The organism is Sphingopyxis sp. 22461 (genome assembly GCF_052044915.1).
Taxonomy (GTDB): Bacteria; Pseudomonadota; Alphaproteobacteria; order Sphingomonadales; family Sphingomonadaceae; genus Sphingopyxis.
In genome coordinates, this window is the sequence record NZ_JBQENY010000010.1 from 169899 (window position 1) to 261012 (window position 91114).

Annotated in this window: 80 protein-coding genes, 2 tRNA genes and 3 pseudogenes (1 of these 85 running past the window's edge); 47 read left to right on the forward strand and 38 right to left on the reverse strand. The window is 63.2% G+C overall.

What is annotated here, in order from left to right:
* Positions 1–137: the final stretch of a CaiB/BaiF CoA transferase family protein gene (locus ACTJI5_RS17465; RefSeq protein WP_231732804.1), read on the forward strand. The gene continues 1036 nt to the left of window position 1, outside the view; the window shows 137 of its 1173 coding nt (coding positions 1037–1173); its start codon lies off the left edge, out of view; the stop codon is at positions 135–137.
* Positions 138–447: 310 nt separating this feature from the next.
* Here ACTJI5_RS17465 and ACTJI5_RS17470 read toward each other — a convergent pair whose 3' ends face one another.
* The 5 genes and pseudogenes from ACTJI5_RS17470 to hchA all read right to left on the reverse strand — a co-directional run bounded on the left by ACTJI5_RS17470 (position 448) and on the right by hchA (position 4839).
* Complete coding sequence (locus ACTJI5_RS17470; RefSeq protein WP_058537071.1) at positions 448–1113, reverse strand: SDR family NAD(P)-dependent oxidoreductase; 666 nt, start codon at positions 1111–1113, stop codon at positions 448–450.
* 67 nt (positions 1114–1180) lie between these two features.
* Positions 1181–1960, reverse strand: a complete 780-nt coding sequence (locus ACTJI5_RS17475; protein WP_411341050.1) for an enoyl-CoA hydratase — start codon at positions 1958–1960, stop codon at positions 1181–1183.
* A gap of 496 nt (positions 1961–2456) precedes the next feature.
* Positions 2457–3230 (reverse strand): annotated as a pseudogene (locus ACTJI5_RS17480) (SDR family oxidoreductase).
* A gap of 24 nt (positions 3231–3254) precedes the next feature.
* Positions 3255–3971 carry a PA1136 family autoinducer-binding transcriptional regulator gene (locus tag ACTJI5_RS17485; protein WP_411341051.1) on the reverse strand — a complete coding sequence of 239 codons (717 nt, stop codon included), beginning with the start codon at positions 3969–3971 and terminating at the stop codon, positions 3255–3257.
* Between the two features lie 16 nt (positions 3972–3987).
* On the reverse strand, positions 3988–4839 hold the full coding sequence (hchA, locus tag ACTJI5_RS17490) for a glyoxalase III HchA (RefSeq protein WP_411341052.1): 852 nt from the start codon (positions 4837–4839) through the stop codon (positions 3988–3990).
* Positions 4840–5609: 770 nt separating this feature from the next.
* Between hchA and ACTJI5_RS17495 the strand changes: the two genes are divergently transcribed.
* From ACTJI5_RS17495 to ACTJI5_RS17505, 3 genes are all read left to right on the forward strand, one after another.
* On the forward strand, positions 5610–5750 hold the full coding sequence (locus ACTJI5_RS17495; protein ID WP_156419802.1) for a benenodin family lasso peptide: 141 nt from the start codon (positions 5610–5612) through the stop codon (positions 5748–5750).
* 21 nt (positions 5751–5771) lie between these two features.
* Complete coding sequence (locus ACTJI5_RS17500) at positions 5772–6452, forward strand: lasso peptide biosynthesis B2 protein (protein ID WP_156419801.1); 681 nt, start codon at positions 5772–5774, stop codon at positions 6450–6452.
* Positions 6453–6667: 215 nt separating this feature from the next.
* Positions 6668–7069, forward strand: a complete 402-nt coding sequence (locus ACTJI5_RS17505; RefSeq protein ID WP_231732803.1) for a hypothetical protein — start codon at positions 6668–6670, stop codon at positions 7067–7069.
* 155 nt (positions 7070–7224) lie between these two features.
* Here ACTJI5_RS17505 and ACTJI5_RS17510 read toward each other — a convergent pair whose 3' ends face one another.
* Both ACTJI5_RS17510 and ACTJI5_RS17515 read right to left on the reverse strand, forming a co-directional pair.
* Positions 7225–8217, reverse strand: coding sequence for a LacI family DNA-binding transcriptional regulator (locus ACTJI5_RS17510; protein WP_440861205.1), 993 nt, complete (start codon positions 8215–8217; stop codon positions 7225–7227).
* A gap of 87 nt (positions 8218–8304) precedes the next feature.
* A complete protein-coding gene (locus ACTJI5_RS17515; protein WP_411341053.1) occupies positions 8305–9774 on the reverse strand; it encodes an MFS transporter in 1470 nt (489 codons plus the stop codon).
* Between the two features lie 129 nt (positions 9775–9903).
* Here ACTJI5_RS17515 and ACTJI5_RS17520 point away from each other — a divergent pair, with 129 nt between their 5' ends.
* The 6 genes from ACTJI5_RS17520 to ACTJI5_RS17545 all read left to right on the forward strand — a co-directional run bounded on the left by ACTJI5_RS17520 (position 9904) and on the right by ACTJI5_RS17545 (position 17904).
* Positions 9904–12027: a TonB-dependent receptor gene (locus ACTJI5_RS17520; RefSeq protein ID WP_411341054.1), complete on the forward strand. Its 2124-nt coding sequence runs from the start codon at positions 9904–9906 to the stop codon at positions 12025–12027.
* Positions 12028–12125: 98 nt separating this feature from the next.
* Complete coding sequence (locus tag ACTJI5_RS17525) at positions 12126–13232, forward strand: glycoside hydrolase family 68 protein (protein WP_231732802.1); 1107 nt, start codon at positions 12126–12128, stop codon at positions 13230–13232.
* Between the two features lie 11 nt (positions 13233–13243).
* A complete protein-coding gene (locus tag ACTJI5_RS17530; RefSeq protein WP_231732801.1) occupies positions 13244–14155 on the forward strand; it encodes an ROK family protein in 912 nt (303 codons plus the stop codon).
* Positions 14152–15324 (forward strand): serine hydrolase domain-containing protein, encoded by a 1173-nt coding sequence (locus ACTJI5_RS17535; protein WP_058537063.1) that lies wholly within the window; start codon positions 14152–14154, stop codon positions 15322–15324. The genes ACTJI5_RS17530 and ACTJI5_RS17535 overlap by 4 nt, the downstream gene beginning before the upstream one ends.
* Before the next feature lie 11 nt (positions 15325–15335).
* Complete coding sequence (locus ACTJI5_RS17540; protein ID WP_411341055.1) at positions 15336–16277, forward strand: alpha/beta hydrolase; 942 nt, start codon at positions 15336–15338, stop codon at positions 16275–16277.
* A gap of 37 nt (positions 16278–16314) precedes the next feature.
* Positions 16315–17904 carry a long-chain fatty acid--CoA ligase gene (locus ACTJI5_RS17545; protein ID WP_411341056.1) on the forward strand — a complete coding sequence of 530 codons (1590 nt, stop codon included), beginning with the start codon at positions 16315–16317 and terminating at the stop codon, positions 17902–17904.
* A 354-nt stretch (positions 17905–18258) separates the two neighbouring features.
* Here ACTJI5_RS17545 and ACTJI5_RS17550 read toward each other — a convergent pair whose 3' ends face one another.
* From ACTJI5_RS17550 to ACTJI5_RS17585, 8 genes are all read right to left on the reverse strand, one after another.
* Positions 18259–19239, reverse strand: coding sequence for a GGDEF domain-containing protein (locus ACTJI5_RS17550; protein ID WP_231732800.1), 981 nt, complete (start codon positions 19237–19239; stop codon positions 18259–18261).
* Positions 19236–19436: a hypothetical protein gene (locus tag ACTJI5_RS17555; RefSeq protein ID WP_058537062.1), complete on the reverse strand. Its 201-nt coding sequence runs from the start codon at positions 19434–19436 to the stop codon at positions 19236–19238. Before ACTJI5_RS17555 ends, ACTJI5_RS17550 begins: the two co-directional genes overlap by 4 nt.
* A 467-nt stretch (positions 19437–19903) precedes the next feature.
* The gene (locus tag ACTJI5_RS17560; RefSeq protein ID WP_411341057.1) at positions 19904–21202 is read right to left on the reverse strand and encodes a TraB/VirB10 family protein; all 1299 of its coding nucleotides are present in this window, start codon (positions 21200–21202) and stop codon (positions 19904–19906) included.
* Positions 21199–21966: a type-F conjugative transfer system secretin TraK gene (locus ACTJI5_RS17565; protein WP_411341058.1), complete on the reverse strand. Its 768-nt coding sequence runs from the start codon at positions 21964–21966 to the stop codon at positions 21199–21201. Before ACTJI5_RS17565 ends, ACTJI5_RS17560 begins: the two co-directional genes overlap by 4 nt.
* Complete coding sequence (locus tag ACTJI5_RS17570) at positions 21950–22591, reverse strand: TraE/TraK family type IV conjugative transfer system protein (protein ID WP_058537059.1); 642 nt, start codon at positions 22589–22591, stop codon at positions 21950–21952. Before ACTJI5_RS17570 ends, ACTJI5_RS17565 begins: the two co-directional genes overlap by 17 nt.
* Before the next feature lie 8 nt (positions 22592–22599).
* Positions 22600–22866, reverse strand: a complete 267-nt coding sequence (locus tag ACTJI5_RS17575; protein WP_411341059.1) for a type IV conjugative transfer system protein TraL — start codon at positions 22864–22866, stop codon at positions 22600–22602.
* Positions 22867–22999: 133 nt separating this feature from the next.
* Complete coding sequence (locus tag ACTJI5_RS17580; RefSeq protein WP_411342305.1) at positions 23000–23314, reverse strand: hypothetical protein; 315 nt, start codon at positions 23312–23314, stop codon at positions 23000–23002.
* Positions 23315–23501: 187 nt separating this feature from the next.
* Entirely contained in the window at positions 23502–24221 is a 720-nt protein-coding gene (locus tag ACTJI5_RS17585) for a DsbC family protein (RefSeq protein ID WP_440861253.1), read from the reverse strand.
* Positions 24222–24886: 665 nt separating this feature from the next.
* Here ACTJI5_RS17585 and ACTJI5_RS17590 point away from each other — a divergent pair.
* The 3 genes from ACTJI5_RS17590 to ACTJI5_RS17600 all read left to right on the forward strand — a co-directional run bounded on the left by ACTJI5_RS17590 (position 24887) and on the right by ACTJI5_RS17600 (position 27321).
* Positions 24887–25255 (forward strand): helix-turn-helix domain-containing protein, encoded by a 369-nt coding sequence (locus ACTJI5_RS17590; RefSeq protein ID WP_440861206.1) that lies wholly within the window; start codon positions 24887–24889, stop codon positions 25253–25255.
* Between the two features lie 462 nt (positions 25256–25717).
* Positions 25718–26935, forward strand: a complete 1218-nt coding sequence (locus tag ACTJI5_RS17595; RefSeq protein WP_440861207.1) for a tyrosine-type recombinase/integrase — start codon at positions 25718–25720, stop codon at positions 26933–26935.
* Positions 26936–26958: 23 nt separating this feature from the next.
* On the forward strand, positions 26959–27321 hold the full coding sequence (locus ACTJI5_RS17600; RefSeq protein ID WP_440861208.1) for an MbcA/ParS/Xre antitoxin family protein: 363 nt from the start codon (positions 26959–26961) through the stop codon (positions 27319–27321).
* An 80-nt stretch (positions 27322–27401) separates the two neighbouring features.
* On the opposite strand, the gene ACTJI5_RS17605 is transcribed toward ACTJI5_RS17600, so the two are convergent.
* A tRNA-Thr gene (locus ACTJI5_RS17605) sits at positions 27402–27477 on the reverse strand.
* 184 nt (positions 27478–27661) lie between these two features.
* On the reverse strand, positions 27662–28993 hold the full coding sequence (locus tag ACTJI5_RS17610) for a hypothetical protein (RefSeq protein ID WP_440861209.1): 1332 nt from the start codon (positions 28991–28993) through the stop codon (positions 27662–27664).
* Here ACTJI5_RS17610 and ACTJI5_RS17615 point away from each other — a divergent pair.
* The 3 genes from ACTJI5_RS17615 (at position 28973) to ACTJI5_RS17625 (ending at position 32940) form a co-directional block, all read left to right on the forward strand.
* The gene (locus ACTJI5_RS17615; RefSeq protein ID WP_440861210.1) at positions 28973–29620 is read left to right on the forward strand and encodes a hypothetical protein; all 648 of its coding nucleotides are present in this window, start codon (positions 28973–28975) and stop codon (positions 29618–29620) included. The two genes, ACTJI5_RS17610 and ACTJI5_RS17615, sit on opposite strands and share 21 nt — an antisense overlap.
* Positions 29621–30052: 432 nt before the next feature.
* Positions 30053–31828 carry a ParB/RepB/Spo0J family partition protein gene (locus tag ACTJI5_RS17620; RefSeq protein WP_440861211.1) on the forward strand — a complete coding sequence of 592 codons (1776 nt, stop codon included), beginning with the start codon at positions 30053–30055 and terminating at the stop codon, positions 31826–31828.
* A gap of 788 nt (positions 31829–32616) precedes the next feature.
* Positions 32617–32940 carry a DUF736 domain-containing protein gene (locus tag ACTJI5_RS17625; protein ID WP_440861212.1) on the forward strand — a complete coding sequence of 108 codons (324 nt, stop codon included), beginning with the start codon at positions 32617–32619 and terminating at the stop codon, positions 32938–32940.
* 56 nt (positions 32941–32996) lie between these two features.
* On the opposite strand, the gene ACTJI5_RS17630 is transcribed toward ACTJI5_RS17625, so the two are convergent.
* Positions 32997–33230, reverse strand: coding sequence for a helix-turn-helix transcriptional regulator (locus ACTJI5_RS17630; protein WP_440861213.1), 234 nt, complete (start codon positions 33228–33230; stop codon positions 32997–32999).
* 559 nt (positions 33231–33789) lie between these two features.
* Between ACTJI5_RS17630 and ACTJI5_RS17635 the strand changes: the two genes are divergently transcribed.
* The 4 genes from ACTJI5_RS17635 (at position 33790) to ACTJI5_RS17650 (ending at position 36348) form a co-directional block, all read left to right on the forward strand.
* Positions 33790–34683: an ArdC family protein gene (locus ACTJI5_RS17635; protein ID WP_440861214.1), complete on the forward strand. Its 894-nt coding sequence runs from the start codon at positions 33790–33792 to the stop codon at positions 34681–34683.
* Complete coding sequence (locus ACTJI5_RS17640; RefSeq protein ID WP_440861215.1) at positions 34680–34934, forward strand: sigma factor-like helix-turn-helix DNA-binding protein; 255 nt, start codon at positions 34680–34682, stop codon at positions 34932–34934. The genes ACTJI5_RS17635 and ACTJI5_RS17640 overlap by 4 nt, the downstream gene beginning before the upstream one ends.
* 37 nt (positions 34935–34971) lie before the next feature.
* Entirely contained in the window at positions 34972–35892 is a 921-nt protein-coding gene (locus ACTJI5_RS17645; protein WP_440861216.1) for a HEPN domain-containing protein, read from the forward strand.
* Positions 35893–35901: 9 nt separating this feature from the next.
* The gene (locus ACTJI5_RS17650) at positions 35902–36348 is read left to right on the forward strand and encodes a MucR family transcriptional regulator (protein ID WP_440861217.1); all 447 of its coding nucleotides are present in this window, start codon (positions 35902–35904) and stop codon (positions 36346–36348) included.
* Here the strand turns inward: ACTJI5_RS17650 and ACTJI5_RS17655 are convergent.
* Together ACTJI5_RS17655 and ACTJI5_RS17660 are read right to left on the reverse strand one after the other, a co-directional pair.
* Positions 36341–36559 carry a conjugal transfer protein TraD gene (locus tag ACTJI5_RS17655; protein ID WP_440861218.1) on the reverse strand — a complete coding sequence of 73 codons (219 nt, stop codon included), beginning with the start codon at positions 36557–36559 and terminating at the stop codon, positions 36341–36343. The genes ACTJI5_RS17650 and ACTJI5_RS17655 overlap by 8 nt on opposite strands.
* A gap of 16 nt (positions 36560–36575) precedes the next feature.
* Positions 36576–36899 (reverse strand): conjugal transfer protein TraD, encoded by a 324-nt coding sequence (locus tag ACTJI5_RS17660; protein WP_440861219.1) that lies wholly within the window; start codon positions 36897–36899, stop codon positions 36576–36578.
* 172 nt (positions 36900–37071) lie between these two features.
* Here ACTJI5_RS17660 and traA point away from each other — a divergent pair, with 172 nt between their 5' ends.
* From traA to ACTJI5_RS17675, 3 genes are all read left to right on the forward strand, one after another.
* Positions 37072–40023 (forward strand): Ti-type conjugative transfer relaxase TraA, encoded by a 2952-nt coding sequence (gene traA / locus ACTJI5_RS17665; protein ID WP_440861220.1) that lies wholly within the window; start codon positions 37072–37074, stop codon positions 40021–40023.
* A 9-nt stretch (positions 40024–40032) separates the two neighbouring features.
* Positions 40033–40494 carry a hypothetical protein gene (locus tag ACTJI5_RS17670; protein ID WP_440861221.1) on the forward strand — a complete coding sequence of 154 codons (462 nt, stop codon included), beginning with the start codon at positions 40033–40035 and terminating at the stop codon, positions 40492–40494.
* 210 nt (positions 40495–40704) lie between these two features.
* Positions 40705–43275 (forward strand): HD domain-containing protein, encoded by a 2571-nt coding sequence (locus tag ACTJI5_RS17675; RefSeq protein ID WP_440861222.1) that lies wholly within the window; start codon positions 40705–40707, stop codon positions 43273–43275.
* A gap of 57 nt (positions 43276–43332) precedes the next feature.
* Here ACTJI5_RS17675 and ACTJI5_RS17680 read toward each other — a convergent pair.
* Positions 43333–43422 (reverse strand): annotated as a pseudogene (locus ACTJI5_RS17680) (DUF3363 domain-containing protein); the annotation flags it as partial.
* A gap of 48 nt (positions 43423–43470) precedes the next feature.
* On the opposite strand from ACTJI5_RS17680, the gene ACTJI5_RS17685 reads away from it, so the two are divergent.
* Together ACTJI5_RS17685 and ACTJI5_RS17690 are read left to right on the forward strand one after the other, a co-directional pair.
* Positions 43471–43812 (forward strand): hypothetical protein, encoded by a 342-nt coding sequence (locus ACTJI5_RS17685; protein ID WP_440861223.1) that lies wholly within the window; start codon positions 43471–43473, stop codon positions 43810–43812.
* A gap of 4 nt (positions 43813–43816) precedes the next feature.
* Positions 43817–46339 carry an AAA family ATPase gene (locus ACTJI5_RS17690; RefSeq protein ID WP_440861224.1) on the forward strand — a complete coding sequence of 841 codons (2523 nt, stop codon included), beginning with the start codon at positions 43817–43819 and terminating at the stop codon, positions 46337–46339.
* Positions 46340–46514: 175 nt separating this feature from the next.
* On the opposite strand, the gene ACTJI5_RS17695 is transcribed toward ACTJI5_RS17690, so the two are convergent.
* Both ACTJI5_RS17695 and ACTJI5_RS17700 read right to left on the reverse strand, forming a co-directional pair.
* Entirely contained in the window at positions 46515–47924 is a 1410-nt protein-coding gene (locus ACTJI5_RS17695; protein WP_440861225.1) for a hypothetical protein, read from the reverse strand.
* Positions 47921–49540, reverse strand: coding sequence for a VPA1262 family N-terminal domain-containing protein (locus tag ACTJI5_RS17700; protein ID WP_440861226.1), 1620 nt, complete (start codon positions 49538–49540; stop codon positions 47921–47923). The genes ACTJI5_RS17695 and ACTJI5_RS17700 overlap by 4 nt, the downstream gene beginning before the upstream one ends.
* A gap of 221 nt (positions 49541–49761) precedes the next feature.
* Between ACTJI5_RS17700 and ACTJI5_RS17705 the strand changes: the two genes are divergently transcribed.
* Positions 49762–50067 carry a helix-turn-helix domain-containing protein gene (locus tag ACTJI5_RS17705; RefSeq protein WP_440861227.1) on the forward strand — a complete coding sequence of 102 codons (306 nt, stop codon included), beginning with the start codon at positions 49762–49764 and terminating at the stop codon, positions 50065–50067.
* Between the two features lie 67 nt (positions 50068–50134).
* Here the strand turns inward: ACTJI5_RS17705 and ACTJI5_RS17710 are convergent, their stop codons facing one another.
* From ACTJI5_RS17710 to ACTJI5_RS17720, 3 genes are all read right to left on the reverse strand, one after another.
* Positions 50135–51436, reverse strand: coding sequence for a hypothetical protein (locus tag ACTJI5_RS17710; protein ID WP_440861228.1), 1302 nt, complete (start codon positions 51434–51436; stop codon positions 50135–50137).
* 150 nt (positions 51437–51586) lie between these two features.
* Positions 51587–52735 (reverse strand): AlbA family DNA-binding domain-containing protein, encoded by a 1149-nt coding sequence (locus ACTJI5_RS17715; protein WP_440861229.1) that lies wholly within the window; start codon positions 52733–52735, stop codon positions 51587–51589.
* A gap of 63 nt (positions 52736–52798) precedes the next feature.
* Positions 52799–53494: an energy transducer TonB gene (locus ACTJI5_RS17720; protein ID WP_440861230.1), complete on the reverse strand. Its 696-nt coding sequence runs from the start codon at positions 53492–53494 to the stop codon at positions 52799–52801.
* Between the two features lie 260 nt (positions 53495–53754).
* Here ACTJI5_RS17720 and ACTJI5_RS17725 point away from each other — a divergent pair, with 260 nt between their 5' ends.
* A complete protein-coding gene (locus tag ACTJI5_RS17725) occupies positions 53755–54783 on the forward strand; it encodes an IS110 family transposase (protein ID WP_440861231.1) in 1029 nt (342 codons plus the stop codon).
* Between the two features lie 631 nt (positions 54784–55414).
* On the opposite strand, the gene ACTJI5_RS17730 is transcribed toward ACTJI5_RS17725, so the two are convergent.
* Positions 55415–55963, reverse strand: coding sequence for a hypothetical protein (locus tag ACTJI5_RS17730; protein WP_440861232.1), 549 nt, complete (start codon positions 55961–55963; stop codon positions 55415–55417).
* A 123-nt stretch (positions 55964–56086) separates the two neighbouring features.
* Here ACTJI5_RS17730 and ACTJI5_RS17735 point away from each other — a divergent pair, with 123 nt between their 5' ends.
* Positions 56087–56386: a hypothetical protein gene (locus tag ACTJI5_RS17735; protein ID WP_440861257.1), complete on the forward strand. Its 300-nt coding sequence runs from the start codon at positions 56087–56089 to the stop codon at positions 56384–56386.
* Between the two features lie 53 nt (positions 56387–56439).
* Here the strand turns inward: ACTJI5_RS17735 and ACTJI5_RS17740 are convergent.
* Both ACTJI5_RS17740 and ACTJI5_RS17745 read right to left on the reverse strand, forming a co-directional pair.
* Positions 56440–56673: pseudogene (locus ACTJI5_RS17740) on the reverse strand (hypothetical protein); the annotation flags it as partial.
* 447 nt (positions 56674–57120) lie between these two features.
* Positions 57121–57312: a hypothetical protein gene (locus tag ACTJI5_RS17745; protein ID WP_440861233.1), complete on the reverse strand. Its 192-nt coding sequence runs from the start codon at positions 57310–57312 to the stop codon at positions 57121–57123.
* 76 nt (positions 57313–57388) lie between these two features.
* On the opposite strand from ACTJI5_RS17745, the gene ACTJI5_RS17750 reads away from it, so the two are divergent.
* From ACTJI5_RS17750 to ACTJI5_RS17770, 5 genes are all read left to right on the forward strand, one after another.
* Complete coding sequence (locus ACTJI5_RS17750; protein WP_440861234.1) at positions 57389–58066, forward strand: vWA domain-containing protein; 678 nt, start codon at positions 57389–57391, stop codon at positions 58064–58066.
* 6 nt (positions 58067–58072) lie between these two features.
* Positions 58073–58828 carry a PP2C family serine/threonine-protein phosphatase gene (locus ACTJI5_RS17755; protein ID WP_440861235.1) on the forward strand — a complete coding sequence of 252 codons (756 nt, stop codon included), beginning with the start codon at positions 58073–58075 and terminating at the stop codon, positions 58826–58828.
* Positions 58825–60990 (forward strand): topoisomerase DNA-binding C4 zinc finger domain-containing protein, encoded by a 2166-nt coding sequence (locus ACTJI5_RS17760; protein WP_440861236.1) that lies wholly within the window; start codon positions 58825–58827, stop codon positions 60988–60990. The genes ACTJI5_RS17755 and ACTJI5_RS17760 overlap by 4 nt, the downstream gene beginning before the upstream one ends.
* 337 nt (positions 60991–61327) lie before the next feature.
* Positions 61328–62245: an HNH endonuclease gene (locus tag ACTJI5_RS17765; RefSeq protein WP_440861237.1), complete on the forward strand. Its 918-nt coding sequence runs from the start codon at positions 61328–61330 to the stop codon at positions 62243–62245.
* A complete protein-coding gene (locus ACTJI5_RS17770; RefSeq protein ID WP_440861238.1) occupies positions 62242–63981 on the forward strand; it encodes a methyltransferase domain-containing protein in 1740 nt (579 codons plus the stop codon). Before ACTJI5_RS17765 ends, ACTJI5_RS17770 begins: the two co-directional genes overlap by 4 nt.
* 396 nt (positions 63982–64377) lie before the next feature.
* Here the strand turns inward: ACTJI5_RS17770 and ACTJI5_RS17775 are convergent, their stop codons facing one another.
* Positions 64378–65355, reverse strand: coding sequence for an arsenic resistance protein (locus ACTJI5_RS17775; protein WP_440861239.1), 978 nt, complete (start codon positions 65353–65355; stop codon positions 64378–64380).
* Between the two features lie 196 nt (positions 65356–65551).
* Between ACTJI5_RS17775 and ACTJI5_RS17780 the strand changes: the two genes are divergently transcribed.
* From ACTJI5_RS17780 to ACTJI5_RS17790, 3 genes are all read left to right on the forward strand, one after another.
* A complete protein-coding gene (locus ACTJI5_RS17780) occupies positions 65552–67660 on the forward strand; it encodes a protein-disulfide reductase DsbD family protein (protein ID WP_440861240.1) in 2109 nt (702 codons plus the stop codon).
* Positions 67661–67677: 17 nt separating this feature from the next.
* Positions 67678–68349, forward strand: a complete 672-nt coding sequence (locus tag ACTJI5_RS17785; RefSeq protein ID WP_440861241.1) for a thioredoxin family protein — start codon at positions 67678–67680, stop codon at positions 68347–68349.
* 245 nt (positions 68350–68594) lie between these two features.
* The gene (locus ACTJI5_RS17790) at positions 68595–70364 is read left to right on the forward strand and encodes a tetratricopeptide repeat protein (RefSeq protein WP_440861242.1); all 1770 of its coding nucleotides are present in this window, start codon (positions 68595–68597) and stop codon (positions 70362–70364) included.
* A gap of 65 nt (positions 70365–70429) precedes the next feature.
* Here ACTJI5_RS17790 and ACTJI5_RS17795 read toward each other — a convergent pair.
* Both ACTJI5_RS17795 and ACTJI5_RS17800 read right to left on the reverse strand, forming a co-directional pair.
* Positions 70430–70504 (reverse strand) — tRNA-Thr (locus tag ACTJI5_RS17795).
* Positions 70505–70606: 102 nt separating this feature from the next.
* Positions 70607–71077, reverse strand: a complete 471-nt coding sequence (locus ACTJI5_RS17800) for an Lrp/AsnC family transcriptional regulator (RefSeq protein WP_310256799.1) — start codon at positions 71075–71077, stop codon at positions 70607–70609.
* Between the two features lie 125 nt (positions 71078–71202).
* Between ACTJI5_RS17800 and ACTJI5_RS17805 the strand changes: the two genes are divergently transcribed.
* From ACTJI5_RS17805 to ACTJI5_RS17820, 4 genes are all read left to right on the forward strand, one after another.
* Positions 71203–72255 carry a Leu/Phe/Val dehydrogenase gene (locus ACTJI5_RS17805; RefSeq protein WP_440861243.1) on the forward strand — a complete coding sequence of 351 codons (1053 nt, stop codon included), beginning with the start codon at positions 71203–71205 and terminating at the stop codon, positions 72253–72255.
* Positions 72255–72500, forward strand: coding sequence for a hypothetical protein (locus ACTJI5_RS17810; RefSeq protein WP_058537047.1), 246 nt, complete (start codon positions 72255–72257; stop codon positions 72498–72500). The genes ACTJI5_RS17805 and ACTJI5_RS17810 overlap by 1 nt, the downstream gene beginning before the upstream one ends.
* Before the next feature lie 153 nt (positions 72501–72653).
* A complete protein-coding gene (locus ACTJI5_RS17815; RefSeq protein ID WP_440861254.1) occupies positions 72654–73367 on the forward strand; it encodes a glutamine amidotransferase in 714 nt (237 codons plus the stop codon).
* A 111-nt stretch (positions 73368–73478) separates the two neighbouring features.
* Positions 73479–74702 (forward strand): NAD(P)/FAD-dependent oxidoreductase, encoded by a 1224-nt coding sequence (locus tag ACTJI5_RS17820; RefSeq protein ID WP_440861255.1) that lies wholly within the window; start codon positions 73479–73481, stop codon positions 74700–74702.
* 4 nt (positions 74703–74706) lie between these two features.
* Here the strand turns inward: ACTJI5_RS17820 and ACTJI5_RS17825 are convergent, their stop codons facing one another.
* Together ACTJI5_RS17825 and ACTJI5_RS17830 are read right to left on the reverse strand one after the other, a co-directional pair.
* Positions 74707–77517, reverse strand: a complete 2811-nt coding sequence (locus tag ACTJI5_RS17825; protein ID WP_440861244.1) for an autotransporter family protein — start codon at positions 77515–77517, stop codon at positions 74707–74709.
* A 73-nt stretch (positions 77518–77590) separates the two neighbouring features.
* Positions 77591–78217: a DUF4126 domain-containing protein gene (locus ACTJI5_RS17830; RefSeq protein ID WP_310256784.1), complete on the reverse strand. Its 627-nt coding sequence runs from the start codon at positions 78215–78217 to the stop codon at positions 77591–77593.
* 110 nt (positions 78218–78327) lie between these two features.
* On the opposite strand from ACTJI5_RS17830, the gene ACTJI5_RS17835 reads away from it, so the two are divergent.
* Both ACTJI5_RS17835 and ACTJI5_RS17840 read left to right on the forward strand, forming a co-directional pair.
* The gene (locus ACTJI5_RS17835; RefSeq protein WP_310256781.1) at positions 78328–79122 is read left to right on the forward strand and encodes an NUDIX hydrolase; all 795 of its coding nucleotides are present in this window, start codon (positions 78328–78330) and stop codon (positions 79120–79122) included.
* Between the two features lie 176 nt (positions 79123–79298).
* The gene (locus ACTJI5_RS17840; RefSeq protein ID WP_037517451.1) at positions 79299–79526 is read left to right on the forward strand and encodes a hypothetical protein; all 228 of its coding nucleotides are present in this window, start codon (positions 79299–79301) and stop codon (positions 79524–79526) included.
* Positions 79527–79642: 116 nt separating this feature from the next.
* Here ACTJI5_RS17840 and ACTJI5_RS17845 read toward each other — a convergent pair whose 3' ends face one another.
* The gene (locus ACTJI5_RS17845; RefSeq protein ID WP_439511235.1) at positions 79643–80506 is read right to left on the reverse strand and encodes a carbon-nitrogen hydrolase family protein; all 864 of its coding nucleotides are present in this window, start codon (positions 80504–80506) and stop codon (positions 79643–79645) included.
* A gap of 87 nt (positions 80507–80593) precedes the next feature.
* On the opposite strand from ACTJI5_RS17845, the gene ACTJI5_RS17850 reads away from it, so the two are divergent.
* Positions 80594–83533: a M16 family metallopeptidase gene (locus ACTJI5_RS17850; RefSeq protein WP_440861245.1), complete on the forward strand. Its 2940-nt coding sequence runs from the start codon at positions 80594–80596 to the stop codon at positions 83531–83533.
* Here the strand turns inward: ACTJI5_RS17850 and ACTJI5_RS17855 are convergent.
* Complete coding sequence (locus ACTJI5_RS17855; protein WP_058535940.1) at positions 83530–85314, reverse strand: cation:proton antiporter domain-containing protein; 1785 nt, start codon at positions 85312–85314, stop codon at positions 83530–83532. The two genes, ACTJI5_RS17850 and ACTJI5_RS17855, sit on opposite strands and share 4 nt — an antisense overlap.
* A 63-nt stretch (positions 85315–85377) precedes the next feature.
* On the reverse strand, positions 85378–86592 hold the full coding sequence (locus tag ACTJI5_RS17860; RefSeq protein ID WP_058535941.1) for an NADP-dependent isocitrate dehydrogenase: 1215 nt from the start codon (positions 86590–86592) through the stop codon (positions 85378–85380).
* Positions 86593–86728: 136 nt separating this feature from the next.
* On the opposite strand from ACTJI5_RS17860, the gene ACTJI5_RS17865 reads away from it, so the two are divergent.
* Positions 86729–87463 (forward strand): phosphatidylserine decarboxylase, encoded by a 735-nt coding sequence (locus ACTJI5_RS17865; RefSeq protein WP_310256769.1) that lies wholly within the window; start codon positions 86729–86731, stop codon positions 87461–87463.
* Position 87464: 1 nt separating this feature from the next.
* The gene (locus tag ACTJI5_RS17870) at positions 87465–88238 is read left to right on the forward strand and encodes a CDP-alcohol phosphatidyltransferase family protein (protein WP_058535943.1); all 774 of its coding nucleotides are present in this window, start codon (positions 87465–87467) and stop codon (positions 88236–88238) included.
* On the opposite strand, the gene ACTJI5_RS17875 is transcribed toward ACTJI5_RS17870, so the two are convergent.
* Positions 88222–88482 (reverse strand): hypothetical protein, encoded by a 261-nt coding sequence (locus tag ACTJI5_RS17875; protein ID WP_440861246.1) that lies wholly within the window; start codon positions 88480–88482, stop codon positions 88222–88224. The genes ACTJI5_RS17870 and ACTJI5_RS17875 overlap by 17 nt on opposite strands.
* Positions 88483–88921: 439 nt before the next feature.
* Here ACTJI5_RS17875 and rpsB point away from each other — a divergent pair, with 439 nt between their 5' ends.
* Both rpsB and tsf read left to right on the forward strand, forming a co-directional pair.
* Positions 88922–89779 (forward strand): 30S ribosomal protein S2, encoded by an 858-nt coding sequence (gene rpsB, locus ACTJI5_RS17880; protein ID WP_037517468.1) that lies wholly within the window; start codon positions 88922–88924, stop codon positions 89777–89779.
* A 133-nt stretch (positions 89780–89912) separates the two neighbouring features.
* Positions 89913–90839: a translation elongation factor Ts gene (tsf, locus tag ACTJI5_RS17885; RefSeq protein WP_440861247.1), complete on the forward strand. Its 927-nt coding sequence runs from the start codon at positions 89913–89915 to the stop codon at positions 90837–90839.
* Positions 90840–91114 lie beyond the last annotated feature (275 nt).

The window sequence follows — 91114 nt, forward strand, 5'->3', positions numbered from 1 at the left end:
ATGAGCATCCCACCGAAGGACGGTGCTTCCGGATGGGGCATCCTGTCCGCTTTGGCGTATCGCTGGGAGGAGCCGGCAAGGTCGCCCCGGCGATAGGCGAACAGAGCGAAGAAATCCGCCGATCCATCTCCGGATGACCGCTTTTGGTGCGGGCCTCGAACCCCGCATCCGAAGCCAGATTCCGCGCGATGACGGCATTGTGTGAAGCCACCGCCCGAAACAAGGGCGGGGCAAGGAGCAGGAGAGAAGATCATGCGCGCCAGACTGCGCCAAGAGGCTGACTGTATTGCGGTTTACGCCGTCACCTTCCTCGTTTGGGGCGCCATTTTGATGACGATCGCCGCCAAGCTCTGACCTTGCCGCGCAAGGCTCGCACTCCCGGCAAGATCGATGCGGCTTGATCGCGCCGCTGCGCCGGCCAAACCGGCACACCGCCGTGCGATTGGCTCATTGCCCCATGGAGAGTTTGAGCTGGGCTCCGGTAATGCTCGCCGCCTCGTCTGAAAGCAGAAAGGCGACGACGCGAGCGGCCGCCTGGGGCGAAATCCAGTCGCTCAGGTCAGCATCCGGCATGTCCGCGCGGTTCGCCGGCGTATCGATGATCGTCGGCAGCACTGCGTTCACCCGAATTCTCATGGGCCGAAGCTCCTCCGACAAGCTTGCCGTCAGCGCAGCGACTCCGGCTTTCGACGCAGTGTAGGGCGCCATTCCGACTTGCGGGTCTGTCGCAGCGGCGGCGCCGATATTCACGATTGAGCCGCCGTGCTCGAGGTGAGGGAGTATGGCATGTGAGGACGCCACTGCCGTTCGAAGATTCATGCGGTACATCCGGTCCCAGCTGTCGATCGATCCGTGTTCGAGCGTCTCCCAGACGAACCCTCCCGCGACATTGACCAGTCCCTTGATGCCTGACTTTTCCGCCGCGATCCGGGCATAGGCTTCCTTCACGACATCGCTGTCCGCGAGATCAATGCCGCTGGTGACAGACGCGGCGTCTTCGTGCGCACCCGACATATAATCGACGACCGCCACGTCATGACCGCGCGAAGCGAGTTCGGTGGTAATCGCCCGGCCCAGAATTCCCAAACCGCCCGCCACAATTATGCTCGACATTCATGCCTCCCGTTACCGACCCGCGACGACCAACAGGCCTCACGCGGATTCTCCAAAAATTGGGCGATCAGCCAAACGCCCGCCCGCGCTCGACGACGTCGAGACGTCTCGCCTCGACCTCTTCAGCGGTCACCTGCAGATTGGCCGCCCGCGAGCGCTCGCGTTCGAAGGCGAGCGCTTCCCCCAGCGCTAGCGCGTGGCCATCGTCGATCAAGCGCTTGTAGGACGCGATCATCGAAGGTGCAGCACTCGCAATGTCGCGAGCGATGGCCCGGGCCTTCGGCAGAAGTGCGTCGGGCGCGACGACATGGTTGACCAGCCCCCAGTCGAGCGCCTGTTCGGCGGTGACGAAATTTCCGGTGAGCGAAATCTCCTTGGCGCGCGAAAGACCAACGATGCGTGACAGCTTTTGCGACAGCCCCCAGCCGGGCATGATCCCCACACGGGCATGCGTATCGGCAAAGCGCGCGTTGGTCGACGCGATCAGGATATCGCACGCCAGCGCGAGCTCGAAGCCGCCGGTGATCGCCACGCCGTTGATCGCGCCGATGACCGGTTGTGGACAGGAAGCGATCGCCGCCACCGGATCGTCATTCTCGGTCCGCGTCTTCGTTTCTCCCAAGCTGCCGATATCGGCGCCCAGCTCCTTGAGGTCGAGGCCCGCGGAAAAGGCGCGCGATCCCGCGCCGGTCAGGACGATGGCATGGACGGAGCGATCCAGGGCCAGTTCGGTCATCGCCAGGCAAAGCTCCGAACGTAACTTCGCTGACAGGGCATTCATTGCCTCGGGGCGATTCAGAATGACGGTCGCAAGCATGTCATCGCGTATGACTTCGATCAGCTCCATGAGATGTCCTAGGGCGACCGTGGCGCCCGGCCCGCAACTCGGCGGGCACGATATTCTTGGCGGGTGTCAGTTGCTCTCCTGTGGTCGAAATCGCGCAATGGATCATGATGAACCATGATGAGCCGCTCCTGATCTGCGCCACGAGAGGCGGAAAATGGCCGTTGGCATTTCCCTGCCATAACAAGCATCGAGACGCGATATTAATTAATCAAGTAATTCTATTACCTGCCCTCGTCGGGTGTGTCATTGTCATGACGGAGGACAGCCCATCATATTTCGTCCTGCGACGATCCACGTCAGCCGCGGTATGCGGCTGGCAGCCATTCTGCTCGAAACGACGGACATTCGATCCGCTTCTACCATCGGCTCGCGCCATGACGGCTGTGCCCCCGGGGTTTAGACCTGTCAGGCGTTAAAATCCTTAGAATGATGGGGCCTTGTTGCGCGCTGATCGCCCATCATGGGTGCTTCGCGCAAGGCGCCTCGGGCTTGGCGATCAGATCAATGTCGACCATGCATCTTGCTGTTCCTTGCGCACCATTGCCTCGGCACTCGCAGGTCGCACGGTTCGATATGGAGGGTGCTCGGCCTCGATCACTTCGATGATCGCCTCGATCATCTCGGCAGGATCATACTGATGGATGAGCTCGCGAACAGGCCAGTGCCCGACCACTCGCTCGCCCTGATCCCACCACTGATCCATGCTCTCCATGCCGGTGTCATTAAAACCCGTGCGGAAGGCTCCGGGGGTCACCGTCAGCACCTCGACACCATAGGGTTTCAGTTCCTCGTGCATCGCCGAACAGATGCCTTCGACAGCATGCTTTGATGCTGCGTAAGCGCCATCGAAGGGAACCTTGACCAGCCCGGCTACCGATGAGGTCCAGACGATCCGGCCGGCACCGCGCCTGACCATGGCGCGGGCAAAGCCTTGCGCGAGTTCGAGCGCGGCAAAGACATTGGTTTCGAATACGGAACGAAACACCGTCATCGGAATCTCGACCATTGGTCCCGATTCCATGATCCCGGCATTATTGAACAATATGTCGATCTCGATGCCGAGCGCTTTTGCGCGGTCTATCTCATTCAAGACGTCCAGCTTGATAACCTGCATGTCGGACTCTTCCGCCTAGGCAGCATTCCGCAATTCCCAGACCTGGGGCCATATTTGGCAGCCGGCAATTACCCGATGCCCGCGCTTTGCCAGACCGAACGCGACGCCACGACCAAAGCCGGAAGCCGCACCGGTTATGAGGACCGTCTTGCTCATCTCGTATCTCCCATAGCGTCAATCTTAAGCGTCGATCTCACCGTTGCGGATCGCGACCCTGATCGCTTGCCCGGTCGTCAGAACGCCCAGGCGCTTGCGGACGCGCCGAAGATGATTTTCGACTGTGCGCTCGGACAGGCCGAGGGTCACGGCGATGTCGGCCTGCCGCCGCCCGGCGGCAGTCCAGGCCAGAACTTCCCGCTCGCGATCGGACAGCTTGCTTACGCTATCGATCGGCGCTTCGAAGACCTTTCGCGCGGCAAGAAAAGCCGCTTCCGCAATCAGCCCAAGCGCCAATCGCGCCTGCGGTGATGCGTCGATCCGCTCTCCGCCCAGACTCATTGCGCCCTCAAGTCCGAGCGGGCCGAATATGGGAATCTGGAGGCCATGAATCCCCTGCCCACGCGGCACGCGCACAACCTTGTAAAGGTCGCCGTCCTCTCCAACCGTCTTGGTCCAGAAGAAGGGTTCACGCGCCTCAAGAATGTGGCGCGTCACCGGACAGCGGCGGATATAGGTCGCAGCATCGACGCTTTCGCCGTCACCGAACCAGTCACCTTCAACCCAGTAGATGCTCTGCAGCACCTCATCATGTGCTGCGGATGCCGAGAATAGCACAAACCGGTCGTAGCCTAGGGGGCCGGCAAAGGCGCGGACCCCATTTTCGATTGCGGCAAGTTCGTCGGCCACCTCGATCGCAAGGACGCTCCGAAATGCCGCATCGGCGGTGACCGCACTCATCGACCGGCCCTATCCATCAACCCGTGTCGGCATCCGCGAGCAATGCTTCGGCGGCCAGCTTGCCGAGCGCATTGCCCGCCAGCGGGCTGTCTCCCGTCAGCAGCTTGCGGTCCCGGTGCACGGCGCCCGAAATACCCTCGTTGATGATCTCGAAACCGAGGGCCTTCAGCTTCTCGCCGAACTTCCAAGTGAGATGACCCGGCATATAGCCGATGTCCGGCGTCGTCGCATCGAGCGCATCGGGGAAGGCACAGATTTTGTAGCCGCGGTAGATGTCGCTGTTCCCGACCGCGAGAAAAGCGGCGGGTCCATGACAGAGCGAAATCAGGAAGCGGTCATTGGCGGCCGCCCATTCCAACGCAGCCTTGACATCTTCGCTCTCGGGCAAGCCGATCAGCGCGCCATGGCCACCGGGAATGAAGATCGCGGCATAGTCTTCGAGCCCGCCGGCAACAACGTCGGCCAAGGTGAGCGGGCTTTTGAACTGAGGGTGATATTTGTCGAAGAAGTCCTTCACCTCGTCATCTTGCGGCGGCATCGCCCAGAATTCGAACTTGACCGGGTTGCCCGAGACGGTTGCCACATCGAATGCAAACCCCGCCTTGTCGAGATGATACATCGGCAAAAGCGTCTCGACGGGATGATTGCCGGTCGAGAAGAAGGCACCATTGTCGGTGAGAAGATAGCGTTCGTCGGCACCGATCATCAGAATCTTTTTGCTGCCTTGGTAGGGCGCGGCATAGTCCGCACCGCTGAGGTCGGACTTCGGCGAGGTGAACTGGCCGAGCGAATAGGGTGAGGGAAAGAATGCGTCCTTCTCGGCGGGGTCGGATTGCGGTTTCTTGTCGTTTGTTTGAGTGTCAGCCATGAGGTGCTCCTGTGTATGAATTTGTTTCAGCCTAATCCTCCCAGCGGGTGAAACAATGAGGGTTTTCCCTCAACGGTCACGAGGCGCCAGCACCGCGTGCGTTGCGATGCCGAGCCCGCGGTGTGCCGGTACCTACCAGCTTTCGCGAACCCCTTTTGCACGGGTAATCGGTGAACATATTGATCTTTATCTTCAGGCAGCCGCTGAGGTTTTGCCTCGTCGAAGTCCCGGCTATTCATTCACGATGTAGGAGTGTTTGGCAGAATGTTCTCTCGCTGCCTGGGAGTAAGCACCCCGCTTGAAAATGAAGCGTCCATGCTGCGGCGATCTGGCTTAGATCGAGTGGAGGATGGGTGGTGGGGCGTGCGCGTGCCGCGAGCCGCGATCGAACGGATTGCCGAGGCCGGTGGCTTAATCGGCCTCACCGAGGACCGCCAGGTGGGCGCCGGTCACGTGGTCCGCGTGGAATATTGCCTATTGTGAATGAATTCCGATCTGGAGCCAGTTCGCATTGCGGAATCGCGTGATTGACGCATGATGGCGGCAGCGCCGATGATGTATCGGCGCGTGACCGGGTTTCGCTACGCATGTCCAGGCCCAAGCTAAAGGTAGCGATACGCTCACCGACGAGTGTTTCCTTTTCCCGGTCGCTCTTTTGCGAAAACTTCTTCATGCGATTATTATTGGATAATAAAATGGATGGCGTCTTGGCCAGAGCATAACTTCCTCAATGCGACTCATTCCGGTCGCTAATTGGGAAGGAAGACGTGATGAATAAGCAGCATAGCAGCGAGCTGATCGATCTCGGCGCGATCAGTGTCGAAACCCGGGGCATCGAACCCCTCGGCCCCGTCGATGAGGACCAGGGCGAACACTATCTGTTCGCCGGCGGCATCACCGTCGACGATTGACAGCGCTGGCGTGCCGCCACCGTGCGGCACGCCATTCGCAGCGGCTTGCCTGAAACCTTCATGACACCCTTGCTGCGCCCCGGCCTGCACTATCGGTGCGTGAACGAAAGCTTCGTCTTCTTCGACCTTCTTGAAAACCGTTATTTTCTGCTCGCCGGCAGCTCAGCGGAGGCCTTCCAACGCTTTCTCAACGGGACTTCCACGCAGGCCGACCATGACGAACTGCAAAGCTGCGGTCTCACCGGCGAGACCGGGAAGGGGAGAGTGCCGCGCGCGGTTTCCATAGCCAGTCCGTCTCGCAGCCTTGTGGATGCTCCGCTTCGTCGTTCTGACATTCTTTCCGCCGTAGCGAGCGTGGCCGCGCAGCGGCGCGCGCAGCGCGACCTGCGCCGCCGCCCGATCGCCCAAATCCTCGGTGAATTCTCCGGCGCGCATGACTCCATACCGGCAGCGACCGGGGAGGCGTGCGAAGCAATCGCAGCGGCCTTCCACCGCGCGAGGCGCTATGTGTCGATCGCCGACCAATGCCTTCCCCGCGGCATCGCGATGAAGCGCATGATGGCCCGGCAAAAGCAGGGCGTCTCGCTTGTCTTCGGCGTCACCATGCCTTTCGCCGCGCACTGCTGGGTGCAGGCCGGCGACCTCGTTCTGACCGATCCGCTCGATGTCGTGCTCCATTATGAACCGATCTTCGCTGTCTGATGGTAGGCGGCTATCATATCGACCTGGGTCCGAACTCGGCTAGCCTCTCGCTGCATGGCGTCCCGCCGGATATCCTTCTGCCCGGCGCCGCGATCTGGTCAGGGGAGCCGCTAATCCGCGTCGGGCCGCGGACCATCATCATCGGCCGGCTTTTCCGTCGCGGCACACCGAGCACTTCGGTCCTCACAATAGGACAGGCGGAAGCGGACCGTCTAATGGACGATCGGGGGCGCGGGCTGCTCGGCGGATATTGGGGTGGCTATGTGGTCGTGCATGTGGGGCCGGATGATGCGGTGCGTATATTTCGCGACCCTTCCGGGCTGCTTCCCTGCTATTTCCGCATTGGAGCGGAAGGGGTCGCTCTCGGCGGTACGATCTTGAACCTCGCCGCGCCCGGCCCCGATGCCGTCGACTTTCCGGAGCTTGCCTGCATCCTTGCGGGCGGAGATTTGCGCGGACGGAAGACATGTCTTGCCGGCGTCGAAGAGTTGATCGCGGGCGAGTGCCTCGTCTTCGATCGGGGGCGGGCTACGACGGAGCCCTGGTGGTCACCCTGGGATCATGTAGGGGGTAGTGGCATAGGCTCGGAAGACGCTGTTGTTTCTCTCGTCACCTAAGTCGGGGAATATGACCGGAGCGGAGATCGTGATTGATGGCGGCCTACTCGCATAGAATGGTCGGCACCCGCAGCGCTGTGGCTGGACTTTGGAATGTCTGCTCTCTTTGTTGAGCAGCCCAAAAGCTGCCTGTGTGTAACCGGCCATCTGTGTTTTCAGCCGGGAGCGGATTCCCGGAGGATGAGGCTCACCGGCAGCGTCGACGAATAGGTGCCTTCCCCTTCCAGCCGTCGAAACAGATGATCGACGATCGTCGCCGCGATACCGGGGACATCTTGCCGAATGGTGGTTAGCGCCGGATGGGATTGCGAGGCGAGATCGCTGTCGTCGAAACCCACGACGGAGATGTCGTCAGGGCAGCGCATGCCTGCACTCTCAAGCGCGCGGATCGCGGACAGCGCGATGCCGTCAGAGGCCGCAAAGATGCCGTCGAATTCCACCCCCCGCGCGAGAAGATCGCGCACCGCGTCATGGGCCGAGGGTCCCGTAAAATGCGCGGGCAGGACGAAGCTCTCGTCGACCGACAGGCCATGATCGCCGATCGCCTGCCGGTAACCGTCCAGCCGGAGGTCGATCTGCGGCAGTTCGGCGGGACCGAGGAACAGGATGCGCCTGCGGCCGGATCGGAGCAAATGGTCCGTGGCAAGCCGGCCGCCCTCGAAATTGTCGGAGCCGACGGAGCAATAGATTTGATCTGGCAGTTCTGAACCGAAGACGACCAGCGGGCGGTAGTCGCGGGCCGCAAGGTTAAGGGCCTGATGCTGGTCGCTCTGCCCGACGATGATGAAGCCGTCGGCGCGCTGCGACTGAACGAGGCGCCCTAGCCAATGCGCGTCGGGCGAGGGCTCGCGCACGAGCAGGATGTCGTAGCGCCGCTGCGAAATCTCGTCGGCGAGATGTCCGAACAGGCGCAGGAAGAAGGGGTCTGAAATCAGCTGCTCGCGCTCGTGGCCAAGCGGGACCGCGACGGCGATCGTCTGCGTCTGGCTCTGGCGCAGGTTCCGCGCGGCGCGGTTCACGACATAGCCATGCTCTCTCGCCAGCGCCTGGATCGTAGTTCGCGTCGCCTCGGGAATGGTGGGATGATCGGCAAGCGCCCGCGACACGGTCGACGAGGATACCCCCGCGATCCGCGCAATGTCCGTCATCTTGACTGCCCGGCCCGACTTTGGGCGCACCTTTTCCAGTTCCATTCCACTCGCCCGTCTGCGTTACGCCATCGATTGCACCGCCGATCAGGCCTGCGCAAGGTCCGGCGTCAAATTCGGTGCCGTGTTGTGATCGGCGTTGCGCGCCGCAAGGCTTTCGAGGACCGCCGCATGATGCGACCGATCGATCCTGTATCGCCGAAGAAAGGGGATGGCCGCGAGCACGACCAGCGCGCCGCCGAGGCCCCATAGGAGACCCACCGACGTGGCGATATCCGGCGGGACGATCCCGCTCGCTTTCGCCGGCGCCACGAACCCGATGAGTTGGAGACCGAGTCCGGAAAGGAAGGCACCGAGACCGGTGGCAGCCTTGGCTCCGACCATCAGCGCCGCGGCATAGAGGGCCTCGCGGCGCACGCCGAAGAGGTGATCATGCTCATCGACCGCGTCGGCGATCATCGAGTAGAAGCAGACGAAGCAGAGCGCGCCGCAGCCGCCGAAGAGCAAGCCGCTGATCGCGACGAGAACGACCGCGATCATCGACCCCGCGGGAATGACGCCGGTGACGGCGAGCAGGGTGATGACGATCTGGTAGACGCCGAGCAGCGTGATCGCGCCGACGACGCCGTCGCGCTTTTCGATGCGCCGCAGCAAGAGGCCTGCGGCGAGGGTTCCGAGCAGCATGCCGAGCGGCAGAACGAGCAGCGGCAGCTGCATATAGGCGGTCGGCAGCTCCCAGAAATAGCGGTACGCGTGAAGGTTGAGCGCCGTCGTCGCGCCCTGGCCGACCAGCACCAGCACCGCGCCGCCGAACATCGGCACGAAGGACGGATTGCGAAACATCTGTGCCATGTCCGACAGGAAGCCGGTGCCCGTCGCCTCGCCGGGCGGCATCGGCAGCCTGCGCACGGTCTTGAAGATCCCCCCCACGCAGACCGACCCGAACCCGCCGATCAGGCAGGCGGTCATGAGCCCGAGCCACTGGTAGGGTGGCCGGGTCTGGAGCGCGCCGTCTTCGGCGAACAGGAAGCCGAAGGCGGGGAGAAGCGCGGCCGCGGTGCCCAGCACGATGAACAGGGCCCGGTAGGTGCTGATAATCGAGCGCTCGCCATAATCGTCGCTGAGTTCGGCGGTCAGCGCCGAATGAGGGAGCGCGAAAACCGACAGGCCGACACGCAGGACGATGTTGAGCGCCAGCACATAAGCGAAGAGGGCGCCGCCGGCGAGATTGGCGGGGAGCGTGAACAGCAGCGCCGAGGCGATCATCATGGGCGGAAGCGCGATCGTCATGAAGGGGAGGCGGCGGCCCCAGCGCGACCGCCAATTGTCCGAGAGCCGCCCGATGAACGGATCGAGCAACCCGTCGACGCCAAGCGAGATCAGGAAAATGCTGCCGGCGGCAGCCCCCGACATCCCGCATACGGCGGTGAGATAGAAGAGGAGGAAGGTGTTGACGATCGCCTGGACGATGGCGTCGACGGCTTGACCGCTCCCGTAATAAAGCTTCGTCGAAGTGCCGACTTTGGCGCCTTTCGGAAGGTCGGTCGGTCCTGTCATGCGTGCTCTCCACCTACATTCGTTGCCGCCGGGTAACAGAGAGTTGACAACTGCGCAATCGATTGCGTAAACCGCACGCAATCGATTGCGTATTCCATCGCGGATTCGCAGCTTATGGGGAGAGGACCTATGACACGCCGCCTGACCGCCGCCGCCTTTACCGGCATTGCACATATCGCATTGATCACTCCGGTGATGGCGCAAGATGCAGCTTCCACGACGGAAAGCAGTGACAGCGACATCGTCGTGACGGCGTCGCGCCAGGGCTCGCAGTCGCTGATCGACACGCCGCTCGCGATCCAGGCCTTCAGCGGCGAGCAGCTCGAAGAGCGCGGAATCCGCGAGACGACCGATCTTGTGAACTCGATCCCGGGTGCTTCGCCGGGCGAACAGGTCGGCTCGGTGATCAAGACCTTCTCGCTGCGCGGCGTGGGAGCCGCGGGCGGCATCGGCGACTCGCCGATCGGCTACTATATCGACGACGTTCCCTTCGCGATTCCCAATTCGCCGATCGCGCCGCCGCTCCGCTTCATCGATATCGACCGCATCGAGGTCCTGCGCGGGCCGCAGGGTACGCTCTATGGGCAGGGTTCGGCAGGGGGCACGATCATCTACCATACGCGCGAGCCCGATCTCGACAATTTCGAGATGCGCGGCGAGGCGACGATCGCGAAGATGGATGATGCGAGCGCGCTGAACTACGGGGTGTCGGCAGCGATCTCGGTGCCGCTGATCAAGGATCGGCTCGCGATCCGCATCAGCGGCGGCTATGACAAGCGTGCCGGCTATGTCGATATCTTCAGCGAGACGCCGGCGACCGGTGGGCCGTCGTTCAAGAATGCCAACGACGTCACCAACCGCGACGTGCGGGCGGTCCTGCTCTGGCAGCCGACCGACGCGCTGCGCATCCGGGCGCAGGCCGCGCACTGGGAACCGCGCCAGAATTATACGCAGAGCATCAACCAGCTTGAGCCTGCCCAGCAGTGGTTCAGCGGAACCACGCGCGGATATGAGAACGGGAATTTCGATCTCTACAGCGTGTCGGTCGAATATGACGCCGGCGCCGCGATCCTCAGCAGTTCGACCAGCTATCTCGATGCCGAATATGGCTATCTGACCGGACAGACCTTCGGACCGCTCGGCACCGGCGCGCTCTTCAACGGTTATGATGCGCGCAGCTTCGCGCAGGAAATCCAGCTTCGCTCGAACGGCGATGGTCCGTTCCACTGGCTGGTCGGCGGTTTCTACCAGAATGCTAAGGCGCTCTTCAGCTTCGATGCCAACTTGACCGCGCTCACCATCAGTGGGTTCAACGATACGCGGACCCGCAACTATTCCGCTTTCGGCGAAATCAGCTACGATCTGTTCGGCGGCAAGCTCGTGCCGCTGGTCGGCATCCGCTATTACAAGGACAATCGACGCTTCGATGCGGACTCGATCCTGACCGGAACGGGCTCGGGGCAAACCAAACCCGACAAGGTGACGTGGCGCGCGAACCTTTCCTGGTTCCCGACCGACGATCTGACCGCCTTCGTGACGGTCAGCACGGGATTCCGGAGCGGCATTACCCAGACGCCGTTCCAGGCCTCGCTGGTCGAGGCATCGGGGATCCCGTCGTCGAGTGCGCTCAATCCCGATACGCTCACCAACTATGAGGCGGGCATCAAGGCGAAGCTTGCCGACGGACGCGTCCAGCTCGGGCTCAACGTCTACCGCATCGATTTCAAGGATCTGCAATTCGGTCTCACGCCGTTCGGCGTTTCCGCGTTCGCGAACGTCGGCAAAGCCCGCACGACGGGGGTCGATCTCGAAGCGCGGTGGCGCACCCCGATCGATGGCCTCAATCTCGGCGCGGTCGCCAACTGGAACGACAGCGAATTCCGCGACATCTATCCCGCCGTCACCGCCTCGCTTCCCAACGTCGCCAATGGCGAGCGCCTCTCGAGCACAGCGAAGTATAATTATCGTCTCGATGCCGATTTCGAGCGGCCGCTCGGCAGCGGCGACCTGCGCTTCTTCCTCAACGGTGCGGCCAGCCGCACCAGCAGCCGGGTCATGTACGACGGCTATGTCGTCCGGCCCTACTCGCTCTACAATGCCAGTGCGGGAATCCGCACGGACCGCTGGGAGCTTTCGATCTTCGGCGAGAATCTCGCCGACGAACGCGGTCCGTCTTTCGTTCGCAACAGTCTGCTGCTCGCCGGACCTTATCCGCGCACCATCGGCCTGCGCTTGCGCACCACCATCGATTGATCAGGAGGGGCGAGCGCAGCGGCGCTCGCCCCCTCATTTGATTCCGATGTTCGACGGCGCGTCCGTCCGGTTTTCGAATATTTGAGAGTGAAATTATCATGATGGTTCCGGCTCGCTGGACGGGTGATCATATCGAGGCGATCGACGCAGCGCCCGTTCTGCGGGCGCCGCTGCTCAGCGAGGAAGATTTCGCACCGATCGCTCCCGATCTCGGCGTCTGGGACGCCTGGCCTGTGCAGGACGAGGCCGGAAAGCCGATCATCCTGGCCGGTGGCAGGCAGCTGTGGATGGCACTCGGCGCGCCGCGCTTCGCCGACCCGGACGAGCGCCACGGGCATGCACGCATCCACCTGCTGCTGCACAGCGCGGAAGGATGGCGGCACCTCGGGCCGGCCATGCCAGACGGCTTTTCACCCGGTAGCCGCGAATGGTCGGGGTCGGCCGTCGCTTCCGCGGACCTTGCGACCGTCGCCCTATATTTTACCGCTACCGGGCGTCGCGGCGAGCAGATTTTGACCTTCGAGCAGCGTTTATTTTCAGCGTTGGCGACGCTCGACCTGTCGGGCGAGGCACCCAGGCTTGGCGATTGGCGCGAGCTGGAAGAAATCGTCCCGATCGACCTCGAGCATTATATGTCCACCTGCGGCGGCCCGAGCGAGGTCGGGAAGATCAAGGCGTTCCGCGATCCGGCCTTTCTCCGTGATCCGGCGGGAGGCGATGATTATCTGCTGTTCGCGGGATCGCAGGCGCGCTCGCGGTCCGAATATAACGGCGTCATCGGAATTGTTCGCCGACAATGCGGCGAGCAGGGCTGGACCCTCCTTCCGCCGATCGTCAGCGCAGACACGCTCAACAACGAACTCGAGCGACCGCACATCATTTTCCACGCCGGCCTTTATTATCTCTTCTGGTCGACGCAGCGTCATGTTTTTGCGCCGTCGGGGCCTGCCGGCCCGACCGGGCTCTACGCAATGGTATCCCCCGCGCTCTTCGAGGGCTGGCGCCCGGTCAATGGTAGCGGGCTGGTGTTCGCCAATCCCGAAGCCGCGCCGGCGCAGGCCTATAGCTGGTTCGTACTGCCCGACTTGTCCGTCACGAGCTTTGTCGATGACTGGAGCGGCGGCGATGACCGGAACTTCGGCGGCGCGTTTGCGCCGTTCGTTCATCTGTGGCTGGCAGGCGACAAGGCAGGGATCGCGCGATAGCTATGGTCCCTATGAAGACAATCGCCGGCATCGAACTGGGGGGGACGAAAGCGCTGGCTGTCCTTGCCCGCGGGAGCGAGATTCTGGCGAGCGCGCGATTTGCGACGACGACGCCAAATGAAACGCTCGGCGCCCTCGTCGATACGCTCGAAGGGTGGAAGCGGCGCGAAGGATTTGCCGCGCTCGGAATAGCTTCTTTCGGTCCGCTGCGGCTTGATCCGGGTGCAACGGATTTTGGCACAATGCTCGCCACGCCCAAGGCAGGCTGGAGCGGAGCCGATATCGCGGGTGCGCTGGGCGCGGTCGCGGATTGCCCGTGGCGTATCGATACCGACGTCAATGCCGCGGCCCTTGCCGAATGGCGCTGGGGCGCTGGACAGGGCCTCGACAGCCTCTGCTATCTGACGCTCGGCACCGGCGTCGGCGGGGGCTTGCTGCTCGGAGGGCGCCCCGTGCACGGGGCGCTCCATCCCGAGATCGGGCATCTCCGATTGCGGCGCGCAAACGGCGACGAGTTTTCGGGTAGCTGCCCGTTTCATGGCGACTGCATCGAGGGCCTGTTGTCGGGTCCTGCGCTGCAGGCGCGGTTCGGCAGGGCGGGCGAGGAAATACGGGCAGATGATCCGCGCTGGTCGTTTGTCGCGCACGACCTGGCCCAGCTGATCGGTGCTCTTCTGCTGGTAACGAGCCCGCAGAAAATCCTGATAGGCGGCGGGATCGGCATGGGCCGCTCCTTTCTGCTCGAACGCGCCTGGCAGCATGTCGTCGCGGACCTGGCTGGCTATCTTCCCTTCGTCCCGGGCGACGCGGCCGAAGATCTGGTCACGCTTCCGGCGCTCGGAGACCGGGCCGGGCCGCTTGGCGCCGTCGCGCTCGGCGAAGCCGTGTTGATCGATGCCCGAACCAAGGAGGGAAAATTTTGACCAACCGTTCCCAAATTCAGGGCACCGTCGATCCGCAATTCGCGGCGTGCCGCGACGCATTCGAAGCGAACTTCCAGGAGGGCGGCGAACGCGGGGCCGCCTGCGCCATCTATCGTGACGGCCAGCCGGTGCTCGATCTCTGGGGCGGCTCGGCAGATGCCAGCGATCAAACCCCCTGGTATCGCAATACCGCCGTCCCCGTTTTCTCGGTCACCAAGGGAATATCGGCACTGTGCGTCCTGTCGCAGGTCTCGAACGGCAGGATCGATCTCGATCTGCCGCTCGCGCACTACTGGCCCGAGTTCGCGGCGCACGGCAAGGGCGATATCAGTGTCCGCAAGGCGCTCGCACATCAGGCTGGCGTTCCCCTGATAAGCGGACCGATCACGATCGCAGGCCTGGCCGATACAGCCGCGATGGCAGCAAGGCTTGCGGCGGAAGCTCCGCTGTTCGAGCCGGGCACGGCACACGCCTATCATGCGATCACCGTGGGCTGGATCACGTCGGAACTGATGCGGCGGGTGACCGGCCAGACCATCGGAGAATGGTTCCGCGCCAATCTTGCTGGGCCGTTGGAACTCAACATACAGATTGGCCGCAGCGGCGACGCGCAGTCGCCCATTGCCGCCGTCGAGGTTCCGGCCGAATATGACACGCCCGAACTTGACCCGTCATCGATCGCAGCGCGCGCGATATCGCTGAATGGCCTTTTCCCCGCGCGGATGAGCGGTCTCGCCGACGCCATGAACGATCCCGCCGTGCAGCGCGTCGAACTGGCGGGCGCAAATGGTGTCGCCGACGCGCGCTCGCTCGCGCGGCTCTATTCGAAGGCGATCGGTAGCGTCGGCCAGGCTCCGCTTGTTTCGGAGGATTGCCTTCGCGACGCCTGTCGTACCGTGTCTTCGGGAACGCCTTTCGGTCAGGACTTCGCCGGTCCGACCTGGGGCGCGGGCCTCATGCTGCCATGGGCGATCCAGCCGATGCTCGGCGAGGGATCGTTCGGCCATGACGGGGCGGGGGGCTCGCTCGCCTTTGCCCACCCATCCTCGGGTGTCAGCTTTGCCTATGTCCGCAACCGCACCGGCCAACCCGGCGTCAGGGACCCACAAGTGTACCGCGTCGTCGATGCGCTGGCGCGCATCCTCGGCCTTTCCATTCCAACTTATTGACGGAGTTTATCGTGGCGCTCGACCCAGTATTGCAGCAACTTGTCGACCAACTGCCTTCCGTGCCGCCGGGGCCCGTCGACTATCCGACGCTTCGGGCGCAGGCTGCCGCGATGATCCCGATGATCGTTGGGCCGGGCGGCCGCATAGACGTTGCTTCGATCGAAGACCGGCAGATCGAAACGCGCGACGCCAAGGTCCCACTCCGGATTTACCGTCCATCGACCGAGCCGACGGGGACGCTGCACTATATTCACGGCGGCGGCTGGGCCATCGGCGACCTCGACACCGTCGATCATACCATCCGCCGGCTATGCCGGGATCTCTCGATGGTGGTGGTGGCCAGCAGCTATCGTCTCGCCCCCGAGCATCCCTTCCCGGCGGGATTTGACGACAGCCTCGCGGCCGCGCGCTGGATTGCCGCCAATCGGTCGCCCCTCGGCGGTGATAGTCTGCCAGCGATCATCGGCGGCGATAGCGCCGGCGGCAATCTAGCGGCCGCAATCTGCATCGCTATGCGCGACGAGCCCCAAGAGGGACGGCCCTTTGATGCACAGCTCCTGCTCTACCCGGCCGTCGACCTCGACGCCGGCGAGAATGACTATCCGTCCCGCGTTCGCGACGCTGATCCGGCGCTCCGCCGCGCGAGTCTGACGGTGTGTGTCGCCGATTATGCGCAGGGCGCCGACACCGCCGATCCGCGCCTGTCGCCTCTCAAGGCAGACGATCTCTCGCGCTTGCCGCGTGCGTTGACGGTCGTCCTATCGGTCGATCCGCTGCGCGACGAGGCCGTTGCCTACGCCGGACGCCTGCGAGATGCGGGGGTTCGCTCCGAACTCCTGGAGTTCGATCATCTGACGCATGGTTTCGTGCATTTTGCCGGGATCATACCGGCTGCCGCCGAGGCGACCGATGAGGTCGTCGCGCGGCTGCAAGCTTTGCTGGCGAATGGGTAGACTGCGGCTGGCCGCGATCAGGTTGAGGACATGCTAGATGACAATCCCGGGTTTGATGCAGAACCTGCCGCTCAACATTTCGCAGATATTGCGCTTTGCAGCGACAGCGCACGGCGATCGCGAGATCGTATCGAAGGACTTCGACGGCAAGCTCTTTCGTTACGATTATGCGGGTGCGCTCTCGCGAGCGGCGGCGGGGGCCGAGTGGCTCATGAGCCTCGGGCTCGAACCGGGGGACCGGATCAGCTCGCTCGCTTGGAATACGCACCGGCATTTCGAACTGTTTTTTGCTGCGCCCGGGAAGGGGCTTGTTCTCCACACCGCCAATCCGAGGCTCCCGGACGAACATATCGCATTTACGATCAACCATGCCGAAAGCCGGGTGCTTCTCTATGACGCCAATCTGCACGAGATCGTCGAGCGGCTGAAACCCGCGCTCCATACGATCGAGCATTTCGTGATGCTGACCGGGGATGACTATGATCGGCGCATCGCTGAATTTTCCGGGACAACCCTTTGGCCCGACCTCGAGGAGAACAGCGGGGCCTTTCTCTGCTACACATCGGGCACCACCGGCGATCCGAAGGGCGTGCTCTACTCGCACCGCTCGGTGGTGCTGCACGCGCTTGTCGCCGGCCTGTCGGGCGCGCTCGGTTTCTCTGCCTTCGACGTGATCTTGCCGTGCCAGTCGCTCTATCACGCGACGGCCTGGGGCCTCCCATTCGCGGGAGCGATTAACGGAGCGAAGTTCGTATTTCCGTGCGACAAATTCGACGGAGCGAGCCTGCAAGAGCTGATCAAGTCCGAGGGCGTCACCTTCTCGGGCGGCGTGCCGACAATCTGGACCATGTATCTCGATCACCTCGCCCGCACGGGCGAGGACACGGGGACGCTCGAGCGTGTCGTGATTGGCGGGTCGGCCGTGCCGCGCGCGATGGCGGAGACGTTCGAGACCCAATATGGCGTCAAGGTTCGCCAGATCTGGGGCATGACCGAGATGTCGCCGCTCGGCGTGCTCGCAACACCGACGCCCAAGGTTGCAGCACTAGGCCATGATGAAATGAACGACATCATCTGGACGCGGCAAGGCCGGCTCCAGTTTGGCGTCGAACTCAAGATTGTCGACGATGATGGTCAGGACCTGTCGCACGATGGTGTCCAGGCAGGCAGCGTCCTCGTTCGTGGACCTTGGGTGCTGGAACGATATTACCGGCAAGCGGTCAGCGCGCTCGACGCCGACGGATGGTTCGATACCGGCGACATCGCCACTGTAGATGCGAATGGTTTTATGCGCATCACCGACCGGAAGAAGGACGTCATCAAATCGGGCGGCGAATGGATCAGTTCGATCGACATCGAAAATGTCGCCGTCGCTTGCCCGGGCGTCAAAATCGCGGCCGTTATTGGCGTATTTCATCCCAAGTGGGAGGAACGGCCGCTCCTCGTCATCGAACCTATGCCGGAAGCCTCGTTGACCGAAGCGGATGTCCGGGCATGGCTTGAGCCCCGGCTCGTCAAATGGTGGCTTCCCGACCAGATCATTTTCGCTGACGTGCCGCTCACGGCGACTGGAAAGATCGACAAGAAGGCGCTCCGCACTTTCTACAAAGGCCGGCTGACGGCGTAATGTCCACTAACTTGCCGTCGTTCCCAAAAGCTGCCCGCCCCAGATCGGCCAGTTTTGCCGAAAATCCGACCCCTGCTTGAGTTTTGATTCCGACCACATTTGATAGTTGAGCCCGACATATGAGGGGCGCACACTAGCGTCGGCAAGCGACGCTAGGGACCGCGCTGATGCGCGCGCGCGTGCACACTTGGCTCGCTGTCCTCGCGCGGCGGCTTCGGCACCGCGCGCTTGTTCGCTGTACTGCCGCAGCGGGCTCTGGTTTACCCAGCCACTCAAGCGCACCGATCTTGGGAGCCTCGCACACTTTCGGTTCCAGGTGCTATGACAATTGGTGCGCCTGCGTTCCTTCGGGTGTCACGCCGCGACCGATTTCACCGCGTCCACTTCGACGCAGAAAAGGGCCCGGGCCTTTCCGGCGGCCTTGGCACGGTACAGGGCGCTATCGGCGCATGTGAGGAGACGCTCCAGCTCCAAGCCCATCCTTGGCGCCGTCGCAATTCCCACGCTGACCGAGATGGTCAGGAGCTTATCCCCGATAGCGTAAGGCTTGCTAATTTCGCGTATGATTCGACGTGCGATGAATTCGGCTTCGGTGTCCTGCAGTACGTCCGCTTGCAGCACGACAAACTCGTCACCGCCGAGCCGCGCGACCACATCATCGCTGCGGACTATTGCCTTGAGCCGTCGAGCCACTTCTTTCAGCACTGCATCACCAGCTGGGTGGCCGTGGCGATCATTAATCGCCTTGAACCCGTCGAGGTCGAGAAAATGCACGGCAATCTGGCTGTCGGCGTCTTTTGCTGCGACCATGCGCGCCTGAAAAAACTCGCGGAGCGATAGACGGTTCGCAAGGTCGGTGAGAGCGTCGGTCTTAGCGAGCAGCGCCAAATCGTGCCGCGCTATGTGATGCTCAACCGCGGTTCGGTAGAGATGCGCGACGGTCTGAAGGCTGAGTCCGGTGATCATCGCGACGATGAAGGCTTCGATCAGAAAAAATTCGGCGTGCACGGGACCGGGGTGCGGCGTGAAGGCGTGCAAGGCCAGCGCGGTAACCGTGGGCAGGGTCGCTAGCAACAGGCTTATGACGCAGATTTTCGGCCTTATCGCGATTCGCGACACGATGCCGGCGCCGAAGCCAAATACGAGGCTAACGGTGAGAAGATGCAGGATTGGCTCGTGAATGAAGATCACGGCGACGTTGAGGGCGGCGATCAGCGTCGCAAGGGCATAGTTGCCAATCGCATAGCGAAGTTCCCAACGCTTCAACCCTTCGAAGTCCAAACCCGGAGAGGCTCGCCGATAGGCGATCAGTATCCAGAGACGTAGGAACGTCACCAAAGCGCCAGCACTGCGAGGAGGAGGAGAAAAGGGCTATCGAGTTCGCGGCTCACCATCAGACATATGCCGACAAATGCCACGCCAAATCCGAAGATCGGCAGCGCCATACCGAAGAGCATATCGATGAATTCCCGATAGACGAGGAGCGGAAGCGCGGCAGGGTCCGGGAAGCCCGCAAATCGGGCCTTGTGCATGGTTGACGCTAGGGAATCCGATCGTCTCATGCGGGAACTATGACCAAAGTCCGTTAATATCTCGTGTGGACTGCCATAACGCTGCCAGCCGCGCACTTTGAAGGAGATCACAACCTTGCCTCGTTGATCGACCATTCTCTTGAAGGCTGCAGAAGCAAGATAGCATTGGCGGGTAGATGTCTCTCGACGGAATTTGATGGGAATGAAACCGAGCCAACGGAGAAACGGCCGTTGCTGCCGTTCAATCGCCCTGAAGCAGACTGGCGGGCACCGCCAGTTTTGCCAAAATCGGACCCTAATCGGACATCCTAATTCGGTCGGTTCTGATCAACAAATACCGCCGCTGTAGGCGCCTGTTTAAACTTTTATGGCGTCGAACTCTCCCGATGCTTGCGGAGCCCGTGGCTGGCGCTTTCGCAATTACCTCATGTTCGTGCACCAGCCACTGTCCGCCTAGGTCAAGACGGTCAAAATTTGTTCCCCGCACTTGGCTTGATTTCAAGGGTGACTCCTTCCTGGATCACGACGATAACGTCTTTTGCTGCGCCGACCTCGACGATAGGGCCTGCCTGGCGAGCGAGATCTAGATAGAAATCCGTGAGCTTGTCGGACGATTTCGAAAGACCGCCGGCAATTCCGGCCTTGACGGCACCGCCGGCATCGAGCGTCCGCACTGAGCCGAGCGCCGAAGTCGAGACGTCCCCGATCGTATTCTCGACCGTCTGGCTGATACCGCTGATGGTCCCGGCGATGAAGGCGCGAGCGAGGCTCGCCCCGGCGCGCGTCACGACCTTGCCTGACAGCCCTTTCTTGCCGTCGGTATCGACGAAGAAGCCCTTTATTGGCTGGTCGACGACCGAATGTTCGTCGAAATCGACGCAGGAGAGCGAGACAAGTTGGACCTCGACGCGCTCCTTCGCGAGGCTGCCCGTCGCGTTGCCGATGACGAAGCAGCCGGCGAGATTGGCTTTCACATCATTCGGTAACACCGCTGGTGCCTGCACGCGAGCGATTAACGGCTCGGGGTTCGAGGTCGCATCACGGCTTGCGAGCGCGTCGATCCCGGTTAGAAGCCGCGCTTTCATGAAACCAGGCGGCAAATAGATCGTCCTGGTCTTTTTTTTGGCGCCAGCCGGCTCGGCTTTACCGTCGATACTTGCTGCGGTCGGCGCCATCGCTGCCGCGCCGATCGCGCCGACCGTCTTCTCGATCGGAGGCGCAGACGGAGCGGGCGGGATAGTTGGCGGCGTCGGCGGCGGCGGGATCTCGCCATTCGCCCCTCCCGCGTCGCCGGGCGGCGGTGGATAATCGGGAATGGCTCCAGGCAGGGCAGGGGGAAGCCCAAGGTCGCCGTCGGGTAGCGCTGCGGCGCCACTGCCGGGCACGATTTTGCCTTCCTCGATCGCGGTGACGCGGTCGCCGAGCAAGGTCTGGCCGTCGAGGATCTTCTGGAGATCGCCGCGAAGCTTGGTTTCGAGGCTGTCGCCACGAAGGCCGGCACCCATGTCGAGCTTGGTCGCAGGCGGGGTCTCGACAGGCCCATCATTGCCGTCGGTGCTGGCGGTATAGAGACCTGTCCCAAGCATCGCGACGATGCCTGCGACGCCGAGCTGTCTAGCACGAAGCTTTTGCTTCGAACTTAGCATCGCCCAGCGATCCTTCAGCGCGAGCAGTGCGGGGCCGCGGCTGATCTTCCGGCTCTCTGGTGGCATCTGCTTGCCGACATCTCCGAGGTCAAGTGCCTCCTGTACGGGCGTATCGGTCATTCCTCGTCTCCGCGGCGGATTACGATCAGCCGCACACTTTCGCCGGGCTTCACCGCGAGCCTGTCGAGCGTGACCGCGAAGATGTCACTGCCGAGCGCGCGATCGAGAAACTGCCTCTCCTCGACAACCGCCTCGCTGTCGCTGCTGAGCTGATATTCCGAGACGGAGAGGCCAGCGCCTTCGACCGCGAGCCGCCGCCGCTCGATCAATTTGACCGCCGGCAAGGCGGTCACGGTGATCACGCCGGCCCGCGGCGCTACGTCCATGAAGGTCGCTGGCACGCGGCCTTGCAACACGGCGAGGGTGATCGAGATCGCTCGCTCTTCTTCGACAAGCGGGCCCAGCAGCTTCTCGTTTTCAGCAGCGCGCTGAGTGCGTCCGCGCGCCAGCGTCACCGTCTGCGCCGGAATGTCGGCGGGTTCGGCATAGAGCGGATAGATGGCGCCGTTGCAGCTAATGAAGAATTCCGACGGTATAGTCACATAGCTGCGCGTTACGATCCCCATATCCTCGACTTCCTTGACGAGGAACTTGATCCAGGCGTCGGAGCCCGCGCGTTCGACAGCGATGGCCTTTTCGGCTGAGAATTTCACATCCTCGATCTCCCCACCCATGCAGACGACATGATTGACATCGCGGTTCGAGAGCCGGATCATGCTGGTCTGCTCGGGCAGAGCGGTAACCGATTGTGCTGCGAGCGTGACAGGCAGCACTAGAGCGGCAACCACGAACGTCGTGGCGCGCGTCCTAGCGAGGCTGGGCATCGAAATTCTCCTCGGTGAGCGCAACGAGCCAGAAGCGGCCATTCTCAACCGCGTAGCGGATGCGCAGATTGCCGCGGAACTTGCGGATGACGCCGCCGATGACCCGGACCTTCTCGACCGGCAGGAGAATATCGTGGTCGGTCCATTGCACCGGTTGGTCGGGGCGAATGTAGGTCGCGATTGACAGCGTCGGATTGTTCGCAAGCTCGCCCAATATACCGGTCAGGCTGTCGCGCATGCTGTTGTACGCTGACGGGTGGACAATCGAGAGCAATTCCTGAAATTGCCGGTCCGCCGAATAGGCGGAGTAGGTGCCGGCGAGAGCGACGATGTTGCGCGCGATTGTTCGCAGATAGGTCGCCGATGGCTTCGAACCGGTGACATAAAGGTCCCCCCCCGATCCGAACGGCACGACAATTGTTCGCTCTTTCTGGTCGGAGCTGTAGATTATAGCCCCGAGCACGGCGGTGATGCCGAACAGGCCGACGATCGCGAACTTGAGCAGCCGGTTCTCTTCGAACAGGTTCGACGAGCCTTGGAGGTAGCGATGGATGCCAAAGCTCGCGGGCTTGCCGACAAGCGGATCGACCGGCTGGCGGCTTGATTTTCCAATGCGGCTAAACATGATCGCCCTCACTCGAAGAAGCGGATCTGGGTCGGACCCGGATAATGACGGAAGCGCAGCATTCCCCAGCGCCAAGCGAGATGCGCGAGGAAACCGCGCGGCTGCGCACGCTTCCACGGCAGGAAAAGGAGAAGGGCCGCGATGAACGCCCAGCCGACCAGCCCGCCGACGATGACGGCGACGAAGATGGTCGTGACCACCAGCACAAACTCGTCCGACCCGAACCACAGGATCTGGACCGGCTTGTGCAGATATTGGGGTAGGCGCTCGTCCATCGACCCTTCTCCTCCCGCTTCATGTCCTCCGGTCCGAAGCATTGGTCAGAGGACAGGTGGCCAGGGCTCCGCCCTGGCATCAAGGCCCGCGCACGCGCCGTGGAACCGTCGGCGCGAACGCGAACCATCTCGTTCAGATCACCATCCCGAAAGTCTGGAGAATGCTGTCGGCCTTGATCAGACAGACGGCGGCGACGATCGTCGGGATGCCGATCATGATGTTCGAGAACAGGCGTGACACGCCGAAGAGGAAGGCTGCGACGCCGGCGACGAAGCCCAGCGGGCCCTTGACCCCCTGGTTTACAACAATGTCGTAGATATCGTAGCCGAGATCGCCGGCCGCCGGCGCCGTGAAGGCATGGGCGCTCGCCGCGAGCAGCGACAGGAGCAGCACGGGCATGCCGATGTCCGCGACCGAAAGGGCGCGATTGCTGAATTTCTTGATCATATTGCCTGCTTTCCTGAAAATCGGGCTGTCCACTGATCTGCCTGCCGACATCAATGAAAATCGCTGTCGGCCGACGACGGCGCGGGGCGGCCCAAGGGGCGCGCCGCCTTCGGCATTCCGGTGCCCTGCAACCGTCGACAGGCATCGAGCCATCGACGCAGCAGCGCCCGCCATGAAGGGAAGGGGATCAGCGCGTGGCATCGGCCGTCCTCGCTGATGAGAGGAATGCCTCGATTTCGGCTTGCTGGAAGCCGGAGATGAGTTTGCCGCCTAGGATCAACGTTGGCGTACCCGAAACGCCCGCTGACGTTACCAGCTTGGAATGCTCTTCGACGCGCGCACGACCTTCCGGACAGGTCCGGAGCACCGCAGGCGCGGACCCCGCATAGACAGCTTTGAAAGCGGTTTCCTTGTCGGAAGAACATAGGATATGCTCGGCCTTGGCGGCGGCTTCGGGATGAATGCCGCTCACGAAATAGATGAGGCGGCGAACGGGCTTGCCTTCGGCCGACTTCGCTGCCCAGTAGCGATCGAGCGCGCGACAATAAGGGCAGTCGGGATCGGTGAACTCGATCACTGTCGGTGCACTCTGGGGACCGATCGGCAGTGCTTGCGCGGGATCGATCATCTTCAGACGTTCGGCAGTTCCGGCTTCCTGTGCCAGCGCGGTGAGGTTGACGCCGTTCTTGTCGAAAACCGATGCGAAGAGCAGATGTTCGCTCTCGGGCGCAAAGTAGATGATACGCCCGCCCGCGCTCGCCTGGTATATAGGACCCTTGATTGGGGCTGGTCCAAAATCCTCGAACTGGAGATTGGTGAAGCTCTGGCGCAGATCGCGCTCGGCTTGAGCAGCCGTATTCGCGAGCACGGTGCTTTCGCTGCTATTCTGTGCATAGCCCGGCGACATTGCGAGCAACGCTGCGGCGGCAAGCAGGATGCTAGCGCGAGGTGGTACCATGGCATTGGCGCGACCGTTCGAAGCGCTGCTTGTCGAAACTGACGCTGTACCCGAACCCGAAAGTCGCTGGCAGCGGCTGCGTGCGGATGCAGCATTCCGCGGCAATGACGAATTGCCGGTCTGCGTTCTGGCGAATGACCTGCTTGCTATACTCCCACTGGAGTAGTTGTTGGTCTGGCTCGAGAACTGGAACGGCAGGCATCGCAGCCGCTGCCAGAATGATGGCAAGGAGGGGGCGCTGGCAGAATCGTATGGCATGAGTCCTCCTCGGCGCTAAGCGCGTCGTTCGATTATTTGGGTCGGGCAATCAGCTGGGCCCGTAAATTGGCCGTGCCGGGCAATCCCGATGCCGGACGGATGAACTCCGGATCGGATCCGAGCAAGGTGAGGGGCATGACTGTGCTTTACCGGGGCACGGTCGTGCTCGTGATTCTATTTCACCACGGGGGCTGGGTCAGCTTGGCCGCGCGATTGGGCGCAGGCATCGTTATTCCGGCCATTGAAATTTAATCGATAGGATGAATAATTCTATCGGTTTGAAAGCATCTCGCGTTGTGACTGCACGCCCATAATTGCATCTTTTGTGCAAGCGATGGCTGTAATCGGAGGCGCGAATGTCACTTTCCATGACCGTCGAGAATTCTGGAGACAAGATGCTCGATGAGCTCAAGGTGATCTCGGGACGTCGGATCGAAGATGAGCGTCGTCGGCGGCGTATGACGCAGCGCCAGTTCGCGCCGAAGGCAGGCATCAGTGTCCGCTGGCTCCGCGAAATCGAAGCTGGCAATCCGATCGTGAAGCTCGACGATCACCTTCGCTGCGCAAACGCGCTGCACTTGGCGCCAAGCTACATCTTTCTTCCTTTGCTCTATCAGTCCCATGGCCGCGCGCTTCCAATCAATTTTGCGATCATGGACCTGGTTGACATCGAAAGACGATGCTTGGCGATGCTTAGTCGGCGTATGACTGCGAACCGGCTATGAGATGGGTGTAAACTCCGCGTTCTGACATGGTAACGGACAATCTTATCTGGCCTCAATGCCGGTAGGGTCTTCTTGTTTGACTACTTCCCAGTTTTAACAAGCTAGTTTGACCGTCCATTGCAGTCCAGCCTTTACCGCACGGTGTGATGGTGTTAGTGATGGTGTCGGCGATTTTTCGTGGGCGATTGTCTCGGAAATCCGCCGCTTGGGTGACCAGTTGCGATCCTCTTCTGGGCACCATTTACCCTTCTCAGGGCAATCGACAAAATCCCGGAAATCTGTTAGTTTTCCGTGGGTTTTGTTCCGAATTGTCCGAGGGTGTCTCACACAATCTCACGCCGAAACGGGCCATCAAAAAAGCCATAATGGCCCGTCTTTTTTGGAGTGAGTTTTGCTCGATGGCCCGTTCGCCTCGAGCGCTGTGATTGGTGCCGGTCCTAACCCTTTTAAAGGAGTTGAGCCGTGCCTCTTAGCGATGTTCAAATCAGGTCCCTCAAGCCGCGGGATCGCGTCTACAAAGTCTCCGATGCCCACAGCCTCTACATCGAGGTGCACCCGACCGGTGCGCGCCTGTGGCGGTTCAAATACACCATGCATGGAAAGCAGAAGCGCATTGCGCTTGGCGCCTATCCGAATGTCGGCCTAGCCGAAGCCCGGCGCAAGCGTGACGAGGCCAAGCTGAAAATCCATGAGGGAACCGATCCGCTCGCGGAACGAAAGCGTCACAAGCTCGTCGGCAAGTTCAAGGCCTCGAATTGTTTCGGCGATCTCGCCGAGGAATATATCGAGATGGTCACCAAGGAAGGCCGGAGCGAAGCGACGATCGAGAAGACGAAGTGGCTTCTCGAAAAGCTTCGGCCGATCGCCGGTACGCCCATCGCGGACCTGCAGGCCGTCGATCTCTTTGCGGTGCTCAAGAAGATCGAGGCGCAGGGGCACTTCGAGACGGCGCGTCGCTGCCGCTCCTTTGCAAGCCGCGTATTTCGCTATGCCGCGGCCTCGGGCCGAGCGGACTCCGATCCGACAACGCTTCTGCGCGGTGCGCTGATTGCACCAAGGCCGAAACATCACGCCGCGCTCGTCGAGCCGGAAGAGGTCGGTGGGTTCTTGCGCGCGCTGGACGGATACTCGGGCTATCCGATCACCTTGCTCGCCTGCAAGATATTGCCGCACGTCATGGCGAGGCCCGGCGAGCTGCGGCTCGCGCGCTGGGCCGAGTTCGATTTCGAGAAGGCCGTCTGGACGGTCCCGCCGGAGCGCATGAAGATGCGGCGGCCCCACTATGTCCCGTTGTCGCGGCAGGTGGTCGCCCTGTTGGAAGAGCTTCGGCCCTATGTCGGCGGCGAGGATTATGTCTTCCCGGCGTTCCACACGTGGAAGCGACCGCTCAGCGAGAATACGATGAACGCCGCCTACCGCCGCATGGGCTACGGGCCGCGAGATTTGACGTCCCACGGCTTCCGCGCGACCGCCTCATCGCTTCTCAACCAGTGCGGCAAGTGGAACCCCGATGCGATCGAGCGGTCGCTCGCGCACGCCGACAACAATCAGATCCGCCGCATCTATAACCGAACGCCCTATTGGGATGAGCGGGTACGGATGCATCAATGGTGGAGCGACTATCTGGATGCGCTGCGCAGCGATGACGAAGCTGCGATCTCTGCCTTGCTGGAGGACTGACCGTGGAGGGGAAAGACGAGAGGATGGAGACATCATCAGAAGCGCAGAGCCGCGTACTGTCTGAGGCGGTGGCGCACGTTGCTGCGCTCTGGAACATCGGCGACGACTTGCTTGGAGAGATACTCGGCATCGCGGGCAATCGCGCAGCGGACCTGCGTAACGGGACATTCCGACTTGCTCGACCCGAACCGGCCTTTCGGGCCGGTCAATATCTCGTGCGGCTGTTTCAGGAACTGGCTGTGCTTATTGGCGATGACAGGTCCGTCATGGCTTGGCTTCAAACGGAGAATACGGATCTGGGCGGCCGGCCGCTCGACCTTATCCGGACCGAACGCGGCTTGCGCGAGCTGCTCACCTATTTGGAGACGAGAAAGGCGTCTTCCTGATTCAGGCGGCGCCTATTGACCGCGCACTACGGCTCCCGAAGAAACTTCATCGGGCCTAAGTCATTGAATTATGGGGTCGATGGTGCCGCTTACAGGACTCGAACCTGTGACCCCATCATTACGAATGATGTGCTCTACCAACTGAGCTAAAGCGGCAACGAGGGGCGCCTCTACCAGCGTGTCGGCGCGAAGACAAGCGTCGTAGCGCAGTTTCCCGGCGACGAGTGCGGGAGGGTGTTCGGGCGCTGTAATGCGCAGCAATCGCGAGAGCGATCCGGCCGTTTTCCATTTGAAAGGAAGCTTCTGCCATCGGGCGCCGCCCCACACCCAATGCAGGAGTTTATTGAAAGTGCCCACCATTTTGGCGGAACGCCCGCTGGTCGCTCCCATAGCTGAGAGCGCGGACCTCGCTGGCCATCCGAAAAAGAAGCGCGGCCCTAAACCGAAGGTGATTGTCGAATTTCCCGAGGCGTCTGGAGAAGAATGGGTCGATCCACCCTCCTTTCCCGAAGCGCTTGCGTTGCACATGCGCCGGCACGGCGACAGCTGCAATCATCTCCACCGCGCCATTATCGGCCCGGGCGACAAGACCGATCGCAAGACGATCCAGACGTGGGCGACCGGCGTAAAGGCGCCGGGCACGATCGAAAGCCTCTCGGTCCTGAGCAGGATCGAGCGCCGCTATCGCCTGCCCGAGGGCTATTTTCAGGCGAAACTCGATCGGACCGGGCGTGCCACCGCGCGCCCCGCCATTGCCGCGCTTACGGCTTCCGAGCGGCGGAAACTCGCATGGCACCTTCCGGGCGATTTTTCCAAGCGGCCCAAACGCGAGCGCGAGGAAATACTGGCGTGGGTACGTTCGGTCATTATCGAGGGCGCGACAGAGTATCGCCGCTTTCAGCGAGAGGCGACGCAGCAACGCTTTTCGCTGCGATTCTCGAACAATGCATCCGTTGATGATCGTGCAACCGACGGGAGCATGGCTGGATGTCGTGATGCGCCAGCCCACCTCCAGCACGAAGTCCACAGCCTCATCTCGTTCAAAACGTCGACGCTTGCGCCGTCCGGCCTGCTTCGCCAAGGCGTGTGGGGCGAGGAAACGGCGTCGCAGAAGCTTGAACATCTCGGACTTATGTTCGGGGCTCTTTGCTCGCCGCCGGATGGCGATGTTCGCGGCTTTGGCGTCCCCGCCGATCGACTGTGCCTGGCGATGCTGCTCTTCCCGTCGGTCTGGGACTGGTATCTCCATTGGCGCGAGGAGCGCCGCGGCTTCTATACGAGCTGGGAGGTCAATATGCTCGACTTCGCGCTCTCGCTTGCGCGCGAAAAGACGGGGTGGATGCGGCAGCATACGCGCCTTGCGGACGGGCTGCAACCGATCGATGACCTGATTTCGGCAGATGAGGTCGACGAAGCTTGTAAGGATTGGGATGCGGTCTGCGACCGCTTCATCATCTACGCCCTGAACCGGAAGAAAGATGTTCAGCGCGTCGCGAAGGTCCATCGCGATCCGTTCGAACCGATATTGCCCATCTTGGAAGCCGAGAGCCCGGTCGGGGAATATCGCAAGATCACCGAGGAAATACTGGCGCGGATGCCAAGCGCGCGGCGTCATCCGAAGGCAGCGGCCGAGGCGGTACGCGCATTCCTGATGCTGCGCTTTGGCTTGCATCTCGGTCTTCGGCAAAAGAACCTTCGACAGCTTCGCTTCTGTCTTCGAGGCGGGCGGCACAGCAGCGAGAAGCAACTCGAGAAGCTGAAGTGCGGGGAGCTTCGATGGAATGATCTATCGGGCGGTTGGGAAGTCTTCATTCCCGCCGTCGCGTTCAAAAATGCGTCATCATCCTTTTTCGGCCGGAAGCCTTATCGGTTGCTCCTGCCCGATCTCGGGCGGCTCTACGAGTTCATAGATCTGTATCTGCGACGCGACCGGCAGATACTGCTAGGCGGCGCCGAGGATCCAAAGACGTTCTTTGTGAAATCGGCCAAGCTGACGACGAAGGATGCCGCATATAGTCAGGTCGGATTCTATGATGCCTGGCGGCTGGCGATCCAGCGCTATGGCATCTTCAATCCTTATACCGGCCAAGGTGCGATCAAGGGCCTGCTCCCGCATGGGCCGCACAATGTGCGCGATGTTTTGGCAACGCACGTTCTCAAGAAGACCGGCTCATACGAGCAGGCGGGCTATGCCATTCAGGACAGCCCGGAAATCGTCGCGAAACATTATGGCCGGTTCTTCCCGCACGACAAGTCGGCATTGGCGGCAGTGGTGCTCAACGAGGCGTGGGAGAGCTGAGCCGGCGGTAGATTGAGCGCGGCCTCAATTGAGCGCGCACTGGCGGCGGCAGGCTGCCGCCAGAGGTCGCACTTTTTTACGTGGGCCGCGCTGCGCTCTTGGCTCGCTGATCTTGGAGGGGCGGCGGCTAAGCACAGCTGCGCGCGCACGCCGCCCCTCCTGCGGCTTCGCCAAGGGCGCGTCTGTTGTCTGATGTTGACGCCGCGCTGACCGCACGGCGGCGTTGCCGGGTTTGCCGGCCACGGACAGCGTGTCGTTCGGCGCACGGCTATGGGACCGCTCGGCCGTCGCGCAAGCCGGGCTATGCCCGGCTCTTCCACTTCGTTGCAGCCCTTCGGGTGCGCCCCGTCCTTTGGCGCGGTCCCGTCGCCTTTTCTCGCCGCCCGCCCCGCCGTCCGGGGCCGGGTGTGGTTGAAGAAAAGGAAGAAAGTCATGAAGCTCGATTTTATTGATATGGGCAATCTGTCCATCGCAGCCGCCAACATGCGCGGGAAGGGGAAAGACCCCGACGTCGCAGACCTTATGCCGAGCATCCGCGCGCGCGGGGTACTTGTTCCGCTGCTCGTTCGGCCCAATTGTTCGGAAGGCCGTTTCGAGATCGTCGCGGGGCGTCGGCGTTTTACTGCCGTCGGCGCAGTGGCGCGCGAGGGCGGGGCGGTGCGCCCCATTCCCTGCGCCATTCTCGACGAAGGCGATGATGCCGATGCACTCGAAGCGTCGATGCTCGAAAATCTCGCACGGGTGCAGCCCGACGAGGTCAGCCAGTGGGAGGCGTTCGTCGCGCTCGTGAAGGCAGGGCGTAGCGTCGAGGAGGTCGCGGACAGCTTCGGGTTCGAGCCGCGCGCGGTGAAGCGCATCCTTGCCCTCGGCAATCTGCTCCCGCGCATCCGCACCCTCTATCGCGGCGGCGAGATCGATGCAGGCACCGTTCGGCATCTAACCCTCGCTTCCAAGAGCCGGCAGAAGGCATGGCTGGCGCTGTTCGACGACGAAGGCGCGTACTGCCCGACCGGCCATCAGCTCAAGGCGTGGCTGTTCGGCGGCACGGCCATTGCAGCGAAGCACGCGCTGTTCGATGTCGAAAAAACGAAGCTAGCGACCGTGTCCGACCTGTTCGGCGAGGACAGCTTCTTTGCCGACGCCGATGCTTTCTGGTCGGCGCAGACTGCTGCCATCGAGGCGCGCAAGGCGGATTATCTCGAAGCGGGGTGGTCCGATGTCGTCATCATGGCGCGGGGCGACTGGTTCCGCTCGTGGGATTACGCCCATGCGGGAAAGCGCAAAGGCGGTCGCATCTATGTCGAGGTTCGCGATAGCGGCGAGGTGACCTTCCACGAGGGGTTCGTCACATCGAAGGAAGCGAAGCGGCTTTCGGGCGGCGGCGTGAGCGGCGAGGGCGAAGCCGAAATCGTCAAGCCCGTTCGGCCCGAAGTGTCGGGTCCGCTGAATGCCTATATCGACCTCCATCGCCATGCGGCGGTGCGCGCCGATCTGGCGGGACATGGCGGGGTCGCGCTGCGGGCGATGCTCGCGCATGTCATTGCGGGTGCGGACCTCTGGCGCGTCGATGTCGAGAGCCAGCGGGCGCCGAAGGAAGATATTGCCGAGAGCGTCGAGAGTTGTTCCGCCGAGGCGGCGTTCGACCTCAAGCGCCGCGCTGTGTTGGCGGTTCTCGGCTTCGACGAGGAAGCGCCAACCGTCACGGGAAGGCCCCTCAACCGTCCCCCTTTTTCGCCACTGTTTGCGCGGCTGCTCGAACTCCCCGATCCGGTGGTGCTGGAGATTGTGGCGATCGTCATGGGCGAGACGCTGCAGGCGGGAAGCGAAGCGGTGGAGATGATCGGCCTTCATCTCGGCACCGACATGCGCCAGCACTGGTCGGCGGACGCGGCCTTCTTCGACCAGCTTCGCGACCGCGAAGTTCTGCTCGCCATCACCGGCGAGGTCGCGGGACCGGAGGTTGCCGCAGCGAACGCCGGTGAGAAGGGCAAGGCGCTGAAAGCGATTATCACCGATTGTCTAGAAGGCGCGAACGGTCGGACGAAGGCCGAGACGTGGGTGCCGCAGTGGATGGCGTTTCCGCCTTCGGCCTACACCTCGCGCGGCGGGGTTGGCAGCGTCAAATCGGCGCGGCGGGTCGCGCATGAGCTTGCGGTAACTGCAGCGCCTGAACCCGATGCCGAGGACGAGCAGCCTTTGGCAGCGTGAAGATATGGCGGGCGGCTTTGGTCGCCCGCCTCATTTTATGCGGGCGCAAAATGACGCGCCGGCCTTGGGGGCCGGCGCGGCGTTGTTCGTTCAGCGCGCGCCGCTGCCGCACGCGGCATCGGCGCGCAGATTTGTCTGGTCTTGAAGAATTTGGGGCGGTGCGAATTCCCCCTCCCACCGCCCCGACGCCCCTGCATCGCAGACGCATCGCTCCTTGCCGCCGAAGGACAGGCCGCGGGTCGCAAACGGACCGATTCCGGCGGAAGGTGGTGTCCGTCCTACTTTGTCGTGCCGCTTTGCAAAGCCCAAATTTGTTCAGGCCGTGGGGCTGCCCCAGCCTGCCACAGCAGCGCGCGGATGTCTTAATCAGGCGTCCTTGTCTGCCCCGACAGTTAAGGCCCGCTCCCGGCAAAGACTGCGCAAGCGTCGCAACGTTGCCGCGCCTGGACTTGGATGGGTGGCCACGGCGACCGGGTCGCTGATTCCGAAATGCCTCTCAATGCCGACCACGACGCCGAGCTAATTCGTCTCAATGTCAGCGCGAAGCCCATCCCGGCGACGGGCGAGATGACCTGCACCGGCGCGGCGTCCCGCGAAAGTGCGGCGGCGCGATTATTTCCCCGCCGGCTGCGCCGGCTCCTCGCGGCCGCTTCGCTTCAAATAATCGCACCGCCGCACTCCTCCGCTTGCGCTGCGGCCCTTCGGGTTCGCGGCACGCCTCATGCGCCGGTTCCTGGTCCGCCCATGCCGCAGGGATGGTCCCGCGGCTCATTTCAAGGAGACGACCAATGGCAGCTATTGGCTTTGTGAACGGCACCATCGACACAGGTTTCGTGGGCCAGCTCAAGACCCTCTCGATCCGCGCAGCGATCGAAATCCGCGCCAACCGCTCGAAGAGCGGCGACGTTCAGCCCGACTACCGGGTCTGGTCCGAGGGCGTCGAGATCGGCGCCGGCTGGATCCGCGTTGGGCAGCAATCGGGTGAACCCTATGTGTCGCTGAGCCTCGCCGCTCCCGAGTTCGGACCGCGCCGGCTCTATGCGAACCTCGGCCGCGCCGCCGGGCAGGACGGCGAGGACGGTTACGCCCTCATCTGGAACCCCGCCGACTGAGGCAGGCTTCCACCCCGCGCCGCGGAGGCAGCGCGGGGCTTTGGCGTGCTCGGCTTTCAGGCGGCGTCGCGGGCCTGGTCGTGATCAAGATCGGCGATGGTGAACGTCACCGGATTGCGGAGCCACAGATCGACCTCGCCGGCGCGCCAGCCGCAGCAACGCTCGGCGAGCTTGTGCTGCGGCGGGAAGGTCCCGGCGGCGATCTTTCGGTAGAGCGTGGCGCGACTGAGGCCCGTGAGATTCAGGACTTCATCGAGGCGCATCATGCGCAGGGGAGACTGATATGCCATGCAGTATTTCTCCATATGCAGGGGGATCATAGGTCGACCTGAGATCATAGAAGGGGATCGCCAATCTCTTCGTCAACACCCCAGAAAAACGCGCTTTTTGGCGTAGTGCTCTAGCGTAGTGCTGCGTGCGGCTCCTGGCGGCTAGAGGCGGCTGCGTGCGGCTACAGCGTAGTTTTGGCAGAGGCGCGTTTATTTTCTCAATTCGTCTCGCGGGCCCGCCCGATGACGGAATTGTGACCGCGGGAAGCGGTCGTGATCACGAGTGACGCGCCGAAAGACGGCGCGATCGTCACCTGATTCGCATTGGGGAGGCGCCGCTGGCGCGCATGCGGTCGCCGCTCGCGCGGCGGCGTGTCTGTCCCGGCACGGCGGGGGCGGAGGTGGGCGTCACTCGCCTTAGTCCCGCCCGGCCGGGCCGCAACCCGCTTCGCGGGTCCGCCACTTCGTTCCGGTCCTACGGATGCAGCCCGCCCGATAATGCGGGTCTGCCGGCTCCTTCCTGCCGCCCACCTCCGCCCCCTTCCGGGCCGGGGTGCGGTTGGCGGGAAGGAGATAAGAGATGCGCAGGGAAAGGATCGAGAGGGCCAGCCTCTATTCCGAGGTCACCAACCGGATCATCGCGGAACTCGAAGAGGGACGGCTGCCATGGGTGCAGCCTTGGGATGCAGCTGCGTGCGGATGCACGATGCCGCACAATGCGGGAACGGCACGCAAATATAGCGGGATCAATGTGCTGATCCTGTGGGCCGAGGTTGTCCATCGCGGCTTTGCCTCTCAGCGCTGGCTTACCTACCGGCAGGCCGAGGCGGCAGGCGGCAGTGTCCGGCGCGGCGAGAAGGGCACGGTGATTTGCTATGCCGACCGGTTCACGCCCAAGGCCGAAGCCGAGGCCGCGCGCGGCGAGGATCGCGAGGCCCGGCAGGTGGCTTTCTTGAAGCGTTTTGTCGTGTTCAATATCGACCAGTGTGAAGGTCTGCCCGAGGATTACACCGCGCCGATGGTCGGACCCGATCCGGTGCTCGCCATTGCCGAGGCCGATGCGCTGATCGCGGCGAGCGGTGCGCGCTTCCAGATCGGTGGGGGCGAAGCCTTTTACAGCCCGAGCCATGATTTCGTGCAGGTGCCGCCGCAGGCTGCTTTCCATGAACCGATCAACTGGTATCGCACGGCGCTCCACGAGCTTGGGCACTGGACCGGCCATGCTAGCCGTCTCGATCGCGATCAGAAGGGCGGGTTCGGATCGGAAGCTTATGCGAAGGAGGAACTTGTTGCCGAAATGGCCAGTGCCTTCACTTGCGCGTCGCTCGGAATCGCGCCGACCGTTCGGCATGCCGATTACATCGCATCTTGGCTCGCGGTGCTGCGGAACGACGAGAAGGCGATCTTCCGCGCCGCCAGTCAGGCGAGCAAGGCGAGCGACTATCTCATGGCCTTTGCGGGAGACGAGCCATGAGGCGCCGCGATCTCTCGACCGTCAGCGTCGCGGATGTCGAGCGCCGGATGATTATCGCGCTTGGCAAGATGACCGCGCGGCAGGGCGATATCTTCCTGTCGGTGCGGTTCGACGACGCCCCCTATGGTGAACTGGCGGAGCGTCATGGCATCACCGTCGAACAGGTGACGCACGATTTCGCTTGCGCGCTTCGCATGTGGGGACGCTGCCTTCATGCGCGCTTCCCGCATTTGGTTTGGCCATGGCTTTGATCGGCGGCGGGNCCCGCCGCCTTACAGGGTGAAAAGGATGCGAACAGGTCTCGATCATCTTCCCCAGTCAAAGCAGCGCGAGCTTGCCGATGTCGTGCGCATCCTGTTCGAGGAATTCGAAACCGCGCATGCGCGCGGCAACTCGGACTGGAACCGCAAGGGTCGCATCTTCAAGATCGTCCTCTACGGCAGCTATGCGCGCGGGGATTGGGTCGACGATCCTGTCGGCGGCTATCAGTCGGACTATGATATTCTCGTTGTGGTCAACAATGAGCGGCTGACCGAATTCGAGCATTGGTCGGCCGCCGAAGACCGGCTGATGCGTGAGGTCACGATCAACCACACGCTGACCGCGCCGGTCAGCTTCATCGTCCATTCGCTCAAGGATTTGAACGCGCAGCTTGAGCGCGGGCGTCCGTTCTTCATCGACATCGTCGAGCAAGGCATCGGCCTTTACGAGGCCGAGGGATATGAGTTTGCGCAGCCGCGCAACCTCCCGCCGGAGGAAGCGCGTGTTGAGGCGGAAAAGCACTTTGAAGAATGGTTCAAAAGCGCAGCAAATTTTCGGCGCGGAGCGGAGTTTTTTGCTTCTACCGACGCACCGAAAGAGGCGGCGTTCGCATTTCATCAAGCCACGGAGCGCTTCTACCATTGCGCGCTTCTCGTGCTCTCACTTTACAGCCCGAAATCCCACCGGCTTAATTTCCTACGCTCGCAGTGCGAGCAGATCGCGCCCGGGCTGATCGAGGCATGGCCGCGTGACGACAAGTTCAGCCGCCGCTGCTTCGAGCTGTTGCGGCTCGCCTATGTCAACGCGCGCTATTCGCCGCACTATAAGATCAGCGCCGAGGAATTGACGTGGATCGGCGAGCGCGTCGCCGTCCTAGAAGGGCTGGTCGAAAAAATTTGCCGCGATCACATCGCGGTGCTCGGCAGTGCGGACCGCGCCGCCGAGTAGAGAAGGGATATGCAGTTGGACGATAGCGAAACCCTGGTCACGCTGACCGCTGATATTGTCGCAGCCCACGTCAGCAACAACAGCGTGGCGATTTCCGATATCCCGCTCATCATCCGCTCGGTGCATGAAGCGCTCGCCGGTTTGTCATCGAAGACCGAGCCGGAACCCGAACCGCAGCAACCTGCGGTTTCGGTGCGCGCGTCGGTGAAACCCGACTACATCGTTTGCCTCGAAGACGGAAAAAAGCTCACCATGATGCGCCGCTATCTGATGACCAACTTTGGCATGACGCCTGACGAATATCGCGCGAAATGGAACCTGCCGAAGGATTATCCGATGACCGCGCCAAACTATACCGAGAAGCGCCGCGAACTTGCCAAGCAGATCGGTCTCGGCACCAAGGGGCGCGGTGGCGGCCGCAAGCCCGCTGCGCGCGGCCGCGCCAAGGCTAAATAGCCTCGGCACTCTCCGCTGAAAACGCGCGCCGCCCCCGGCGGCGCCACTTCATTAATTGCTGCTCGCGGCTTTCGCCACGAAGCGTCGCAGCGGACTCGACGAGCAGGCCGAGAATGACGGCGCGATCGTCGCCGGTGAGTTCGATCAGATCGGCCTTGGCGACGAGGCCGCCCAGCTCGATCAGTTGGCGCGTGCGCTCGCGGCGCTTCACCTGCCACTCGCGCGTATCATGCCGCGCCCGCTTCGCCTGAAGGCGGTTGCGGGCCTGCACCGTCCGGCGACGCGCCGTTCGCGTCGCGGCCAACGCCCTTGCGAGCGCGGGCGCCGTCGCCGCGAAAGAAGGCGGCGCCCCTCTTGCGCCACGCCTCCTTTCGCGCAGCATCCGCGCCGACGGCATCAATCAGCGCACCGGCCAGCTGCTCGATCGATAGAGCGTCGGCGCCCGTTGCTATAACCAGTTCGCCGAGCTGGCCTTGCTTCCTCGTCTTGAGCGCCCTTGCCTTGTCGGTGAGCGCCTGGAGTTCGGCGTCGAAATCACGCGGTTTACGCATCGTCTGTCCTTCCGTTTAAGCGGGGCGGACGAACCAGCTATGCCGTGTCTCAACGTCATTCAAGTAGCTGAAATCTTGTGAGAAGCTGTGATCCCGAGCGCGATGAAATCGTGTGAGGGCGCGCTTATACGTCGTGCCGACGTGCTCGTTTTGCCGTAAATGGATGGCCGCCATGGCGATCTATCATTTCTCGGCAAAAGTCATTTCGCGCGCTGCCGGCAGCAGCGCGGTTGCTGCGGCGGCCTATCGCTCGGCCGACCGGCTCCACGACGAACGGCTTGGCCGCAGCCATGACTTCTCGAATAAGGCCGGCGTCGTTCACAGCGAGGTGATGTTCCCGGAAGGAGCGGACGAACGCTGGCATAATCGCGAACAGCTCTGGAACGATGTTGAGGCGGCGGAGGTCCGGAAGGACGCGCAGCTCGCGCGGGAGATTGAGTTCGCGATCCCGCGTGAGATGACGCAGGAACAGGGCATCGCGCTCGCCCGTGATTTTGTGCAAGTAGAGTTCGTCGACCGGGGCATGATCGCCGATCTGAATGTCCATTGGGACATCGGGGCCGATGGGCTCGCGAAGCCGCACGCGCATGTCATGCTGACGATGCGCGAGATCCGGATCAGCGAAGACGGCGCCGCCGAGTTCGGCGCGAAGGTGCGCGAGTGGAACCGCACCGAACTGCTGACCCATTGGCGCGAAGCCTGGGCTGACCATGTGAACGAACGCCTCGCGTCGCTCGATATCGACGCGCGCGTCGATCACCGCACCCTGGCAGCGCAGGGGATCGACCTCGAACCGCAGCACAAGATCGGCCCGGCAGCGTCGCGCATGGCGGCCGAAGGGCTGGAGGCCGACCGGCTCGTCGAGCATATCGAGATCGCGCGCACAAATGGTGAGAAGATCATCGCCGATCCCGGCATCGCGCTCGACGCGATCACGCACCGGCAGGCGACGTTCACGACCCGCGACCTTGCGATGTTCGTTCACCGGCACAGTGACGGCAAGGAGCAGTTCGACGCCGTCATGTCGGCAGTCAAATCGTCGCCCGATCTCATCGCGCTCGGCAAGGACAGGCGCGGCGAAGATCGCTTCACTTCGCGATCGATGATCGAAAGCGAGCAGCGCCTTGAGCGCGCGACCGCAACCCTTGATGCCCGGCGCAATCACGCTGTTGCCGAGCGCCATCGCGAACGAGCGCTTGCGAGTGCTTCGGCGCGCGGGCTCGAGCTCTCGGCCGAGCAGCGCGGCGCGTTCGAACATGTCACATCGGCACGCGGCGTTAGCAACGTCATCGGCTATGCCGGAACAGGGAAGAGCGCGATGCTCGGCGTCGCCCGCGAGGCATGGGAAGCGGCGGGCTATAAGGTGCAGGGCGCAGCGCTGTCCGGCATCGCCGCCGAGGGACTCGAGCATGGCTCGGGGATCGGCTCGCGCACACTTGCGAGCCTCGAACATCAGTGGGCCAATGATCGCGAGGGTCTGACCGACAAACATATCCTCGTGATCGACGAGGCGGGGATGGTGGGGACACGCCAGCTCGAACGTGTCGTGTCCGAAGCGGAGCGTCAGGGCGCCAAAGTCGTCCTCGTCGGCGATCCGCAGCAGCTTCAGGCGATCGAAGCGGGTGCCGCGTTCCGCGCTGCAGCTGAGCGCCATGGCGCTGTCGAGATCATGGACATCCGCCGCCAGCAGGAGGACTGGCAGCGCGAGGCCACGCGTGAACTCGCGACTGGACGCGCTGGCGCGGCGATCGGGCGCTATGCGGAAGCCGGCTTTGTTCATGCAGCCGAAACCCGCAAGGCTGCCCGGACCGAGCTGGTCGACGCGTGGGATCGCGATCGTCAGGCGCATCCCGATGCCAGTCGGATCATCCTGACCCATACCAATGACGAGGTGCGAGCACTCAATGAGGAAGTGCGCGACCGGCTGAAGGCGAATGGCGCGCTCGGGGCCGAGGTTGCTATCACCGTCGAACGCGGCGAGCGGATGTTCGCCGAGAACGACCGCGTCATGTTCCTCAGGAACGAACGGAGCATCGGCGTGAAGAATGGCTCGCTCGGCACGGTGCAGAATGTCGACCGCATGCGCATGACGGTGATGCTCGACGACGGGCGGTGCGTTGCCTTCGACCTGAAGGACTATGCCCATGTCGATCACGGCTATGCCGCGACCATCCACAAGGCGCAGGGCATGACCGTCGACCGCGTGCAGGTGCTCGCGACGCCGGGGGTAGACAGCCACTCGACTTACGTCGCGCTGTCCAGGCATCGCGAGCGGGTAGATTTATATTATGGCCGCGACGATTTTGCGACCCGGAACAAGCTCGTGCGCGCTGCCTCGCGCGAGCGCGGCAAGGATATGGCAACCGACTATCGGGCGCTGACAGGCGCGAAGTCGACCGAGCCAAAGCGCGGCATGTTCGACGGGCTGAAGCTGAGTGTCTCGCGTGATGCGCCGGACGCGGCGCCGCCCGAACGGCAGCGCGCGGTGAAGATTGCCGACGTCCGCGTCAGCGCCCGATCGATTGAAGCCGTGCCCTCGCGCTCACCGCTCGACAAAGCCGTCGAGCGCTTTGCGGGCATCACGAAGCAGATCGTCGATATCCGGCGAGCTGGCGGGAAAGAACTGCCGCACGAACTCGATGCTTATCGCAGGGCTCGGGCCGAACTCGATGCGCTGCGCCCCGGGGGCGCGAACGATCTGCGCGAAGCGTTCGGGAAGAGCTACCAGTTGACGAAGGACGCGGCGGAGGGGCGGACCGCGGGCGCGATGGCGGAGATGGATGGCCGAGAGGCGGCGCGCGCTGCCGAGCGAGCTACGGCGGAGCGCGCGGCGCATGAGCCTGTCAGGCTTGCTGCCGATGCCGAGAAGCGTGCCGAACTGTTCGTTACGACATGGAAGACGGAGAGCGCGAAGGTGAAGGGCGCGCCGACCTACGCCGCGCGCGATGCGGCGCGTGCCAATCTCAATAACATGGCGAAGAGCCTGCACCGCGACCCGCAGCTCGAGTCGCTGCTTCAGAACCGGCGTGCGCAGCTCGGGCTGGACGTTATGAGCACGAAAACGCTGTCTCAGGATCTCCAGCTAAGTCTAGGCCGTGGACGCGGCATGGGGATCGGGATGTAGGCTGCATCCATGACCCAGAAACCAGCTCGCACCGCCCGGCAGCCCGCCGATGCCGCCACCGCCTTCGAGGATCTGCGCCGCGAGATATCGCTTCAGCGCACCGCGATCGAAGGCCTGACGGCGGCGAAGGACAAGCTCCCCGATTATTCGCCGACGCTGCGCGACATGGAGACGCGGCTCGGCCAGTTGGAAAAGCACGTAGAAAGCATCAACGAACACCCGGCGATGCTGCTCACGCCGCTGACGATTGCCACGGAAATGCACGAAGGATTGATCACCTACCGAGCTGACGACCGCAAGATCGTCGTGGAGGCGTGCGACGCGCTGGCGCGCTCGCTCGGCCGGGTCGAGGGCATGATCAAGCAGAAGCGCTCGAACGACCAACAGGACTGGTGGGTGACATGGGCGGGCACGGGCGGATTGCTGTTTGGTGCGTTCTTGACGCTCATCGGCGTGGCGGTTTGGACCTAAAATGACAGTACCGTGTCTCGGCGGAAATGCGCCTGAAGTTCGGTCATTCAGCGGGGCCCGCGCCCATTCCGAAAGCAGCCTCGAACTTGCCGCGAAAGTGCGCCTCCGACTGCCGCCAAGCTAATGGCGGTTTAGGATCAGTCGTCACCTTCACTGGTGCAGACATTATTCCGTTGCGGCGGCGGATAAGCTGCTATTCAAGACGATACCATGTCGTTCAAAAAAACAACTTTGTGGAAGGCGGCGTTTGAAGATGCCCGTCCCGACGCCACTCCAGACGAGCAGGCGCGTCTTGCCAACTGCTATGAAGGGATGCGCTCGCGTGCTAGCGCGCTGGTCGCCAAGATCGCTGGCGACCTACCCCACATGACCGTTCACGACGTCACGCATCTAGATGCCCTTTGGGAGATGGCATCCATCGCCGCCAGTGAGAACTTTGACTTCAACCCGGCTGAGGCTTTTGTGTTCGGCGGCGCGATCCTGCTGCACGATGCAGCAATGACCCTCGCGGCTTTCCCTGGCGGAATAGCCGAGCTGCGCGAGCAAACCGAATGGCGCGATCTCCATGCGCGGCACATGGCATCCGTCCCTGCCGGTGACGCCGCGGCGGCCAAGGAAGCCGAAAATCGTGCGACGGCGGACGCGCTGCGTCTCCTTCACGCCAAGCAGGCCGAGAACCTTCCGATGATCTCGTGGATTGGTCCGCAGAAGCAACCGATGTTCATCATCGAAGATCAGCAGGTCCGCAACTTCTACGGTCAGAAGATCGGCAAGGTCGCCTACAGCCACTGGTGGGGCATTGCGAGAGTCGAAGAGGAGCTGTCCGGGACGCTCGGTGCTCTGCCGGATGTAACCAATTGCACCGTCGATCTGCTTAAGGTTGCCTGCCTGCTCCGCGTCGCCGATGCGATGCACCTTGACCAACGGCGGGCACCGGCATTCGACTTCGCGCTCGTTCAGCCCACCGGCGTTTCGGCGGATCACTGGAAGTTCCAGGAGCGAATGGCCAAGCCGTTCGTTCAGGCCGACGCGCTCGTCTACACCGCACAACCACCTTTCGAGGCCGACGCCGCAGATGCGTGGTGGACAGCGTTCGACGCGCTGCAAATGGTCGATCGCGAGCTGCGTGACGTCGACCGTGTTCTACGCGACCGCCAGAAGAAACCGCTCGTGGTTCGGCGGGTCGAGGGAGCGCATTCGCCGAGCGACCTTGCCCGGACCGTCGAAACGGTCGGTTGGACGCCGGTCGACAGCACCGTCCGGGTCAGCGACGTCCCAAAGATCGTCGCCACGCTCGGTGGCAGCAAGCTCTACGGCGACAGCACCGCCGCGCCGATCCGCGAACTGATTCAAAATGGTCTAGATGCGATCACCGCACGACGGCGGCTACAGGGCCGTCCACCCAAATGGGGCGAGCTCCACGTCATGCTGCAGAAGCGCGACGATGGGTTCTGGCTCTGCTTCGAGGACAATGGTGTCGGCATGTCGCAGACCGTGCTGACCGGTCCGCTGATCGATTTCGGCAACTCGTTCTGGAAATCGTCGCTCGCAATTCAGGAATTTCCTGGCCTAGCCGCCGCGGGCATGAAATCCCGCGGCAAATATGGGATCGGATTCTTCTCGATCTTCATGCTCGGCGATCATGTCCGGGTCATTACCCGCCGCTTCGATCGCGACACGCAGTCCGCGCGCGTGCTGGAGTTCCGTCACGGCCTCGGCTCGCGGCCCAATCTACGTAATGCCGATCCAAAGGAGGTGCCGATCGACGGAGGCACACGGATTGAAGTCAAACTCAAGATCAATCCGTTCGAGCCCGACGGTCTTCTTTATCGCAAGAATATCTTCGACGAAAAAAAGATAGTGAAACTGAGCCCGGTGATAGCCGCGATCGCGCCCGCTTGCGACGTGACGATCTCGGTTACACAAGACGACGAGGCTCAAGGCAACACCGCCGCAGGCGATTGGCTAGAGATCAGCTCTTCTACGCTCTTGAGCCGAATAAAGGGCAACGACGACATTGACGACGACGATGAGTCGGCGCTCACTACGAAGCCATGGGAGCGGCTCACCGAGCTTCGTGATGAAGATGGCAAACTCTACGGTCGTGCGCGCATCGACGCAGCCAACCAATGGTCGACGTCTGGGCTGCTCACCGTCGATGGGCTTGCCGCGAGCAAGATCGGCCTAGTAGCTGGCATCCTGATCGGCGTCGAGACTACCGCGTCACGCAATTCCGCAAGCCCAATCATCCCGGCGCCAGTGCTAGCATCCTGGTCCTCCGAGCAAGCGATTGTGATCGGCGGCGCCGAAATACCCGATGCGGAAAAGGCACGAGCGGCGGCCATCGTGATGGGGTGCGGCGGCGACGTAGCGGAGCTGCCAGTTGTCTGGTGGCAGGAAGAATGGATGACCGCTTCGAAGTTCGTTGACGCCGTCAAGCCGCTAGATCGGCTGGATATCTATGAAGGCTCGATCAGCCACGAGGATGACGATGACGTCACCAAGCGCGAGTTCGAGTCTTCGTTTAAGGCTAGTGCCAAGATCGCGCAGACCGTGGACGGCAGATACGGCCGCCTGCGCGACGCTGATTGGATCGCCGCCGTCACTCAGGGAAACGGCTCGACCCCACTGGAGGTGATCGAAGCGCTTCTCTGCGAAGCGTGGGGTCAGGTCGAATGCGATGAGGACATGTTGGTCGTAGGCGAAGCCAATGGCACCGAAATCTATCGCACGGTCGCGATCTACACGCCGACATCTGAAGTGGATGAGGACGCAAACTGATGACGGCTTCTCGCCGCCACTCGGATAGGTGTAGGGTGACGGTCCGCCTCGGCCTCGTCCGATTGTCCAGTTAATTCCATCGCCGCGCACCACGCCGGCCAACGCCTTGCCGACCCGCCGATCAAGCACGGGGCGCCGAGGCACAACGCGAAAGGTGGTTTTCGGTCGGGGTCTACGTGGCTAGGCTGAGAGGGCATGGGCGCGAGCAACTGTTGGGTTGCCGCGCCGATTCGCGCAAAGAAGTCGCTGATGGGGGGACTGGTGGTAGAAGACGAAACGGCAGTGCCGGACGATGCGGCTGTGCTGGATATGCTCGCGACACCCGCCACACCTGAAGGCGAACCAGTGGGGACGCCCGACGGGTTCTTGGCAGGCGTGTCTGAGGCCCTCAAGGCTTCGGCCGATGTCGATGCCGATCTTGCCGGCATTCTTTCCGATCACCTTCTGACCATCACGCCGAATGCCAGTGCCGTGGCGAATGCGAAGGCCGCAATCGTCGCGCTCGCGGCGAAGCGCGCGGCACCAGCCGAGGAGTAGGCCGATGGCTGATCCAACGCTTTTTTACTCGCTGACGCTGGAAGGCTTCCGCGCCTATCTCCGACCCAAGACCTTTGACTTCAGCAAGAAGCCGTGCCTTGCAATCTTCGCGCCCAACGGTCTCGGTAAATCGAGCGTCGTCGACGCACTCGAATTTCTCTTCTCCGAGCATGGCACGCTCGAACGGCTCGGGCAGCGTACCCTGAACAACCAGGCCGGACCGCCCGCACTCGTGCACTATGGCGCGCAGGCGGCGGGCATCGCGCCGGTGGTCAAATTCACGACGATCACCGGCAAGATGACAGCCGAGGGCAGCCGCACCGCCGCAGGCAACCCGCGCCCGATCCACGCGGCCGCGACTGCGATGAAGGCGGGTTTCGTCGTCTCGCCAATCATCCGCGGCTATACGCTGCGTACCTTCGTTGAAACGCATAGTCCGGAGAATCGCTACAGCGACGTGGCCGGTTGGCTCCAGCTGTCACCGCTCGTGGAAGTGCAGAAGAGCCTTCGCCTCCTGCGACGCGATGTGAAGGCCGCTGCCGAGAGCACCACCGAACAGGATCGCCTTGCTGGCCTGTTGCGGACCGAAACCGCCCAAGCCGTTCACGCGTGGGACGACGTGGCCGTGCTCGGCTTCATCAATGCGAGCGTCATCGCGCCACTCGATGCGGCGTTGGCGCTCACAGCGCTCGCCGCCGAAGACGAGGGATATGTCGAGGTCGGCAAGCGTGCCGCGGCAGAAGAAAAGCGGGTTGGGCTCGCCGGCCTCAAACAGATCCGCAATTCAGTCGTAGCGCTATGGCAGAAGGCCGTACCCGAGGACGGTGGCGACGCCGAATATTCCGGCGCCATCGCAGCGTTCACCGAAGCGCTGGCCGCTCAGGCTGTCGCCAAGGCCACTGAGGCCGAAGAGCACGACAAGGCGGCCGGCACCGTTTTCCGATCGGTATGGAAGGAAGCCGAGAAGCTGTTTGCCGACGACGGGACCGCACCCGACGCATGCCCGGTCTGCGCCACGGCGATCGGCGACACCGCTGCCGGGGGCGTGCCCGCGATCCGCAGTCTGCTGCAGACCCATCTCGAGGATCTGCAAAGCTACAACGACGCGAAGGCCGCGCTGGACGACGCTGATACTGCCGCTACCTTGGCGCACAATCGGCTCGTGGCGCGTCTTCCCGCCATGATCGAACATCTGCCCGACGATGATGGCGACGGGTTCAAGACCGCGCTCATCGCCTATCAGACCGGCGTTTCTGGATGGCCGGCCGCCGACCCGCCCGAGCCTGCAGCCATTGTCGCCGAGTTGGAAATCCTTCTGGCCGATCTCGACCAGGAGATCGCGGACATCGAGGCGAAGCAGGGCGAGCATACCTGGGTTAAGGCCAAGGACAGCATCGACCGGTTGCTGAAGCTTCAGAAGGATGTGGCGCTGGCGATGCGCACCACCGAGGAACTTACCACGCTGCACGAAGCGCTCGTTGCGCAGGCCACGCTTGTCTCGGGCAGGATCCGAGAAAAGGTCCAGTCGCTGCTCGACGCACTTCAGGCGCCGATGAACGACATCTACAAGGAGATCCAGGGCGCAAACGCTCAACCGATCCGGCTGGAACTGCCCGGCGAGGACGACACCAACCAGCAGCGCATGCAGCTTGTGATCGATTTCGCAGACAACCGTCCGAGTGTCGCGCCGGGCGGCTATCTCAGTGACTCTCAAATCCATTCGGTCGCGCTCGCGCTGCGCCTCGCGGCAATCAAGAAATTCAACGGTGCCGCACCGATGATCGCACTGGACGATGTCGTTACATCGTATGACGCCGATCACCGCCGCGCGATTGGTGCGCTGCTCGCGAAGATGTTCACTGACTGCCAAATAATCCTCGTCACCCATGACGAGCGTTTCTTCAATCATCTGAAGGACCAGCTCGCCGCGAAGGACTGGCAATTCACCCGCATCATCGGGCTGGACCCTGCGTTCGGGCCGCGCTTCGCCGACCACAAGGTCACTGATGACATGATCGCCGATCGTTGGGCCAAGGGAGAATCTGCTGCCAACGAGATGCGTCAGGCCGAGGAGGAATGGCTGCTGGGAATCGCCCGCGGTTTCGGCGTCAATGTCCGAATTCGCCAGCTCGAAAAGGCCTATTCTTACGAGCGTGCCGAGCTGGCCGCAGCGATCGGCGGCTTCCTTAGCGACCTCAAATTGACTCCCGTCGATGTGCCGGGCGTGAACAACCGCTTCATCACCAGCCTCATCAAGGGCGACATTGAGAATTTCGGAAGCCACTTTCAGGACGCGCCCTATGGTGACGGGTCGATCGGGGATGAGCAGACGCGGTGGGACGAGTTCAAAATGTTCCGCGGGCAGTTTGAATGCGTCTGCGGGCGCATCAAATATCAGCGGCCGTTTGGCTTAAGCAAGCCGGTGTGCGCGCACGACAAATGCGAAACGCAGTTCGCCTTCAAGCCGCTTGCGACAGGCGCCGTCGGCGCCCCCGAGGCTGCGGCCGGCCCAGTTGCGAAAGCGTGAAGTCGTTCTGATGCATCCGGTAGATGCAATGTCTGTATAGAATGGATTCCATGCCAGAAACGGACGGACTGGCTGCTGACGGCCAAACACCTTGCGAGATGGCGTGGGAAGCAATCGTGAAAACCGAACTTTCTTCGGCAAAAAAACGTATCGATCGCTGCCAGCTGACTAGCCTTCAACGTTTCCACTTCAGTTCATGATAGGTCGAACCAAGCATTGCCGAGCTCCCTGCGGCGTTCGGCAATGGTTTGTGGGTCTGCCCCTCGCGCACCGTCCTCGCGCGCTGTGCGATCGAAAGGCGAGCCTTCAGATGATTGCGGGCGCTTTTGGCCGCGCCGATTGTGCGTTGCCACTCGAGGTCGATATCCCGGATCGCCTGTTCCAGCCGCCCCGTTTCGGTATGCAGTTGGGCGTCGGTTAATACGTCGACGAAATATCCGGCAACAGCAGCGTCGAAACTGGACGATCTAGATCCGAGAAGCATTGAGGTGTCGCCATAGTTCCAATTGTTCCAGCGCGCATGGGATTTGGCCCAGATTTCCTTGCGGAGCTTTTTGGGCGCCTCGGCGGCAAAGGTTTCGAAACATGCGGACAACGCAGCACAGGTCAGCTCGTCGGTATCGAGGCGAGCCGCTGCAATGAAGGTCGCGCCGGCCTTCGCCGGCAAGTGTGCCAGCGCAGATCCAATTACCTCTACCATCGCAGGACGACGAGCGGGATATGCGCCGAAAGCTGCGCACCAATGTGGCCAGCTGCTGGATTGACCCGCAGCAACAAGGGCTTCGACAATATCGGATCGGTGTGCAGCGGTAAGGTTCATTTTACGCGGAGCCGACAGTATCCAGAGTGCCACAAAACGCATGCGGTCGACGCTTGCCGCTTTCGCTAGAGCGGCGAGCGCTCCCGCATCGAGCCCGAAAGCGAAGCACCAGGCGTCAACCGCTGTTGCCTGCCTGTCGCCGGCCGCCGCGAGCAGCCTCGGTGACAGCTGGGATAAGATTCTCGCCGCGGTCGTAACGACCCAAGGCGGATGGAACTGGTCGGAATAGAGATCGAGGAATTCGCCGACCGACTCCCATTCCCCAGCGGCGTCGGCCGCTAAATAGCCCGAAAGATCGGATTGCGCAGCGTGGGCCAGCGGCGCGGAGGGCGCAACGCTGGACTTTATCATGCAAGCTAGCGACGCTAGGTTGCCGAGGATTGGCGACCGCACGGCGAGTATTTGGCCGGCTAATGCGGCCCAGAGTCCCGGGCCCTTATCGAGCGTCGCTGCAGCAGCGACGAGTGATATCGTGTGCGGATCCGTCGGCCCCGTACTTGACGGAAAAGACGCGATTTCGCCAACGAGCCACGCGAGCAAGTCGGTCGCCGCGCCGCGATCATCGGGACCTAGATACTCGAACGAGGAGGTGTTGAGGCTGGGATAGTCGCTCAGTATCGCGTCATAAAAAGCGTCGGCGAGCGATAGATCGAATGGGACTCCGGCTGGGACGGTCGCTATCGCGTTGGCCAGCGCAGGCGGCATCGCCGGAGGCGCCTTCGCCAAGGCCGCCGCTACCAGCTCATCGTAGAGAGCGGCCGTCATGGTGTCTTCCAGACGAGCTGGTTTTTTGCGGTTAGGCGATCCCAAAGTTCCTCGAACGCGTCCGCGACGAGCCGTGCGTCATCGACGCGCTGGAGAATATGGTGGCTTTTGCCAAGCATGTTCAGAGAGGTGCCGAGTGACCACGCCAAGGGACCCGTATCGCCACTCGGAAAGATCAGAAAGCGGTCGTGAAAATCCCAACCGCTTGCCCCGACACGGGCTCTGAATTCAAGGCGCAGCCCGAGGCAATTTCCGCCGTTGGCTTTGAGAAGACTGCGCTCCTGCGAGACAAATTTTGTGGCGCTGATCGATGGGCTGGTGCCGTTCAGGACGCTGTTGGCGCTGGAAAGGGCTCTGAGCTCTGCGCCTTCATGCGGGCAGTGAAACAGCGTTTTGAGGACGTCGCTCGCCGAGAGATAGGGATCCCAAAGCCAGGCTCCACCCGCGCCGTAGCGCTCGAGCAGGAACCGAATGTCGGCAATCGCTCGCTGGTGATCGGCCGACGCATTGCCGGTCGGCTTATATTGGACGAAACGTCGTTCTCGGGCGAGCCGCTCGCGCCCGTCACGATAGAGCCGCGCCTCAATCAACTGGTCGAACGGTACGCGCTGACCCTTTCCGACGATCAGGGGTGGGGGTGAATGGCTCAGCGTGACGACCTGTGTCGTGCCGTCGGTATCGTTAAAGATGCGCCTCCCGACGGCGCCTATCGTCATGTTGCTGTTGATTTGCTGAAGGCGGGCCGCCGGCGCGTCATACCACAGGAGAACGCCATGATCGTCGTCCCAGAGTTGAGCGCTTTCGAGCCCGGCGCCCTCCGGTAATTCGACGACCGAGCGGCCTTCTGTCACCGGTGTCGACCTGCTTGCGACGACCATGTCGTCGAAGCGGCGCTCGGTGCTGAAACGAAGCGGACGGGGCGCGATGCCCGGCGCCCACGCGATATCGAGCGCGAACCGGTCTTCCGAAAGGCGCTGGTTCAACTTTGCCATCACTGCCGTGACCGGGAGTTGGACGAGGATGTTCCCTAGGCGCTCCGACGCGCTGGCGAGCGTGATGGGTATCCGGTCCGCTACTTTTTGGGAGAGTTCCTGCAGGCGTCGCGGGTGATCGATCAGCGGAGCGCCCATCGTCTTGCTACAATCGGCGAGTTCCAGAAGGTATGATCCGCCCCAGAAATTATTCTTCAAAAGACCGTTCCAGGGGAGCTGCTTCATGCTGTCGGAAGGCGCGAAGCGCCGGGGAATTGCTTCAACAGCTCCAAGTCTGAGCGGCTTGCCACTAAGCGCCCAGGAACCTCCCTGCGACAGATCGGACAATGCAGAAAGGAGCTGAGGAAGCAGGACACGGTATCGTATGACGCCGAAGGACCAGTCCTTCAGCGACCGGATGTTGAACCGTTCGCCCACAAATTCGAGCACCGGTCTGGAGGGAACGGCGACATTGCCGGTTTCCGCCACAATCACTGTGAAGATATTCAGCGGCGTCTCGCCTTTGGGAAATCCGCATATCTCCACCACCTCGAAATAATCGTAGCGTCCGAGCACGTCCGGCTCGGCGAGTCGCTCGATCTCGGCGATCATTTTGGTGAAATCGGTACCTGTATCGCTGGTCATAGCGCCGCCATAATGTGCGGCGTTAACGCGCGCTAGCCCGCTCGCTGCAGGTTGGCCGGCGCGATCGATGAGCCCGCTTAGCCGCCTTCGCGAACACAATTCTTTATTCAGAATCCTCGATTCTGTTCCGCGGCGCGGTGGCCGGAGGTCCGCAACTGGTCGATTGCGCCTCATCTGACAAATAGCCTATGGCCGTCGGCAGCGAACGAAAAGGGGTAACAATGGACGCGTCAATTTCAGCGGACGAGCGACGAGAGCATTTCGCTTATTGCGTCCAACTGTTTGGCGGCACCACTGCATTCTCGCGGCGCCTTGGCATAGACGAGCGGGCCATCCGCCGTTTCATCAATGGCGAGCGGCCTCTTGGCGACGGTCTCTTGGAAGACACCGCTAAGGCGCTGCGCCTGCTCATTGCTGAAGCGACCACGGCCGAAGCGCAGATCGCGGCCACATTGCGCTTTCCGCCGACCGATCCGTCGTCGCGGTTCGGCGACGCCGAATATCCGCTTCCGAGGTTTCCTGCCTGAAATTCGCCTGTCCGAAATCGGCCATGAGGGCGCAATTTTGTCGCTGAACGCTTTAGAAATTGAAGGATCAGTTCCAGTTCGGAGCGACTCCAAGCGCTTCGAGTATCTCGCGGGCTTCCGCCCAGAGTCGTAGGCGTCCAGTCCGAGTGAGCGGACGCGAATGCGAGGACGGGATCCGCAGAGCGTGAACTCGCTCCAGCGTTATGCGGAGTCGATCCTTGTGGCGGAAGATTGATTTGAACGTGGACGTCCACAGTTCATTATTGAGAATGATATCCGCTAGCTCCATGAAATTCGCATAATAAATGAGATGGAGTTCCGGCTCGCCGCGCTGGAGTGCATCGTCTCGTTTGCTTTCCCAGTCGCCGATCTTTTTGCCGAATAGCCGGGACATGGCCGCTGCGCCTCCTGCCGTCACGAGCGAGGTGTAGATTGCCTGGCGCAAATGCGCCTCGATCATGGAAATGAGATAATGGTCGCGCGGGTCGAACAGGCTTGTCGGGAGGGAAGTCCCGTCAGGCCGAATGAAGTCTGGCTGGGGAATCTCAAATGCCCAACCGGTTACGGCTAGGACATCGTCGTAGCCCTCGGACGGGAAGGCTACGAGCGCCTCCGTGCGACCACCATCCGTATAGAGTGCTTCACCATCTTCTTCGTTTTCGAACGTTTCTGCGACCGGGAGCGCGCGATCGAATGCCCCAAATTCGCTGTCGGCGAGCGCAAATCGCTCCTTGCTGAATGCCGGAAGCTCGCGTGCGAAATCAGAAAATTTCGCAAGGTGCAAGGAGGCCACGACGGAAGCGCGCTCGCTACCTGGCAGGCTCCACGGCTTGGTCAATGCAGCGACGCGTTCGGAAATCTCCTCCACGCGGTAGCGGACCATGCCGAGCGGTTCCTGCAGATGCTTCATCTCGCTGGCGAAGCGCTGCGCGGCCATGGCTGATGGCAGCGTTTGAGCGCGCAGTTTTTCCATGATTGCCGAGACTTGATTCTCGTACTTGGTGAACGGCGAGAATATTTCGTGATGTCGAGCCAGAAAGGCGGGAGGAAGAGTGCGGTTAATGCGCGCCATCATCGCCTCCTGCCGGGCATGTATCTCGGCAACCTTTGCGAAAACGCCGTTCTTTTCGAGAGTTCTTAGATAGGCTGATGCCGATTCCTGTTGCTTGATGAGGGCCTGAACACCCGGTGTTAAGGCCATCTTCCGGTATACGTCGTTGATGCCCTCCACCGTATTGACGACGCCGCGCAATTTCTCCGTCTCCCTCAGCAGAGATGTCGATTTCTGCATTTCCTCCGCGATGCGGCTGAGTTCCCGGTTCGCCAGGAAGTTAGCCGGGAGGCGCCCCGATGGATCATCAGCGCTCATTGCTCGAAGCCTTTCCAGTTCCGATTCCGCTACGCCCGGCTGCTGCGCGAACATAGGCGGAACATCTCGGTGCTCTAGCCCCTACATCGTGAAACGGTCAATGCCGCGCCTAGCATTGGGATGCGCGATATCGGACACATGTCCGGAGCGCTACCTCTCATCAAGCGCGGAGCGCCAATGTTCCGGTCGTTCGACACCGAATGCCAGCCAGAAGGAACGCATGATCGGGAGAAGCGTCGCCCGGTTCATCGTTTCTATCATGAGAGGAGGGAGCGTCAGTTCGTCGCGCCATGCGGGTGGGGAGTAAATCGTTCCGCTTGCTTCGAGCTGATAGTCCCTGATCCCGGACAATGTGATAAGAACGAGCCAGGGGCCATCAACTCCATGCACCTGGAGCCGCGTCGTGCCCGATATCGCTCCGTCAGACACGCCGTTTTCGAATGTATCGGGGGCGATGAATTTCCCGGTATCATTGAGGGGATCGCTCATACGCCTCAGCGTCCATCCGGTATCGACGCGACCTTGGCGGTGGGTGATCGCGAACGAGTTTATCGCCCGGGGCGTGTCCGGAATATTGTGGAGGAGTATACCTTCGATCATCGGCACCGCCTCCAGATACCCTTCCGGCTTGAACGGGGCGAGTGCGGTCTCGCGCGTGATCGGCAGATCGCGAAGTTCCCGAAAATATGTCGTGGGTATGAGCGACAGGATCGCGTGCGGATTGTCGCCGACGCTGATCGGCAGGTGGTCGCGGTGCACCGCGTCGACGGCTTCAAGGTGTAGAGCACGAAGGCGCGTCGGAAGAGCCTCGCTCGCCGTAAAGGCTTCGCGGAGCTCAGCGGTATCCATGGGATATTTGCCGTTGCTTTTGCGGCCGTAGAAACTGTTGTCGCCCTTGTAGATGACACGGTGCGGCGCGATCGCGCTGGCCGGAACGCGAATGAGCAAGACATGTCCGCGGTTGCCGCACGCAATCCAGCGGCTGCGCAGCCCGGTTATCCGCGGTTGGACACCGGAGATGAGAAGGTCCTCAAGATTCAGGATAACGTCATCGCGATCCACATCCTGGATTCCGCTGATCCCGATCGCCACGCCCTTTGGCGCATCGATACCGTATAATATGTCCCCGCCCTGCGCGTTCGCGAAGGACGAGATGTTTTGGACGAACTTGAGCCGGTCGCTATCCTTCTCGATGTTGAGATCGCGCTTGAATTCGAGCGTGCGTTGCTCGGCGACCTCATTCGAGACGAGGCTTTCGAGGTCGCTCTCCGACACGTCCTCGAACGGGCGCGGAATCATATTCTTCGTCCTTTTTGCAACGGGTTCGCTCCGTGGCTCCTGCATGGTGGCGATCTCGACTGGCTAACGCGGTATGCTCCAGGTCACCCTGCTCTCGAAATAGCGTGGTCTGCTCCCGGGCGAAGGCTTGAATCTTGCCCGTCTGGTGACGAGCGTGCACGTCTCGGCGTCGAGATCCGCATGACCGCTCGACATGGTGATTTCGCAGGCCGAGGGCCTGCCTTCCGCATCGACCGACAGTTTGAACCCGACGGCTCCTTCGCGGCCTTCGCGCATCGCACGCGACGGATAGTCGTCGAACGTCATCCAGCGACCGGCATTGCCGATCGGCTCTGCTGCGTCATCGCCGGGAGGGTTCGGGGGCGCTTGATCGGCAAAAGGGTCGGCGGCGATGATTTTTCTCTTCGCCTCAAGGGCTCGCTGTTCAGCCAGCGCGGCCTGATGCTCGCGGCGCAGCTTCGCGATACAGGGTTTGACCCTGGCCAGGCCTGCCATTGTTCCCGTCAGCTTGACGACCAGGACGATTGTCGCCTCGTCCTTGTAAATTATTAGCCGGGAGGATTTAGCGAAGGCGTCGGCCATGTCGGCGCCGCCACCGATTTTGAAGCCTTTGCTGCCCTGAAAAACATAACCGGTCGCATCGCCGGTGAAGAGCGTGTCGTCGAAGAGGAATTTGAGCGGATATTTTCTGTCCTCGACGATCGACCAGTTCTGATTCTCTACGAAGAGTATGAAGCCGCCGTCGACATATTCGACCATCGAAATCGCTGAATTACCGTCATCCGAATATTCTCCGGTGACCGCGCAATTGTCGACACCCGAAGACAATTGCCATTGGGCAAGGACAGGCGAGGGGATCGCCGCCATCATCGCCGCCATGGCTATCGCTCGCATATCGCCTCCCCAGACTACCCATTCTACGAATTGATCGATATCTTACCCGTCCGCAAGTGATGTCGTGGACGGCTCTCCATCCCCCTGCGGTATGAACCGCGGGATGAGCTGGAAGGAGAGCCACGATGGAGAAGATTGCGACGATCGGGTTGGATATCGCGAAGTCGGTGTTTCAGGTCCACGGTACTGATGCCGCAGGCGAGGTCGTGGTGCGCAAGCGCCTAAGCCGAGCGCGGGTGATTCCATTCTTCGCCAAGCTGCCGCGGTGTCTCGTGGGTATCGAAGCGTGCAGCACGTCGCATCACTGGGCCCGCGAGTTGATCGCGCTGGGGCACGATGTCCGTTTGATGCCGGCGCAATATGTGAAGCCCTATGTAAAGCGCGGCAAGAACGACGCTGCCGACGCTGAGGCGATCTGTGAGGCGGTGACGCGGCCGACAATGCGGTTCGTCGCGGTGAAGACGCCGGAGCAGCAGAGCGTGATGATGCTTCACCGGGTTCGGCTGATGCTCAACCGTCAGCGCACTCAGCTATCGAACGCGATGCGGGCGCATATGTCGGAGTTTGGGATCGTGGCGCCGGTCGGGCGCATGGGCCTTGAGCGACTGCTAGCGATCATAGCCGATGGAGATGATGAGAGCATCCCTGGCGATGCTCGGTTGTGCCTGGAGATGCTCGGCGCGCAGTTGGCGGTCGTGAAGGAGCAGGTGCTCGAGAACGACCGGCGCATCCGCGCGAGCGCTCGCGAGACGGAAGTCGGGCGCCGCCTGATGGATATCCCCGGCGTAGGTCCACTGCTCGCGAGCGCGTTCGTTGCTAGCGTCGCTGATCCGCACATCTTCAAGACGGGCCGCGACCTCGCCGCGTGGATCGGCTTGGTCCCGCGACAGAACTCCAGTGGCGGCAAGGAGCGGCTCGGCGGCATATCGCGCGCGGGCAACCGATATCTGCGTCAGATGCTAGTGGTCGGTGCGATGGCCGTCATACGCCATGCCGAACGACACGGCAGCAAACGAGCCTGGCTCATCGAGCTGATGAAGAGGCGTGCGAAGAAGGTTGCCGCTGTGGCTTTGGCGAATAAGACCGCGCGTATGGTCTGGGCAATGATGACGAGCGGCGCGCACTATCGCGAACCATCGTTGGCGCACGCATAGGAGATAAGGCGCCGCGCGCGGCGTCGCCGATGTTGGGAAGGGCGGACAGGAGCTGATGCACAAAGCCGGTTGAAACCGCCGGATCAGGAAAACCCACTTTGGCCGGTGCACCTCGAGTGCGAGCAAATGGTCGGGACCAGATCCGCGCGAAAGGCATCATGGCCAGCGGCGCACGACAATGCCGCATCACAGGCCGGACACATGGCCGCACCAACCAGCAGGAGCATCGCACCTAGAAACTACTTGCCAACGGAGGGCCGTCCACACACGGCCAAATTCGACGCCGACTTACGTCCCCTTCAAATGGGCATGGCTTGGCTATTTCCCTGTCGCTCTGTGGAACAGGAAGCGGCCGGTTGTTGACCGTTGCATCGACAAGAATGGGCGGGTGGGAGCATCCGTTTCGAGAAATCGTTGAAGCAAGCAGAAACGCCTCAACCGGCCAGAGATGGCGGTTGCCGCCTGTCGCAACCCTTTGCCCGTCGCCCAAACGAGATGGCCTCTGCCAAACGGCGTCGGAGCCATGCTAGCTGATTGCAGACATGAATGGGGGCATTCTACAAAAGTGGACTGGCGCTCGAGCAGGAAGCGATTGGTCCTTCAACGCCGGGCTAGGAACCCGGCCAGTGTGCTATTTCAGAAAAGGGTCGTCGGCATTCAGCCCGGCCGCGGTGAATGCGCAGTTGCGTAGTCTTCCGATGGCCTCGGCCGAGCCTGATAGGCTCGCGCCGGCAACTGCGGCCTTATCTGTCATCACACCAACGAAGTCGGCCTTCGCAAATTCGTCCAAAAACTCGAGTGCGAGTGGCTCAGAGACGAATGCACGCTCGCCGCCGCGTACCACGTGCGTCTCGAAGGTCGTGTTCGGCCATTCCGCCGACAATTTGCTGTTGCGCAAAAACAGAATGGTTAGCCGAACGTCGCGACCCGCTTCGACCGACGTCGCCTTCTTGTTGGTGATCAACAGCCGCACAGCCTTCACACGCGCGCTGTAGGCGACCGTCCAATATTCGTCATTGGGAGCGGAATAACCGAGATCGCATGATTGTTCCTCAGGGTAGGGAAATATGCGCCAAGGGCCGCTCGACCATTCCAGCGTGCGATCATTGTCGATGCGAATATCGACGTCGTTTTCATCGGTCGGCTGCGCGAGTAGCGCCAAAGCCATAGCAAAAAGCATCTCCGCCCCCTTCAATGCCGCGCTTATATGTCACACTTCCGTGCTGGGAATGTGCGGTGAAATTATACGCCGTAGCGCTTATTACCGCCACTCGTGATGCAATAACGCCCTCCGCGCGGCCCAATGCACACATTGCCACCAGAGCAAGGGCAGGAGGATCCTGAATATCCTCCGCTTGACCTCTTCTTACGCTTCTTCTTGCTGCTCTTCTTGCGCGTCGACGCCTTCTTTCTCGTCGATGATGAGCTGCTTTTGAAGGAATTGGAGGGGCTGTTCGATGACGCGCCGAACTGGCTTACCGATCCGCTGCTTGATGATGACGAGGGGGCTGCGTTGGAGCTGCTCGATCCCGTACTCGGCGAGAGCAGGGTCTGCGGGATTTGCGCTGTGGGAGCGCTGGTCGAAGGGGTGTCGGTGAGATAGCGCGATGCAACCCAGCAGCCGCTGCTGTCATCCAGTCGCGACCATCCATCACGTTCTTCGAGCACCTTCACCGAATTATCTTTGACAAAGCTCTTCACGGCGCTCGCATTGACCGAGTTCGATGAGCGACAGTTGAGCGAACGCGCGGTAACCCACTTCGCTGTTCCAGCCACCGCAGTAGTCGACGTGTCGGGCGAGGGCAGACACCGGCCGATCGCCACGAGGATGAAGAGCGCGGCAACAGCCCAACCCGTCTTGTTAATCCCAGTCCCCGCCGTTTGCGCCACGTCGCCCCACCCCGTTCTGGCTTACCGGCAAAGCCGATCGCCCCCATATTTTGTCCATCTGACAGCCACTTTTGCGCGCACCATTTCGCAACTCAGATCCCGCCCAGCTGCGGAGCAGAGAGCCGCCGTCCGCGCGCCTTTACCACTGCCATATGACGTGCAGCGCATTGTCGGGCCGCGCACCTTGATATGGCCAGTCTTCAGCGTCCCCTTCGGCCCACCAAGCAATCGCACAAGATAATCGCGCGCCGCGGCGCCGGAGGCGCTGGGGCAGGGATGGCCGACTTTACACGTTTCGTCGATTTCGCGAGCGGCGATGCCCGAAAGCCGTATCTTCGGACCTTCTTCACACCAGATCGGGCCATCGCCATCCCAGACGGCTACAGGCGTGCACAAGAACACCGCCCCTGCTGCGACAACATCAAGCACAGCGTAATTCTTGATATCTCAGCGAAATAACCGGCGCAAAATCGAAATGAACGAAAAACTCGTCCGATTATAGGCGCGGTTATATGCAGCTTTCTTTGGATTGGTCAGCCAACCGTAGCCGCGCGGCGTCTTCAAGCCGAGGCTGCTCTTCAGCGCGCGCTTGGCCGAAGTACGCGCGGCGATGCTTTTCTTCAGGCTCGGTTTACGCATTCCAAACTTCATTGCGCCAAGCTAATCCCCCACTCATCAATAGGCAAGACGTACAAAGTACCGAATCGGGGGGAATATGAGCGAGTTTGACCAAATGCCTTTCGGCGGCGCCGAGTTTGCGGAAAATCCGGAGCCACGCTGTCCCTGTTTGCTTCTTCTGGACACGTCGAGTTCGATGTCGGGACGTCCGATCTCCGAACTCAATGCAGGTCTTGCGGCCTTTCGCGACGAACTCAACGCCGATGGTCTTGCGGCGAAGCGGGTCGAGGTGGCAATCGTGACGTTCGGGCCGGTTCAAATCGTGTCCGACTTTACCACGGTGACAAACTTCTACCCTCCCGAACTGGAAGCGAATGGTTTGACGCCCATGGGTGAAGCAATCGAGCGCGGCATCGAGCTGCTGCGCGAGCGCAAAAGCCAGTATCGCGCGAACGGCATCGCATTTTATCGCCCGTGGATATTCCTGATGACCGACGGTGCGCCGACCGACGCCTGGAGCAATGCAGCGGCGCAGGTGCGGCAGGGCGAGGAGCGCAAGGAATTCATGTTCTACGCCGCGGGTGTCGATAGCGCTGATATGAACACCCTCGGACAGATCGCTGTGCGCGCGCCGCTCAAGTTGAAAGGCCTCGCATTCCGGGAGCTTTTTGCGTGGCTCTCCAATTCGCTCGGCTCGGTCTCCCGCTCCAATCCCGGCGAACCGGTCCCGCTCGCCAATCCCACTGCGCCGGATGGCTGGGCCGTCGCGGATTAAAGGCCGATGTGGAAATGGGCGGCCGCGTCTCAGCGCGGCACCTCGCACGAAAAATTGAATACAAAGAAGCAGGACGCCTTTCGATGTGCCTCTGCGGGCGTCGATCGGCGCTATCTTGTCGCGCTGGCATGCGACGGCGCAGGCAGTGCATCGCACGGCGGCGTGGGGGCGATGCTGACGTGCAGAACAATCTCGCAGGCCGCGAAATTGCTGCTCGACGAACAACAGCGGTTGCCCGCAGCGGAAGAAATTGAGGAGTGGGTCGATGCAACGCGCGACCAGATCGCCGCCGTCGCGGAACGCGCGCAACTTTCCCCGCGAGACTTTGCAACGACGCTCGTCGGTCTTGTAAGCGACGGTTCGTCGACCGTCTCCTTTCACATCGGCGATGGCGCGGCTGTCGTGCGGTCCGCCGAGGACGGCAGCTGGCAAGCACTGAGCTGGCCGCAACACGGTGAGTATGCCTCGACCACTTATTTTGTGACCGATGATGGTGGGGCGCAGCTTCGTGTGAACCAAAGCGACGTGCCGATCGATCGGTTCGCCTTGTTTACGGATGGGATCGAGCGACTCGCGCTGAATTTCACCGCGACCGAGCCGCATTCGCCATTCTTCGCCTCGATGAGCGAGCCGGTTGTGAAGGGCGATCGATCAGGGTTCAACGCCGCACTGTCCCGCCAGCTTGCGGCCTATCTGTCGAGCGATACGATCAACGAGCGCACCGACGATGACAAGACCCTGATCCTGGCGGCGCTTCAATGACCAAGCCGCTGAACCTCTTTGCCGACAATCGGCCGCTGCGACTGGGCAAGCGCATCGGCAAGGGCGGCGAAGGGGAGGTATTCACGCTCGCCGACAGTCCCAATCTGGCGGTAAAAATCTATTCGCATCCCGACCAGTTCCGCGAAGAAAAAATCGCGGCCATGATCGCCGCGAGCCTCGCAAGCAAATCGAACCTCGTGGCTTTTCCTCTCGCGATGGTGCGCAATCAGGGCGGGGCGTTCGTCGGCTTTTCGATGCGGCTCATGCCCGCGCACAAGCCGCTGTTTGAACTCTATTCACCCGGCGCGCGGAAGATCAATTTTCCAAAGGCGGATTTTCGTTTTCTCGTTCGGACAGCCGCCAATGTCGCGCGAGCCGTCGCAAGCGTTCACGATTCCGGAGCCGTCATCGGAGACGTCAATCATTCGGGCATATTGATTTCGGAGAAAGCAACCGCAGCCCTGATCGATGCGGATAGCTTCCAGTTCGGCAGCCGGCATCTGTGCCGCGTGGGCGTCCCGGAATATACGCCGCCCGAGTTGCAAGGCGTCAAGCTGGACGGTGTCGTGCGGACGGCTACGCACGATGCATTCGGTCTCTCGGTCGCAATCTTCCAGCTCCTTTTCATGGGCCGCCATCCGTTCGTGGGGAAATTTGTCGGCGGCGACATGCCGCTTGAAAAGGCAATCGCCGAGCACCGGTTTGCCTATGCGCGCCAAGCAAACACCGGGATGCAGCCGCCCCCCGGAGCTGCATTACTGTCGGATTTCCCGGAGCCCGTCGCCCATTCGTTCGAAGCCGCTTTCGGCCGGACGCCGCAGGCAAGGCCCACTGCGCGCGCATGGATCGACGTGCTGCAAAAACTCGAGGGCGGTCTCAGCAAATGCACAGCGCAAGCGAACCATTATTATCCGAGCGCCGCCGCCGGTCGATGCATCTGGTGCAAGATGGAACATAACGTCGGCATCACGCTGTTTCTGCCGCCGGATTTGGTTGCGCTGCCCGGCACCGCCATGGATCCGGGAGCCGCAGGCTTCAATCTGAAAGTCGTATGGGCATCGATCGAGCGCATCCAGATTCCGAACCCGGACGCCTTTATTCCGATCCTCCAGCCGGTGAATTTGGAACCGAGCGAGCTCGCTGACAAAGCGAAAGCCGACGTGCGCACGCAGAGGCTCATCGGCTACCTGTGCATCATCACCGCTTTCGCGCTGCTTTGGTGGTCACCTGGGCTTTGGCTGCTCTACGGACCAGCGGCTTGGTACGGTATTGTGCGTGCCTTTGGCGAAAACAGCGCTGCCAAATCGTACCGGTCGGATTACTCAAATGCTGACACGGCTTATCAAAGGGCAATCGCGGATTGGAAATCGCGTCTCGGAGTGGGCGAGATTCAACGTGCGCGTGCCGCTTTGGACGATGCAAGACGCGACTATGAGCAGCTTCCCGAGAGAGAAAAGCGGCAGCTAGCCGAGTTGCAGTCGAAGCGGCGTGAGGCCCAGCTGAGACAGTTTCTCGAAAGCCACCCGATCCGCCGGGCAAAAATCCGCGGGATCGGACCGGCCAAGCAAGCCACGCTCGCCTCTTATGGCATCGATACGGCGGCGGAGATCAATCGCGGCCGGATTTTGTCCATTCCGGGATTCGGCCCGGCGACCGTCGGGCCTCTTCTGGCGTGGCGCATGAAAATGGAAGGGCGGTTTGTTTATAATCCCAATCCGACGCCGACCGATCGCATTGCGGCCGACAACGTCAAGCGAGCAATTGCCGATGAGGCGGCGAAGCTACGGCGAAAGCTCCTTGGCGCGCCGAACGAACTGCGGACGGCGATTGCGCAGGCTGAGGGGCGAGCGAAGCGTGCCGATCCTGCCGTCAACAAAGCCTATCGTGATCTGGAGCAGGCCCGCGTCGATCTCGATTATCTCGGGCTGCCGATACCGCCCGCAGCGCCGCCGGCAAAATTGCTCAGTACAAAATTGTCGCCGCCGCCACCGGTCCCAGCGCCTCGACCACATCTCCAAGGCGGCCCTACTGTCACGACTAATCGCTGCCCGTCGTGCGGCGGATCAATGGTGCGCCGCGTCGCACAGCGTGGCTACAATAAGGGTGGAGCGTTCCTAGGATGCGCGAATTATCCGCGCTGCCGGGGCACTCGAAACATATAGCTTGTCGGGGCGTAGCCTAGCAGGCGGATGGTTCGTAAGTAACGCGCTGATAATAGAATTTGAACGTGACGCTGACCGGTTTAGTGATTGTATGTTACCGCCTGCAACCTCCAAATCTCAGGATGCTGACGAGATCAAGCCCGATCAGTTCCGATTTCGTGGGTGGTCGCTCAATCTACATCTCCTGTGTGCAACATTTTTTGTATGGTCGCGAGCGGCGATGCTTGACGGGCATGGGTTTCAATCGGCTTAGTGGCAATGGGTGGAGATTGTCGCGGGGACGGAATAATATGGGCCTTTCAGATCCTGGGTTTGGCTGCCGAGCAGGTTCGCGCGCTTGAAAGCGGTCTTCGAGATCAGCGGGACATCCCGCTATGATGACCTCATCACGGAGCGGTATCACTTTCCGAAGAACTATCTTGCGATAGCGCGGCAATGCGTGGGTGACTGGATCATCTATCGCGAAACCGGGGCGTCTGGCGGACGTAAGGCCTATATCGCGGCAGCGTTTGTGACAGCGATCGATCCCGACCCGTCAGATAGCGGCTTATTCTATGCGCGTGTCGAACAGTTTCTTCCGTTTGACCGGGCGGTTCCGTACCGTGATCGTGGAGGGCGGTTCGCAGAGCGGTTCATGCGGGACTATGGCGACCCGGCGACGATTGGCAGACTGATGCGGGGCAGGTCGGTTCGTTTGCTGGACGCTGCAGATTTCGTTTCGATCGTCGATGCGGGCTTGGACGCTGTTATCGATACTGAGAATGCCATCCGTCTTGAACTTGATACCCCGCATCTCGATCCGGCAACGGCAGCCCTCTTGAGCGAGCCGCCCAGCGAGCGGCGCGTCGAGCAAATGCTCGTGAACCGGAAGATTCGCGATGCGGCTTTCCGAAAGAATGTGTTGGACGCCTATGACAGCACCTGTGCTGTCACCGGCCTGCGGATCGTCAATGGGGGTGGCAAAGCGGAAGCGCAGGCCGCTCATATATGGTCGGTTGCCAGTGGCGGCCCTGACGTCGTCCAGAATGGAATCGCGCTTTCGGCGACGGCCCATTGGCTGTTTGACCGCCATTTGATCAGTCTCGCCGACGACTACTCTTTGCTCATCTCCCATAACAAGGTTCCGACGGAACTCCGGGGGCTCTTCCCGCCGATCGGCCAAGCCGTGCGCTTACCCAAGGATCGGCATAGTTGGCCACGCCCTGACTATATGGCACGACATCGCGAGCGATTTGCGGGTCATGGGCTCGCGTGAGCAGTACCGCCTCTATCCAAATTTATGACGCGCAGGCGACGGAACTGGCCGAGCGCTATGATCGACTGTCGCTTCTCGAATCCTATGGCGGCATCGAAGAACTGATACGGCCATCTCATCCGGCGCCGCTTGCGCTCGATGTCGGAGCCGGCTCAGGCAGAGATGCCGCTTGGCTGTTAAGTCTGGGATATGAGGTAGTCGCGGTTGAACCAGCGGCGGGCATGCGTGCGGAAGGCGAACGGCGCCATCCCGATCCCAAGATTCACTGGCTCGACGATCGAATGCCTGGACTTGCTGCGATACATTCGACGTCCATCAGCTTCGATCTCATCCTGCTTTCCGCCGTTTGGCAGCATATAGCGCCGAGCGACCGTGCTCGTGGCTTTCGGAAGCTCGTCACCCTGCTCAAGCCGGGTGGCCTTCTTTTGATGACGCTTCGGGAGGGGGCATCCCCTCCGGACCGCCAGATGTACGGGGTTTCGCTGGGCGAGGTCGAAGGCCTCGCGCGCGCGCATGGTGTCGAAGTGCTCCGCGTCATCGAAAAGGCGGATGCGATGGCTCGCGGTGACGTCCGCTGGACCATGGTGACCTTGCGCATGCCCGATGATGGCGCTGGTGCGCTTCCTTTGCTCCGCGGGATCATTCTCGCGGATGACAAATCGTCGACATACAAACTCGGCTTGCTCCGGGCCATTGCACGCATTGCGGAACATGCGCCCGCCGCGGCCCGAGCAGCAGACGATGAGAATGACGCCATCGATGTTCCACTTGGCCTAGTCGCGTTGTTCTGGATTCGGATGTACCTGCCGCTGGTAAGGCTGGGATTCCCGCAAGCTCCGAAGAACCGGGGTGCCGATGGCCTCGGCTTTGCGAAGGTAGGTTTCAGGGCGTTGCTGGATGAGGCGATTGCGCCTCAGGAATTGCGTGTCGGTTCCGCTTTCGCTGCCGATCGGGCTGTCATGATATCCCGCGCTCTTGGGGAAGCTGTCTCGACGATCGCTGCGATGCCAGCCAATTTCATCCGCTTCCCGAATTCTGATCAGCGCGTCTTTACAGCTTTCAAGGCAAGGAGCCGCACCGGATCGACTGAGCTGCAAATCGATCTGCCCACCTTGGCAGGCTGGGGCCAGTTGCGCATTCCCGGTGCCATATGGCGAACAATGGCTCGGCTTGGATCTTGGATCGAGCCCGTGCTCGTGAACGAATGGGCGCGTCTCATGCGCGGCTATGCGGAACGCATGGGGGTTTCGGTCCCGGCCGGGCAGGCGGAGGCGGCGCTGGTTTGGGAGGAGCCTTTTCGCGATACCGCGCTCGGCCGATCGGCTGCCCAGAGAATATTTGCCGAGGGCCGGGACATTTATTGTGCGTGGTCCGCCACGAAGCTGAGGCCATCGCGACTAGATATCGATCATTGTATGCCGTGGAGCGCTTGGCCGTGTGGGGATCTTTGGAATCTCCTCCCGAGCGAGCGTAGGGTCAACCAACATCAAAAGCGGGAGCGCCTTCCTTCCGGCGAGCTGTTGCTCAACTCTCGCGAGCGCATTATTGGTTGGTGGAACGACGCATGGCTTTCGAGCCCGACATTGTCGCAGCGCTTTTGGCGCGAGGCCTCTGCCGCGCTCTTTGTTGCAGAACCAAGTGAGCCTGAGCAACTCTTTGCTGGCTTGGAATGGCGACGACTTCGCCTTCGACAGGATCAGCTCGTACCCGAGTGGACCGGAGAGCCACGCGTTTGACAGGCGCGCTCGCGCTTCGCCGATTTGGCATTGCAGAGGGGGTGCCAGAATATCACCTGATGATTCTCGCAATAAAAGCATTGTGTGGAACAGCTGAAGAAGGTATAAGATAGATTGAGATATAGTGATGGTAATTGGTAATCGTATCACTGCATCTCTGAATTTATAGAGTCACCGGTGGGGCCATCATATATTGGCCTAATAATTAGATTTTTCTTATCAAAATCATAGAAGTATTCTTAGTTTCCTCTTCTGGGCACCATTTTCCCTTCCCGACATCCGGAAACCATCGCCACGGCTAAATGCCGTTGTTGCCGCCTGATCCTTGGTCGCAACGCATCCGGACTGGGCGCGTCAATCGGCCGAGATTTTCGATGTCCTGCAGTCCCGATAGGCTCACGCGCCGTGCGCGGCGCCGCGTCCCATTTGCGCGATCGTGCGAACATATAGGAGTTCGAACAGCAGCTCGACGAGCGTCTGCGTGACGATGATGGCAGGCAGCACCGGCATGGCACCGGGCACGGCCAACGCCAACGGCAACACGACGAGCGAATTGCGCGTGCCGGTGCTGAACGCGACCGCGCGGCCGCCGGGCGCATCGAGCCGTGCGGCGCGGGCGACGAGCCATCCCGCGACGGGAGCGATCACCGCGAAGGCGATATAGAGCGGCAAGACGCTGAGTGCCGCCGGGATCGCGGCGCCAAGCTGCGGCAGGACCGCGGCGATGACGATCAAGAGCACGAGCGCCGTCGCCGGGACGGGGAGCAGGCCGAGCGCGGCGGCCGCACGCGCGCCCGCGCGGCTGCGCGCCGCCCAGAGCTGGCACAGGATCGCCAGCGCGAGCGGCAGGGCGATGAGCCAGAGAAACGCGTGGATGAACGGGCCGGGGTGGACGAGGCCGGCAGCGGCCTCGCCGAGAAATGCGGCAAGGTAGAGCGGCAGCAAGAGCATCTGCGCAATGAGCAGCGCCGGGGTGGAGGCAAGCAGCAGCCGTGCATCGGCGCGGCCGAGATGCGCGAAGGTCACGACATAGTCGATGCACGGACAAAGCAGCACGATCAGCACCCCGAGCCGGATGAGCGGATCGTCGGGCGCGAACTGGATCAGCGCCGCCACCAGCAGCGGCACGACAAGGAAGTTGACCGACAGCAGCGCGGCGAGGAACCGGAGATCGCGCAGCGCCTGGCCCAGCGCCGCCAGCGGCACCTGGAGAAAGGTCACGAACAGCATGAAGGCGAGCGCGGGGTTGATCGCCGGTTCGAGCGCTTCGGCGCCGGGGAGCAACGCGCCCGCGAGCGCGCCAAGCAGTACGGCGCCGAAGTAGATCGCGACCTGCCGCGTTTCCAAAAGGTCGCGCAGTTCGCCCGGCGTCACCGCCGGCGCCCCGCTTTATCGGTCATCATCTCGCTGGCCATAGTGGAGGCTGCATCGCTGTGAAGTCTTTCAGCTGCAAGCCGGAATGGGACTATCAGCGTCTTTGCCATAAAGTTGCGACAAGTTGGTGTTGCTCTCGCCCGCGCTGTACGACGGGGCGGCAGCGCGCAACACTGAATGATCGGCTGGTTTATATATGCTGCGCTCGTTCCGCGTCTTTCTCTGGGCCCTGATCCTCGCCGCGACCGCGTTTGCGCCGGCTTCGGCGCAAGTGATGCGCTCGGAAAATATCGAGGTATCGCTCGTCCCGATGCACCAATGGGCGGCCCCCGGGTCGACCGCGATCGTTGCGGTGCGCCAGGACATCAAGCCCGGCTGGCACACCTATTGGCGTAACCCGGGCGATTCGGGCGGCGCAACCGAGCTGACATGGTCGCTGCCGCCGGGCGTTTCGGCGGGCCCGATCCTGTGGCCGCTGCCCGAACGCCAGCCGGTCAAGGGACTGATGAACTACGGCTATTCGCGCCAGGTCTATCTCCCCGTACCGATCGAAATCCCCGCGTCGGCCATGCCGGGATCGACCCTGCCGCTCAGCGTCACGGTGCTCTCGATGGTCTGCAGCGACGAGATGTGCGTTCCTGATGAACGCGTGGTGAAACTCGAACTAGCCATCCGCGAAGCCGTGCCGCCGCTGACGGCCGGGGAGGGCGCCGCGATCGAACGCATCGTCGACAGCGCGCCGCGTGCCGCCGACATCGATGCCCGCCTTGTGCGCGACGGTGCGGATCTCGTGCTGACCGTTCGCGGTGCCGAGCTGAAGCCGGGCGCTGCCGGCGGAGCTTATTTCTTCCCCTTTGACGGCGGCGTTGTCGAACACCCCGCCGCACAGCGCGCCGAATGGACCGGCGAGGATCTGGAATTGCGGATGAAAGCCGGGGGAGCGATTGCCGCTGCCGGCCTAACCAAACCCGTCAAGGGCGTCCTGTCGACGCCCGGCGGGGCATGGGAAGTAACCGCCGACCCATCGGCCACCCCCGCATCGTCGAAGGGCGATACGCATATCCTTGTCTTTGCCCAGGCCGCGCTGTTCGCGCTCGTCGGCGGCCTGATCCTGAACCTGATGCCGTGCGTGTTCCCGATCCTGGCGATGAAGGCCGCATCGCTGGCCGCCTCGGCGCACGCCCCGCGCGAGGCACGGCGCGACGGTATCGCCTTTCTTTGCGGCGTCCTTGCGACCTTTGTCGTTCTGGCCGCCGCCTTGCTCGCCTTTCGCGCCGCGGGCGAAGCGGCGGGCTGGGGTTTTCATCTGCAAAATCCCGCGGTCACCGCCGCGCTCGCGCTCCTCATGCTCGCCGTCGGGCTCAATCTTTCGGGGGTTTTCGGGGTCGCGTTGCCCGCAAGCGGGGCGGGCAGCCGGTTGACGCGGCTTCCGGGCTGGTCGGGGGCCTTCTTTACCGGCGTGCTCGCCGTGGTGGTCGCCGCGCCCTGTACCGCGCCGTTCATGGCCTTCGCGCTCGGCGCCGCGCTGCTGATGCCCGCGCCGATGGCGCTGGCGATTTTCGCCATGCTGGGCCTGGGGCTCGCGCTGCCCTATCTGGTCATCAGCCTCTCGCCCGCCTTGCTGCGCCGGTTTCCGAAGCCGGGGCCGTGGATGGCGCGGCTGAAATCGATCCTCGCCTTTCCGATGTACGGCGCCGCGCTCTGGCTCGTCTGGGTGTTCGCGCGCCAGACGGGCAGCGAGGCGCTGGCGCTCATCCTCGCGGCCGGCCTGCTGCTGGCGTTGGGTCTGACGCTGTGGGGCTGGCGCCAGATCGCGAAAATGTCGGGGCGCCGTGCGCTCGGCTCGACGATCGGGGCCGCGCTGTCGCTGCTCGCCGGTCTCGGCGTCGCGGCGTCCGCGACGCTGCTCCCCGTTGCGGCACCGCAGGCAGGTTCCGAAGAAACCGCGGACACGCCGTGGACCGCCGATGCCGTTGCCGCCGCGCGGGCGCAGGGCAAGGTCGTGTTCGTGAACTTCACCGCCGACTGGTGCGTCACCTGCAAGGTGAACGAGCGTGCCGCGCTGGCGAACGCGGGGACGCGCGCGCTGCTCGCCGAAACGGGCACCCTTTATATGGTCGCCGACTGGACGCGCCGCGATGACCGGATCGCGCGGGAATTGGAGCGCTTCGGCCGCTCCGGCGTTCCGCTCTATCTTATCTATGCACCCGGTAAGGAGGCGCCCGAGATTTTACCCCAGCTCCTGACGCCGGGTATCGTCGCCGACGCGTTGAAGCGGGCGGCGGCGGGGCGCGAAGCATCATAACCGAGAGGAGATTAGCCGTGAAATATACAGTATTTTCCTTCGCCGCCGCATCGGTCCTGCTGCTTGCCGGATGCAGCCAGCCGGCCGAGCAGAAGGCCGATCAGCCCGCCGCCAAGGAGGCGGCGGCGAATGCGGGAGGGCAGGTGGCGCCAGCGTTCCAGCTCGCGAGCGCCGACGGAAAGCAGGTTTCGCTGGCCGATTTCCGCGGCAAGACCGTCGTGCTCGAATGGACGAACGAGGGCTGCCCCTATGTCAAAAAACATTATAGCGGCGCGATGCAGAAGCTGCAGAAAGAGGCGGTGGCCGACGGCGTCGTGTGGTTGACGATCGTCTCTTCGGCACCCGGCGAGCAGGGCTTCGTCGAAGGTGAGAGCGCGAAAAACTGGGGCCAGCGGTTCAATGCGGGCTTTACCCATCTGCTGCTCGATCCGACCGGCGCGACCGGCCGCGCCTATGGCGCGAAGACCACGCCCGATATGCGCGTGATCGATGGCGAGGGGCGCATCATCTATGCCGGGGGCATCGACGACAAGCCGACGAACAAGGTCGAGGACCTCGCCGGCGCCAGGAATTTCGTGCGCGCCGCGCTCGACGACCATGCCGCGGGGCGTCCGGTCACCACCGCCTTTGCCCAACCTTATGGCTGTGCGATCAAATATGCCGATGAGGCGGCTTCGACGAAGACCTGATCGCCGGGCTCCGTTGCCCTCGCCCCGCCGCGGTCTCTGTGGATCGCGGCGGGGCGAGGGCATCCCCGCGGCGAAAATTCCCCAAGTCATTCGAGGCTGAGCAGGCGCGCTCGAATAAATGTTATCCGAACTTGCGTTGAATATTAGTGGATTAGAATGCGATGAAGATTCGGTTTTGGCGCGTAATCTATTCGTGATATTTGGGCGTTGCTGTTTCTGGTCACCTTTTGGGGAAGGGGATTGTGATGCTTGGCCCATTCAAAGCCGCGGCGATAGTGGGGATCGGGATTTCGCTGACGAGCTTTGCGCCGCCGCCGGCCTTTTCGGCCGCCGCGCTCGAAGCGCTGGATCCGAGCCGGCTTGCGACCCTCTTTTGCGGCGCGAGGCGGCCGGGTTCGTCCTTGGCGCAGAATCTCCTTGTCGCGGCGGCGTTCGCGGCGCCGGCGAGCGAGGGCAGGCCGATCCCGCTCTTTCCGGACCTCGCGACCTCGCCGTTTCCGGTCTCGACGAACAAGGATCAGGCCCGGCGCTATTTCAGCCAGGGGCTGCTCCTGACCTATGGCTTCAATCATGCGGGCGCGGTGCGCTCGTTTCGCGCGGCGCAGCGGCTCGACCGCGATTGCGCGATGTGTTGGTGGGGCGAAGCCGTCGCGCTCGGCCCCAACATCAATGCGCCGATGGATGAGCGCGATCGCGGTGCCGCGCTGGACGCGATGGACCGGGCGATGGCGCTGCGAAGCGCCGCCACGCCGATGGAGCGGGCGCTGATCGAAGCCGTCGCGAAGCGCTATTCGCGCGATCCGGGAAGCGACCGCGCCGCGCTCGATGCCGGCTATGCCGACGCGATGCTCGATGTCGCGCGCCGGTTTCCGGGCGACGACGATGTGGCGGTGCTCACGGCCGAGGCGGTGATGAATACGAGCCCGTGGAACTATTGGGAGGCCGACAAGAAAACATCGGTCGGCCGGAGCGGCGAGGCCGTGCGGCTTGTCGAGACGGTGCTGAAGCGTAATCCCGGCCATGTCCAGGCGAACCATCTCTATATCCATCTCGTGGAAGCCAGCGACCCGCAGCGCGCCGAGGCGGCGGCCGACCGGCTGGCGAACCCGTCGGCGCCGAGCGCGGCGCATCTCGTCCACATGCCGGGGCATATCTATCAGCTGCGCGGTCGCCACGCGGATTCGATCCGCGTCAACATCGCTGCCGCGCGCGCCGACGAGGAATATATCCGCAGCGCCGGCGACAACGGGCTCGTGCGCTACGGCTATTATCCGCACAATATCCACTTCATCGTGACGTCGGCGCAGATGGCGGGCGACATGCGCACCGCCATTCGCGAGGCGCAGCGGCTCCGGACCGTCCTCGATCCCAAAACCTCGGCGCAGATCGCGTGGATCCAGTCGATCGACGCGGCGCCCTATTTTGCGATGGCGCAATTTGCCGATCCAAAAGCCATATTGGCGATGCCGGCGCCCGACCCGAGCCTCGCCTATCCGACGGCGATGCGGCATTTCGCCCGCAGTATCGCCTATGCCGGGCTTCGCGACCGCAAGGCCTTCGATCGCGAACTGGCCGCGATGACCCGGATACGGACGTCGGATGCCATGAAGTCGATGATCGACCAGGGCGTGCCGGCGGGGGATCTGGTCTCGCTGGCTGAGCTGGTGGCGCGCGGCCGGTTCGCAAGCGTGCAGGGCCGCACCGACGACGCCATCGGCTTTTACCGTCAGGCAATCGAGATCGAGGCCAGCCTTCCGTATCAGGAACCGGCCTATTGGTATTATCCGGTGAAGCAGTCGCTGGGCGCGGCGCTGTTCCGGGCGCGGCGCTATGGCGAAGCGAGCGACGCCTTTCGCGCCGCGCTGGCGCAGACGCCGAACAATGGTTGGGCGCTGTACGGGCTCGGCCGCAGCGAGGCGGCGCAGGGGAACAGGCTGGAGGCCGCGGCTGCCGACAAAGCCTTGTCGAAGGCATGGATCGGCGACAAGGCCTGGCTCCGCATGGATCGGCTATAGGCCGGGCGCACGGAACCGCGACGCAAAGCCTTGGCTTTTCTCTGGCGATTTTCAGCGGGAGAAGGTGGTGCCGCTTCAGGACTCGAACCTGTGACCCCATCATTACGAATGATGTGCTCTACCAACTGAGCTAAAGCGGCAACGAGGGGCGCCACTAGCAGCGCCTCGGGATGAAAACAAGCATCCTTGCGCAGGATTCGGCGTTCGCATTTGGCACGGGCAAAGCGGGGGCGGTCCGCCGCCTAATCCTGGCCCAGCGGCAGCTCGGTCGTCGCCTTGATTTCGGACAGCGCCACCGTCGAATTGATTTCCTGTATCCCCGGCAATTTGCTCAGCTGGTCGAAGAAGAAGCGTTCATAGGCGTCGATGTCCTTCGCGACGATCCGCAGCATGAAATCGGTCGTGCCCATCAGCACATAGGCGTCGAGCACCTCGGGAAATCCCTGTATCGCGGCGCTGAATTCGTCGAGGTTGGCGCGGCCATGGGCGTTGAGCTTGACCTGCGCGAAGACATGCGCGTTGAGCCCGACCTTGCGCCGGTCGATGATCGCGACGCGCTTCTTGATGAAGCCCTCGCGCTCGAGCCGGTCGATGCGGCGCCAGCACGGCGAGACCGACAGTCCGACGCGCTCGGCGATCTCGGCCGTCGTTTGATTCGCGTCGCGCTGCAATTCGCGGAGAATCTTTATCTCGAATGGATCAGGATCGGTCATTTCATTCTCATATCGTAATTATTCGGATCATAACATGCAAAATTCGGCATGGGTGGCCGATAATCGATCAAGAATGCCCAAGGCGGAAATGCGACAAGGCACGCTCAATCAAAGGAGTATGTTTCATGGTCGTCCGTCTTGCCCGTCTGGCCCCGCCGCTCGAATGCGTGCGGCTCTATGATCTCGAAGCGGGGCTCGACGGATTTATTGCGATTCACTCGACCGCATTAGGGCCGGGGGCGGGCGGCTGCCGCCTGTGGTCCTACCCCGACATGAAGCAGGCGCTGGGCGATGCCGTGCGGCTTGCCGAAGGCATGAGCTATAAGAATGCCTTGGCTGGGCTGCCGCTCGGCGGCGCGAAGGCGGTGCTGCGGCGTCCCGAAGGCGAATTCGATCGGGTGGCCTTGTTCCGCGCGTTCGGCCGCGCGGTGGAAAATCTGGGCGGTATGTATGTCACCGCCGAGGATGTCGGCACGTCGGTCGAGGACATGCAGGAGGTCGCCTCGGTCTCGCGCCATGTCGCCGGACTGCCCGCGGTGGCGGGACGCGCGGGCGGCGATCCGTCGCCGTGGACCGCCAGGGGCGTCTTCGAATCGATGCAGGTCGCGGCCGAGTTCGCACTGGGGCGCGATCTGGCGGGGCTGACGGTGGCGGTGCAGGGCACCGGCAATGTCGGCGCCGACCTGTGCCGCCGCCTCGCCGACGCGGGTGCGCGGCTGGTGATCGCCGACGTCAATCCGGCGCGTCGCGACCGGCTGAAGGCGGTGCATGGTGCCGAGGTCGTCGACGTGTCCGAGATCGCATCGGTCGATGCGGACATCTTTGCGCCCTGCGCGCTCGGCGGCGCGCTCGACCGCGAGACCGTCGCCAGGCTGAAGGCGAGGCTCGTCTGCGGCGCCGCGAACAACCAGCTCGCGACCCCCGACGTCGCCGCGCTGCTGCTCGAACGCGGCATCGCCTATGCCCCCGACTATGTCGTCAACGCCGGCGGGATCATCAACGTGTCGGCCGAATATCTGGGCGAGGACGCGGATGATGTGAAACTGCGCGTCGCCGAAATCGCGCCGCGCGTCGGCGCGCTGCTCGAACGCGCGGCACGCGAAGGGCGATCGCCCGCGCTCGTCGCCGACGAGATGGCCGAAGAGGTGATCGCGGGCGCGCAGCGCGAGGCGGCGTGATGCATCGCTTCCGCGTCGACGCGATCCTCGACCCGCAATCGCTGCCGCGCGTCGCCAATTATTTCGCGCAGCGGTCGATCGTGCCGAGCGCGATGGCGATGCAGGTCCTGCCGACGCATATGCGGATCGAAGTGACAGTCGCGGGGCTTCCGCCCGGACAGGCGGCAATCATCGCGGCGAAGCTGGGCGAAGTGGTCGCCGTCACGGGGTCGGAACTGGAAGAGCTTGTCGCCGAGCTGGCCTGAGGAGCCAATGGCGGCCCGTAGCGAACGGAGCCAAGCTCAGCTACGGGCCGCAACAGTATCTCTACTGCTTTGGTAGAGTGACATCGGGGCGATGACTTGGCTAGACAGGGTGCGTTCGAAACAGCGCAGCAACCACTCGATTCATCGCCCGAAATGCCACCGCAGCAAAAGACCAGAACCGGACTCATCATCCGCCACGTCCCGCACGAAGGGATCGCCGGATATCGCGAACCGATCGAGGCCGCGGGATATGCGCTGACGCGCCTCGATGTCGCTGACCCGGATTTCGGCGCGGTCGACCTGGGCGAGCCCGACCTGCTCATCATGATGGGCGGTCCGATGGGGGTTTATGAGCAGGACGCGCATCCGTGGATCGCCTGCCAGCAACGGCGGCTTGCGCGCCGGCTCGACGCGGGGCGGCCGACGCTCGGCGTGTGCTTCGGGGCGCAAATGATCGCCGCGGCGATGGGCGCGCGCGTTTATCCGGGGTCGGCGAAGGAGGTCGGGTTTCACCCGCTGAGCTTCGTCGACACCGCCTCGCCGCTGCGGCATCTGGCTGATGTGCCCGTGCTCCATTGGCACGGCGACACCTTCGACCTTCCCGATGACGTCGAATTGCTGGCGTCGACGCCCGCCTATCCGCATCAGGCATTCCGGCGCGGCAACAATATATTGGCGCTGCAGTTTCACGGCGAAATGGGGCTCGATCCGCGGTTCGACGAATGGCTGCGCCAATGGCCCGATGCGCTCGACGAAACCGGCGGAAGCGTGAACGGAATGCGCGACCTCCATCGGCGGCATGGACCCGCCGCGGTGGCGGCGGGACGCACGATGATCGCCGAATGGCTCGCCGGGCTGACGGACTGAACGGTCTTCGCCGACCTTCAAGATTTTCTTTCGTGATGACGAGGCCGCGGCGGCTTGCCTCGCCCGCGGACGCGTGCGAGGGGCACCGGCGAGCAGTCGGAGACGAAGACGATGCAGTTCGACGTGGTGATAGTGGGCGCGGGTCATGGCGGAGCGCAGGTGGCGATCATGCTGCGTACGCAGAAATTTGCAGGGACCATCGCGATCATCGGCGAAGAGCCCGAACTTCCCTACGAACGCCCGCCGCTGTCGAAAGAATATTTCGCGGGCGAGAAGGAATTCGAACGCATCCAGCTGCGCCCCGCCAAATATTGGGACGAGCGCGAAGTCACGATGCTGCTCGGCAAGCGCGTCGCGCGCGTCGATCCGGCCGCGCACACCGTCACCACCGATGGCGGCGAGACGATCGGTTATGGCAAGCTCGTCTGGGCGACCGGGGGATCCCCGCGCATGCTCCCGATCCCCGGCGGCGACTTGCCCGGCGTGCAGGGCGTGCGCACGCGCGCCGATGCCGACGCGATGAAGGCGGCGTCGGAAACCGCGGGCCAGATCGTCGTGATCGGCGGCGGCTATATCGGGCTCGAAGCCGCGGCGGTGCTGAGCAAGGCGGGCAAGAAGGTCGTGCTCCTCGAAGCGCTCGACCGCGTGCTCGCGCGCGTCGCGGGCGAAGAGCTGTCGCGCTTCTACGAAAAGGAGCACCGCGACCATGGCGTCGACCTCAGGCTCGGCGTGTGCGTCGATGCGATCGAGGGTGAGACGAAGGTCACCGGCGTCCGCCTCGCCGACGGCGAGGTGATCCCCGCCGATCTCGTCATCGTCGGTATCGGTATCGTGCCCGCGGTCGAGCCGCTGATCGCCGCGGGGGCCGACTGCGCCAACGGCGTGCGCGTCGACCGCCTCTGCAAGACGAGCCTGCCCGATGTCTATGCAATCGGCGACTGCGCATCGCATGTGAACGACTTCGCCGAGGGCGCCGAGATCCGGCTGGAATCGGTGCAGAACGCCAATGATCAGGCGAATGTCGTCGCAAAGGGCATCGTCGGCGACGAAGCACCCTATCATGCGATCCCCTGGTTCTGGTCGAACCAGTACGACCTCAAGCTCCAGACCGCGGGCCTCTCGACCGGCCATGACCAGGCGGTGCTGCGCGGCGATCCCGCCACGCGCAGCTTCTCGGTCATTTACCTCAAGGCGGGCAAGGTCATCGCGCTCGACTGCGTCAATGCGACCAGGGACTATGTCCAGGGCCGCATGATCGTCACCGCGGGGCTGGTGGCGACGGCCGGGCAGCTCGCCGACACCGAAACCCCGCTGAAAGCACTGCTCCCCGCCTGACCGCCTACCAGCGGATCGTCACCCCGACCGTGCCGCCATAGCGCCGGCTGCGCGGCCCGTCGGCGTCGAAGGCATAATCGCCCTTCACATGCACCGCGACGCTTGTCCCGAGGCGCGCGATCAGCCCGGCGCCGACCTCGGCCTCGGTGCGGCCGAGGTCGGTGCGGATCGGATCGGTGCCGAAGCGTGTCGACTGGTCGCCCGAAAAGCCGTGCCACAGGCTGGCGTGGAGATAGGGCTGGAAGCTGCCATATTCGCCCTGGAGGCGCAGCCCGGCGCGCCCCGTAAGCACGTCGCCCGTGGCGAAATCGATCGTCGAGAAGGCGTCGGCGCGGTCGTCGAGCTTGACCTGCTGCCACAAGAGCTGCGCCTGCGGTTCGAGCGTCCACTTGCCCGAGAGCGCGATCGGATATCCGGCCTCGATCGATGCGGTCCAGCCGGTGCCGTCGACGTCGATCGCCATGCCCGAACTGGCGGCGGCGGTGCCGTCGAACCAGCTGTGCATCGCGACCAGGTCGACGTACCAGCCGCTTGTCCCGACGAGCGTCGCATAACCGGCAAGGCTCGTCGCCTTGACGTCGATCTGGCCGACGGTCAGGTCGTTCCAGCCGAGCGCGCCGCCGCGGACGGTGCCGTCGGTCGACGATCGCCCGACAAAGGCGCCAAGGCGGATGTTCGTCCCGCCATCCTCGCCCCAGGCGGCAAAATCCTGCCCGATCTGAAAGCCTGAGAGGTCGCCGTCGAGCGAGGGCGCGACGTCGCCGTCCCATTTGATGTCGCTATTTTCGGCGAAGACGCGGCCCCATGTCGCGGGCAGAACGCCCCCGCCGCGCAGCAGCGCCTGCTCGCCGCGGCGCTCGTGGAAAGTGCCGAGCGTCGCCGACGCCAGATGATGCGCGACGGGCACCGCCGCGACAAAGGCCGCGACCTCGGGGCGGAAGAGCGGAACGGCTTCGCCGGCCTCGGCGACCACCGGCGTCGCGTCGGGCGTCGGCGGTTCGGCCGCCGGGTCGGGGGTCGGCGGGGGCAGCGGCGCGGGTTCGGCCGGCGGTTCGGGAGGCGGCGGCGGCGCTGCGGGTTCGGGCGCCGGGGGCGGCTCGGGCGTCGGCGGCGGGGGTGGATCGGTAACCGTCACCGGCGGCGCAGGGTCGACCGGGTCGGGATCGACCGGCGTCGGCTCGGGCGGCGGGGGCGGTGGGGGCGGGGCCGGCGGCGCCGGCGGTTCGGGCGGCAGAGGTTCGGGCGCGGGCGCCGGTGGCGGCGGCGTCAGCACCGGCGGCGCGGGCGCGGGCTCGGGCGGCGGCGGGGCCGCGGGTGCCGGCGGGGGCGGCAGCGTCGAACGCAGATACCAATTGTCCCCCGTGCCGGTGGTCGTGCCGCTGCGGAACAGGAAATATTCATAGGCGCCGACGGCGACGCGCTGGTTGAGCGCAAAAGCGCCGCTCGCGGTCGTTCCGCCATTGATCGCCTCGACGACAAGAATGCCGTTCTGCGCCGTGACGCCCCCGGTTCCGCCGGCGTTGAGCACGGTGATTCCCGTTGTGCCCGACGCGGCGCCCGCGTCGATGACCAGCTTGTCGGATAGCGATGCATCGTCGCCGAGCACGGTATCGATGAGCAGCAGCCCGCCGTCGCCGACATAATTGCCGCGCACGGTGAAGCTGTCGCCCGGCGTATTGCCGCCATTGGTCAGGTCGATGCGCCCGGCGTTCACCAGCGTCGCGCGCTGCCCCGCGGTAAAGGCCGTAATCCCGCCCTGAAGGCCGCCGCCGAAGATCGTGCTCGACGCGTCGAGTTCGAAACGGCCGGTGCCCGTCCCCGCATCGCCGAGCGTCAGGAAACCGTCGAAGGTCAGTTCGCTATCGTTGGTGGCCCGGATCAGTTCCCAGCCGTCGAAGCGCGCGATTCCCCCGCTTGTGACATTGTCGAAGGTGAGCGTGTCGCTGCCTTCGCCGCCGGTGATCCGCGGCGACCGGCCAAGATGCGCCGCCGTCAGGTCCACCAGCCGCGCGCTGTCATTGTCGCCGCCGAGATCGACCGTGCCGTGGACGACGCCGCCGCCGTCCCAGGTGAAGCTGTCGGTGCCGACGCTCAGCAGCACGTCGCCGCCGACCGATCCGCCGGTGATCATCACGCTGTCGGTGCCGCCCGACACGCTGATATTGCCGCCGATCGTGCCGCCCGACAGGATGATCGTGTCGTTGCCGAATCCGGCGACGAGATTGCGGTCGATGGTGCCGCCCGACATGTCGAACAGATTGTCGGCGAGCTTCATATTGACGCGGCCGATGCGTCCGCCCGTCATCCGTGCGGTGTCGCCGTCGTCGAACGCGTCGACGATGCGGCCGCCCGACATCAGGAACGTGTCCATCGAACCGCCCTGGTTGAGCGTGTTGATCTCGCCGCCGGTCATCACGAAATCGTCGATGCCTTCGCCTTGCTGCACCTGTCCGGTGACCGTCCCGGCGCTGATCTGGAAGCGGTCGTTGCCGTTGCCCTGATCGACCCCGCCGTTGATACGGCCCGAATCCATCACGACCGCGTCGGTCCCGCCGCCAAAGGTCACATTGCCGGCGATGGTCCCGGTTCCGCCGGTAGGGAGCGTCAGCTGGTTGTTGCCGCCCGGGTCGTTCAGGCCGGCGGGGGAGGTGCCGCTGCTGCAGACGTGGGTGTCATTCCCGGCAGTCGGGGTGAAGACGCATTGCGCAAGCGCCGGCGACGCCTGCGTCAGCGTGAGGGCGGCGGCAGCGGTCGACAGCAGCAAATGCTTCCGGCGCGGGGCGCGTATCGGCTTCGATATGGATTTGGGGGGCATGCGTCCTCATTCCCTTTCGGGTTTGGTATGCCCCCCTGTCCGCGCAGCCTATAAACTGAATGTTGCCAAATTACTAAGCATCGATCGGCGGCGGCGTTTCGTCGCCCAAAGCGCGCTTCAACGTCGCCTTGATATTGCGCAGCAGCCGGCGCAGCGCGATGATGACGATGACCGCGGCAACCGCGAGCAGGATTGCGATGACGATGGCCAGCGGCGGATAGGCGATGGCCAGCGCCAGCAGGCCGCCCGTGGCGACATCTTCGCCGGTCGACACCACGGCGTTGCTGAACGGTTCGGGGCTGACGTTGACGACCGCGCGCGTCGTCGCCTTGGCGCCATGGCTCAGCAAGGCGCCGCCGCCGCCCAGCAGGAAGGCGATGACCTGCCACGCCGGATCCGACGAATCAACCAGCGCCAGCGCCAGCAGCGCGCCGCCGAGCGGGCGGATGATGCTGTGGACCGTATCCCAGATCGAATCGACCCAGGCGATCTTGTCGGCGAGGAACTCGGCGATGGTGCCGACCGCGGCAACGCCCAGCACCCATGGATTGGCGAGCACCTGCAGCGCGGCGAGATGTTCGGGCAGCGGCAGCCAGCCGAAATGCATCGCGGTGCCGGTTGCCAATATGGTGAGGTAGAGCCGCCAGCCGGCAAGGAGGCTGAGGCTGCCCGCGACGCCCAAAATCTCGACGATTCCCAATGCCGTGCTCCCCGTCCCGGATCCCTTGGCCGTGCGTCACCTTGCACCCGTCCGCGTGCCGCCGCAATGCCGGGATGACAAGGGGGTGCGGCACGGTTATCGCTTACGCCATGACCGATACGCCGACGACCCCGCCCGCCGAACTGTTGCCCGACGGCGCCATTCCCGCCGCGACGCTGGTCATCATGCGGCCGGCGGACGACGGCGGCGCTGACGAGATATTGATGGTCAAGCGGTCGGTCACCATGGCCTTCGCGGCCGGGGCGGTCGTGTTCCCCGGCGGCCGCGTCGATCCCGACGATTATCGGGTGGCGCGTCTTTACGGGCCGGGCATCGACGAAGCCGACGGCGCGGCGCGGGTCGCGGCGCTGCGCGAGACGCTGGAGGAAACGGGCCTCGCGGTCGGTTGGCCGGCGCTGGCCGAAAGCGACGTCGCCGAGGTGCGGCAGGCGTTGCTCGCCGGAACGCTGCTTTCGGACATATTGGCAGCGCGCGGCGACCGAATCGCACTGGAATCCTTCGTCCCCTTCGCGCGGTGGTGCCCCAATTTCAAAGAGGCGCGAACGTTCGACACGCGATTCTATGCCGTCGCCGCGCCGCCGCACAGCCATGAACTCACGGTCGAGGAGGCCGAGCACAGCCATATTTTCTGGGCGAGCGCGAAGGCCACGCTGGCGATGGCCGACCGCGGCGACGTGTCGGTGATCTTTCCCACCCGACGCAATCTCGAACGCCTGGCACAAGTTGCAGATTTCACCAGCTTTTCCGAGCATTCCGGCCAGTTTCCGGTCGAGCTCATCACGCCATGGATCGAGGAGCGTGAGGGGCAGGCCCATCTCTGCATCCCCGGGCATCTTGGCTATCCTGTCACGAGCGAATCCTTCGAGCGTGTACGGCGCGGATAAGTAGCGTTCGATGCAACAACTTTTCCCCTATTTATGATTTACTAAGATTTACCGGGGTAGGGCAAAACGTCGTTGCAATTGCTGAACGCCGTGCCTAATAAGGCCCTGCAGAAGCAGACCGGGGGAAACTTCGCCGGTGTGATTCGACAAAAGTAATCCAGTGGACGGAGAAAATGATGAACCTGCTTAAGAAAGCTGCGATCTCTCTCGCAGCGACCTCGATGATTGCGGCGCCGGTTGCCGCGTCGGCTGCTCCCGCAGCCCGCGCAGCTTCGGCCGTTGACGGCCAGAGCGAACTCGAAGGCAGCACGAGCTGGATCATCGCTGTCCTCGCTCTCGTTGCTGTCGTTGGCGGCATCATCATCGCGTCGGACAACGACGACGACAAGCCGACCAGCCCGTAATAACGGCTGATCTGGCTAGCCAGACTTTCGCAAAGGGCTCCGAGCTTCGCTCGGGGCCCTTTGTTTATTCCGGGTGGTGATACACCCACGCGTCGCCAAGGCGCGGCGATGCAGGGTCAGAGTGCGATGGTGCGGTTCGTCCGCGATCGCGCGAGCGGGATCGCCTGGCGGGCGCGCCCGGCCGCGGCCGCGTCGATGGGGGCCAGCGTCAGCGCATAAGTCTCGGCGTGCGCATCGCCCGGCGTCGCAGCATCGGCCAGAACGATACCCCAGGGATCGACAGCAAGGCTGTGGCCAAAAGTCTGCCGGCCGTCTTCATGCGTGCCGCCCTGCGCCGCCGCCACGACATGACAGCCCGTTTCGATCGCCCGCGCGCGCATCAGGACATGCCAATGCGCCTCGCCCGTCGACACGGTGAAGGCGGCGGGGATGGCGATCAATGTCGCGCCGCGATCGACCAGCGCGCGGTACAATTCGGGGAAGCGCAAATCGTAACAGACGCTGAGTCCCAAAAGCCCGAGCGGGGTTTCTGTGACCACGACGGCCTCGCCACCCTCAAAAGCGGCCGATTCTTGCCAATTTTCGCCCGACGGCAGCGTGACGTCGAACATGTGGATCTTGTCGTAACGCGCACGGATGCTGCCATCGGCGGCGATGACATGGCTGCGGTTGACGCGCCGTTCGCCATCGTCGGCCAGCAGCGGCATCGATCCCGAGTGCAGCCATATCCCGTGCTTTTGCGCCATCGCCTGCAGCGCCGCGGGCCAGGGGCTGTCGGCTTCGCGGGCCATGTGCGTGCCCGATCGCGCGCGGTCGCGGTCGAGGAGCAGCGACATTTCGGGCAGGAAGACCATCGCGGCGCCGTGCGCGGCGGCTTCGCTCATCGCGCGGTCGATCGTCGCCAGATTGACGGCGGGGTCGATGCCGCTGGTCATCTGGACGAGCGCGGCGAGGGGGGCGGCTGGTGAAGGGATATCCATCGCATCTGGCTAAGCCCGTGGCGTTCGCAGGACAAGCCGCATGACAGTTCAGTGGCCAGCAAGGTTCGAAGGCGATAAGATGGGCCAATGTCCTATTTCTCCCGGCGCGCGCCGCTTCGTTTGACCCGATCCATCCTCCTTGCCGGCGCTGCCGCCGCGCTACTGCTGGCGGGGCCGTCCGTTGGCGCGCAAGGGACGGCGACGAAAACCGCCGGTGCCCAGGCGGAAAGCGGCGACTGGCTTTATGTCGGCAGCGACATTCCGCGCGATACGGCGTGGCAATTCGGCGTGCTTCCCAATGGTGTGCGCTATGCGGTCCGCAACAATGGCGTGCCCCCGGGGCAGGTGTCGATCCGCGTCCGCATGGACGTCGGCTCGATGTTCGAAACCGAACAGGAGCGCGGTTACGCCCATTTGCTCGAACATCTGACCTTCCGCGGGTCGGAGCATATTCCCGACGGCGAAGCCAAGCGCATCTGGCAGCGGTTCGGCGTCACCTTCGGCAGCGATTCGAACGCGCAGACGACCCCGACGCAGACGGTGTATCAACTCGACCTGCCGAGCGTCACGCCCGCCAATCTCGACGAAAGCATGAAATTGCTGTCGGGCATGGTCCGCGAACCGCGCATTTCCGAACTCGCGGTCGCCGCCGAGCGCGGCGTCGTGATGTCCGAGCTTCGCGAAGCCGACGGCCCGCAAAAGCGCATTGCCGACGCGACCAACGCGCATCTGTTCGCAGGGCAATTGCTCGGCGACCGCTCGCCGATCGGCACCACCGCGTCGCTGGGCAAGGCGAGCGCGACGACGGTCGCCGCCTTCCACAATCGCTGGTATCGCCCCGACCGCGCGGTCGTGGTCATCGTCGGCGATGCCGACCCAGCGGTGCTCGCCGGGCTGGTCGCGAAATATTATGGCGACTGGAAAGCCGACGGACCCAATCCCGCCAATCCCGATTTCGGCAAACCCGACCCGGCCAAACCCGCAGCGCGCGAAATCGTCGAGGCGAACCAGCCGCTCGCACTGACGCTTGCGATGGTGCGCCCGTGGAAGAAGCGCATCGACACGGTGGAAAATACGCGGCGGCTCTATCTCGAATTCATCGCGCAGGCGCTCGTCAACCGCCGGCTGGAAAACCGCGCGCGCAGCGGCGGCAGCTATCTGGTCGCGACGGTCGAGCAGCAATATGTCAGCCGCAGCGTCGACGTGACGATGGCGTCGATCGTTCCCCTGAGCGACTGGAAAGCCGCACTCGCCGACGTGCGCGGCGTGATCGCCGACGCGGTGAAAAACCCGCCGTCGCAGGCCGACATCGACCGCGAGGCGAACGAGATTCAGGCGTTCCTGGTGAAGGAGCTGGAAAATGCGCGCAACGAGCCCGGTGCACGGCTCGCCGACGACATGGTGCGCGCGGTCGACATCAACGAAACAGTGACGAGCCCGCAGGGCCAGGTCGATATGTTCAAGGCGATCCGCGCCTCGGCGACGCCGAAGGTGATGCTCGAGATCAGCAAGGCGATCTTCGCCGCGCCGGTAACCCGCGTCGTGCTGACGACGCCGACGGCGGCGGGCGGCGATGCCGCGGTGCTTGCCGCGCTCAAGGTACCGGTGACCGCGCGCGACGACCGGCTGGCGACGGTGAAGGCCGATTTCAAGCAGCTTCCGGCCATCGGCCAGCCGGGAACGATCACCGCGGCCAGCAGCCTTCTCGGCCTGCGCGCCGAGCGGCTCGAATTCGCCAATGGCGTGACCGCGCTGGTGTCGAACAACAAGGTCGAGCCGGGCAAGGTGCGCGTCAATGTGCGCTTTGGCACCGGCAACCGCAGCGTCGCCGCCGACGCGCCGAACCTGCTCTGGACCGGCGATTACGCGCTGGTCGCCAGCGGGATCGGCCCGTGGGGGCAGAACGAGATCGACCAGCTGACCAACGGCCGGCAGATCCAGATGAATTTCGCGATCGACGACGATGCGTTCGAACTGTCGGCCGAAAGCCGGCCGGCCGACCTCGCCGACCAGATGCGGCTGATCGCCGGCAAGCTCGCGCAGCCGCGCTGGGATGCCGCGCCGGTCGAACGGCTGCGCATCGGTTTCCTCACCGGATATGACCTCAACGACGCGACCCCCAACGCGGTGCTCGACCGCAATTTGCGCGGCTGGTTGACCAACAATGACGCGCGCTGGGCCGCGCCCGACAAGGCGCAGATCGAGGCGCTGACCCCCGCCGCCTTCCGCGCCTTCTGGGAACCGCGGCTCGCCAGCGGACCGATCGAGGTGCAGATTTTCGGCGACCTCGAAACGGTCGACTACAAGAAGATCCTCGCCGAGACGCTCGGCGCGCTGCCGCCGCGCCAGACCCTCGCGCCGCCCGCCGGCCAGCGCGTCGATTTCGCGAAACATGTCACGGTTCCGGAGATCGCCTATCATCGCGGCGAGCAGGGGCAGGCGGCGGCGATGACCGCCTGGCCGACCGGCGGCGGCCTTGCCAGCCCGCGCGATGCGCGCGGGCTCGAAGTGCTGGCGGCGATCTTCAACGACCGCCTGTTCGACCGCCTGCGCGCCGAACAGGGCGCAAGCTATGGTCCGGTGGTCGACAGCCACTGGCCGACGGGCTTCGACACCGGCGGCTATCTGCTCGTCGGCAGCCTGCTCGCGCCGAAGGATCTCGATCGTTTCTATGGCATCGCCCGCGACATCGCCGCCGACCTCGTCGCAAAGCCGATCACCGCCGACGAGCTGGCGCGCAACGCGGGGCCGATCCGCGAACAGGTCGCGCGCGCGTCGACGGGCAACGTCTATTGGATGTTCCTGCTCGAAGGCGCGACGCGCGACCCGCGTGTCACCGCGGCCGCGCTCTCGATCCAGGACGATATTTCGGCGGTCACCGCCGCCGATATCCAGCGGCTGGCGCAGCAATATCTGACACCCGCGCGCCAATGGTCGCTGGCGATCCTGCCCAAGGGGATGACGCTGGCCGATGCATCGGCCCTGGGCGCGGCGCCTGTCCCGGCACCCGCGGCGGGCGGGCGTTAAGCCTTCTTGCTGCTCTCGATGGGGCGGCGGGTCTTGCGGATGCGCGGCTCGCGTTCCAGCTGGCCCTTGGCCATGATGTCGTGCCGCATTTTGGCACGCACGTCGTGGATCGACGCGATCACCGGCCCCATCGCGACGCCGAGGTCGATAAGCACCGCTTCGGCGAGTTGCAGCGAGCTTTCGAGCGTCTCGGGCACCGCGTCGCTGGCCCCGGCCTGATACAGGGCGGCGGCATGGTCGGCGTCGCGCGCGCGGCTGATGATCGGCAGGTCGGGATATTTCTGGCGAAGCTGGCGCGTCATGCGCAGTTGCTGCACCGGGTCGTCCATCGTCAGCACGATCGCCTGTGCGTTTTCGATGCCCAGCTTGTCGAGGCTGCCCGGCCGCGCGACGTCGGCAAAGCGGACGCTGAATCCATCACGCCGCGCCGCGGCGACCGTATCGATGTCGGCGTCGATCGCCACATAGGGACGATCATGCTCGCGCAGCAGTTCGGCGACGGTGTGCCCGACGCGGCCGAAGCCGACGACGACGGTGCGGCCTTCGGGCGTTTCGTCGGCTTGCGCGTCGCCCGTGCGCATCTCGATCCGCCGCGCGATATCGTGGCCGACACGCGCGAGCAACGGCGTGATCGTCAGCCCGATCGCGGTGACGAGCTGCCAGAATTCGGCAGTGCTTCGGCTGATGAGCTGCGCCTGCAAGGCGGTCGTCAGCACGATCAGGGTGGTTTCCGACGGGCTCGCCATCAGCAGCCCGACCTCGGCGGCGGTGCCGCGCCGGGCCGCGCCCGAAAAGCGCAGAAGCGCGGCGGTGACGAACGCTTTGACGAGCACGACACCGACGACCGCGACGGCAAGCGCTGGCCATTGTTCGGCGATTGTCTTGAGGTTGAGCCCCATGCCGACGCTGATCAGGAACACCCCGAGCGCAAGTCCCTTGAACGGCGCAGTGATCGCTTCGACCTCGTTATGATATTCGGTTTCGGCAATCATCAGGCCCGCGAGCAGCGCCCCGACGATCGGTGACAGCCCGACCGCGGCGGTCGCGAGCGCGGCGACGATGACGACGAGCAGGCTCGCGGCAAGGAACAGCTCGGGATCCTTCGCGCGCGCGGCTTGTGCGAAGATCTTTGGCAGCAGGAACCAGCCGCCGATCGCGAGCGCTGCGACGACCACCGCGCCTTGCCACAAGGTCGTCAGCAATAGTTCTGCGCTGTCGCCCGATGCCGCGGGCGATAGCGCGGCAAGGATGAAGATGATCGGGACGAGCGCGAGATCCTCGAACAACAGCATCGAAAAGGATGCGCGGCCGACCGCGGATTTGGTGCCCGCTATCGGCAGCACCAGTGCCGTCGATGACAACGCCAGCGCGATGCCGAGGCCGTAGGCGGCGGCGGTCGAAAGATTTCCGGCGAAGAGCAGGGCGGTGCCGAGGATCGCACCGGCGAGCAGCAGCTCGGCGGCGCCGATCCCGAACACGAGCTTGCGGAGTTGCCACAGGCGGCGGAACGACAGCTCAAGCCCGATCGAGAAGAGCAGCAGGATGATCCCGAGCTCGCCGAACAGCGCGATATCCTCGGTCGATCCGATCGTGACATGTTTCAGCCACGGGTAATCGGCCGCGAGCGCGCCGAGCCCCGACGGCCCGACGAGCAGCCCGACGAGAATGAACCCGATTACGGGCGGCAGGCGGAAGCGCGCGAACGCCGGGATCACGATGCCCGCGGCGCCGAGGACCACCAGCGCGTTGCCGATGGCGGAGGTTTCTGTTTCCGATACCATAAGGGCCGACCTTATGCAGGCCGGCCCCGATTGGCTAGAGGACTATCCCAACCTTTTTGGTTGTTATGCGCCCATCTTGGCTTCGAGGTTCTCGACGATCGCCTCGAAGAAACCTTCAGTGGTCAGCCAGTTCTGGTCGGGACCGATCAGCAGCGCCAGATCCTTGGTCATCTTGCCGCTCTCGACCGTCGCGACGCAGACCTTTTCGAGGTCGTCGGCAAATTTGATCAGCTCGGCGTTGCCGTCGAGCTTGCCGCGGTGCTTGAGCCCGCCGGTCCACGCAAAGATCGACGCGATCGGGTTGGTCGACGTCGCCTTGCCCTGCTGGTGCATGCGGTAGTGGCGCGTGACGGTGCCGTGCGCGGCTTCGGATTCGACCGTCTGGCCGTCGGGGGTCATCAGCACGCTGGTCATCAGGCCGAGCGAGCCGAAGCCCTGCGCGACGGTATCCGACTGGACGTCGCCGTCGTAATTCTTGCAGGCCCAGACGAACTTGCCGCTCCACTTGAGCGCCGAGGCGACCATGTCGTCGATCAGGCGATGTTCGTACACGATGCCGATCTCGTCGAACTGCGCCTTGAATTCGGCGTTGAACACTTCCTCGAACAGGTCCTTGAAGCGGCCGTCATAGGCTTTGAGGATCGTGTTCTTGGTCGACAGATACACGGGCCACTGGCGCGCGAGGCCATAGTTCAGGCTGGCGCGTGCGAAGTCGCGGATCGAATCGTCGAGATTGTACATGCCCATCGCGACGCCCGACGAGGGGAACTGGAACACTTCCTCGTCGATCAGCGTGCCGTCCTCGCCTTCGAACACGAGGCGCAGCTTGCCAGGGCCGGGGACGCGGAAGTCGGTCGCCTTATACTGGTCGCCGAACGCGTGGCGGCCGACGACGATCGGGTCGGTCCAGCCGGGAACGAGGCGAGGGACATTCTTCATCACGATCGGTTCGCGGAAGACGACGCCGCCCAGGATATTGCGGATCGTGCCGTTCGGCGACTTCCACATCTTTTTCAGGCCGAATTCCTCGACGCGTGCTTCGTCGGGGGTGATCGTCGCGCACTTCACGCCGACGCCATATTTCTTGATCGCGTTCGCGGCCTCGACGGTGATCTTGTCGTCGGTCTCGTCGCGCTTCTCGATGCCGAGGTCGTAATAATGAAGGTCGATGTCGAGATAGGGGAGGATCAGCCGCTCGCGGATCCACTGCCAGATGATCCGGGTCATTTCGTCGCCGTCGAGTTCGACGACCGGGTTGGCTACCTTGATCTTGCCCATGCGTTCAGCCTTTTTCCTTGGGGAGTCGGAGTTGCGAGCGCCTTAGGCAAAGCGGGACGATTGATCAACTGCCGGTGGAACTGGCCCTGCGCCTTATCCATTGTCAGTATAGAAGCTGCCCCCTAGAAGAACGGCCATGTCCAATATCATATCCTCGAACCGCCCCGGCGGCGGTATCAAATGGCACTGGCCGTCGATCCATCCCGAAGGCCGCAAATTCCTTTTGATCGCCGGTATCGTGACCCTCTGTTTCTGGCTGCTTGGCTGGGAAATCATCGGCTGGCTGATGCTGGGCGTGACCTTGTGGGTCGGTGCCTTCTTTCGCGACCCGGTGCGCGTGACCCCGGTGGGGAGCGATGTCATCATCGCGCCCGCCGACGGGCTGATCACCCAGATCGCCGAAGTCCCGCCGCCGCCCGAAATCTCCGGCCCCGACGGGCTGGGCGCCGCGCCGATGCTGCGCGTGTCGATTTTCATGAGCGTCTTCGACGTCCATATCAACCGCACCCCCGTCGCAGGAACGCTGCGCAAGCTCGTCTATATTCCCGGTAAATTCGTGAACGCCGACCTCGACAAGGCGAGCGAAGAGAATGAGCGCCAGCATTTCGTCGTCGAGCGCGCCGATGGCGTGCGCATCGGCTTTACCCAGATCGCCGGCCTCGTCGCGCGGCGCATCATGCCCTTCGTCACGATGGGCAATGAACTCACCACCGGCCAGCGCGTCGGCCTCATTCGTTTCGGCAGCCGCGTCGATGTCTATCTGCCTGCGGGCACGACGCCGCAGGTGCTGCTCGGGCAGCGCACGCTCGCCGGCGAGACGGTCGTCGCGCGGATCGGCACCGCCGAGACGATCGACGGGATCGGTCAATAAAATGACCGAGGACGAGCAGGTCATTCCCGATGCCGCGGGTCGCCGCATCGCCGGGGTCAGCCTGCGCGCCTTTGCGCCCAATGCGATCACCATCCTCGCGCTCTGTTCGGGGCTGACGGGCGTCCGCTTCGCGATCGGCGGCGAATGGGCCGCGGCGGTGACGATGATCATCGTCGCGGGCGTGCTCGACGGCATGGACGGGCGCATCGCGCGGCTGCTGCGCGCGCAGAGCAAGTTCGGCGCCGAGCTCGATTCGCTGTCCGACGTGATCGCGTTCGGCGTCGCGCCGGCGATGATCCTGTTCCTCTGGTCGCTGGCCGACGCGCCCAAATTCGGCTGGACCGCGGCGCTGGCGCTCGCGGTGTGCTGCGCGCTGCGCCTCGCGCGCTTCAATTCGCGTATGGATGCCGATTTCCAGCCGCACAAATCGGCGGGCTTCATGACCGGCATTCCCGCGCCCGCGGGCGCGGGGCTGTCGTTCGTTCCCGTCTATCTGTGGCTGGTCACCGGGAACGACCTGTTCCGCGAATGGTATGTCGTGATGCCGTGGGCGCTCGCCATCGCGATGCTGATGATCTCGGCGATCCCGACCTACAGCTGGTCGTCGATCCGCCTTCGCCGGTCGTGGCGCCTGTTCGCGCTGGCGGGGGTGGGCCTGCTCGGCGCCGCGCTCGTCACCGCGCCCTGGCAGACTTTGCTCGCGGTGTGCGCGCTCTATCTGCTGATGCTGCCCTTCGGGCTTGCCAGCTATGCGAAGGTCAAGCGGCGCGGCTGAGCGCCGGCTGCATGCGCGCCGCGGCATGGATCGGGCGCGGGGCATCGCGGCGCGCCGGCGAGCGGCGCAGCGTCATCTTCTGCGGCAGCGGGCCCGACTGCGGGGCGGTTTCGGCCGGGAAGGCGCCTTCGCCGAGCAGCGCCGAGAGAATCGCATTCTCGTTATTCTTGAGCATGGCCAGGATCACCGTGACGCCGAGACCGGCGGCGAGGGCGAAGAGGAGGGCGGCAGCGACCTGAACCATGATCTTGTCCTTTCGGCTTCTGTGTGCGAAACCTTTTGTTAACCAGCGACGGTTTCGTTGGACTTTTCGTTCCATGTTCCCGTTTTGTTCTCAACACTTTTGCGACGAACGGAGTCGCTTTGTCGCCGAGTTGAGTTCCGAGCGGTGCCTGCCAGAAGAATCCTCCCTGCCGAAGGCATGGGGAGGGGGACCGCCGCGAAGCGGTGGTGGAGGGGCTGCGACGTTGCGCCATTAGCCCCTCCGTCAGCGCTTCGCGCTGCCACCTCCCCATCGCTGCGCGACAGGGAGGGGCTGATCATCCGCCCCTTGCATTTCTGCCCCAACCCGGCTAACGGCCCGCCCATTCCACATGGAAGGCGCACATAAACCGGTGCCGGAACGTCCGCTTGCGGGCCTTCGGTTCTTGCTTTCCAGAGGACCAACCGGAAGGAGAAAGACTATGGCGGCACCTGTCGTCACGATGCAGAATCTTATCGAAGCTGGCGCCCACTTCGGCCACCAGACCCACCGTTGGAACCCGCGCATGAAGCCGTACATCTTCGGCGCGCGCAACGGCATCCATATTCTCGACCTGTCGCAGACCGTGCCGCTCTTCGCGCGCGCGCTCGACTTCATCGCGTCCTCGTCGGCCGCCGGTGGCAAGGTCCTGTTCGTCGGCACCAAGCGCCAGGCACAGGGTCCGATCGCCGACGCCGCACGCGCTTCGGGTCAGCACTTCGTCAACCACCGCTGGCTGGGCGGCATGCTCACCAACTGGAAGACGATCTCGGGTTCGATCAAGCGTTTGAAGACGCTCGAAGAGCAGCTCTCGGGCGACACCTCGGGCCTTACCAAGAAGGAAGTGCTCAACAAGACGCGCGAGCGCGACAAGCTCGAAATGAGCCTTGGCGGCATCCGCGACATGGGCGGCATTCCCGACGTGATGTTCGTGATCGACGCGAACAAGGAAGAGCTGGCGATCAAGGAAGCCAACGTCCTTGGCATCCCCGTCGTCGCGATCCTCGATTCGAACGTCTCGCCCGACGGCATCGCCTTCCCGGTTCCGGCGAACGATGACGCCGCGCGCGCGATCCGCCTCTACTGCGATGCGGTTGCTCAGGCGGCGACCCGTGGCGGCCAGCAGGCCCGCGCGAACCGCGGCGAAGATCTCGGCGCCGCTGTCGAGCCCGCCGCCGAAGCCGTGCTGGCCGAAGAAGCGGCCGCTCCGGTTGCTGAAGAAGTTGCCGCTCCGGTGACTGAAGACGAACAGGTCCCGGCCGAAGCAGCCGCCGAAACCGAACGTCAGAGCGACGCCTAGTCGCTCTCGGGCATGACGGGACGGCGCGGGCAAGGCCCACGCCGTCCCTGTCATCCCTTTGACTTATCGCCCCGCCATGCGCGCGGGCGTCCCGCGGGCCAGATGGGCTCGCCCCTTTTGAAAGGATTTTTCCATGGCTGAAATTACGGCCGCTCTCGTCAAGGAACTGCGCGACCGCACGGGCGCAGGCATGATGGACTGCAAAAAGGCGCTCGCCGAAAATGGCGGCGACATCGAAGCGTCGATCGACTGGCTGCGTACCAAGGGTCTCGCCGCCGCCGCCAAGAAGGCCGGCCGCGTTGCCGCCGAAGGTCTCGTCGGCGTCGCCACCGACGGCACGCGCGGCGCGATGGTCGAAGTGAACAGCGAGACCGACTTCGTCGGCAAGAACGAGCAGTTCCAGGCATTCGTGCGCGACGTGACGCAGGTCGCGCTCGCCGGCAATATCTCGGACATCGAGGCGCTCGCCGCTGCCGCCTATCCGGGCGGCGAAACCGTCGCGGAAAAGCTGACCAGCAATATCGCGACGATCGGTGAAAACCAGTCGCTGCGCCGCAGCGTCATCGTCTCGGTGAACTCGGGCGTCGTCACGGGCTATGTCCACAACGCCGCCGCACCCGGCATGGGCAAGATCGGCGTGCTCGTCGCGCTCGAATCGACCGCCGGTGCCGACGTTCTCGAACCGCTGGGCAAGCAGCTGGCGATGCACGTCGCCGCCGCGAACCCGCTGGCGCTCAACGGCGACGATCTCGACGCCGACCTCGTCGCCCGCGAACGCGCGATCGCCGAGGAAAAGGCCGCCCAGTCGGGCAAGCCCGCCGATATCGTCTCGAAGATGGTCGACGGTTCGATCGCGAAGTTCCGCAAGGAAAACGCGCTGCTGTCGCAGCTGTTCGTGATGGACGGCAAGACTCCGGTCGCCGAAGTCGTCGCCGCCGCCGGCAAGGATGTCGGCGCCGACGTGACGCTCAAGGGCTTCGTCCGCTTCCAGCTCGGTGAAGGCATCGAGAAGGAAGAAAGCGATTTCGCGGCGGAAGTCGCAGCCGTCGCCGGCGTCTAAAAAAGAAGATCCGGATTGCCGCATTCGTCGCGGTAGTCCGCTTGGCAATGGCGCGTGCCCGAAGAGCCAGTCCCTGCCAATTGGAAGTGTCGTGACGGAGTCGAATTTGCTTCAGCGCTAGGCGCGAGGAGGGAGCGATGGAATGCCATCGTGACCGACGAGCAACGAAGCGCTGGAGCAAATTCGGCCCGCCGCTTCGCGGTCGGCGTGAGAAGCGCTCCGGAGGGCGTCGGATCACTTGCACGGGCTACCGGCCCGCGCTGCGCGTTCCTCCT

Bases quoted from the DNA above. Each gene is read 5' to 3' on its own strand.
- ACTJI5_RS17470 (WP_058537071.1), bottom strand. From the start codon at position 1,113: ATGTCGAGCATAATTGTGGCGGGCGGTTTGGGAATTCTGGGCCGGGCG.
- ACTJI5_RS17475 (WP_411341050.1), bottom strand. From the start codon at position 1,960: ATGGAGCTGATCGAAGTCATACGCGATGACATGCTTGCGACCGTCATT.
- ACTJI5_RS17485 (WP_411341051.1), bottom strand. From the start codon at position 3,971: ATGAGTGCGGTCACCGCCGATGCGGCATTTCGGAGCGTCCTTGCGATC.
- hchA (WP_411341052.1), bottom strand. From the start codon at position 4,839: ATGGCTGACACTCAAACAAACGACAAGAAACCGCAATCCGACCCCGCC.
- ACTJI5_RS17495 (WP_156419802.1), top strand. From the start codon at position 5,610: ATGAATAAGCAGCATAGCAGCGAGCTGATCGATCTCGGCGCGATCAGT.
- ACTJI5_RS17505 (WP_231732803.1), top strand. From the start codon at position 6,668: ATGGACGATCGGGGGCGCGGGCTGCTCGGCGGATATTGGGGTGGCTAT.
- ACTJI5_RS17510 (WP_440861205.1), bottom strand. From the start codon at position 8,217: ATGACGGACATTGCGCGGATCGCGGGGGTATCCTCGTCGACCGTGTCG.
- ACTJI5_RS17515 (WP_411341053.1), bottom strand. From the start codon at position 9,774: ATGACAGGACCGACCGACCTTCCGAAAGGCGCCAAAGTCGGCACTTCG.
- ACTJI5_RS17520 (WP_411341054.1), top strand. From the start codon at position 9,904: ATGACACGCCGCCTGACCGCCGCCGCCTTTACCGGCATTGCACATATC.
- ACTJI5_RS17525 (WP_231732802.1), top strand. From the start codon at position 12,126: ATGATGGTTCCGGCTCGCTGGACGGGTGATCATATCGAGGCGATCGAC.
- ACTJI5_RS17530 (WP_231732801.1), top strand. From the start codon at position 13,244: ATGAAGACAATCGCCGGCATCGAACTGGGGGGGACGAAAGCGCTGGCT.
- ACTJI5_RS17545 (WP_411341056.1), top strand. From the start codon at position 16,315: ATGACAATCCCGGGTTTGATGCAGAACCTGCCGCTCAACATTTCGCAG.
- ACTJI5_RS17555 (WP_058537062.1), bottom strand. From the start codon at position 19,436: ATGCACAAGGCCCGATTTGCGGGCTTCCCGGACCCTGCCGCGCTTCCG.
- ACTJI5_RS17560 (WP_411341057.1), bottom strand. From the start codon at position 21,202: ATGACCGATACGCCCGTACAGGAGGCACTTGACCTCGGAGATGTCGGC.
- ACTJI5_RS17565 (WP_411341058.1), bottom strand. From the start codon at position 21,966: ATGCCCAGCCTCGCTAGGACGCGCGCCACGACGTTCGTGGTTGCCGCT.
- ACTJI5_RS17570 (WP_058537059.1), bottom strand. From the start codon at position 22,591: ATGTTTAGCCGCATTGGAAAATCAAGCCGCCAGCCGGTCGATCCGCTT.
- ACTJI5_RS17575 (WP_411341059.1), bottom strand. From the start codon at position 22,866: ATGGACGAGCGCCTACCCCAATATCTGCACAAGCCGGTCCAGATCCTG.
- ACTJI5_RS17580 (WP_411342305.1), bottom strand. From the start codon at position 23,314: ATGATCAAGAAATTCAGCAATCGCGCCCTTTCGGTCGCGGACATCGGC.
- ACTJI5_RS17585 (WP_440861253.1), bottom strand. From the start codon at position 24,221: ATGTCGCCGGGCTATGCACAGAATAGCAGCGAAAGCACCGTGCTCGCG.
- ACTJI5_RS17590 (WP_440861206.1), top strand. From the start codon at position 24,887: ATGTCACTTTCCATGACCGTCGAGAATTCTGGAGACAAGATGCTCGAT.
- ACTJI5_RS17600 (WP_440861208.1), top strand. From the start codon at position 26,959: ATGGAGACATCATCAGAAGCGCAGAGCCGCGTACTGTCTGAGGCGGTG.
- ACTJI5_RS17615 (WP_440861210.1), top strand. From the start codon at position 28,973: ATGCTGCGCTTTGGCTTGCATCTCGGTCTTCGGCAAAAGAACCTTCGA.
- ACTJI5_RS17610 (WP_440861209.1), bottom strand. From the start codon at position 28,993: ATGCAAGCCAAAGCGCAGCATCAGGAATGCGCGTACCGCCTCGGCCGC.
- ACTJI5_RS17620 (WP_440861211.1), top strand. From the start codon at position 30,053: ATGAAGCTCGATTTTATTGATATGGGCAATCTGTCCATCGCAGCCGCC.
- ACTJI5_RS17625 (WP_440861212.1), top strand. From the start codon at position 32,617: ATGGCAGCTATTGGCTTTGTGAACGGCACCATCGACACAGGTTTCGTG.
- ACTJI5_RS17630 (WP_440861213.1), bottom strand. From the start codon at position 33,230: ATGGCATATCAGTCTCCCCTGCGCATGATGCGCCTCGATGAAGTCCTG.
- ACTJI5_RS17635 (WP_440861214.1), top strand. From the start codon at position 33,790: ATGCGCAGGGAAAGGATCGAGAGGGCCAGCCTCTATTCCGAGGTCACC.
- ACTJI5_RS17640 (WP_440861215.1), top strand. From the start codon at position 34,680: ATGAGGCGCCGCGATCTCTCGACCGTCAGCGTCGCGGATGTCGAGCGC.
- ACTJI5_RS17645 (WP_440861216.1), top strand. From the start codon at position 34,972: ATGCGAACAGGTCTCGATCATCTTCCCCAGTCAAAGCAGCGCGAGCTT.
- ACTJI5_RS17650 (WP_440861217.1), top strand. From the start codon at position 35,902: ATGCAGTTGGACGATAGCGAAACCCTGGTCACGCTGACCGCTGATATT.
- ACTJI5_RS17660 (WP_440861219.1), bottom strand. From the start codon at position 36,899: ATGCGTAAACCGCGTGATTTCGACGCCGAACTCCAGGCGCTCACCGAC.
- traA (WP_440861220.1), top strand. From the start codon at position 37,072: ATGGCGATCTATCATTTCTCGGCAAAAGTCATTTCGCGCGCTGCCGGC.
- ACTJI5_RS17670 (WP_440861221.1), top strand. From the start codon at position 40,033: ATGACCCAGAAACCAGCTCGCACCGCCCGGCAGCCCGCCGATGCCGCC.
- ACTJI5_RS17675 (WP_440861222.1), top strand. From the start codon at position 40,705: ATGTCGTTCAAAAAAACAACTTTGTGGAAGGCGGCGTTTGAAGATGCC.
- ACTJI5_RS17685 (WP_440861223.1), top strand. From the start codon at position 43,471: ATGGGCGCGAGCAACTGTTGGGTTGCCGCGCCGATTCGCGCAAAGAAG.
- ACTJI5_RS17690 (WP_440861224.1), top strand. From the start codon at position 43,817: ATGGCTGATCCAACGCTTTTTTACTCGCTGACGCTGGAAGGCTTCCGC.
- ACTJI5_RS17695 (WP_440861225.1), bottom strand. From the start codon at position 47,924: ATGACGGCCGCTCTCTACGATGAGCTGGTAGCGGCGGCCTTGGCGAAG.
- ACTJI5_RS17700 (WP_440861226.1), bottom strand. From the start codon at position 49,540: ATGACCAGCGATACAGGTACCGATTTCACCAAAATGATCGCCGAGATC.
- ACTJI5_RS17705 (WP_440861227.1), top strand. From the start codon at position 49,762: ATGGACGCGTCAATTTCAGCGGACGAGCGACGAGAGCATTTCGCTTAT.
- ACTJI5_RS17710 (WP_440861228.1), bottom strand. From the start codon at position 51,436: ATGAGCGCTGATGATCCATCGGGGCGCCTCCCGGCTAACTTCCTGGCG.
- ACTJI5_RS17715 (WP_440861229.1), bottom strand. From the start codon at position 52,735: ATGATTCCGCGCCCGTTCGAGGACGTGTCGGAGAGCGACCTCGAAAGC.
- ACTJI5_RS17720 (WP_440861230.1), bottom strand. From the start codon at position 53,494: ATGGTCGAATATGTCGACGGCGGCTTCATACTCTTCGTAGAGAATCAG.
- ACTJI5_RS17725 (WP_440861231.1), top strand. From the start codon at position 53,755: ATGGAGAAGATTGCGACGATCGGGTTGGATATCGCGAAGTCGGTGTTT.
- ACTJI5_RS17730 (WP_440861232.1), bottom strand. From the start codon at position 55,963: ATGCTTTTTGCTATGGCTTTGGCGCTACTCGCGCAGCCGACCGATGAA.
- ACTJI5_RS17735 (WP_440861257.1), top strand. From the start codon at position 56,087: ATGCACACATTGCCACCAGAGCAAGGGCAGGAGGATCCTGAATATCCT.
- ACTJI5_RS17745 (WP_440861233.1), bottom strand. From the start codon at position 57,312: ATGCGTAAACCGAGCCTGAAGAAAAGCATCGCCGCGCGTACTTCGGCC.
- ACTJI5_RS17750 (WP_440861234.1), top strand. From the start codon at position 57,389: ATGAGCGAGTTTGACCAAATGCCTTTCGGCGGCGCCGAGTTTGCGGAA.
- ACTJI5_RS17755 (WP_440861235.1), top strand. From the start codon at position 58,073: ATGTGGAAATGGGCGGCCGCGTCTCAGCGCGGCACCTCGCACGAAAAA.
- ACTJI5_RS17760 (WP_440861236.1), top strand. From the start codon at position 58,825: ATGACCAAGCCGCTGAACCTCTTTGCCGACAATCGGCCGCTGCGACTG.
- ACTJI5_RS17780 (WP_440861240.1), top strand. From the start codon at position 65,552: ATGCTGCGCTCGTTCCGCGTCTTTCTCTGGGCCCTGATCCTCGCCGCG.
- ACTJI5_RS17790 (WP_440861242.1), top strand. From the start codon at position 68,595: ATGCTTGGCCCATTCAAAGCCGCGGCGATAGTGGGGATCGGGATTTCG.
- ACTJI5_RS17800 (WP_310256799.1), bottom strand. From the start codon at position 71,077: ATGACCGATCCTGATCCATTCGAGATAAAGATTCTCCGCGAATTGCAG.
- ACTJI5_RS17805 (WP_440861243.1), top strand. From the start codon at position 71,203: ATGGTCGTCCGTCTTGCCCGTCTGGCCCCGCCGCTCGAATGCGTGCGG.
- ACTJI5_RS17810 (WP_058537047.1), top strand. From the start codon at position 72,255: ATGCATCGCTTCCGCGTCGACGCGATCCTCGACCCGCAATCGCTGCCG.
- ACTJI5_RS17815 (WP_440861254.1), top strand. From the start codon at position 72,654: ATGCCACCGCAGCAAAAGACCAGAACCGGACTCATCATCCGCCACGTC.
- ACTJI5_RS17820 (WP_440861255.1), top strand. From the start codon at position 73,479: ATGCAGTTCGACGTGGTGATAGTGGGCGCGGGTCATGGCGGAGCGCAG.
- ACTJI5_RS17825 (WP_440861244.1), bottom strand. From the start codon at position 77,517: ATGCCCCCCAAATCCATATCGAAGCCGATACGCGCCCCGCGCCGGAAG.
- ACTJI5_RS17835 (WP_310256781.1), top strand. From the start codon at position 78,328: ATGACCGATACGCCGACGACCCCGCCCGCCGAACTGTTGCCCGACGGC.
- ACTJI5_RS17840 (WP_037517451.1), top strand. From the start codon at position 79,299: ATGAACCTGCTTAAGAAAGCTGCGATCTCTCTCGCAGCGACCTCGATG.
- ACTJI5_RS17845 (WP_439511235.1), bottom strand. From the start codon at position 80,506: ATGGATATCCCTTCACCAGCCGCCCCCCTCGCCGCGCTCGTCCAGATG.
- ACTJI5_RS17850 (WP_440861245.1), top strand. From the start codon at position 80,594: ATGTCCTATTTCTCCCGGCGCGCGCCGCTTCGTTTGACCCGATCCATC.
- ACTJI5_RS17855 (WP_058535940.1), bottom strand. From the start codon at position 85,314: ATGGTATCGGAAACAGAAACCTCCGCCATCGGCAACGCGCTGGTGGTC.
- ACTJI5_RS17860 (WP_058535941.1), bottom strand. From the start codon at position 86,592: ATGGGCAAGATCAAGGTAGCCAACCCGGTCGTCGAACTCGACGGCGAC.
- ACTJI5_RS17865 (WP_310256769.1), top strand. From the start codon at position 86,729: ATGTCCAATATCATATCCTCGAACCGCCCCGGCGGCGGTATCAAATGG.
- ACTJI5_RS17870 (WP_058535943.1), top strand. From the start codon at position 87,465: ATGACCGAGGACGAGCAGGTCATTCCCGATGCCGCGGGTCGCCGCATC.
- ACTJI5_RS17875 (WP_440861246.1), bottom strand. From the start codon at position 88,482: ATGGTTCAGGTCGCTGCCGCCCTCCTCTTCGCCCTCGCCGCCGGTCTC.
- rpsB (WP_037517468.1), top strand. From the start codon at position 88,922: ATGGCGGCACCTGTCGTCACGATGCAGAATCTTATCGAAGCTGGCGCC.
- tsf (WP_440861247.1), top strand. From the start codon at position 89,913: ATGGCTGAAATTACGGCCGCTCTCGTCAAGGAACTGCGCGACCGCACG.